Annotated in this window: 105 protein-coding genes, 1 other RNA gene, 3 pseudogenes and 1 other annotated feature (2 of these 110 only partly in view); of the genes and pseudogenes, 44 read left to right on the top strand and 65 right to left on the bottom strand. The window is 49.5% G+C overall.

The annotated features are described in order from the left end of the window. The 5 genes from M975_RS06085 to M975_RS06065 form a co-directional block, all read right to left on the bottom strand. Positions 1 to 316: the 5' portion of a type IV toxin-antitoxin system YeeU family antitoxin gene (locus M975_RS06085; RefSeq protein ID WP_064557960.1), read on the bottom strand. The gene continues 41 nt to the left of window position 1, outside the view; 316 of the gene's 357 nt are visible here — the first part of the coding sequence; it begins with the start codon at positions 314 to 316; its stop codon lies off the left edge, out of view. Between the two features lie 61 nt (positions 317 to 377). Beyond that, positions 378 to 809, bottom strand: a complete 432-nt coding sequence (locus tag M975_RS06080; protein ID WP_064557959.1) for a DUF2787 family protein — start codon at positions 807 to 809, stop codon at positions 378 to 380. Between the two features lie 90 nt (positions 810 to 899). Beyond that, positions 900 to 1388 carry a JAB domain-containing protein gene (locus M975_RS06075; RefSeq protein ID WP_064557958.1) on the bottom strand — a complete coding sequence of 163 codons (489 nt, stop codon included), beginning with the start codon at positions 1386 to 1388 and terminating at the stop codon, positions 900 to 902. A 22-nt stretch (positions 1389 to 1410) separates the two neighbouring features. Continuing rightward, positions 1411 to 1953, bottom strand: a complete 543-nt coding sequence (locus M975_RS06070) for a hypothetical protein (protein ID WP_064557957.1) — start codon at positions 1951 to 1953, stop codon at positions 1411 to 1413. A 176-nt stretch (positions 1954 to 2129) separates the two neighbouring features. Continuing rightward, a complete protein-coding gene (locus tag M975_RS06065) occupies positions 2130 to 2510 on the bottom strand; it encodes a hypothetical protein (RefSeq protein ID WP_064557956.1) in 381 nt (126 codons plus the stop codon). 122 nt (positions 2511 to 2632) lie between these two features. Between M975_RS06065 and M975_RS06060 the strand changes: the two genes are divergently transcribed. The 7 genes and pseudogenes from M975_RS06060 to M975_RS23315 form a co-directional block, all read left to right on the top strand. After that, the gene (locus M975_RS06060; protein WP_064557955.1) at positions 2633 to 2884 is read left to right on the top strand and encodes a helix-turn-helix domain-containing protein; all 252 of its coding nucleotides are present in this window, start codon (positions 2633 to 2635) and stop codon (positions 2882 to 2884) included. Positions 2885 to 2903: 19 nt separating this feature from the next. Continuing rightward, positions 2904 to 3422, top strand: coding sequence for a hypothetical protein (locus tag M975_RS06055; protein ID WP_064557954.1), 519 nt, complete (start codon positions 2904 to 2906; stop codon positions 3420 to 3422). An 11-nt stretch (positions 3423 to 3433) separates the two neighbouring features. Next, complete coding sequence (locus M975_RS06050) at positions 3434 to 3748, top strand: hypothetical protein (RefSeq protein ID WP_064557953.1); 315 nt, start codon at positions 3434 to 3436, stop codon at positions 3746 to 3748. A gap of 309 nt (positions 3749 to 4057) precedes the next feature. Continuing rightward, positions 4058 to 4279: pseudogene (locus M975_RS06045) on the top strand (DDE-type integrase/transposase/recombinase); the annotation flags it as partial. 480 nt (positions 4280 to 4759) lie between these two features. Next, entirely contained in the window at positions 4760 to 7501 is a 2742-nt protein-coding gene (locus tag M975_RS06040) for a hypothetical protein (RefSeq protein WP_064557952.1), read from the top strand. A gap of 18 nt (positions 7502 to 7519) precedes the next feature. After that, a complete protein-coding gene (locus M975_RS06035; protein ID WP_064557951.1) occupies positions 7520 to 9919 on the top strand; it encodes an amidohydrolase family protein in 2400 nt (799 codons plus the stop codon). Between the two features lie 248 nt (positions 9920 to 10167). After that, positions 10168 to 10395, top strand: a pseudogene (locus M975_RS23315) (phage polarity suppression protein); the annotation flags it as partial. A gap of 201 nt (positions 10396 to 10596) precedes the next feature. On the opposite strand, the gene M975_RS06030 reads toward M975_RS23315, so the two are convergent. From M975_RS06030 to M975_RS06000, 7 genes and pseudogenes are all read right to left on the bottom strand, one after another. Further along, on the bottom strand, positions 10597 to 12219 hold the full coding sequence (locus M975_RS06030; protein WP_064557950.1) for a UvrD-helicase domain-containing protein: 1623 nt from the start codon (positions 12217 to 12219) through the stop codon (positions 10597 to 10599). Then, entirely contained in the window at positions 12216 to 13919 is a 1704-nt protein-coding gene (locus M975_RS06025; protein ID WP_064557949.1) for an ATP-dependent nuclease, read from the bottom strand. The genes M975_RS06030 and M975_RS06025 overlap by 4 nt, the downstream gene beginning before the upstream one ends. After that, positions 13909 to 15090 (bottom strand): annotated as a pseudogene (locus tag M975_RS06020) (tyrosine-type recombinase/integrase). The gene M975_RS06025 and the pseudogene M975_RS06020 overlap by 11 nt, the downstream one beginning before the upstream one ends. Before the next feature lie 379 nt (positions 15091 to 15469). Beyond that, positions 15470 to 15754, bottom strand: coding sequence for a heavy-metal-associated domain-containing protein (locus M975_RS06015; RefSeq protein WP_064557948.1), 285 nt, complete (start codon positions 15752 to 15754; stop codon positions 15470 to 15472). After that, on the bottom strand, positions 15751 to 16113 hold the full coding sequence (locus tag M975_RS06010; protein ID WP_157093337.1) for a mercuric transporter MerT family protein: 363 nt from the start codon (positions 16111 to 16113) through the stop codon (positions 15751 to 15753). The genes M975_RS06015 and M975_RS06010 overlap by 4 nt, the downstream gene beginning before the upstream one ends. Then, complete coding sequence (locus M975_RS06005; RefSeq protein WP_064557947.1) at positions 16085 to 17230, bottom strand: transglutaminase-like domain-containing protein; 1146 nt, start codon at positions 17228 to 17230, stop codon at positions 16085 to 16087. Before M975_RS06005 ends, M975_RS06010 begins: the two co-directional genes overlap by 29 nt. Before the next feature lie 267 nt (positions 17231 to 17497). Then, on the bottom strand, positions 17498 to 18049 hold the full coding sequence (locus M975_RS06000) for a winged helix DNA-binding protein (RefSeq protein ID WP_064557946.1): 552 nt from the start codon (positions 18047 to 18049) through the stop codon (positions 17498 to 17500). A 269-nt stretch (positions 18050 to 18318) separates the two neighbouring features. Between M975_RS06000 and M975_RS05995 the strand changes: the two genes are divergently transcribed. The 3 genes from M975_RS05995 to M975_RS05985 are packed head-to-tail and all read left to right on the top strand — an operon-like array spanning position 18319 to position 21062. Next, complete coding sequence (locus M975_RS05995; RefSeq protein WP_064557945.1) at positions 18319 to 19047, top strand: DUF969 domain-containing protein; 729 nt, start codon at positions 18319 to 18321, stop codon at positions 19045 to 19047. Further along, entirely contained in the window at positions 19044 to 20030 is a 987-nt protein-coding gene (locus M975_RS05990; protein ID WP_064557944.1) for a DUF979 domain-containing protein, read from the top strand. Before M975_RS05995 ends, M975_RS05990 begins: the two co-directional genes overlap by 4 nt. A 36-nt stretch (positions 20031 to 20066) precedes the next feature. Continuing rightward, the gene (locus M975_RS05985; RefSeq protein ID WP_064557943.1) at positions 20067 to 21062 is read left to right on the top strand and encodes a DUF2891 domain-containing protein; all 996 of its coding nucleotides are present in this window, start codon (positions 20067 to 20069) and stop codon (positions 21060 to 21062) included. 35 nt (positions 21063 to 21097) lie between these two features. On the opposite strand, the gene M975_RS05980 is transcribed toward M975_RS05985, so the two are convergent. Both M975_RS05980 and M975_RS05975 read right to left on the bottom strand, forming a co-directional pair. Continuing rightward, positions 21098 to 22366 (bottom strand): MFS transporter, encoded by a 1269-nt coding sequence (locus M975_RS05980; protein WP_064557942.1) that lies wholly within the window; start codon positions 22364 to 22366, stop codon positions 21098 to 21100. A 55-nt stretch (positions 22367 to 22421) separates the two neighbouring features. Further along, complete coding sequence (locus M975_RS05975) at positions 22422 to 25529, bottom strand: beta-galactosidase (RefSeq protein ID WP_064557941.1); 3108 nt, start codon at positions 25527 to 25529, stop codon at positions 22422 to 22424. Between the two features lie 239 nt (positions 25530 to 25768). Here M975_RS05975 and M975_RS05970 point away from each other — a divergent pair, with 239 nt between their 5' ends. The 5 genes from M975_RS05970 to M975_RS05950 all read left to right on the top strand — a co-directional run bounded on the left by M975_RS05970 (position 25769) and on the right by M975_RS05950 (position 33752). Beyond that, a complete protein-coding gene (locus M975_RS05970) occupies positions 25769 to 26839 on the top strand; it encodes a LacI family DNA-binding transcriptional regulator (RefSeq protein WP_064557940.1) in 1071 nt (356 codons plus the stop codon). Between the two features lie 417 nt (positions 26840 to 27256). Beyond that, positions 27257 to 29326, top strand: a complete 2070-nt coding sequence (locus tag M975_RS05965; RefSeq protein WP_083967843.1) for an EAL domain-containing protein — start codon at positions 27257 to 27259, stop codon at positions 29324 to 29326. 363 nt (positions 29327 to 29689) lie between these two features. Beyond that, a complete protein-coding gene (locus M975_RS05960) occupies positions 29690 to 31909 on the top strand; it encodes an EAL domain-containing protein (RefSeq protein WP_083967842.1) in 2220 nt (739 codons plus the stop codon). Positions 31910 to 31941: 32 nt separating this feature from the next. After that, positions 31942 to 32817, top strand: a complete 876-nt coding sequence (locus tag M975_RS05955; protein WP_167350530.1) for an amino acid ABC transporter substrate-binding protein — start codon at positions 31942 to 31944, stop codon at positions 32815 to 32817. Between the two features lie 53 nt (positions 32818 to 32870). Further along, positions 32871 to 33752: a transporter substrate-binding domain-containing protein gene (locus M975_RS05950; RefSeq protein WP_167350529.1), complete on the top strand. Its 882-nt coding sequence runs from the start codon at positions 32871 to 32873 to the stop codon at positions 33750 to 33752. 86 nt (positions 33753 to 33838) lie between these two features. Here the strand turns inward: M975_RS05950 and M975_RS05945 are convergent, their stop codons facing one another. Continuing rightward, positions 33839 to 34153: a hypothetical protein gene (locus M975_RS05945; protein WP_064557936.1), complete on the bottom strand. Its 315-nt coding sequence runs from the start codon at positions 34151 to 34153 to the stop codon at positions 33839 to 33841. Between the two features lie 304 nt (positions 34154 to 34457). Then, positions 34458 to 34664 carry a hypothetical protein gene (locus tag M975_RS05940; RefSeq protein ID WP_064557935.1) on the bottom strand — a complete coding sequence of 69 codons (207 nt, stop codon included), beginning with the start codon at positions 34662 to 34664 and terminating at the stop codon, positions 34458 to 34460. 384 nt (positions 34665 to 35048) lie between these two features. Here M975_RS05940 and ynhH point away from each other — a divergent pair, with 384 nt between their 5' ends. From ynhH to M975_RS05930, 3 genes are all read left to right on the top strand, one after another. Further along, positions 35049 to 35273: a protein YnhH gene (gene ynhH / locus M975_RS23550; protein ID WP_425338994.1), complete on the top strand. Its 225-nt coding sequence runs from the start codon at positions 35049 to 35051 to the stop codon at positions 35271 to 35273. Then, positions 35270 to 36682 (top strand): pyruvate kinase PykF, encoded by a 1413-nt coding sequence (gene pykF, locus M975_RS05935; RefSeq protein ID WP_064518368.1) that lies wholly within the window; start codon positions 35270 to 35272, stop codon positions 36680 to 36682. The genes ynhH and pykF overlap by 4 nt, the downstream gene beginning before the upstream one ends. Positions 36683 to 36990: 308 nt before the next feature. Next, the gene (locus M975_RS05930; RefSeq protein WP_034455915.1) at positions 36991 to 37227 is read left to right on the top strand and encodes a major outer membrane lipoprotein; all 237 of its coding nucleotides are present in this window, start codon (positions 36991 to 36993) and stop codon (positions 37225 to 37227) included. 75 nt (positions 37228 to 37302) lie between these two features. On the opposite strand, the gene ldtE is transcribed toward M975_RS05930, so the two are convergent. From ldtE to sufA, 7 genes are all read right to left on the bottom strand, one after another. Then, positions 37303 to 38352 (bottom strand): L,D-transpeptidase LdtE, encoded by a 1050-nt coding sequence (gene ldtE, locus M975_RS05925; protein ID WP_064557934.1) that lies wholly within the window; start codon positions 38350 to 38352, stop codon positions 37303 to 37305. Between the two features lie 100 nt (positions 38353 to 38452). Next, complete coding sequence (sufE, locus tag M975_RS05920; protein ID WP_064557933.1) at positions 38453 to 38869, bottom strand: cysteine desulfuration protein SufE; 417 nt, start codon at positions 38867 to 38869, stop codon at positions 38453 to 38455. A 13-nt stretch (positions 38870 to 38882) separates the two neighbouring features. Continuing rightward, the gene (gene sufS / locus M975_RS05915) at positions 38883 to 40103 is read right to left on the bottom strand and encodes a cysteine desulfurase SufS (protein ID WP_064557932.1); all 1221 of its coding nucleotides are present in this window, start codon (positions 40101 to 40103) and stop codon (positions 38883 to 38885) included. After that, a complete protein-coding gene (gene sufD / locus M975_RS05910) occupies positions 40100 to 41380 on the bottom strand; it encodes a Fe-S cluster assembly protein SufD (protein ID WP_064557931.1) in 1281 nt (426 codons plus the stop codon). The genes sufS and sufD overlap by 4 nt, the downstream gene beginning before the upstream one ends. After that, complete coding sequence (gene sufC, locus M975_RS05905; RefSeq protein ID WP_064518357.1) at positions 41355 to 42101, bottom strand: Fe-S cluster assembly ATPase SufC; 747 nt, start codon at positions 42099 to 42101, stop codon at positions 41355 to 41357. The genes sufD and sufC overlap by 26 nt, the downstream gene beginning before the upstream one ends. A gap of 16 nt (positions 42102 to 42117) precedes the next feature. Beyond that, a complete protein-coding gene (sufB, locus tag M975_RS05900) occupies positions 42118 to 43602 on the bottom strand; it encodes a Fe-S cluster assembly protein SufB (protein WP_064518354.1) in 1485 nt (494 codons plus the stop codon). Between the two features lie 8 nt (positions 43603 to 43610). Next, entirely contained in the window at positions 43611 to 43979 is a 369-nt protein-coding gene (sufA, locus tag M975_RS05895; RefSeq protein ID WP_064557930.1) for a Fe-S cluster assembly scaffold SufA, read from the bottom strand. Positions 43980 to 44388: 409 nt separating this feature from the next. Between sufA and M975_RS05890 the strand changes: the two genes are divergently transcribed. Further along, on the top strand, positions 44389 to 44910 hold the full coding sequence (locus M975_RS05890) for a GNAT family N-acetyltransferase (RefSeq protein ID WP_064557929.1): 522 nt from the start codon (positions 44389 to 44391) through the stop codon (positions 44908 to 44910). 25 nt (positions 44911 to 44935) lie between these two features. Here the strand turns inward: M975_RS05890 and M975_RS23075 are convergent, their stop codons facing one another. The 8 genes from M975_RS23075 to ydiJ all read right to left on the bottom strand — a co-directional run bounded on the left by M975_RS23075 (position 44936) and on the right by ydiJ (position 52386). Continuing rightward, on the bottom strand, positions 44936 to 45097 hold the full coding sequence (locus M975_RS23075) for a hypothetical protein (protein WP_167350528.1): 162 nt from the start codon (positions 45095 to 45097) through the stop codon (positions 44936 to 44938). A 182-nt stretch (positions 45098 to 45279) separates the two neighbouring features. Next, positions 45280 to 45780, bottom strand: a complete 501-nt coding sequence (locus M975_RS05885; protein WP_064557928.1) for a GlcG/HbpS family heme-binding protein — start codon at positions 45778 to 45780, stop codon at positions 45280 to 45282. Positions 45781 to 45881: 101 nt separating this feature from the next. Then, positions 45882 to 46496: a response regulator transcription factor gene (locus M975_RS05880; RefSeq protein ID WP_064557927.1), complete on the bottom strand. Its 615-nt coding sequence runs from the start codon at positions 46494 to 46496 to the stop codon at positions 45882 to 45884. Continuing rightward, positions 46496 to 47809 (bottom strand): sensor histidine kinase, encoded by a 1314-nt coding sequence (locus M975_RS05875; protein ID WP_064557926.1) that lies wholly within the window; start codon positions 47807 to 47809, stop codon positions 46496 to 46498. The genes M975_RS05880 and M975_RS05875 overlap by 1 nt, the downstream gene beginning before the upstream one ends. A gap of 34 nt (positions 47810 to 47843) precedes the next feature. Beyond that, positions 47844 to 48269, bottom strand: coding sequence for a nucleoside triphosphatase NudI (gene nudI, locus M975_RS05870; RefSeq protein ID WP_064557925.1), 426 nt, complete (start codon positions 48267 to 48269; stop codon positions 47844 to 47846). Between the two features lie 186 nt (positions 48270 to 48455). Next, positions 48456 to 48740 (bottom strand): hypothetical protein, encoded by a 285-nt coding sequence (locus M975_RS05865; RefSeq protein WP_064557924.1) that lies wholly within the window; start codon positions 48738 to 48740, stop codon positions 48456 to 48458. Between the two features lie 182 nt (positions 48741 to 48922). Next, entirely contained in the window at positions 48923 to 49333 is a 411-nt protein-coding gene (gene menI, locus M975_RS05860; protein ID WP_064557923.1) for a 1,4-dihydroxy-2-naphthoyl-CoA hydrolase, read from the bottom strand. Then, positions 49330 to 52386 carry a D-2-hydroxyglutarate dehydrogenase YdiJ gene (gene ydiJ, locus M975_RS05855; protein ID WP_064557922.1) on the bottom strand — a complete coding sequence of 1019 codons (3057 nt, stop codon included), beginning with the start codon at positions 52384 to 52386 and terminating at the stop codon, positions 49330 to 49332. The genes menI and ydiJ overlap by 4 nt, the downstream gene beginning before the upstream one ends. 324 nt (positions 52387 to 52710) lie before the next feature. Between ydiJ and ydiK the strand changes: the two genes are divergently transcribed. Both ydiK and rprA read left to right on the top strand, forming a co-directional pair. Continuing rightward, complete coding sequence (gene ydiK / locus M975_RS05850; RefSeq protein WP_064557921.1) at positions 52711 to 53811, top strand: AI-2E family transporter YdiK; 1101 nt, start codon at positions 52711 to 52713, stop codon at positions 53809 to 53811. A gap of 204 nt (positions 53812 to 54015) precedes the next feature. Further along, positions 54016 to 54120: antisense sRNA RprA (gene rprA / locus M975_RS05845), an RNA gene on the top strand. Positions 54121 to 54321: 201 nt separating this feature from the next. Here the strand turns inward: rprA and M975_RS05840 are convergent. Further along, positions 54322 to 56724, bottom strand: coding sequence for a glycoside hydrolase family 3 N-terminal domain-containing protein (locus M975_RS05840; RefSeq protein WP_064557920.1), 2403 nt, complete (start codon positions 56722 to 56724; stop codon positions 54322 to 54324). Between the two features lie 322 nt (positions 56725 to 57046). On the opposite strand from M975_RS05840, the gene M975_RS05830 reads away from it, so the two are divergent. Beyond that, positions 57047 to 58444 (top strand): glycoside-pentoside-hexuronide (GPH):cation symporter, encoded by a 1398-nt coding sequence (locus M975_RS05830; protein ID WP_064557919.1) that lies wholly within the window; start codon positions 57047 to 57049, stop codon positions 58442 to 58444. 48 nt (positions 58445 to 58492) lie between these two features. On the opposite strand, the gene ppsA is transcribed toward M975_RS05830, so the two are convergent. Then, entirely contained in the window at positions 58493 to 60865 is a 2373-nt protein-coding gene (ppsA, locus tag M975_RS05825) for a phosphoenolpyruvate synthase (RefSeq protein WP_064557918.1), read from the bottom strand. Between the two features lie 386 nt (positions 60866 to 61251). Between ppsA and ppsR the strand changes: the two genes are divergently transcribed. From ppsR to M975_RS05785, 8 genes are all read left to right on the top strand, one after another. Next, a complete protein-coding gene (ppsR, locus tag M975_RS05820; protein WP_064557917.1) occupies positions 61252 to 62085 on the top strand; it encodes a posphoenolpyruvate synthetase regulatory kinase/phosphorylase PpsR in 834 nt (277 codons plus the stop codon). Between the two features lie 159 nt (positions 62086 to 62244). Then, the gene (gene aroH / locus M975_RS05815) at positions 62245 to 63291 is read left to right on the top strand and encodes a 3-deoxy-7-phosphoheptulonate synthase AroH (RefSeq protein WP_064557916.1); all 1047 of its coding nucleotides are present in this window, start codon (positions 62245 to 62247) and stop codon (positions 63289 to 63291) included. Between the two features lie 247 nt (positions 63292 to 63538). Next, entirely contained in the window at positions 63539 to 63703 is a 165-nt protein-coding gene (gene hemP / locus M975_RS05810) for a hemin uptake protein HemP (protein ID WP_034455958.1), read from the top strand. Between the two features lie 93 nt (positions 63704 to 63796). Continuing rightward, positions 63797 to 65773: a TonB-dependent hemoglobin/transferrin/lactoferrin family receptor gene (locus tag M975_RS05805; protein WP_064557915.1), complete on the top strand. Its 1977-nt coding sequence runs from the start codon at positions 63797 to 63799 to the stop codon at positions 65771 to 65773. 9 nt (positions 65774 to 65782) lie between these two features. Further along, positions 65783 to 66814, top strand: coding sequence for a hemin-degrading factor (locus tag M975_RS05800; protein ID WP_064557914.1), 1032 nt, complete (start codon positions 65783 to 65785; stop codon positions 66812 to 66814). After that, positions 66811 to 67626, top strand: coding sequence for a heme/hemin ABC transporter substrate-binding protein (locus M975_RS05795; protein WP_064557913.1), 816 nt, complete (start codon positions 66811 to 66813; stop codon positions 67624 to 67626). The genes M975_RS05800 and M975_RS05795 overlap by 4 nt, the downstream gene beginning before the upstream one ends. Positions 67627 to 67661: 35 nt before the next feature. Beyond that, positions 67662 to 68624: a FecCD family ABC transporter permease gene (locus M975_RS05790; RefSeq protein ID WP_064558269.1), complete on the top strand. Its 963-nt coding sequence runs from the start codon at positions 67662 to 67664 to the stop codon at positions 68622 to 68624. After that, a complete protein-coding gene (locus M975_RS05785; RefSeq protein ID WP_064557912.1) occupies positions 68617 to 69396 on the top strand; it encodes a heme ABC transporter ATP-binding protein in 780 nt (259 codons plus the stop codon). The genes M975_RS05790 and M975_RS05785 overlap by 8 nt, the downstream gene beginning before the upstream one ends. Before the next feature lie 13 nt (positions 69397 to 69409). Here M975_RS05785 and selO read toward each other — a convergent pair whose 3' ends face one another. The 17 genes from selO to M975_RS05705 form a co-directional block, all read right to left on the bottom strand. After that, positions 69410 to 70855 (bottom strand): protein adenylyltransferase SelO, encoded by a 1446-nt coding sequence (gene selO / locus M975_RS05780; protein WP_064557911.1) that lies wholly within the window; start codon positions 70853 to 70855, stop codon positions 69410 to 69412. A 69-nt stretch (positions 70856 to 70924) separates the two neighbouring features. Further along, complete coding sequence (locus M975_RS05775) at positions 70925 to 71650, bottom strand: EAL domain-containing protein (RefSeq protein ID WP_064557910.1); 726 nt, start codon at positions 71648 to 71650, stop codon at positions 70925 to 70927. 166 nt (positions 71651 to 71816) lie between these two features. Next, positions 71817 to 72791: a LacI family DNA-binding transcriptional regulator gene (locus M975_RS05770; protein WP_064557909.1), complete on the bottom strand. Its 975-nt coding sequence runs from the start codon at positions 72789 to 72791 to the stop codon at positions 71817 to 71819. 136 nt (positions 72792 to 72927) lie between these two features. Beyond that, positions 72928 to 73389, bottom strand: coding sequence for an NlpC/P60 family protein (locus M975_RS05765; RefSeq protein WP_064557908.1), 462 nt, complete (start codon positions 73387 to 73389; stop codon positions 72928 to 72930). Positions 73390 to 73468: 79 nt separating this feature from the next. After that, on the bottom strand, positions 73469 to 74218 hold the full coding sequence (btuD, locus tag M975_RS05760) for a vitamin B12 ABC transporter ATP-binding protein BtuD (protein WP_245164329.1): 750 nt from the start codon (positions 74216 to 74218) through the stop codon (positions 73469 to 73471). Next, entirely contained in the window at positions 74215 to 74766 is a 552-nt protein-coding gene (locus tag M975_RS05755) for a glutathione peroxidase (protein WP_064557906.1), read from the bottom strand. The genes btuD and M975_RS05755 overlap by 4 nt, the downstream gene beginning before the upstream one ends. A 26-nt stretch (positions 74767 to 74792) precedes the next feature. Beyond that, positions 74793 to 75773, bottom strand: a complete 981-nt coding sequence (gene btuC, locus M975_RS05750) for a vitamin B12 ABC transporter permease BtuC (protein ID WP_064557905.1) — start codon at positions 75771 to 75773, stop codon at positions 74793 to 74795. 118 nt (positions 75774 to 75891) lie between these two features. Beyond that, positions 75892 to 76191 (bottom strand): integration host factor subunit alpha, encoded by a 300-nt coding sequence (ihfA, locus tag M975_RS05745; protein ID WP_064557904.1) that lies wholly within the window; start codon positions 76189 to 76191, stop codon positions 75892 to 75894. A 4-nt stretch (positions 76192 to 76195) separates the two neighbouring features. Beyond that, positions 76196 to 78583, bottom strand: coding sequence for a phenylalanine--tRNA ligase subunit beta (gene pheT / locus M975_RS05740; protein ID WP_064557903.1), 2388 nt, complete (start codon positions 78581 to 78583; stop codon positions 76196 to 76198). 14 nt (positions 78584 to 78597) lie between these two features. Next, entirely contained in the window at positions 78598 to 79581 is a 984-nt protein-coding gene (gene pheS, locus M975_RS05735) for a phenylalanine--tRNA ligase subunit alpha (RefSeq protein ID WP_064557902.1), read from the bottom strand. A gap of 55 nt (positions 79582 to 79636) precedes the next feature. Beyond that, positions 79637 to 79760 (bottom strand) — a sequence feature (Phe leader region). Further along, a complete protein-coding gene (pheM, locus tag M975_RS23185) occupies positions 79711 to 79755 on the bottom strand; it encodes a pheST operon leader peptide PheM (protein ID WP_001386830.1) in 45 nt (14 codons plus the stop codon). It overlaps the preceding feature by 45 nt. Positions 79761 to 79877: 117 nt before the next feature. Further along, a complete protein-coding gene (gene rplT / locus M975_RS05730) occupies positions 79878 to 80234 on the bottom strand; it encodes a 50S ribosomal protein L20 (protein ID WP_000124850.1) in 357 nt (118 codons plus the stop codon). A gap of 46 nt (positions 80235 to 80280) precedes the next feature. Beyond that, complete coding sequence (rpmI, locus tag M975_RS05725; protein ID WP_005968897.1) at positions 80281 to 80478, bottom strand: 50S ribosomal protein L35; 198 nt, start codon at positions 80476 to 80478, stop codon at positions 80281 to 80283. 96 nt (positions 80479 to 80574) lie between these two features. Continuing rightward, a complete protein-coding gene (gene infC / locus M975_RS05720; RefSeq protein ID WP_074388328.1) occupies positions 80575 to 81117 on the bottom strand; it encodes a translation initiation factor IF-3 in 543 nt (180 codons plus the stop codon). Between the two features lie 4 nt (positions 81118 to 81121). Further along, positions 81122 to 83050 (bottom strand): threonine--tRNA ligase, encoded by a 1929-nt coding sequence (gene thrS, locus M975_RS05715; RefSeq protein WP_064557901.1) that lies wholly within the window; start codon positions 83048 to 83050, stop codon positions 81122 to 81124. Positions 83051 to 83521: 471 nt separating this feature from the next. Further along, positions 83522 to 83752 carry a YdgH/BhsA/McbA family protein gene (locus M975_RS05710; protein WP_064558266.1) on the bottom strand — a complete coding sequence of 77 codons (231 nt, stop codon included), beginning with the start codon at positions 83750 to 83752 and terminating at the stop codon, positions 83522 to 83524. A 267-nt stretch (positions 83753 to 84019) separates the two neighbouring features. Continuing rightward, a complete protein-coding gene (locus M975_RS05705) occupies positions 84020 to 84778 on the bottom strand; it encodes a DUF481 domain-containing protein (RefSeq protein WP_064557900.1) in 759 nt (252 codons plus the stop codon). A 289-nt stretch (positions 84779 to 85067) separates the two neighbouring features. On the opposite strand from M975_RS05705, the gene pfkB reads away from it, so the two are divergent. The 3 genes from pfkB to M975_RS05690 all read left to right on the top strand — a co-directional run bounded on the left by pfkB (position 85068) and on the right by M975_RS05690 (position 87375). After that, positions 85068 to 85997, top strand: coding sequence for a 6-phosphofructokinase II (pfkB, locus tag M975_RS05700; protein ID WP_064557899.1), 930 nt, complete (start codon positions 85068 to 85070; stop codon positions 85995 to 85997). 123 nt (positions 85998 to 86120) lie between these two features. Further along, the gene (gene ghoS, locus M975_RS05695; protein ID WP_064557898.1) at positions 86121 to 86411 is read left to right on the top strand and encodes a type V toxin-antitoxin system endoribonuclease antitoxin GhoS; all 291 of its coding nucleotides are present in this window, start codon (positions 86121 to 86123) and stop codon (positions 86409 to 86411) included. A gap of 103 nt (positions 86412 to 86514) precedes the next feature. Next, positions 86515 to 87375: a fructosamine kinase family protein gene (locus tag M975_RS05690; protein WP_064557897.1), complete on the top strand. Its 861-nt coding sequence runs from the start codon at positions 86515 to 86517 to the stop codon at positions 87373 to 87375. Between the two features lie 36 nt (positions 87376 to 87411). Here M975_RS05690 and M975_RS05685 read toward each other — a convergent pair whose 3' ends face one another. After that, positions 87412 to 87948 (bottom strand): YniB family protein, encoded by a 537-nt coding sequence (locus M975_RS05685; RefSeq protein ID WP_064557896.1) that lies wholly within the window; start codon positions 87946 to 87948, stop codon positions 87412 to 87414. A gap of 167 nt (positions 87949 to 88115) precedes the next feature. Here M975_RS05685 and hxpB point away from each other — a divergent pair, with 167 nt between their 5' ends. From hxpB to M975_RS05660, 5 genes are all read left to right on the top strand, one after another. Next, positions 88116 to 88784 (top strand): hexitol phosphatase HxpB, encoded by a 669-nt coding sequence (gene hxpB, locus M975_RS05680; RefSeq protein WP_064557895.1) that lies wholly within the window; start codon positions 88116 to 88118, stop codon positions 88782 to 88784. A gap of 156 nt (positions 88785 to 88940) precedes the next feature. Then, positions 88941 to 89702, top strand: coding sequence for a 2-dehydro-3-deoxy-D-gluconate 5-dehydrogenase KduD (kduD, locus tag M975_RS05675; protein WP_064557894.1), 762 nt, complete (start codon positions 88941 to 88943; stop codon positions 89700 to 89702). Between the two features lie 113 nt (positions 89703 to 89815). Then, positions 89816 to 90406: a metal-dependent hydrolase gene (locus M975_RS05670; protein WP_064557893.1), complete on the top strand. Its 591-nt coding sequence runs from the start codon at positions 89816 to 89818 to the stop codon at positions 90404 to 90406. Positions 90407 to 90544: 138 nt separating this feature from the next. Continuing rightward, positions 90545 to 91936 carry an L-cystine transporter gene (locus M975_RS05665; protein WP_064557892.1) on the top strand — a complete coding sequence of 464 codons (1392 nt, stop codon included), beginning with the start codon at positions 90545 to 90547 and terminating at the stop codon, positions 91934 to 91936. Between the two features lie 129 nt (positions 91937 to 92065). Further along, the gene (locus M975_RS05660) at positions 92066 to 92752 is read left to right on the top strand and encodes a tetratricopeptide repeat protein (RefSeq protein WP_064557891.1); all 687 of its coding nucleotides are present in this window, start codon (positions 92066 to 92068) and stop codon (positions 92750 to 92752) included. Positions 92753 to 92775: 23 nt separating this feature from the next. Here the strand turns inward: M975_RS05660 and cedA are convergent, their stop codons facing one another. Continuing rightward, the gene (cedA, locus tag M975_RS22225; protein WP_074388336.1) at positions 92776 to 93015 is read right to left on the bottom strand and encodes a cell division activator CedA; all 240 of its coding nucleotides are present in this window, start codon (positions 93013 to 93015) and stop codon (positions 92776 to 92778) included. Positions 93016 to 93162: 147 nt separating this feature from the next. Here cedA and katE point away from each other — a divergent pair, with 147 nt between their 5' ends. Next, a complete protein-coding gene (katE, locus tag M975_RS05655) occupies positions 93163 to 95424 on the top strand; it encodes a catalase HPII (protein ID WP_064557890.1) in 2262 nt (753 codons plus the stop codon). A gap of 73 nt (positions 95425 to 95497) precedes the next feature. On the opposite strand, the gene osmE is transcribed toward katE, so the two are convergent. Then, positions 95498 to 95836 (bottom strand): osmotically-inducible lipoprotein OsmE, encoded by a 339-nt coding sequence (gene osmE / locus M975_RS05650; RefSeq protein WP_064518222.1) that lies wholly within the window; start codon positions 95834 to 95836, stop codon positions 95498 to 95500. Positions 95837 to 96101: 265 nt separating this feature from the next. On the opposite strand from osmE, the gene nadE reads away from it, so the two are divergent. Then, positions 96102 to 96926 carry an ammonia-dependent NAD(+) synthetase gene (gene nadE, locus M975_RS05645; protein ID WP_064557889.1) on the top strand — a complete coding sequence of 275 codons (825 nt, stop codon included), beginning with the start codon at positions 96102 to 96104 and terminating at the stop codon, positions 96924 to 96926. Between the two features lie 87 nt (positions 96927 to 97013). Then, a complete protein-coding gene (gene yddG, locus M975_RS05640; protein ID WP_064557888.1) occupies positions 97014 to 97904 on the top strand; it encodes an aromatic amino acid DMT transporter YddG in 891 nt (296 codons plus the stop codon). Between the two features lie 43 nt (positions 97905 to 97947). On the opposite strand, the gene hutU is transcribed toward yddG, so the two are convergent. Both hutU and hutH read right to left on the bottom strand, forming a co-directional pair. Continuing rightward, the gene (hutU, locus tag M975_RS05635; protein ID WP_064557887.1) at positions 97948 to 99648 is read right to left on the bottom strand and encodes a urocanate hydratase; all 1701 of its coding nucleotides are present in this window, start codon (positions 99646 to 99648) and stop codon (positions 97948 to 97950) included. A 17-nt stretch (positions 99649 to 99665) separates the two neighbouring features. Continuing rightward, positions 99666 to 101225, bottom strand: a complete 1560-nt coding sequence (gene hutH, locus M975_RS05630; RefSeq protein ID WP_064557886.1) for a histidine ammonia-lyase — start codon at positions 101223 to 101225, stop codon at positions 99666 to 99668. Positions 101226 to 101376: 151 nt separating this feature from the next. On the opposite strand from hutH, the gene hutC reads away from it, so the two are divergent. Further along, on the top strand, positions 101377 to 102129 hold the full coding sequence (gene hutC / locus M975_RS05625; RefSeq protein WP_064557885.1) for a histidine utilization transcriptional repressor HutC: 753 nt from the start codon (positions 101377 to 101379) through the stop codon (positions 102127 to 102129). Positions 102130 to 102137: 8 nt separating this feature from the next. On the opposite strand, the gene ves is transcribed toward hutC, so the two are convergent. Continuing rightward, positions 102138 to 102683 carry an environmental stress-induced protein Ves gene (ves, locus tag M975_RS05620; RefSeq protein WP_064557884.1) on the bottom strand — a complete coding sequence of 182 codons (546 nt, stop codon included), beginning with the start codon at positions 102681 to 102683 and terminating at the stop codon, positions 102138 to 102140. Next, positions 102683 to 104047: a formimidoylglutamate deiminase gene (locus tag M975_RS05615; RefSeq protein ID WP_064557883.1), complete on the bottom strand. Its 1365-nt coding sequence runs from the start codon at positions 104045 to 104047 to the stop codon at positions 102683 to 102685. Before M975_RS05615 ends, ves begins: the two co-directional genes overlap by 1 nt. 216 nt (positions 104048 to 104263) lie before the next feature. On the opposite strand from M975_RS05615, the gene hutI reads away from it, so the two are divergent. Further along, positions 104264 to 105493 (top strand): imidazolonepropionase, encoded by a 1230-nt coding sequence (gene hutI, locus M975_RS05610; protein ID WP_064557882.1) that lies wholly within the window; start codon positions 104264 to 104266, stop codon positions 105491 to 105493. Further along, positions 105477 to 106274 (top strand): N-formylglutamate deformylase, encoded by a 798-nt coding sequence (hutG, locus tag M975_RS05605; RefSeq protein WP_064557881.1) that lies wholly within the window; start codon positions 105477 to 105479, stop codon positions 106272 to 106274. The genes hutI and hutG overlap by 17 nt, the downstream gene beginning before the upstream one ends. A gap of 165 nt (positions 106275 to 106439) precedes the next feature. On the opposite strand, the gene spy is transcribed toward hutG, so the two are convergent. From spy to M975_RS05565, 8 genes are all read right to left on the bottom strand, one after another. Next, a complete protein-coding gene (gene spy / locus M975_RS05600) occupies positions 106440 to 106919 on the bottom strand; it encodes an ATP-independent periplasmic protein-refolding chaperone Spy (protein ID WP_064557880.1) in 480 nt (159 codons plus the stop codon). A 358-nt stretch (positions 106920 to 107277) separates the two neighbouring features. Then, positions 107278 to 108243: a succinylglutamate desuccinylase gene (gene astE, locus M975_RS05595; RefSeq protein WP_064557879.1), complete on the bottom strand. Its 966-nt coding sequence runs from the start codon at positions 108241 to 108243 to the stop codon at positions 107278 to 107280. A 100-nt stretch (positions 108244 to 108343) separates the two neighbouring features. After that, positions 108344 to 109675, bottom strand: coding sequence for an N-succinylarginine dihydrolase (astB, locus tag M975_RS05590; RefSeq protein WP_064557878.1), 1332 nt, complete (start codon positions 109673 to 109675; stop codon positions 108344 to 108346). Positions 109676 to 109677: 2 nt separating this feature from the next. Further along, the gene (gene astD, locus M975_RS05585) at positions 109678 to 111150 is read right to left on the bottom strand and encodes a succinylglutamate-semialdehyde dehydrogenase (protein ID WP_064557877.1); all 1473 of its coding nucleotides are present in this window, start codon (positions 111148 to 111150) and stop codon (positions 109678 to 109680) included. After that, positions 111147 to 112181, bottom strand: coding sequence for an arginine N-succinyltransferase (gene astA / locus M975_RS05580; RefSeq protein WP_064557876.1), 1035 nt, complete (start codon positions 112179 to 112181; stop codon positions 111147 to 111149). Before astA ends, astD begins: the two co-directional genes overlap by 4 nt. Then, complete coding sequence (gene astC, locus M975_RS05575; protein ID WP_064557875.1) at positions 112178 to 113398, bottom strand: succinylornithine/acetylornithine transaminase; 1221 nt, start codon at positions 113396 to 113398, stop codon at positions 112178 to 112180. Before astC ends, astA begins: the two co-directional genes overlap by 4 nt. A 378-nt stretch (positions 113399 to 113776) precedes the next feature. Then, positions 113777 to 114454, bottom strand: coding sequence for a DUF2931 family protein (locus M975_RS05570; protein ID WP_064557874.1), 678 nt, complete (start codon positions 114452 to 114454; stop codon positions 113777 to 113779). After that, positions 114451 to 115343, bottom strand: partial view of a phospholipase effector Tle1 domain-containing protein gene (locus M975_RS05565; RefSeq protein WP_064557873.1) — the 3' end only. The gene runs 1033 nt beyond the window's last position; the window shows 893 of its 1926 coding nt (coding positions 1034–1926); its start codon lies beyond the right edge, outside the window; the stop codon is at positions 114451 to 114453. Before M975_RS05565 ends, M975_RS05570 begins: the two co-directional genes overlap by 4 nt.

Below are 115343 nucleotides of genomic sequence, written 5' to 3'. Positions count from 1 at the left end.
CGTAACCACAGGAGCCGAGCGTGTCAGCCTCGCAGGTCAGCCCTTTTGCCTGCAGCATCACGCCGCTCGCCCTGCGCGGATCCAACTCACCGGACAGCAGCATGCCCTCCATCTGCTTCAGTAGCAGCGGGAAGGCCTGGTCCAAATGCCGCGCATCCGCCTCGCTGAACGTAGAGGTGAACCCGGCCCGGTCGGCCAGAAAATGTAGGCGGCGCCCCTCCTGCACCAGACGCGCCCCGAAGCGCGGTTTCACGTTGAGCGGAAGTCCCCACTGTGGCGTGAGCGCAGGGTCAGTCAAATCAGTTGGATTCGTCATTCTGTGTATTCTCAAGTGATGCATTGCCGGTGCATCGCTACCGGCAGTGCATGGTGGTGATTCAGCTTTCCCACAGCACATGCGTGGTATAAACCCCGCAGGCGTGGTAGCTCAGGAAATTGCGCTCCCAGAGCTTATAGAGCTCCCGGGCATCCCTCTGGGACATGTCGCCTGTCCGGCAGTGCCAGACATAGCCCTGTGACCAGCTGATATCGATGATTTTCTCCAGCTCCGGGTACACAGTGCCGACATAGCCAAAGTCAGTGGCGTAGTCCAGGCACCATTCATCCTCCTGATGTACCAGCCGGATTTCGACCGGGTGATAACCGCCCCGCTCCACACTGTAGTCCGGGTCACGAAAGTTGAGTGTCACGGCGGGGATATGGCGTTTATGGGCGGGAATGTCACCCGCCTCCGTCATCAGCAGTTCGAACAGATGCAGACTGACAGGCAGCAAAAAACCTGCCGGTTGAATAACGGCATTGATGTTCATGAGCAAAACCTCATTGTTTACAGTTTGAAATTGATGAAGGGGTAAAGCGGATGTGTCTTAACGTGGATAATGTGTATTAAACCAGCTAACTCAGAGCAGTCCGTGCTCGGCAAAGGAATACACGCTGTCGCCACCTACGATCAGGTGGTCTGTAACGCGGATATCCAGCAGTGCCAGCGCGTCCGTAATTTTCTGTGTAATGAATTTATCAGCCTGGCTCGGCTCCGGCTCGCCACTGGGATGGTTGTGCACCAGTATCACTGCGGCTGCATTATGAATCAGCGCCAGACTGACGATTTCACGTGGGTAAACCATGGTCTGGCTTAGCGTCCCGGTGAACAGTGTCTGATAGCCAAGAATATGGTGTTGCTGCGAAAGCATTATCACACCAAAAGCTTCACGAGTTTCCAGCGCCAGCTTCATGACCAGCCACTGGCGAACATCTTCAGATGAAGTGATTTTACGGCGATTGCGAAACTGGCGGGACAGCAGCGTGTGGGCAAAGCGGATAATCTCTTCGCGGGTCACCGGCTCCTGGGTCTGGTAATGACCGCTACGGTCACAGGCAATAAACGTCATGGTGTACTCCTTACCTTGCAGGTCAGAATTCACGTTCAACAAAGTAGATGGCATCGGGCAACAGCGTGTGACGCTTAAGTTCCGGTTGTACTGAAAAAGCCTCTTTTCTCTGGCTGCGTATCCCCAGACTGTCAAACAGAAACAGCCGGGTCGCGTCGGTGCGAATCACCACTGACCAGTGCCAGGTGGTGCCCAGAATCACCACTCGCTGCGCATGATTCTCAGGTTCAGCCAGCCAGTCACTTATATGCTGGAAAATCTGTCGGGTACGTAGAGAGAGTGAACGAAACGGGGTATGAAAATGCAGGGGGTAATGCCGGGAGTAGTGACCTGTGAGAAGAATGCTGTTGATGAGATGGTCCAGCTGTTCTTCATCGAGGCCAAGGGTCAGAAGGTCAAATAAGTCCCATCGTCGCCGGTAGTTGTCGAGCAGACGGTACATCAGTTTTTCCCTCTGTACTCTGCCATCGTAGAGATAACTCATGGTGTTAATCAGGCTGTATATACCGCACAAATAGTCGTGCTGACCCTGGCGGGACGCCTGCACGTCTCGGGGAAGTTTCATTTTAACGTTCCGGGGATGAGTTGATGGCTGAAAGTCAGCCTGGATGATGGTGTGGTAGTGGCTGGCGCATGATGGTCACCACTGTATTAATTATAGCAAAATCAATGAGTTATTGCAAATAATTCTCATTCCCACCCATCAGGACTGAAAGAAGCCCAGCCATAGCAATTTGCCACTCAGTCGAGCTTTGACGCTGCTCCAAGGTCAGCCGCCACCTGCGCCAGCGCCAGTTGCAGGAGCTTTTCCCGCGAGGCCGGTTTCATGGTACGAAACAGTTGTATCCACAGATTGAGCTGCTCGTCTGTTGAGGAGCCAGCGGCATCCCTTTCACTTTGCAGTGACATCCCGGCTGCGCTGATATGGTACAGAAAGCCCTTCCCTCGCGTTCGTTTGCGACGAATTTCAGGGTGCAGTGCCGTCAGCTTTTCCAGTCGCAGACGCGCCCCTTTTGCTGTCCCCGGCATTCCTTCCATCCCCACAAAACCTTCTGCCGTCAGCCATTCACCGACATCAGAAAATTCATCACCGTCTGTTACCGTCACGTTCTCAGTACTCATAAAAATTTCACCTCTTATCAAAGCGTTAGTTAAATGAGTGCAAATAACCCACAAAAGGAACTTGATAACTTCCCTTTATTCGCTTTTAATGATTCAGGTACTTACAACCTGGAGTTAATACATTGAGTAACTCAACAGCTTCGCAAAAAAAGCGAACCAAGGGAAGTGTCGGAAACTGGCACCGGGCGGATATTGTGGCGGCCCTGCACAAACGGGGGCTCTCATTGTCTGCGCTTTCCCGCCAGCATGGGCTGGCTTCACGCACACTCAGCAATGCCTTTGAGCGTCACTACCCACGTGCAGAAAAGATTATTGCAGATGCGCTGGAAACCACACCAGAGTTCATCTGGCCCGATCGATACATCAGGAACTGATGAAAGGAGATAATACAAAATGAAGAAATCCGCAGTTGTTCTGCTGCTGGCCATTTCCGGATGCGCCAGTGCAAAAACATTACCGATGGAGACATTGCAGGTACTCTATGATGCCTACGCAAACCTGAATAGCTGCCATAAATTTGGCTACATTGGTGATGAGGTATTGAACAGCCTTGATAAGGTCATACAGGCAAACCGCTATCAGGATAATTTAGGGAACGTAACGGCTTTAACGCAGGATAACATCAACTATTACCACTCACTTCATGACCAGTTCATTCTGGACCAGCAATCAAAAAGCTATAGCATTAACCAGAGCGGGATACGGTTTCAGATAAAAACATTGTGCGACCAGCTCAATACCACGTTGGGTGATCGGTTAGGGGTTAAGGCCAAGATTATTTCCCCGGATAATTTGCCTGAAAGCGCAAAGCCTGTTTTTAGTAAAGAGAGTAATCACAACGCTCCGACAATCCCAGAGGACCGCCCCATGACATGGGAAAACAGTCCGGTGCAGGGTATTCAGGTACGCTGAGGGAAAATACAATGAATAAATGGATAATGACTGCATTGCTCACCATAACAGCCTCTGCTCATGCTATCGCTGCATATCCCAAAAGCCAGCCTGCACAGGCTGCTGAAATCATGGTCAGAACGTGTCAACAACAGCGGACTGGTATAGATAAGGACAAGGCAATCAGTAGAGTTTATGACGCAGTAATTGACTGGCCCATCGCCTCCACAACGGCAGTTGCAGCCGCAATAGACGAAGGATGGAATTTTGCTGTACAGAATCCAGGTGTTAAATGCGACAGGGTTTATCTCATGATGATTGACATGCTGGCAGGGAAAAAGAACTGAGCTGCCCACTTCACTTTAATCGGCAAAGCTAATCTGTATTAGTAGGAAGTATACCTCATGATGTGCCCGATCGCAGGGCACCATTACATCAGACCCATGGTTATAAGCGAGGAGTGAATGCGAACTCATCAGCCGCTTAAGTCAGGTCGATTCAAGACATCACCAACTCAGTGTTGTGTGAATCAACTGGGGCAGGTCAGTCTTCATCAGAAATCAAATTCAAAGCACGTAAGCGCATGATAATTGCTGCAACAGAAACACCATAATGCTGTTTGAGTAGCAACAAACTATCTAGCGTTACAGGCAACCTGGCGGGCAACAAAGCTGATGAAAGCACTCAATATTATCAGCTGTCAGCAACCTGGCCATCGTTATAAGAAGGCGTCTAAGGAACACATTGAGATCCCTAATTATCTGGATCGCCAGTTTGCTGTTACCGAGCCTAATCAGGCCTGGTGCGGTGATGTGACTTATATCTGGACGGGAAAACGCTGGGCTTATCTGGCTGTAGTACTCGATTTGTTTTCCCGTTAACACCCAATGAATCAGAGCGATTGTCCTGGAAAAACTCTAAAACTGCGGCCAGTTTTTGTTGACCACTTCACTGGGATGCCGCACCGCTTGCAGACATCATAGCGATTCACGCTTCGTCGTGTTTTCTCATTCTCTCTTTTGGGTATTCCTATGATACCATCATAAAAACAGTTAGTTATACAAGAAGTAAGCATTCTTTAGAATGCATTAAAGAGCCCTAAATAAGGTGCTTAATTGCCCCATTTAGGAATCTAATAAATTGTTATACGTAATTCCAGTGCGTGGTAATGCCAGCTCGATATAACGAACCATCAATCGCGAGGATGGATTGAATGAAGTGGTCAGTTTTACCTTCGCTCCATGACCCCGCGAGCTGACTTAGGGGGAGAATATTGAGAATTCAATGTAGTGGAAACTCAAGGCGCCAGTTCTGGTGTACAGACTGGCAAAAAACAAAATGACTGGATCAATACGGATATGACTGATAACACGCAGAAAAAAAACAACGAGACGAACGAAATCATCATCGACTTGTTCGCCCCCAATCTTCCGGGCAGCACCAAGGAAGGCGACTTAATCCAGAAAGCGTTGCGTGATCAGCTAGTTGAAAGCATTCGAAGCTCGATTACTCTCCCTAAATTCAACAATCCATCAGAGGTTGTCCGATTTATTGATGAATCAGGCCGTAATGTGTTCTTTGTGGATGGTACTCGCGGTGCAGGTAAAACCACCTTCATCAATAGTGTGGTCAAATCACTGAACAGTGACACAGGTGTTGCCAGCATCAGCATCAAGTGTCTGCCGACCATCGACCCTACCAAGCTGCCGCGTCATGAACCCATTCTGGTCACGGTGACCGCCCGTCTGAACAAAATGGTATCCGACGAGTTAAGAGGAGACTGGTCGTCGAATAACCATAAAAAAAGAAAGGAACAATGGCAGAGTCACCTTGAACAGCTCAAGCGCGGTCTGCATCTGCTGACTGACAAGGAATACAAGCCGGAATATTTCAGTGACGCTTTGAAGCTAGATGCCCAGCTTGATTACTCCATCGGTGGCCAGAATTTGTCGCAAATCTTTGATCAACTGGTTGAACTTGCGTGTGAAATTCTCGGCTGCAAGGCCATTTTGATCTCGTTTGATGATATCGATACGCAGTTTGATACGGGTTGGGATGTACTTGAATCTATTCGCAAATTCTTTAACAGCCAGAAATTGGTGGTGGTGGCGACTGGGGATTTGCGCCTTTATTCCCAGTTGATTCGCGGTAAGCAATACGAAAATTACAGCAAAACTTTGCTCGATCAAGAAAAAGAGAGCGCCCGCTTAGCCGAACGGGGCTATATGGTCGAACACCTTGAACAGCAATATTTGTTAAAACTGTTCCCGGTTCAGAAGCGTATGCAGTTGAAAACCATGCTGCAACTGGTGGGCGAGAAAGGGCGAGTTCAAACCTCTGAAAAAATTAGCGTTTTATACAGTAAAGGCACAGATGGCATAAAGGTCAATACAGTTAGGAGTGCTTTGGAGAATATTGTTTCGAATGGTTTGAACATACGGGTTGGCTCCGATCTTGATATGTATGTTGATGAGCTTTTGAAGCAGCCGGTTAGATTGTTAATGCAGGTAATGCAGGATTATTACTCCCGTTTGCAAGTATCTGGTATATCTGAAAGTGTGCTGCTGAGGGATTCGTTATATGGAGCAATGCTTAGCAGTATTTATAGGGTGGGCTTGAATTATGAGCAACATCGGATTGGTATGGATTCTTTATGCGATGATATATTTAGATATTCACGTCAGGATCAAGAGGTTAATACCGGATTTTATCTTCGACCTCAATCAAGTTCTGAAGCTCTTAGGAATTGCTCTGTTTATTTAGCCTCTCAAGTAAGTGCTTTGTGTGGTGGAGGTCTTTCACGAATACTTCAACTTATGCTGATTGGATGCGGCAGTGTCAGTCTCTTTGATCATGTGAAGAAGCGACTTGGAGGGGATGTAGAGAAAACTCGACCAAGTATAGATATAGAGTTCAAGTCATATATGTCAATTGGTCGTCGTGAAAGTGTTACCAATTGGGCGAATAGAAGTTGTGCCGTTATCTCTGATGATGGGTTGCCAACCCAGTCAGCAGGTGTATATCTTGGGATGATACAAGTAAATAAGAAAAATCGTGGTGAGAAAGGAGTGTACAAAGCATTAAATATAAATTCAGAAAGAGGATTGGCGAAGCTTGCTGTTGCAGCCTCTCTTAGCTCCTCATTGACGCCAGTCCCATCGGATTTTCTGTCTGTTTTCAACCTAATTGGCGCCATTGCTGATCTAGCGGATATTGATACGAAAAGCCTGGTGGAAGATGACGCTGTCTCAGAAATAAATATGGGCGAGCAGGTATTTAATAAGGCTTTACTGAAGGTCTTGGCGAAGCCCACTTGTGTTGCGCCTATATGGTCTAAACATATGGATAAAGGCACAGTCGAGGAGGTGGAAGATCAGGACGTTGTTGGTGAACAGGAAATTAGTGAAGCAATGACGGCGCTTCTTGTTTGGAATCGCCTTGTTCTTCAAGAGTCATCAAGAATAAGACCTTCCTCTATATTAATAGGTAAGATATGGACCCGGTTGTTTTTTAATTTGTCCTCTATATCTGAAAAGCATAAAGCGTTGCTTGGTGGTGATGAAGATGCGCACCAAGGAAAATATGCAAAATATACCAATGCTGCAAAAATTATGCGATTTAATGTATTGGCGTTCCTTCATGCGGTACTGGTTGAAGAAGATGCTTATCATCGGATTGACGAGAACTCATTGTCTAGTATTTCTATTAAGTTTAAGCAAAATCCTGTTACATCTGTTGGTCAATTTGTCGCCAAGCTGGATTCAATAGGGAATTTGGACGGGTTGATAAAAACTCATCCGATTTTTTCTCTCATTGTAAAGTGCCCGTTAATACATCCGTTTCTTTTTCCTGTTGGTGGGATTAATTCGGCCGATACGCAGCTCCTCCAGCAAGAAAAATCCCTTCTTGATTGTTTGGATACGATTATTGGCGGAGAATTCCGTCTGAATGTGGATTTCGATAATTTGGGAAAAAATGATTCCTCATTTTCAGGTCTGGGAATTAGGAACTTGAATGTCACCAGTATTGCTGCTGCGCCATATGAATCAAAATCGGCAAAGAAAGATAAAACATATTCGTCAGATGATGGTCAAGATTAATCTGCTTAAGGATCGGATATGGAACGCTTTCTTCTTAACTCAACAGTATTGTTGGACCGGCTGAGTAACGTATCGTTGGATGAGGTATTACTTGATGACAGGGTGGAGTCATCCGTGTTCCTTGCACAATACGAACAAACGCGTAGTTTGCCTGATCATGTAGCCAAATCGGCATGGTCATCCCTGGAACAGCAACTCAAACAGCGAAATATGAAACTTGGTCCGGTAGCTGCCTTACGCCTGATCGCTGAAAAATTTGTTAAAAACGAGAAAGATGGCCCCAGAACCGATCTTGCTTTGTTCTCGGAATGGCAAACTCTGATGAGCCGTGTGTCGTGCCTGCCGGTTATGGCGTGTCATCAGGTCATTAATCCTGGGCCTGCCAATCAGGAATATCGTTTTCACTGGCCTTTGTATCCTTATCACCCGACGGTTGAGGACTACATTACCCGTGAACGCCTGCACGAAACTCACCAGCATCTGAATGGCAGTACCAGTGCGGAAGAGTGTTGGCTGGATGCACTCAGTCACCCAGAAGTGACCGTCAGAGATTTCGAGAAGGGATGGGTCTCGCAAGAGATGAAACAACTCTGTGGCCAGATTGATTCCTCACTGACGCCCAAAACCTTCAAGGCTCGTTTGCAAGTTGCCAACAATATTCGCGAAATCCTTTGTCGAGTAGCTCAGGGCGTGGAGTTGCCAGAGTGGATGGCGTCATTGCAGCACCCGCAGCAGTTGGCGGACAGCACAATTCTGCATCAGGGCAAGGAGTATGGGCTTGCGACGGTTTGGCCAACGGACCACAAATATAGTCAGGAGTCTGAATTTTGCTGGCTAACCGGGGTATTGGAAAAATGGCGGTATGGTGCGCCCGAAGGATTGGAACGACTGCTTTGGATTTACTTGCTGATTCAGAACCAGTATTTGACGCTGCTGGTTCAGCGAGACGATTTTTTCGGTTTTGATCAGTTCCAGAAATACACCATGACGGAGCTGAGAGAAGAAACCGAGAAATCTTATTTGTCTCGTTTCAAACATGCACATGGCGCCGGTGTGTATTCTCAGGTGCGTTATCTGGAAGGACGTTTTGCTCCGAAGAGCGACCCCAGCAAAATGCAAAAACTTCTCTTCAGCGTTTTGCGTGGGTACTGGGAATACCTCAAATGTCATATGACCATGGACTGGGAGCATTCCCAGCCACTGAGTATTACTCAGGTGCTCGATAATCTTGAGCAGGTTAAGCTTGGCAGTATATGTGCCGAGCTGGCGCTGGTGCCGCACTTTATCAAGAAAAAGCCCAAAAAGGATGAAGTCTATCCCTACGCGTTGCTGTTCAAGGATTTGAAGAATCAGGCAGCTATTCTGATGGACATCCTGAATCATGAACCACGCTTGACACGCTGGATTAGAGGAGTGGATGCCGCAGCTAATGAGATGCACGCGCCGCCGGAGTTGTTTGGCCCTTTGTTCCGAGTGCTAGCCAAATCAGGTATTGCTCATTTTACCTATCATGTTGGCGAGGACTTTCCGCATCTGATCAGTGGTATTCGATCAATTGATGATGCCTTGAGGTTTTTGCCGTTGCGGAATGGCGACCGTCTTGGTCACTGCACGGCGATTGGCATCACACCTGGCATCTGGAAACGCTCTTTGCCATTGTCTTTGTCCATGACCAAAGAAACGCGATTGCTCGATTTGGTGTTTATCTGGCGGGAACTTCGAAGTCATCCGGAACTGCTGCGTTACGCCAGTGATGCAGCGATTGAAGCAGTTCATTTGGCCCATGAGGTATTTTCGCTGGAAGAAGAAATCTCGATTACCACCCTTGATCAGGTGTTTGAGTTGCGGGGTGTGTTGGCCGAATCGGAAGGCCTACTGGATGAACTCGGTGGGCCATTAAAACCCAAATCCCTCTGGTTGGAAGAGTACGAGCGCGCTAGAGAGTTGGCTAAAAAAGTGGGCATGAAAAGACCTCTGAAGTTGTATGAGCAATGGCTTACATCTGATAACGTGCGAAAACAGCGTGCAGAATACGTTGAAGTTGCCCTGGAATATTTGCCGGATGAGGCGTTAGTTTCATTGCAACAGGCTGCGATGGCAAAAATGGCAGACCGAAACGTTGCGATTGAGTGCCCTCCGACCAGCAATACCCGTATCAGTCAGTATCGAGATGTCAACGAGCATCACATCTTTCGCTGGATGGGCTTACCAAGTGAGGCTATTGAAGGTGATATCCCTATGTCCATTTGTCTGGGATCTGACGATCCGGGGATCTTCGCAGCAGATTTGAAATCCGAGTTCTATCATCTGTTCGCGGTGTTAACCCGAAAGTTCGGTTTGTCGCCAGCAGAGGCTTTGAGAAAGGTTGCGGAGGTGAACGAGAATGGGCGGGTTTATCGCTTTCACGATGTCAGGTAACGCTCATACATCGAGGGTTCGATGACAATGCAATGCTAATCCTTACAATCAATAACTGAAAGGGTAATCTCCCCACATCTACCATTTGAAGGCACGAGGCATGTTGCGTAGAGGCAACCCATCTGAAGCCCAATGAGACACGGGCAGAGGGAGAAACAGCGTTCACACCTTAACCTGCAAGAGCTGACTGAAAGTGAAGCAATATTTCGCGAAGTTATTTAGTTTAGTGATGAAAAGAACGGGTCAGGGAGCGGGCGCTCGACCTTGCGGCCGCCAGCATCCGAGAGGCGCTTTCGGTGCATCTGACGACACTGCCCAGCATCAGTTACGCAGAAGACGACCGGGATATTCTAACCGCCATCGGATTCCGGCCGGACAGAGCCTCCCGGACGGACAGCAAGTCAAAATATTCACCCGAACAGTGCCAGATTTTCCTGCGAAAACAGGCGCAGCAGACACTCAAAAAATCCGCTTAAAAATCCCCAAAAAAACCTGCTATTTCGCAAAAAAAGACCAAGCACGCCTGGCTGCATGGTTTTGCATGCAAAATCTTGAAATTTTCGCGCCCTGCCGTGCCAGCCTTGGCGCGGCCTCAGCCAGTTTATGCACCTGCATTAAAACCCACTCCAAAAGCGGGCAGGCGTGGCGGGGAGAGCATTGCGCGCTGAGATGTATAATTAAATATTTCTGTATAGCCCTTCAACACCTCTTAACGATAAGAATTGAGAAGGCTTCGCACGTTTTAATTCATGCTGATAATTTAAACGTTCTGTAGAGTTGATTAGCGCCACAGCTTTTTTTGCCCTAGTAACCCCAACATAATGCAGATTAAGACATTGTTCATAGTTTGAAAAAACCAAATCAAAACTTCCCTCGATAAACTCTCGACGCGGAAGTATCCAATCATAAAGGTCTAAATGAAAAACAAAGTCGAATTCCAGCCCTTTAGATTTATGAAGAGTCATAAGTTGCAATTCATCATCACCAACTGGCAAGTAATTATTCAGCATCATTTTATTTTGCAATACAGCGTTGACAGCATCGATGTGCTGAGCCGAAAAATCTTTATTAATTAATAAATTTACAGCCTGACGTAATGCTGGGATAAAATTTGAATCGTCGGCTTTTCTAACATATTTAATGACATTCCGCATTTCTCTCAATGCATTTCGTTCAACCACTTTGATACTTAAACCATCAATAATCTCCTGAGCTGTAACAAGAACATTAAACCGATAACTCAACAACTCCTTTATTAGGAGAGACACGTCCCCTCCAAGTTTAGACAGATCGTCATCAATATATGCTCTCAATTTTGTTCGAACGAGGCCAGACATCAATAAAACAGAGCTATTTGTTGCCGCAAGTATTGCAATTTCTCTTTCTTTAGAAATCCCAAACGTTTGTTTGACATTGTTGATATTATCGTCAATCCATTTAGCTACTTCTTGCTGGGAACCATTAATTGTTGTTCTGTATACCTGAGTATCATCGGTAACTAATAACTCACAGTTTTCACTCAGCATTCTTGAAGCATAGTTTACTATCGAAGAATGAGATCTATGATTGATCGTTATTTCAAATGGTTTAAATCCACTATCATCGTCTAATAATGACATTAAATATTTAGAACTTTTTCCTGCGTATAAGAATATTGATTGGTCAATGTCACCCACAGCAACAGTTTTTACTCCAAATCCAAATAACTTCAAAAATATAAGGTGTTGAATAAATCCAGCATCCTGATATTCATCTATATACATCGAGTTATATTTCTTACTAATATACCTACGACAAGCCAAAGACTTACACAATATAAAATATGCAAGCAATGGAATAAATTCCAAAACTAAAAAACCTTTAGCATATAGATTCTTGATTTCTTTAAAATCAAATACATCGATGTTTTCACAAACATATTCAGCATTAAAAAAAACAGAAAGACTATCTTTGACAACAGAATCTAAATCATTAAATCTCACTACTTGTAAATTATTTACACCTCCCCACAGGTGATTAAGAAACTGATAGATTATCTCAGTTAAATAAAATTTATCAATCGTTCCAAAAAAACTTGATTTTGAATCTGGCAATGCTTTTAAACATCTCCTTTTAAGTTCATCACTAGCTTTGTTAGTGTATGAAATGGCAATAACACCCTGAAATTCCTTACAACTAGCCAAATCGAGAACGATCTTCTCTACTATTACAGCTGTTTTACCACTACCAGGACACGCTGTTAGCACCATACTGGATGGATAATCTATAGCTAGTCTTTGCTCATGGGTAAACTCAATCATTTCATCTCCTCCGTAGCTAGCATTACAGCAGTCAAGAGAGGTGCAATTAATTCACCTGTAGAGATGGTTTTTAGCGTATGGGAATACTCTTTCAAGAAATCTTGCATACGGGTTGCTTTCTTTCCCCTTAAATATTCAGCAGCCTTTTCTTCGTCATCTACACCCACATATTCCTTTAGCTGTTCGCTTAGTTCAATGCTAATATCACCTTCCAAATCATTAACTGAAACAAAAACATTATTTTGCTTTAATACGTTCTTATAATTAAAATACTTTTTAACTCTTTGCTCTTGTGAAATTTCCATCAATTCGTTTTCGAGTGAATTCATCCCGCAAAGAACTAACGCTCTGTTAAGTCCCGAGTATTGCCACTCATTTTTTCTAGGCACTTTTGATGAATCATTATCTGTTCGAGCAACCCATTTTATCTCGAATGCATCAAGTATTTTTCTGTAAACTTCAAATTGAACACCGTCAACTGATAATATACTTATATTAAAGAAATCCAGATCGATTTTGCATTCTTTAGCAAGAGCCTGATAAAAGAGCATCTCTGAAGGACCTTCAACTAAAAAAACAACATTAGCGAAAAACGCCTCAGCTGGCAGTATACTTATTCTATATCCCATCCCCTGCCAAGCTTCACTGATGCAATTAGAACACCCCTCGCTTGCTGCGTAAGACTCTCCTTCAGAAGAGCATATTTTTATTATCGAATCTGGAGAGTAGTTTACAGCAATCTGCGGAGAATGTGTTGTAACAAGAGATTGTCCTGGTAACTTATTAATCAAATACTCAGATAATTTTCTTTGTTGATGTGGATAGAGATGTGATTCCGGTTCTTCAACACAATATATTACCACTTCATTTTCAATATCATGCTCGCGTACACTCTTAGCCTTCCATAAGGCAAGTAAAATTTGGTTATTGAATCCATCACCACCAAGCATTACCTTTTTGCCATTTGTGTTTGAACTTAACTCTAACTTTTCAATAAACTGGTCAACCCCGATTGCACCTGAATCCAGCATTACAGAAATTTTCTCATTATTATATGATAATTTTTTTAACTCATCGTTTAATTCTTTGGTCGCACTCGAAACATAACTAATTTCTTTTACTTTATCGTTAACACTATTCAGTAAGTCGCTTAATGAACTTAAAGTATCTTCATCCTTTTTAACTTGTTCATCATTTCTCATTTCCTGTGCAAGCCGAAGTAAATGTTTTTTCTCTGTAGATATATATTTAGCAAGGTCTCTTTGGGAGTTTACATAACGTAGATTTAAATACTTAAGATAAAACCTACTACTAATCTCAACCATGTCAAACTGGGTGTGACCTATAAACAACTTATAATCTAATGAAGTTCTTTGCGCTTTATATTTAATGAATGTTTGTGAATCTCCACTTACATACCCTGCTAACTTAGAAAGAACAGCATCCTCTTTTATCTCACGAAAATTGATTATTATCTCTAGGGAATCACATTGATTCCCTTTTTCATCAATATGAAAATCGCTGTTTTTAGGTTCTATATCCAAATCAGAAAAACTTTTATCTAACAGGATGCGCAATGAATACAAGAGGTTAGTTTTGCCAACATCATTGCTTCCAATTATTAATGTTGAATGATTTAATTTTATAAAACTATCGGAGTAGTTCCTAAAACCTTTCAAATAAACATTGTCAATATACATTTCTGTGCTCCGTCAAGAAAGAAGAATACCACTGAAGCATATCTCTTCGTTTTTCTAAAAATTGCGCATGGTTATAAGTTCCGCGGATATTATTTTTATCTACATGGGCTAATTGCATCTCTATCCAGGATGAGTCAAACCCTTGCTCATGCAACAGTGTAGACATCATATGTCTAAATCCGTGGCCGGTAAGTTTTCCACCGTAACCAATTCTTTTGATAACCTGATTTATACTTGCTTCACTCATAGGTTTGTGCGGATCGTTCCATCCCGGAAAAACATAACGATAGTTCCCTGTCATTATCTTGAGTTCATTGAGTAAATCTAACGCTTGAGTCGATAGTGGCACAAGGTGCGCCCTACGCATTTTCATCCTTTCAGCGGGAATTTCCCAAATAGCGTTATCCAGATCAAATTCTTGCCATAATGCCGCACGTAATTCGATGGTTCTCACGCCCGTAATCATCAGTAATTTCGTGGTTATCTGGACAAGATGACTCCAGGTATAACCCTCTAAGGCACGCAGAAATTCGGGTATCTCATCAGCTTTTAGGAACGGGAAATGATTTGATTGGTGAACCTCGAGGGCACTGGAGAGATCAGCCGCAGGATTGTACTCCGCTCTACCCGTTGCAATTGCATAGCGAAACACTTCGGAGCATCGCTGCCGAACTTTGCGCATTTTTTCTAATGCACCGCGCTTTTCGATTTTACGCAGTACATTAAGCAGTTCTAGCGGTTTAATTTCGGCTATTGGTCTCGTTCCCACGTAAGGAAAAATATCGTTCTGAAACGCTTCCATGATGTCTGAAGCATATCCTACCGACCATTTGGTGGACTTCATCTGATGCCACTCTCTGGCAATCTTTTCGAAAGCGTTCTCTGACTCATTTTATAATGCGAGCTTTTGCTCTTTTCGAACCTCACTAGGGTTCTTTCCTTCTGCGACCAATTTTCGGGCATCGTCACGACGGGAACGAGCATCTGCAACTGTGATCGTCGGATACACCCCCAGCGAGATCATTTTTGGTTTACCGGCAAAACGATAACGGAACCGCCAGCTCTTACTTCCATTAGGTTCTATAAGCAATGACAGCCCTTGCCCATCTCCAAGTGTATAGGCTTTAGCTTCAGGCTTAGCGCGGCGAATCTGCATATCGTTTAAAGGCATGTGTATAGGAATCCGAGACCGAACAGGAACATATACACAACCCTATACACATTTCGTATCGGATTCTACTGGATGGTTATGGACAGTGATGGACTAAAAAGCAGGAAAATTCTTTATAAATCAGAGTGTTTATGGACAAATACGGACGTTTGGGGAAGTTGAGATGGTGCGATAATAGGAGTCGAAACTACGACCTCCGTATTACGAATGCGAGCTAACGCCAAAATGAGTACAACTGTGAGTATATATAAAAATAAAAATTTAATTAAATAAAAAAATCAATAACATGAAATTCAAATCACGGTTCAACGTCTAACCTTCCTCTACGAAGTAAAAAGCCACGCAAATGCGTGGCTTTTTTGTTTTTCCGCGTTGGAAGTTACGGCTTTTCAATCACGTCATGAATCTGGCCGGTAAATCCGGTTTTTGCTATCGCTGCCAGTAACTGCTGATTATCAAAATTATCCGGGACGACCACTTGCGCCTGGTGCGTTTTTAACGACGCTTTCGCTTTGATAACACCCTCTGTACTGCGCAAAGCCTGGTTTATCGAGATAACACACAGCGGGCAGTTCATCTGGCTGATATCAATGGTGACCATTTTGTTGGCAGCCCAACTCAGAGGGGCAAAAAAAAGCAGCCCGAGGCAAACAAACTTCTTCATTCAAGTGTTTCCCAAATCCAGGGTAAAACATAGGGGTACGTGGTCAGAAACAGCACCAATGGCACTGATAACCAATACATCAAGACCAGCACCCGGCGGCTGACAACACTGGTGCATACGGGTTTTGGCGACAAATATAACCGCCAGAAGCCGCGAACCATCAGCCCCAGAGAGACAATCACCATCGGAATTTGCAGCCAGGGCAGCGTTGGAATGCCCGTTAGCCCGGCAGCTGAAATACCAAAAACCAGATATAACAGTGGCCCAATACAGCACAGTGTTGAGGCACCTGCGGCGACAAGAGCCGCCAGCAGTGTCACCAGGCTGCCCTTAATGCTGTTCGGTGCTGACGTATTCATAACTGAATGCTGCCGGATCGTAGAAGTTTAACGGGTCACCATCGACCTCGGCGTACGGATAGCCCAGGTTATTGACATCACCTTGTTCCGCCGCCGGGTAGAGCGCGAAGTCACGGGCATGGTTAAAGCCCACCCAGTTCATTTCCCAGTTACCAAAGAGATAATCGTTAACCGCGCTAACCGCCGGGTCACCGTTCTCTTTCTTTTCAGTCAGACGCATTTTGGTGACATCTGCCGGGTCAGCAGGTACCCAGCCAAAGCCTGCCAGCCAGAACATTGCCCTGCAATGTTGGCCACCGTTAACTTTAGCAATCCCCTGCTCATCAGCACTGCCGAAGGCTTTATGCGAATACTGCGCAAGCTTGCTGCTGGCACCAAGGCGAATGCCAAACATTTCACGCGCAGGAATGCCCACCGCGCGGCACAGCGCAACAAAGACAGAATTAATGTCGGTGCATTTACCGCCCAGCTTGCCGGCTTTGAGTATTTCACCCACATCGCCAATGCCACAGCCAATGACAGCATCATCACGGTGCATATGCGTGCTGACCCAATCATGAATCAAGCGCGCCTGTTTGAGCGGTGCTTTTTCAGCGGCAATGATTTTCAGCGCGGTTTCTTTGACGATGCCGTCGACAGGAATATGCGGCGTTGCCAGCAGGAAAGGTTTGATCTCATTCGGGATGACAGCGTCGTGCTCAGGTAGCATCCAGTCCGCAAGTTTGTTGTCTTTGCGCACTTCCCAGTCGCGGGTTTCAATCGTCATCTCAACCTGAATTTCCAGCTTGCCCGTAGAGTCAGGCCAGCTCACAAAAAGCATTCTTGCGCCGTAAGCATTATTCGCGTTGAGTGTGGCTTGCTGGTAATTGCCGGTAAAGGAAAGGTCGAGCAAAGTCTGAAAGCTGGTATCTTCTGGTACCGGTATCCACAGATTAACTTTGCCTTTAGAACCTTCTGGTGCCTTCAGATTATAGGTTTGTGTCAGCACAAAGCGGCGGGAAGAATCAGAAATACTGATGGCTGGGTTATCAACATTCTGTGTTTTCGAAAATGCCGGGCGAACCAGGCCAATTGTTGACAGTGCCGCAACACTTTTCAGAAAATTTCGCCTTTCCATTAAAATAAACCTTCAGTCGCCAGAAAAAGCTGGTGCTTAACCCCGCACCTGCGGAGGTCGGCAGCTATTATGCATCAAATAAACTCAACATTAATAAACTGGATCAAAAGGCTTACGATTTCAGCTGTTTTTTGTACGTTCCCCCACTTCATTTTTAGATTGATGAAAAGGGGGAAGTTAATGAAATGAGAGATTAACAAACAAATAACCAAACTTATAACAAGGTTAATATCAGCAGTTATTACCGGCCTGTGTCATAAGAATTAGTTATAGTGAAGCGGCGGTACGCGCTGCATTATCGTACAGCGCCGATATGGCACGTAATAACTGTGCGTTTTCACCAATTGATTTAGCCGAAATCCCTGTTTCATTCTGTAGCGCAATTAGGCAGGTTTCACGAACTTCACGATATTTATCACACAACTTCTGTCCTTGTTCAGTTGTGGAAAAGTAAAGTTCTTTGCCCTGCTTTTCACTCGAAACGTAGCCTGCTTTAACCAGTTTTTTTAACGCGTACGCGACGATATGCGTATCTTCCACATTCAAAACAAAGCAGATATCAGCAAGTTTTTTCTGGCGATTGCGATGGTTGATATGGTGCAGCAATGACACATCAAGCGGCCCCATATCCGGTTCGCCTGCGGCTGTCATGCAGCGCACCATCCATTTATTGAAAGCATTGCTGGTCATGATTAACGCATATTCAAGCTCAGATAACTCAGCACATCGCTCAGAAACCAAATGGTGAGAAGAGACAATGGGATCTTTTATGCTTTTGTTATTGACTGCTGAATCGACTCTTTTTTTCTCTGCTGCCATTGTCGGCTCCTTAATGTGATGTCAATAAACCATAATTGAAAACCGATAAATCACAAATAAATTAGTGATAATTTATTTCCATTTTGTCATCGTTTTGCTATATGTCTTTATCGGCTGCATCGCGAAAGCGAACTGTTCGTCGATGTGATTTAAATCTCTAATGCTAAGCAAGTTCATTAACGAGAATATCCATCCTTAAGAAAATTAAGGAAAAAGAAGATATTTCGTGATTCTAAAAAAACACAACTCACGTACACAGGGTAAAAATAATGGATAGCTCCACCCTTTTACCACTCATCGGGATACCCGTTGTTGTTATTGGTTTTGCATTGCGATTCAATCCACTGATTGTTGTCGTTATTGCAGGATTAACAACTGGACTATCGGTAGGAATGGATTTCGGTATGCTACTGGAAACCTTCGGAGAGAAATTTTTTAATAGCCGTTCTCTCGCCACCTTTATTCTGATCTTACCCGTAATAGGCCTGCTGGAATATTACGGTTTGAAAGAACGCGCTCAGGCATGGATTGCCAAAATAGCCAGTGCCACATCCGCACGTATATTGATGATTTATTTCATTGGTCGTGAGGGCACCGCCGCACTTGGGCTGATGTCGCTTGGCGGGCATGCGCAAACCGTACGCCCGCTGTTAGCCCCAATGGCCGAAGGTGCCGCGTTAAATAAATACGGTGAACTCCCCCAGCATATTCGCGATAAAATCAAAGCCCATGCAGCTGCCTGTGACAATATCGCGGTCTTCTTTGGCGAGGATATTTTTATCGCCTTCGGCGCGGTTCTGCTTATTGATGCCTTCCTGAAAGAGAACGGCATTACCACTATCGAGCCACTGCATATCGGCCTGTGGGCCATTCCCACCGCACTGACCGCACTGGCTATCCATATGTTCCGCCTGACACGGCTTGATGCCAGCATCCATCGCGATGTTATGGCCTGGCGTGCTCAACAGAAACCTGAGATGCACGAGGTGACCAAATGAGCACTTTGCTGACGATCAACCGCGTTTACTACCTGATTGGCATTATCGTCATGATTCTGGTTGTGATGACGTTGCGCGACAGAGGTAACCCAAAACGTTTTACCACGGCACTGTTCTGGTTCTTATTTGGCGCGATATTCCTGTTTGGCGACCTGATGGTTGACACACTGGGTAAATCGCTGGCCTACCGGATAATTGGCGCAAGCGTCATTGCCATTGCCCTGCTGGCAGGCTGCGGGTTGGTCGGCAAAGGCCGCTACCCAATGTCTACCGACGCACAACGTGAAGCCTCTGCTTCCAGCATCAAGAACTGGTTGTTCTTACCGGCGTTACTTATCCCGGTCATCACCGTGTTATGCACGCTGTTCATGAAAAATGTTTCGATTGGCGGCGTCTATTTGCTTGACCAAAAGCAGCTCACGTTGGCATCACTTTGTGTGGCGAGTGTTGCGGCGATACTGGCCGGATGGTGGCTAACCAAAGGTTCACCATTGCAGGCGTTTGGGCAATCACGCCGTATCGTTGACACTGTTGGCTGGGCGATTATTTTACCGCAAATGCTGGCTATGCTCGGCGGGGTATTTATCGTCGCCAATACCGGCGAGTCGGTTCGTAAAGTGGTCGAGCTGTTTGTGAACCCAGAAAACCGCTTCACGCTGGTGCTTATTTACTGCATAGGAATGGCGTTATTCACCATGATAATGGGCAATGCTTTTGCCGCATTCCCGGTGTTAACCGCAGGGATTGCCATGCCGTTTCTCATTACGCACCACCATGCCGATCCCGCGCCATTGCTGGCGATTGGTATGTACGCCGGTTATTGCGGGACGTTAATGACACCGATGGCCGCTAACTTCAACATTGTTCCGGCAGCTTTGCTTGAGCTGAAAGATAAGTATCAAGTCATCAAGATTCAGATCCCGACCGCGCTGGCATTGCTGCTGGCAAACGTGTTCCTGATGTACTTTCTCTCATTCCGCTAAGGCGCTGAATAACGATTCGAATCGAAAGGAGTTTTTATGCCGCTGAGCCCACTTCAGGCTGAAGCTTTTGCCAATATGCCACTGACTTTTTTGCGCCAGGAATACCCTAATCACATCATGCATTTGCTCAATGATGATGCTGATGTGCTGCCACCGCGCGAGTTACACCCGATTTTTTATGGCTGCTTTGACTGGCACTCTGCGGTGCACGGCTACTGGTTATTGTTACGTTGCCTGCGCCGCTACCCGGAACTTCCGTCACGTGACGCTATCATCGACCTGTTTGATGAGCACTTTAGCGAAGCAAATGTGGCCCGCGAACTGGCCTATTTTAATGCACCGTTCCGTGCCTCCTTTGAGCGCCCTTACGGTTATGGCTGGCTGCTGGCGCTGGCACAAGAATTAGCGGAATCAACGCTTCCGCAGGCGAAACGCTGGTCAGCCCTGCTTGAACCACTGACTCAGGATATTCGCACCCGGCTGATAGGTTATCTGGAAAAGCTAACCTATCCGATACGTGTTGGCACGCATTACAACACCGCATTCGCTCTGGCTTTAGGGTTAGATTACGCCAGATCATGTGGCGATGAAGTACTGGAAGCCGCCATTATTGATGGTGCTAATCGTTTCTATCTACAGGATGTAGATTATCCGGCTCATTATGAACCGGGTGGCGACGAATACGTTTCTGGCGCGTTGTGCGAAGCGTTGTTAATGAGCCAGGTGAGTGGTGATTTCCCGGCCTGGTTTGACCGTTATCTGCCCCGCCTGGCGAGCATTGATGCCCTGATGCAACCCGCTACAGTGAGCGACCGCACCGACCCTAAAATCGCCCATCTTGACGGCCTGAATTTGAGCCGCACGTGGTGCTTTAAGCGTATTGCAGCGGCATTACCGGCTGAGCACCCGGTGCAGCAGCCTTTGCATCAAGCAATAGCCCGCCATCTGGACGCCAGTATTGAACATGTCGTTGGCAGCCATTATAGCGGCGGGCACTGGTTAGCAAGTTTTGCCATGCTAGCTCTGGAATAACACGCTTCACAACATTTCACGCCATGTGCGGCCTGTCAGGCCGCCTTGCTCGCCTCTGCCGCAAGAAACGTGTTACGCGGCGAATGGCTCAAGGTAAAGAACGAAATAACCGTAAAACTTGCTGTTATCAGCCCCAACACCAGATACGCATGGCTAAAGCCTACCGTGTCATACATCGAGCCTGCCCAGGTTGAAAGCACAACACCGGAAAGCTGTTTCGATAAGTTAAAGCCGATTAAAAACAGTGTGGCTGACAAACGCGGGTCAAATACAGATGAGATATATTTGAAGGTGCCGACCAGTAAGAACGGCAGTTCAAACATATGAAGCATCTTGAGAATGATCACTTCGGTGCCGGTGGTGGCAAATGATGAACCGGTGATCCTGGCCGACATAATCACCCCTGCCACCAGCAAAGCATTTTTAGCGCCAATGCGGTTAATAATGAATGGAGCAAAGAACATAATCGTGGCGTTCAGTAACTCGCCACCGGTTGTGACATAGCCAAATATCTCGGTTCCCTTCTGCGGCGAGGAGAAAAAGCCTTTAAAGAAGTTAGCGAATTGCTGGTCGAACACATCGTAAATACTGGCAACGCCAATCACATACAGCAGAAAGGCCCAGAAGCGTGGCATCTTCAATAATTCCACGACCAGATGCAGCGAAAACTCCTGTTTCTTGCTCTCGGCGGTGTTCACGGGTGCAGCTTCTGTTTTTGGGTCTGGCCGTGATAACAGCAACAGCACAGCCAATACCAGCGCGAAACCGGAGGCAATCCAGAACGTAATATTAGGGTTGATGCTAAATAAAATCCCCGTCAGCGACGCACAAATTGCCCAGCCCACACAGCCTGAAACACGTACCTGACCATATTCAAAACGGTTATGACGGCTGACACGCTCAATGTAGGCTTCTACCGCACCTGAACCGCCCGAGAAAACACAGCCAAGGTAGATACCGCCCGCCATCGCGCCCAGGTAAATGTTGTATTGCAACAGCGGCGATAAAACATAAATAAAGAAAGGCGCAAACAGCACCAGCAAGACGACAATGCACCACAGTAAATGCTTACGTAACCCCAGCTTGTCGGAAATCAGGCCAAAGGCAACCTGGAATATAATCGCGAAAAGAGAGATCGATGAAAACACCAGTCCCGTTTCTGTTTTGGTTAAATGGTTTACATCAGCCAGCCATACCGGGAAAAAGGGAAAGTAGGCCGACATAATGAAATAATAGAAAAAGAAGAACAGCATAAAATAGATGAAGTTATGTTGTTCACGTGTGCTGAGCGCGGATAATTTCATAGGGTATTTCCGATATTATTATTTATGGAAATGGAGGGGTGCCCCCCTCCGGCGATCAGTTAAGGCTTAGCGTCAGTTGGTAGTGCCATGTTGTATCGAGTAATAACCATTGCTTCAGTACACTTGGCGTCCAGGAATCATCCCCACCTACCCCCATGTGCTGAGCATCAAGCGCAATCCACACACCTTCTTCAGGCACCATTTTATGCCAGTGTGAAGTCGCCATTAATTGCTCAATGCTCCACGGCTGAACCGAGAAGTGGAAAAGGCCACGCACTTTCCAGATTCCCCAATCCAGCGCTTTGGTTTCGCAGCGCAGGCCATTCTCCGTCGGGAAAATGTAGGGCGTTGTCATGTCATTCACCGGTAATTTCCAGCGGGAATAACACGCACTGCTGCGACGATCCGGGTAGTTTTCATGTGGACCAAGACCCAACCAGCTCACGTCATCATTTTGCGCTTTCACCTGGAACGCCAGCCCAATACGTGGCAACGGCGGCAGAGTTTCTGCCCGCTCCCCGTCGACAGTGAGGTGCAGATTTCCGTGCCCGTCAAAACGCATCTGCCAGCGGCTGACGATCGCAACCCCCTGGTGATTGTGGTAGCGCCATTCACTGGTTATGACAATGTCGTTGCCAAAATGCGTTGCTTCACAGCGAACACACTCCGCTTCCTGCTGGTAAAGCCCGGCACTTTTCCAGCGTTCCACCCAGGCATTGGGGTCGATGCGCGTCACTTCGCTGACTCCGATATCGTTATCAACAGGGGCACGCACGAAGTTGTCACGCAGCGGCTGCATGAGTTGCGCCTCGCCATTCTTCAACCACTGGCAAAGTAACCCGCTGGTGCGGTCAATTTCCCATTGCTGACCGGCAGCCTGCACGCTAAAGCCAGTTGCAGTTGTGATGAGCTCGGGTGCAGCAACGGCGGCAGGTTGTGGTGCGATAACCAGCGCAGTCGCCAGCGGGAATTGTTGCCAGGCAACCCGATGCCCGGCCAAAGACCACGGAGTCGCTTGTGGCTGAACCACTTCAAGAGTTAGCCAGACATCACGGGCACCATCAGGCAGAACCAGGTTTTCGCTGAGGGTCAGCTCAACATTTTCACCCGGTTTAATGAGCAAGGTTTCACCCCCTGCCAGCACAGCAGTGCCTGCCGCCTCGATGCGCCAGTTCAGCGTTTCGTTATCGCTGTGGCGGAACAAATACTCGCTGTTAATGCGCACTCTTAATGGTTGCTGGCCCAACAATTCAAACTGGAAAAATTGCTGTGCATGCTTTGCTTCAGTCAAAGATGGATGCGGTGTGCGGTCAGGGAAAACCAGTCCGTTCATACAGAACTGGCGATCGTTGGGTTTATCGCCAAAATCACCGCCGTAAGCCCAACCCTCGCTCCCGTCGTCGAATGTTTTAGTGATAGCCTGATCCGCCCAGTCCCAAATGAAGCCACCTTGCAGACGAGGGTATTCCCGGAAAGCCTGCCAGTAATCAGCAAAGTTGCCGAGACTGTTGCCCATGGCATGTGCGTATTCGCAAAGGATCAGAGGGCGCTGTTCGCCGGGCAGGCTTATCCACTTTTTGATCGCCCATTTAGGGACAGCCGGGATAATCAGGTCAGTCTCAACCCGTGAATACATTGGGCAGATGATGTCGGTAGCAGGCGTATCACCGCCTCCACCTTCGTACTGCACCGGGCGCGACGGGTCACTTTTTTTCAACCAGTGATAGAGCGCATCATGGTTTGCGCCATACCCTGATTCATTACCCAAAGACCAGATAATAATGCAGGGATGGTTGCGATTAGTTTGCACCATGCGCGTCACGCGGGCGCTGTAAGCTGGCAGCCAGCTTGCGTCATCAGACAGGCGACTCATCGGCACCATGCCATGCGTTTCAATATTGGCTTCGTCAACCACGTACAGGCCGAAACGGTTACACAGCTGATACCAGAGCGGTGTATTCGGGTAGTGAGAGCAACGCACCGCATTGAAGTTATTTTGCTTCATTAGCAAAATATCCTGCACCATGTCTGCTTCAGTCACGACCTGGCCGTGAAGATGGTGGTGTTCATGGCGGTTAACGCCACGAATTAAGAGCGGTTTTCCATTGACCTGCAACAATCCATTTTTAATTTCGACACAACGAAAACCTACATCACAGGCTTCGGCCTGAATCAGATTACCGTCCTGCCACAGCGCCACCACGGCACGATAACAGTCTGGCGTTTCAGCACTCCACAATAGTGGGCGCTCAACGGGTAAAGTCAGATATGCCCGTTCAGCGTAATTCCCCCGGTCATCAATCATCGGGGAGCCTGGGGGAACACGCAGTCCGGCGACTCGTTCATTGCCCTGCCAGAGAGTCACTTCAATCTCCAGACCCGCTAAACGCTCAGCCGGAGCCGAAACGCTAACCTGAACATTAAGCTGCGCATCGCGATACAGTGCATCCAGAACCGGCGTTACCTGCATATCAGTCAGGTGGATTTCAGGCAGACGTAGCAAAGATACCGAACGGAATATTCCACTCATGCGCCACATATCTTGATCTTCAAGCCAGGTACCAGCACTCCAGCGCATCACCATAACGCACAGGCGGTTTTCGCCCACGTGTAAGAATGGCGTCAGGTCGAACTCTGCGGGCAAACGGCTATCGACTGAGTAACCGACCCAGTGGCCGTTACACCACAAATGAAAAGCGGAATTCACACCGTCAAAAATGATGCGTGTTAACCCGTTATCCAGCCATTCCGGCGCGATGTCGATGCAGCGGGAATAGCAGCCGGTAGCATTATCTTCGGGCACCAGGGGCGGCAATGTTTCAATGGGATAGCGTACGTTGGTGTAAATCGGTGCGTCGTCCCCCGTCATCTGCCAGTTAGACGGCACAACCACCGAACGCGCATCCTGCAAATCTTGTTGTAGCCACGCAGCGTCAACCGCTTGCGGGCAAGAACGCCAACTGAACTGCCAGTCACCGTCGAGGGAGCGGCAATTTGCAGATGCCTGCGCGTCACGTGCTCCGCTTAATTCCTGCCAACTTCTGAACGATGGATGCGCCGGTAGTCGGTTGATGTGGGTGACCGCGTGCTGTTGCCAGTCACGGCGATTGAGAATTTCCTGAAACTCTGCACAAGGGCCTGAAGCGCCTGAGTATTGCGTCATGCTAGTCCACCTATATTTGTCGAAATGTAATACGCTATACAATGCGTCAAATTTAGGCAGACAAACGCTATTACTGGCAAATACAGGATTTATCAATTTAATGAATGATCACGAAAGCGGTCGATAAATCATCATTTTTGTCGTTATCATGACAAAAAATGTTAGCGCTATACATTTCACAAATTACGCTCTTGACCGCCCATGTTTAGCCCCGCATCATGCAGCAAAAAGGGGAAAAGATGACTAACCGACAGGCAACCTTGAATGATGTCGCGCGTGAAGCAGGCGTTTCGCAGCAAACCGTTTCACGCGTGCTGAACAACCCGGCCCAGGTCTCTGCGCGAACTCGTGAAAAAGTGCTGCACGCGATGAGCGTGTTGCACTACGTGCCCAACCGATCGGCGCAATTGCTTGCCGGGAAAACCATGCCTGCGCTGGGACTTATCACGTCGTCGCTGACGTATCATGCTCCTTCGCAAATTGCTGCGGCCATAAAAAGTCATGCAGAAGAGCAGCAGTTACAGGTTTCGGTTGCGATGCCAAAAGGTGCCGAATACGAAGCGTTGCAATCGGTGCTTAATGAGTTTCGGGCACAGAATATTCGAGGTGTTATCGCAAACCTGCCACTTGAGAGCAGCCTTGCTGAACGGTTGAGCAGGGAGAATGACGATCTGGCCTGTCTATTTTTGGATGTTCCCCCGGAAACAGACGTTTCTTGTGTGCGGTTCGATCACCAGGAAGGTTCTGGTGCCTGCGTGAAGCACTTGTGGGAACTGGGGCACCGGCAATTTGGGTTGCTGGCAGGCCCTGCACAATCCATTTCCGCACGGCTGCGCCTTGGTTGTTGGCGCGAGTCCTTACACCGGTTTGGCGTAACGAATGCGATTACCGCATGGGGCGACTGGAGCGCCAGCAGCGGTTGGGCAAAAACCTTTGAGCTGATTCATGCCAATCCACGCATCAGTGCCATTATTGTGGCAAACGACCAGATGGCGTTAGGTGTGCTCAGTGCGCTCGCACAACTCAAGCGTACGGGCGCTCATTCGGTGTCCGTAACGGGTTATGACGATACCGCCGACAGTCTGTTTTTCCAGCCTGCATTAACCACCGTCGCGCAGGATTTCAACTTATTAGGCCAGCGTGCGGTCGAAATAGTGACATCGCTAATGGCTCAATCACCCCCACCCCGCAAAGTATTGACGTTACTTCCCACCCGACTCGTGGTGCGTGAGTCCACATATCCCTATCCCGCGCAACAAACAACAGCAGACATTATTGAAGAACTGAAAACTTTGATAAATAAGCTTTAATTGCCAGAACTGCTTGCGTTTAGCGCTGTTAACAGGCAACGAAATACAGACGTGCAGTAAAAAACAAACGGTGCATTACAGGTTGATAACAAGGGTTAGCTGGTGAGATTATGGTCTTAAATAATAATACAACGAACGAATACAGGAGCAATCAGAATAAAACCTGAGCAGCAGAAGAAAATAATGCGTAATTTTGGACACCAGGCAAATTCATATTTATGGAAACGAAGTATTTAAATCACACAAGATAATTACGCTTGAGGCAATTATGTAAATAGCATATTTGTGTAATGTTAGATTTTCATCAGCTTGAAAATTACCAATAATAAAATTCAATATCACCTGATTAGTTATGATGCTATAGTAGCGTTTGCTCTTGTAACAACAATAACAATTCAACCCATAATTAAGCAACGAATGAATTACAACACTCCGATAAGAAATGTAAACAGTATCCTTTACCAATTAAAGTTGAAATTCATTAACAACCGTATTTCTCAGGCGGTGCTTAGTAGCACTATGGCAATAGTGCCATTTTCCGTACTGCGCGGTTTGATTGTTGTTGCCAGTACATTATGTCTGAATTTTCACTGGCAAAAAGCGTCATTATGGCTAGGAAACCTACAGCAGACGATGCTGGTTTTCTTACCTGTGTTGCTAAATATTGTTTTCTCATTGCAATGGGCCGTAAGATACCGCCTTTCTATTATGCTCAGCATATCATTCAGCCTAACGGTGTTGCTTGGTATCACAGGGCTTGAGCACAATCATGATGCTAATTTTCTTATTGGTGTGAGCCTGCCAGTGGCTTTGCTATCGGCTATTTTCACCAATCTTATTCTAGAAAAAAACATTAAGCTCTTTCGAACCAATAAAATAAAATTCAACCTACCCTCAATAAAAACCTTACTGGTATTTTTTAGCAAGATCCTGTCTTTAATACTGATTGGGCACGTTATACTGCATGCCAGTAGCTGGATTACCAGCGATATAGCCAAAGCCATCTATCCCGATAATTTTATTCATGGTTTGCTCTATGAACTCCTACGGGAAGGCACATGGTTTTTTGGTATCCATGGTATTTATATTTTCCAGGATACCGGCCTGAAACTCATGAATGAAACGATGGCCAACATAGACGCCTGGAAGGCGGGCCGTGAATCGTTAAATATTATCAGCGTTCCCTTTTATGATACATGGTGTGCTTCTGGCGGCTGCGGCGGAACGTTAAGCCTGTTGATTTGTTTGTTAATAAGTCGAAACCCGTCTAACCGCCACTTAATCGGTGTTTCTCTGCCTTTGGCCATCTTTAACATCAATGAACCGCTGATCTTTGGCGTACCGGTGGTGTTGAACCCGGTGATGTTCATTCCCTTTTTGATGACCCCCGCGATGGATTACATCATCGCCTATTATGCAACCCTGTGGCATATCGTGCCACCTATGCAACAGATGGTAGGCTGGGCGACGCCTACCCTAATTAATGCCTGGATCGGTACAAATGGTTCGATAAATGCCATTCTCTTTCAGGTGTTTTTAATCGGCATGGGCATAGTCATTTACTGGCCTTTCCTGCGCTATATGGAAAAGCGCGACTATAAAGAAATCAACCTGCCTTGCGGGGATACTCGCTTTGTGCCCTTAAAAGAAAACCAGTTCCAGTTATCCATTCCTGGACACCGCGAAGTAGAATCACCTCATCATTATCTTTCTGAGGTAAATGAATATATTGATGCCAGGCGCAAAATCAATGAACTGCAAAATAGTGGTAACTTTGTCCTCTGGTTTCAACCTCAGATAACGCTTGATGAGCGTAAAATTGTGGCCATGGAAGTGTTACTTCGCCATCAAACTGATGACGGAAAAATCACCCCACCCTATTTTTTAAAATATTACGAACGACTTGGCATGATGCCTGAAGTCGATTTTTGGGTACTGGAAACGGCGATTCAAACTATTCATCATGAGCTGTCTCGTTTCCCAGGCATGATACTTTCGGTAAATATTTCACCACAAACATTACTCGACCCTAATTTCCTGAGTCTGGTAAGCAAACTAATGCGCCAGCCGTTACCGTCAGGCTGGAAATTAGAAATGGAAATTACCGAATCGCAGAAAGTCACACAGCCCGAACAGGTGATAGAAGTTCTCGCCATACTGCGCCAGTTTGGGATTAAAATTGCGCTTGATGATTTTGGCTCGGGTTACTCAACGCTTTCGTACCTGACACAATATGAACTCGATAAAATTAAACTGGACCGCACGCTGGTGCTTGGCTTAGCGCGTGAAGGTGGTGAAGCATTTCTCCATCATGTCGTACAACTTTGCAAAACCTCAGGTTGCCAGGTTTTGATTGAAGGCGTAGAAACGGAAGAGGAACACCAAATAGTTCAGAGTTGCGGTATTCACCTGGCACAAGGTTTTTTGTTCCATCGCCCGCAACCGATTAACAAATTGCATGAACTTTTAGAAGCAAAAATGTATTAACAGCAAATGCGAATAATGGATATTTTCATTTATAGAGTTATCTATTTTTGATTAGCTATTTTGTTAACCGTAAAATCAAAAAACACGTGAAGAATCATGAATATGTTAATATCTATCGTTGACGCAATAATTAGCCAACTCTATAATCCAGACATTAAAATGAAAGCACTTTCTGGTGCTCAAACAAGTTATGCTATAAACATAAAAACCAGCATGCAATTACACTTTTATAACATCTGCCATACAACAAGTTAATACACCGACATATAAGCCATAGCATAAATACAGTATGAGCAATGGGTTATATAATAATGAATCCCCATAAGCCTTCATTAATCACATAAAAAAGAGTACGAATAGAAAATGGTTGATAAAGAGCTCATGCACCGTGACGTTGTACCGCTCAATGAAGCGGATACCCCTTCACGTGACAGATATCACTGGTACCATTCAATTACCGGGAAAGTGGCTATCTACCTGATGCTGGGGATTTTAATTGCCTATGGTGTGGGTTCAGGTGCAGGCGTTTTTGAAGTTAACCGTATTTCTCATGAACAGTGGTTTAAACAAGCCGCGACCAATTCTCAAATTACCAGTTACGTCATTCGCAATATTTACACCTCGGTGACCGTTAAATCTAATCACGAAGGGCAAGTTATTTCTATTGAGTCCGAGCTGCCGTTAGGTGATGACGAAACCGTGATCCAGACAGGTTTTAACCCATCCGATATGCTCACGCTGGTATCCACACAAACTCATAATCCAGCCTGGCTGTTGTTATATGACACAAAACAAGGCTTTACCGATACTGAAAATGGGCAAAAAATTACCATCGTTGACGACAGCCCAAATGCTTTGGCATTAGAAGAATATTATCGTGGCTTTGCCACTATCGGCGGCAAAGAGTATTTCGTCGGCTCGATTCCTATCGTTAACTTGTCAGGCAAACTGATCGGCGCGGTTGTCAGTAGCATCGGTGAACGCGACGCGCTGTCTGCCACCCATAATCAGTTGTTAAAAAATACACTGATGATGCTGATTTTGATTCTTGGCATTACCGTCGTAGTCGTTAACTGGCTGGTTCGTAACCTCTTCCGCCCGGTTCCACGGCTTATCCAGGCAGTGACTCTGATAGCCGATGAAAAAACCGACCATGTCACCCCATTCCAGAATCAAGATGATGAAATAGGTGAACTGGCGAAAGCGATTGAAAAGCTGCGCGTGGCAATGGTGGATCGCGGGTATCTGCAACGCATGCAAGAGATGGCGCAAAAAATGGAGTATATGGCGCACCATGACTCACTGACACGGCTTCCCAATAGGGTTGCCTACAGAAACTCCATCGACGACCGGTTGATTAAACTCAGAACTGAAGGTTGTATCTTCAACCTGTTACTGATCGACCTGGATAATTTTAAACCCGTTAATGATACCTATGGCCATGTCGTTGGCGATGAGTTGCTGGTTGAGTCTGCCGCCCGCCTGTCTGCCCTTCTGCATGAAGGAGATATCGCTATTCGCCTTGGCGGTGACGAATTTGCCATTCTTCAGCATGTTCACCAGGATTCCATTTCTGAGGCAGAAGCGCTGGCACAGAACGTATTACAGGCACTTCATCACCCCTTCGCCTGTAGCGGGCATATTTTTTCTATTAGTTGCAGCATCGGTATTTCTTGTGCACCACGCCATGGTAATACCCGTGAAGATTTATTTGCTCACGCTGACCTTGCGCTCTACACCTCGAAAAGTTTCGGGCGTAATTGTTTCCATTTCTATTCCCATGGCATGACGATGAACCCGTCGAATAACCTGCAATTTAGCCAGGAAATAGAGAACGGCATCAGAAACAATGAGTTCTTCCTGCATTACCAAAAAATTGTCCGCATCGGAAATGGCAGCACTGAAGGTTATGAAGCACTCGTGCGCTGGCAACATCCAATGCGTGGCCAACTGCAGCCCCACCATTTTATCTCTGTATCTGAAGATATTGGGCTTATCGCGAAATTAGGTGAATGGCTGATACGCAGCGCCTGCATGGACGCCGCCCACTGGCCGCTGAACAAAACGGTATGGGTAAACGTCTCCCCGCATCAACTGCGTAGCCCAGGAATATTGGATACCATTCGTAGCGCATTACAAGACAGTGGCCTTGAGGCTTCAAGGCTTGAAATTGAAATAACCGGTTCTGAACAACTCGACCGCGAAGACACGCTCCCCATTCTCAATGCTATTCAGGCGCTAGGGGTTGGGCTTGTTCTGGATGAGTTTGGCACCGGTTTTGCCACGCTCGACTACCTGATCATTTTCCCGTTCACGCACATTAAAATTGCGCGTTCTTTGATTGATGTGCTCGATAAGTGCGAAGACAGTCAGGTGTTAGTTGGCATGTTGGTTCGATACGCGCTACAACGCGGATTGAAGGTTACCGCTGAAGGTGTTGAAACCGCGCAACAGTATGAGTTTTTAGCCTCTCTTGGGCATGGGGAAGTGACGGTGCAAGGCTATTATTTTGGTCGTGCCATCGAAAATAGCAGTGTAACGATGGAGTTAGAGCAGGAAAAAATGGAAGTCACATGCGATTAATAAACACATATTGCTACCCACCGCTGTTTTCAATGGTTGCCGTGTTTTTGGTGGCGTTCAGCCTGCTTGCCCCCACCACCAGCAGAGCCGACGATCTTTTATCAAGCATTGTACAAACAAAGACCATTACTCTGAGCTACCAGAAGGATGTGTTCCCTTTTTCGTATTTTGAAGATAACAAACCGCAAGGTTACTCCATTGATATATGCCATCGGCTGGTTGATTTGCTCAAACAGGAGCTTCACCTCTCGACGCTGAAAATCAAATGGGTTCCTGTCACCACCGCCACTCAATTTTTAACCATTAAAAATAAATCCATCGGGATGGGGTGCATCCCAACCATCGGTACGGTTGAACGGCAAAAAATAGTGACTTTTTCTGAGCCCTACTTCTTCTCGGATACTCGCTTTGTCTCGCGAAAAGAAGATGATATCTCGGATATTAATCAGCTAAATGGGCACACCGTGATGGTGAAAAGTGGGACTGTGTTTGTCAAACATATCCAGCAAGCGAATATTCAGCATCAGCTTTCCCTTAACATTGACCTCGGCACGGACAACATGACGGCTTTCTCAGAGCTCGAAAGCGGTAAATTACCGGCCATCGTCTCAAGCGATGTGCTAATACTTGCGCAGATGGCGCTGTCAGGGCACCCGCAAGCATTCAGCATGTCGGATGATGCCCTTAGCCCGCGCCTGCCGATTGCCATCCCCATGCAGAAAGGTAATCCGGAGTTTACCGAGTTGGTTAACCACTCATTAAAACAATTGATGCAAAGCAAAGAATTCTCAGCTCTTTATAGCAAATGGTTTTTGCAGCCGATAATGCCCGAGGGTATTACGCTTAATTTGCCATTATCGCCAGAATTACAGCAGTCTATCGCGTCGGCAAAACATTATTCTTACTAAAAATTTTCCGCTGTTCCTACACCTCTATGATAACGGTCAACCTTAAAAAATTGATGAAAAAGAAATATATGCTTAATTACCTCCTGAGTTTGCTGCTAGTTTGTTACGCAAGTCTGGTACAGGCTGAAACGAACATGCCCACACTGGAGAGAATATCCCAAAATAAAATCATTAATATTGGCTATCGCGATGCCGCACCCTACTCTTATAAAACCAGCGACGGACATGTGGTGGGTTATGTTATTGAACTGTGCAAAGATGTCACAAAGGCATTGAAAAAAAACCTGCACATTAACGATCTGGTTGTTAATTACATTCCTGTTCCGATAACCATGCGCACCACGATGCTCAACCATAACATTATTGATATGGACTGCTCGGTGAATACCGATACGGCGAAACGCGAAAGTGTGGTTCTTTTTTCCCGCCATTACCTTTCTGTTTACACTCGCTTCGGTACAAGATCAGGCAATACTATTTATTCCATCGCTGATTTAACTGGTAAAACCACCAGCGTGACAAAAGGGACTTCGGATTTAATTGAGATTAATATCCTTAACCGTGAACAGCAGCTCAATCTTTTGCTTCTTTCATTGCCTACAATGAATGAATCATTTGAAGCCATGAGTACTCATAAAAGTTTTGCGACAGCCATAAATGAAGTCTCACTCAAGCAACTCATTGAAAGTAGTGAAGACCCTAAAGCATATCAGATGTCTGAACTGACATTGGGAAAACCGCTAGATCTCGGCATCATGCTACGTCATGACGACATAGCATTTAAGAAAATCGTTGATGAAGCGCTTTCCGCTCGATTTAAACGTGATGATTTCAGAGAGTTTTATGAGCAATGGTTTAATAGCAAGTTACCAGGCAAAAACATTAACCTTCATATGCCACTAACACCTGAGTTGTATCGGTATCTGATAAAATAACAGCCGTGTTTATATGATGGAATTGCCGTACTGAAGATATAAAAAAGGGAGAAAGATAACTTTCTCCCATAATGCACAAACTCTAATTACATCAATTGCAAAACCATGCAGACAGACATTCCGCATAATACACCGTATAGCAGGTTATTCTGCGCTGTTTTACGTACGCGTTTTTGTGAGTGGATGGTGACATCTTCCAGTCTTTTACGTACATTGCGAGAAGCCTGAACATGGTGTGATATTACATCTTTTGAACAGTGCCGGAACCTTGCGATATCATCCCGAATAAACTCATCAACTACGCCTTTATTGGCTTTGAGTTCGCGGACAATTCCTTCAAGCATTTTTTCCATGCCTTTTACCCGCAGGACAACATCTTCTTCCATTTCCAGTGACAGCATAATCCAAATCCATGATTAATAATAACACTCGGGGGTAATTCATTTACCGCCCATCCCTTTCAGAGTAATAATGTCGTTAAGAAACGACCTAATCAAGATAATAAACATTAATAAAACTTAAGTTGAAAATAATTCAGGTGAATTGATGCAATAGTGTTCATCCGTAAAAAATGAATAACCACACTATTGATTTGTTATCGAGTAAAAACTTTAGGCAATAAAGGAATGAATGGAGAAAGACGACACACCTGCATCCCTGCAGCGTGGACTGTAGCAACGACCTGCAACATAACCAGGCAATAGCTTACTTCTGTGGGGTTATGCGGTTTGCCAGTATAGAAAGGTTGCTATCCGGGAATGGGCTTTCCATAGCAAAGTCCCATTCATGTGCCGCACACACGCCTTCTTTCTCACCAAGGTTTTCACATTCAGCAATCCGCTTCGCCGGAGCATTCGCACAAGCCGCTAAGAAAGCCACCACAATGAAACCAGGAATTACTAACTTAATCATTCAAACACTCTTCACTAAAATAAAACCATCAAACAGGTGTGGTTATCCAACTCACCCTGAACAAAAATCGTGCGCCATGCAAACCCACAGGCATAACACATGCCGTTCCCAGTACTCGCGAAAGGCAAAGTCAGTATATTCTGCAAATAAATTTTAATAAATCATTTAAATTTGAAGCACTGATTAGAAAGCGTGATGTGTTTTTGTTTCGTTGCCCAAAGATTCCTGTTAATCTGCCCTATCTGTTTTTTCTTTCACTCATCCCATTAATAGTTCTTTAACGCATTGATAACACTTCGCTGTATTTATGCGCATTCCGATTTTGAAACGGCGTTTTTAATTCCTTTCCCGACAAGTTGTCTCTATAATAGGTGAGGTCTTGACTTGAATGGTTTCAGCGCATTGAACTGTCCTAATAAACTAGAAAGCAATCAATATCCCCGGCAGGCTGAACCGCAAGCACACTTTCCTCTGCACGCTTTATTTCTGTCACCTATCCTTACCGGGTGGCACATGAACAATACCAGCTTTAGTTTGCGCTCCGGCGCCCGTATCGACCGGAACCGAATTTTCACATTCCTTCTCAACTTACAGATAAGACTGTCATGAAAAAGACTAAAATTGTTTGCACCATCGGTCCAAAAACCGAATCCGAAGAAATGCTGAGCAAAATGCTTGATGCCGGCATGAACGTAATGCGTCTGAACTTCTCCCACGGTGACTACGAAGAACACGGTCAGCGTATCAAGAACCTGCGCAACGTGATGGAAAAGTCTGGTAAGAAAGCAGCTATCCTGCTGGACACCAAAGGCCCTGAAATCCGTACGATCAAACTGGAAGGCGGCAACGACGTTTCCCTGAAAGCGGGCCAGACCTTTACTTTCACCACTGACAAAACTGTTGTGGGTAACAGCGATATCGTTGCTGTCACTTACGAAGGTTTCACCAGCGACCTGAGCGTGGGTAACACCGTACTGGTAGACGATGGTCTGATCGGTATGGAAGTGACTGCAATCGAAGGCAAAAACGTTGTTTGTAAAGTGCTGAACAACGGTGACCTGGGCGAAAACAAAGGCGTTAACCTGCCAGGTGTTTCCATCGCGCTGCCAGCTCTGGCTGAAAAAGACAAGCAAGACCTGGTCTTCGGTTGCGAGCAAGGCGTTGACTTCGTTGCTGCGTCCTTTATCCGTAAACGTTCTGACGTCGTTGAAATCCGTGAGCACTTAAAAGCTCATGGCGGCGAAAACATCCAGATCATCTCCAAAATCGAAAACCAGGAAGGCCTGAACAACTTCGACGAAATCCTCGAAGCTTCTGACGGCATCATGGTTGCTCGTGGTGACCTGGGCGTTGAAATCCCGGTTGAAGAAGTTATCTTCGCGCAGAAGATGATGATCGAGAAATGTGTTCGTGCACGTAAAGTTGTTATCACCGCAACTCAGATGCTCGACTCCATGATCAAAAACCCGCGCCCTACCCGTGCAGAAGCTGGTGACGTTGCTAACGCCATCATCGACGGCACCGACGCAGTGATGCTGTCTGGTGAGTCTGCTAAAGGTAAATACCCACTGGAAGCTGTGACCATCATGGCAACCATCTGTGAGCGTACTGACCGCGTGATGACCAGCCGTCTGGATAACAATCAGGACAGCCGTAAACTGCGTATCACCGAAGCAGTTTGCCGTGGTGCAGTAGAAACTGCAGAAAAACTGGACGCGCCGGTTGTTGTTGTTGCAACGCAAGGCGGTAAATCTGCTAAAGCTGTGCGCAAATACTTCCCTAACGCAACCATCCTTGCGCTGACCACCAACGAAGTGACTGCTCGCCAGTTAGTTCTGAGCAAAGGTGTCATTCCACAGCTGGTTAAAGAAATCGCATCTACTGATGATTTCTACCGTCTGGGTAAAGAAGTTGCACTGGAAAGCGGTCTGGCTCGCAAAGGCGACATCGTAGTCATGGTTTCTGGTGCTCTGGTACCAAGCGGCACAACCAATACTGCATCTGTTCACGTCCTGTAAATTTCCTGTGAACGAATATTTTGCTTAAAAAGCGCCCTCGGGCGCTTTTTTTATTCTGTTTAGTAGCCACTCTGAGTTAAAAAGCAAATCGGCCTGCTCTATTTAAGTCGCAATTTAGTAAGATGAATCCGATTAAAATCCTCTGTTTTTTCTCTTTTTTTTTTAATTTTGACCCCGGTTCGGTGTTTCTTTGAGCGAACGATCAAATTTAAGTGCATTCCCATCAAAAATTTATTCTCAAGATAAAAAACTTTGTGTAATACTTGTAACGCTACATGGAGATTAACTCAATCTAGAGGGTATTAATAATGAATCGTACTAAACTGGTACTGGGCGCGGTAATCCTGGCTTCTACTATGCTGGCAGGTTGTTCTTCTAACGCTAAAATTGATCAACTGTCTTCTGACGTTCAGACTCTGAACGCTAAAGTTGATCAGCTGAGCAACGACGTGAACGCAATGCGTTCTGACGTTCAAGCTGCTAAAGACGACGCAGCACGCGCTAACCAGCGTCTGGACAACCAAGCTCACTCTTACCGTAAGTAAGAGTACTTGTATTAAAATGGCGCACATTGTGCGCCATTTTTTTTGCCTGAAATCTCTGAACCACGCCAAACCCGCTTAATTCATCACCACGCTGTTTTGCCCGCTAACTGCGCTCACACTACTACGTTCTACCGGCGCACTGCCTGTCGTCGTCCTGACGCTCTGTATTGGCGTGATATTCACCGGTTGTGACGGCACACCCTGCGGCGCGTTCACTAGCACCGGATAACCCGACCTTCTCGAGATAGCACTATCGACCTGCGCTTTGTCACTCATTGGGCTGTCGATAAACGACCCAAACGAAGCTGAAATCGCAATCGGGACTGTTTGTGGGTTTTCCCAATCGTTGCGCGATAGCGGCTGATGCACTTCCACATAGCGCCTGCCATCAGGCTCAGTGCTGAATTTCACCGGTTCGTTGATAATTTGCACTCTCGTGCCCCAGGCGACCTGGCTGAATAACGCTTTAATATCTGGCGCTCGCATACGCATACAACCCGAACTCACCCGCAAACCGATGCTATTACGCGCATTAGTGCCATGAATCAGGTATTCACCACCGCCCTGCTCAAGACGTAAAGCATAGCGACCCAGCGGGTTATTTGGCCCCGCAGGCACGACAGCAGGCAGCGTAATACCCTGCGCTGCGGAACGCGCACGAATATTGGCGGTTGGCGTCCAGGTTGGATTCGGGATTTTCTGGCTGATGCGTGTCACCATCACAGGCGTTTCGCGCCCAAGCTGGCCAATTCCCAGCGGGTAGACTTCAACACGATTCTGCCCAGGCGGGTAATAATACAGCCGCAGCTCGGCAAGATTGATAACAATCCCCTCTCGCGGCGTATCCGGCAGGATCATTTGCGACGGAATCGTTATCTCACTGCCCGCTTTTGGCAGGAAGGGATCGACAGTATTGTTTGCCTCAAGCAGTAATAACACGCCGGTATTATATTTCGCGGCAACCGCTTCAAGGTTTTTACCATCATCAGGCACGATATAAGTTTGGTTTTCGCCAATTATCCGGCTACCCGGCGGCGGGAGTAAATAATCGACAGCCCACGCCGACTGGCTTGCCGCCAGGGCGCTAATCAAAAGTAATGTTATTTGAGAGAACGCGCGTTTCATACTGAATTCCTGTATTCACCGGCTGAATGCCGGAATGCTGAAAGCCATGCGAGGTAATAGAATTACCTCGCGTTAACAGGATGAAAGCTGTTCTTTGAGTTTAGCTAAGATTGGCGGATTTGGTGCGAATAGCACGGATCATTGCTTCAAGCCCTTGAGAACGAGACGGTGTAAGATGTTGAGCCAGTTCAAGTTTCTCGAACCACGGGCGAACATCAAACGCGACAATATCCTGCGAAGTCATCTGTTGGTAGAGAATAAACACGATAGCAATCAGGCCTTTGACGATAGCAGCGTCGCTGTCACCCTCAAGGGTAATCACGCCATCAGGTTGCTGGTGCATCACAATCCACACCTGGCTCTGGCAGCCCTGAATGATATTTTCTGGCTTGTGATCAGCTTGCGCTAATTCAGGCAGGCGCGCGCCCAGCTCAATAATATAGAGATATTTCTCTTCCCAGTTGCTACAGCGGCTGAAGTTTTTCAGCAATTTATCTTTATCTGGCAACGTAGCCATGGCTTTCTCCCTGTTAGCCCAGAAGGCGATGAATGCGCTGTAAACCTGCCACCAGGCGGTCGACTTCTTCTTCGGTGTTGTACATAGCAAATGAAGCGCGGCACATTGCCGGAACATTATAAAATGCCATCAGCGGCATCGCGCAATGGTGGCCGGTGCGCACCGCAATACCGTAGTTATCAAGGAAGCTGCCCACGTCATAAGCGTGATGCTTACCAAGATTAAAGGCGATAACCCCAAGACGATGTTCAGGGCCGTAGAGGGTCAAATCAGGAACCGCCTTTAACGCCTGCTGCGCGTAACGCATGAGGGAGTGCTCATACTCACTGACCTCGGCAAGATTCAGGCTCTCCACGTAGCGTAGAGCCGCTCCCAGCCCGATAATCCCGGCAGTATTAGGTGTGCCCGCCTCGAAACGCCACGGCGCTGCGGCATACGTGGTGCCTTCTGTCAGACTGACACTTGCGATCATCGACCCGCCCCCTTCCCACGGTGGCATGTTTTGCAGGATCTCCTCGCGCGCATACAGCACGCCAATCCCGGTCGGCCCATAAATTTTGTGGCCGGAGAAAAGATAGAAATCGCAATCCATCGCCTGCACGTCAATGGCGTGGTGCATAATCGCCTGCGCGCCATCCACCAGCACTTTCACGCCTGCCTGATGCGCGGTGGCAATCATTTCACGTACCGGGTTTTCTGTGCCGAGCACATTAGAAACCTGGGTAATTGCTAACAGTTTTGTGCGCTCATCAATCAACGTCGGGAACACATCAAGCTGCAAAGTGCCGTCTTGATTGAGCGGAATAACGCGCAGCGTAGCGCCCGTCTGCTCGCAGAGCATTTGCCATGGCACGATATTGGCGTGGTGCTCCATCGCGGAAATAATGATGTTATCCCCGGACTTGATATTGGCGCGCCCCCAGCTATTAGCAACCAGATTAATCCCTTCGGTTGTCCCGCGAACAAAGACAATTTCTTCCGGAGTTCGTGCATTAATAAAGCCCGCAACCTGATTACGCACGTTCTCCATCAACTGGGTGGCTTCTGCACTCAGCGTGTGGATACCGCGATGCACCGCCGCATAACCATGGCTGTAAAAATCCAGTTCGGCATTAATCACCGCCTGTGGTTTTTGCGCACTGGCAGCGCTGTCTAAATAGACCAGCGGCTGCCCATTCACTTCCCGGCTCAGAATCGGGAAATCAGCACGCACCCGTTCTATGGAAAAACTCATGCAACGCCTCCTGCAAAGCGCTGGCCGATACGCGCCAGCACCTGCTGTTTTAATGCCCCGTCACTGATACTTTCCGTAAGCTGCGCAGCAAAGGCAAAAATAATCATCTGAAGTGCGGCTTGTTCTTTGATCCCGCGTGAGCGCAGATAGAACATCTGTTCGTCGTCAATACGGCCAATCGTGGCACCGTGGCTGCATTTCACATCATCGGCGTAGATTTCCAGTTGCGGCTTAGTGTCCACTTCCGCAAGACGCCCGAGCAACAGGTTATTGTTGGTCATCTGCCCGTCGGTTTTAATCGCGTGCTGCGCCACTTTGATCATGCCGTTAAATACCGCACGACCTTTGTCACGCACGATAGTTTTATGTAACTGGCGGCTATTACAGTAGCCCTTGTTATGTTCAAGCCAGGTACGGGTGTCGCACACTTCGTTGTTGATTGGCAACGCCAGGCTGTTCATATGCAGTTGCGTGTTCTCGCCGTTTAATTGCGCACTGGTGTTGTGGCGTAATACCGCAGCCCCCAGCAAGAAGCTGTTGCTTTCAACTGTCGCATCCTGACCAACGATTAAATCATTATGGGCAAAGTGATAGCTTTGAGCGTTTTCAAAAGCCATTTTGTCGTGATGCAACTGGCTGTTTGCGCCAACTTCAGCTGTAAAACGCGCCCCGGTAAAATGGGCGTGCTCATCAAGGCTGACGTAATGCTCAATCACCGTTGCCTTAGCACCTTCGCCAAGCGACAAGTGGTGGCGATAATGCGCGGTATTCATCTCGCCCAGCTCACTGCCCCGGCTAATGTGCATCAGCAACAGTGGTTTCGCCGGGCTGTGATTACGCGCCACGCGCATGTGGGTCACCGTTTCAGCCAGACTTTCAGTCAGATGCAAAAACACTTCGCCCTGCACTGCCGCCGGTAGCGAGTCGCGCGCTTCGTCAACCGTCACCTCAAAACCACTGTGGGTTAAATCGTCACTCAATTGTGCACTGAAGCGCCCGTCGACAAACACCAGCCGCCACGCATCCACTGACAACGCCAGCGCATCGCGTTGAGTCTCAGTTAATGCCTCAGGTGCAGGCAAGACAAACTGGTTATTGAGCAGCCCTTCAAGCGGGGTGTATTTCCAGTTCTCGTGTTTACGAGTCGGCAGACCCAGGCGCAGCATTTGCTGCATATGTTCCTGAGCTTCTTTGCTGCGTTTGTCGCCCTGCGTTTCAAACAGGTGGTGCCACTGTTGCAGGGCGTTGCCGTTACTGCTGTTCGGTAAGCCAGCCATAACCCTGCTCCTCCAGTTGTTTCACCAGACTGAAATCACCCGATTTCACAATTTTCCCCTGATACAACACATGAACAAAATCAGGTTTGATGTAGTCAAGAATGCGCTGGTAGTGTGTGACGATAATGAACGAACGGTTGCCATCACGCAGGGAATTAACCCCTTCCGCCACGATTTTTAAGGCATCGATGTCTAGTCCAGAATCGGTCTCGTCAAGAATGCAAAGTTCAGGTTCAAGAACCGCCATCTGCAAAATGTCGTTGCGTTTTTTCTCACCACCGGAGAAACCCACATTCACCGAACGAGTCAGCAAATCTTCTGGCATCTTCAGCAATTTGATTTTCTCTTCCATCAAATCCTGAAAATCAAAACGGTCGAGTTCTTCGAGACCGCGATATTCGCGCACCGCATTGAGCGCGGTTTGCAGGAAGAACTGGTTGCTAACGCCGGGAATTTCCACCGGGTACTGAAACGCCATAAAGATGCCTTCGCCCGCGCGATCTTCGGGTGATAACTCCAGCAGGTCTTTGCCTTTAAAATGGACCTCGCCCCCGGTGACTTCATAGTCATCACGCCCGGCAAGCGTTGCGGAAAGCGTACTTTTCCCTGAGCCATTCGGCCCCATAATGGCGTGCACTTCGCCGGGTTTCACTTCAAGGCTCAAACCGCGCAGGATCTCTTTGTCCTCAACGCTTACCTGTAAATCTTTAATGCTCAGCATAATTTTCCCTTAATCCTTAACCGACGCTATGTTCCAGACTGATCGCTAATAATTTTTGTGCTTCCACCGCGAATTCGAGCGGCAATTCTGAGAACACGTCTTTACAGAACCCGTTGACGATCATTGAAATCGCATCGTCCTGGGCTATCCCACGTTGCAGGCAATAGAACAGCTGGTCTTCACCAATGCGCGATGTCGTTGCTTCGTGCTCAAGCTGGGCGGTGTTGTTGCGGCATTCCACATACGGGAAGGTATGCGCGCCACTGTCCGGGCCGATAAGCATTGAGTCGCACTGTGTGAAGTTACGGGCATTAGTCGCCGTTGGCATGATTTTCACCAGGCCGCGATAGCTGTTCTGGCTGTGCCCGGCGGAGATCCCTTTCGAAATAATGGTCGAGCGGGTGTTTTTACCAATATGAATCATCTTGGTGCCGGTATCGGCCTGCTGATTCCCTGCCGTCAGCGCCACCGAGAAGAACTCACCAATCGAGTTATCGCCGCGCAGAATCACACTTGGGTATTTCCAGGTGATCGCCGAGCCGGTTTCAGACTGCGTCCAGGACATTTTGCTGTTAGCCCCTTCGCACAAGGCGCGTTTGGTCACGAAGTTCAGAATGCCGCCAGTGTTGCCGTCACCCGGGAACCAGTTTTGCACCGTGGAATATTTCACTTCGGCATCTTTATGGATGATGACTTCCACCACTGCGGCGTGCAGCTGGTAGCTATCGCGCACCGGTGCCGAGCACCCTTCGATATAGCTGACGTAACTGCCTTCGTCGGCCACTAAAATGGTGCGTTCGAACTGGCCTGTTTTCTCAGCGTTGATGCGGAAATAGGTCGACAGTTCCATCGGGCAACGCACACCTTTCGGAACATAAATAAACGTCCCGTCGGATGCCACTGCGGCGTTGAGGGCCGCAAAAAAGTTATCGTTACTCGGCACGACGGTGCCAAGATATTTCTGCACCAGCTCCGGGAATTCATGAATGGCCTCGCCAAAAGAGCAGAAAATAATGCCCTGTTCAGAGAGTTTTTCACGGTACGTGGTCGCCACAGAAACGGAGTCAAAAATCGCATCCATGGCGATATTCGAGCCTTCGCGCACCGGAACACCGAGCTGTTTAAATGCCTCTTCCACTTCACCGGTCAGATAAGCATTGCTACCAGGCTTCTGGACTGCGCCGGGTTGTGATTCACAGTTATCATCGCAACTGCCGCACGACGGCGCCGAGTAGTAGCTGTAATCCTGATAGTTCAGCTTATCGTAATGGGCCTTCAACCAGTGTGGCTCTTCCATCTCAACCCAGGCGCGATAGGCACTCAGACGAAACTCAAGCATCCACTCAGGCTCATTACGCCGCGCAGAGATTGCCCGCACCACATCCTCATTGATGCCGTGAGCCATTTCGTCGGTTTTCAACTGGGTGAAAAAGCCTTCTTTATAAGAGTGGCCACCCGCCCAGGTTTGCACTTCTTCAGACGTTTCAGTGTTACGTGACATAATCCCGCCTACACCCCAAAGCTTTCACCACAGCCGCATTCGTGCTGTGCTTTCGGGTTGTTGAATTTGAATATTTCGTTTAATCCTTCGCGCACATAATCGACTTCCGTTCCGTCGATGAACGGCATCGCTGAAAGTGGCACCCACAGCTTTGCACCGTCCGTTTCAAATAGGAGGTCGTCAGGTTTAGGCTCTTTGACGGTATCCAGCACATAGCCGAAACCCGCACACCCTGTCTGTTTAATGCCCAAACGCACACCGAGGAAATCCGGCTGCTGGCTGGCCAGTTTGCGAATATGAGCCACAGCATCAGGGGTTAACGTCAGTCCCTTCCAGGCAAACTCACTGGGATCGAAGCTACCGGTTTGCATATCCATAGTTCACCTCTTTATGTTTTGCTGCCCAAAGGCCAATACCCTATGTTAATGATAACTATTATCAATACAACATCCTGGTAACAAGGGTATTCACGAAATGCTGAATTTTTAGGCGCATTAACTAAGGATAGACCCTACTGAAACTCTTGCAGGTGGTGAAAAGAGCTATTTAAGCCACTGAAACTAAGAGGATTAAGCTGAGATAAGAAAGTTTAGGCGATAGAAAGTAAAAGATGTATAGAGAATACCGATTTATGCAATTGGTACTGTAAAAATCCTGAAAACAACGATTTAGAGGCACATCAACAGGTTAACCATTTGTGGTTTAGGGTGGATGCTCGTCAAGGCCAGGAATGTTCTATTGTTTTGGATAAAGTTATAATCGGTAAAACACCCCAAAGATAAAATGATGATAACCATTGAAACCGAAAGACTCATTTTGCGCCCGCAGACCATCACGGATTTTGATGTGTGGTACCCGATGTATGCTGATCCTCAAATTTTCCATGTAACAAATTCGCCAGGATTTACCCCAGAAGAAGGATGGAATCGTATTCTGAGAAATATCGGGCATTGGTCCACTTTTGGATTCGGTATATTTTCCATCTTCCAAAAAACTGACGGTATTTTTTTAGGCGAAACGGGGTTGGCTAATTTCCATCGTGGTATTGATGCGGGCTTTGATAACTGCGCAGAGGCTTCATGGGTGATTTCACGCGCGGCCCAGAGCCGGGGGATTGCAAAGGAAGCTGCTGAGGCCGCACACCAGTGGTATGTTGATTCGTTTGCTCCATCCAGAACAGTGTGTCTCATTGTGAAGCACCACCCGGCCTCAATTCATGTTGCTGAATATCTGGGTTACCGGATTTATGATGAGTACTTATATAAAGGCGCGGAGTGCTTCAAACTCGAATGTTTATGGGAAAAGTAACTCGCTATTGCAGTTTGCTTAAATCTTAATAGCCTGCTGCTTTGTTAGCCGCTTTTATGCGCTTATTTCTTGCGTCTTTTTCGTTTTGATCAGTCGCCTGCATAATTCCACCCGCAGCGTCTATCCAATCACTCGCAGTGCAACCGGATAATGTCAGACTCAACATCAGCGCGAACATATACTTCATTTCAACTCCCTTATTTCCCATATACGGGCAAAAAAACGTCCGTGTAATACGCAAAGCGTATGACGCTAAAGACATTATTTTGACAAAAAATTTGAACATGGGCAAAGGGGAATATACTGCACAACTGTTTTACCCGCAGCGTTGCAGGTTGAAATGCGCCTGCAACGCCGTGAAGACGCTCATCAGGAAGCGTTGAGTGCGGCCTTATTTGCCTCAAGAGCATCAACTGCGCATTGCTGATCCAAATGGCCGCCTGGTGCACCACCAATACCGATGGCTCCGATAGTTTGGTTATCGACCTTCACCGGTACGCCACCGCCCAATAATAAGAAACCAGGTATATCACGCATATTCTGTGCACCCGCGTTATCCTGAGCACTCTTCATCACGTCGCCAGTCGTATTTTTGGTGGTCAGCGCGGTATACGCTTTCATGCGGCTGGCTTCAACGGTATGCGGGCCTGCGTTATCCATACGTTTAACGATTTTCACCACACCGGCACGGTCAACAACGGTTACCGCGACATTGTAATTTTTGGCGCTACAGACCTGAATGGCGCTCTGCGCGAGCTTATCCGCAAACTCGAGGGAGAGATTTTTTTCGGTCAGAACATTGCTGGCAAATGCAGGCATTGCCGCGGCAGTGCTGAACAGAGCAGCCGCCAACAGGATGGATTTTTTCATGGTTTCTTCCCTCAACTCGGTATGATTAATTTACAGGAGTTAAGGTAACCAACCGCGTGATGCGAAACCATTCGGGCGAATACCTGGTAAACCAGGTAATTTTACGTAGTGCTCTTCAACCCACCGTAGATTTTAATCAGTTTTGCCAGCGAGTTAATTTCCAGACGCGCAAACAAGCTCGCGCGATGGGCTTCCACGGTGCGTGGCGATAGGTCTAAAAAACGAGCCATCTCTTTATTTGATTTGCCCTGCATGATTAGCGCCATCACTTCTTGCTCACGGGCAGAAAGTGTCGCCAGTTTCGCCTGCAAATCGGCCTGATTGTCACGCTGCTGCTGGCTCAGTTTTTGCTGCTCGAGGGCGGCACTCACCGTTTCAATCAGCAAATCCGCATCAATGGGTTTAGTCAGAAATTCAAACGCCCCATTTTTAAATGCCCGACGGCAAAGATCGATGCTGCCATGGCCCGTCATCATAATGACCGGCATCGTGCTGCCCATTTGTTCCCAGCTCTCAAGTAGGGTAATCCCGGACTTTCCAGGCATGCGAATATCCAACAGCAAACAGCCGTTGAGAACGCTGAGATCAGGCTGAGAGGCCTGAAAACTCTGCACGCTCTCATAGGACTGGGTTTCCCACCCCATCGTCTCGAGAAGTGCGGTTAACGAAAAGCGTATCGCTTCGTCGTCATCTATAAGATAGATACGTTGTGCCATCACGCCTCCTGTTGCGCGAGCGGAAAAGTCAGTGTGAAGCAGGCGCCGCCGTGGGGAATATTTTCAGCCACTATGCTGCCGTTCAGACGCTGAACCAGCGTTTCGGTTAATGCCATACCCAACCCAAGCCCATCTTTTCGGGTCGTAAAGAATGGCATAAACACTTGCTCCAGAGCCTGATCCGTAAGCCCTGGTCCACCATCTTTCACCGTCAAAATAATGCTGGTCGCAGTTTGGCTGGCATGAACGCAAACCCAGCCTTTTTCCGTTTGCTGCTGTGCCTGAATCGCGTTATTGAGCAGGTTATGGAGAATTTGCTCAATGCCTAATGGTGACGCCATCAGCGCTGGTAAAGATTCAGGGATCTGGTTAATCACATTGATTTTACCCCGCTCAATCTCGTTGCCGAGTAACATCACCACCCTTTCCCAGACCTGGCGCAAATTGACCGGCTGCAACGCTTGTTCATCACTGTGCAGCTTTTCCCGAAATGCTAACAACAGTGCGCTAATGCGCTTAGTTTGTATGACCGAGGCATCCAAAAGTAGCAGGGCTTTATCTGTCTGCTGCTGTTTTATCAAACGCTGTGCGGTTTGCGAATAACTCAGAATAGCCGTCAGTGGTTGATTCAGTTCATGCACCATACCCGCCGCGATTTCGCCCATTGCATTGAGCCGCGCGAGCTCTGAAAAATGAGCGCGTAAGTCGGCAATATTGCGCTGGTGCCTGGTCACCTGATATTGATTATAAAAGTAGATGGCAACCGCCCAGAAAACACCCAGCAGGATGATTAAAAACCAGGGCAACATCCGCCAGTCAGGGTTATTTGTCACCGCCAGATTTAACGGCTGTGTCGGGCTGGCAATGCTTTTCTCCCAACGCCACCCGTCTTTATCCCCACCTTCCCCCTGAGTCAGAAGCGGCGTGCCCTGCCAGCTCAAACTGAAATGACGAAATTTCTGCGTGCGCACGAAATCAGCCAGCAGAGTTGGCAAATCAATCAGCAAAGATCCCTGCGGCGAGTTTATCCAGTAAGTCCCTGCACGTGCCGGGTTGATATCCGGGCGAGGAGGATAGTGAGGACTGGTTTGCCAGCGCAGAATATAGGGGAACTTTTGCTGCACAACTTTCGGGTCGCTGCTGTTCGAAAGCAGCGCGAGAATCACATCGTTTTGTGAAAGCTTAACGGTGATATCGCGATAGAGAATCCGAAACTCCGCGCTTTGTTCTTCATACTGCTGATGCAGCGCATAGACAACCACGCCGCCGCCAGACAGCGCGGTGAGAATCAGCCAGATGAGCGCTTTGAGCATCGCGTTCCTTAATGTGGAAAGGGTTGATCGGGAATCAAATCCAGCCTTTCTTACTGAATGTCACTTTCGTCGCTTCGTTTAAATCGTAGTTGTTCAGCTCAGAATGTTTAACCCAGGCAATATCCTGAAACTCTTCATTAAAAGTCACCTGCCGGTTGGCGCTGACACAGTCAAACATCAGGTAAATCATATAGATTTCTTCTTTCGCCCCGTCTGCATAGGTTTTCACCCGCACATCGTCGGCAAAGGTCCAGGGTTTAACGCTGGTTATCTGTAGCTCAGTGCCCAACTCTTCAGCAATTTCGCGCAGCAAGGCTTCTTCCATTTGTTCACCCGGCTCCATTCCACCGCCGGATAACGCCCATTGCCCCGGAAACACACCGCGATCGTCTGCCATCTTGCACAACAGAACTTCACCATTATTTTCAATAATCGGGCAAACGATAACTCTCTGACGCATACGACCTCCTGATGTTTTTAGTTTTTCTGACGTTAGCAGAAATGCGCTCGTGAGTCTCACCGGGAATAATGGCTATGGCGATGATAATTAGATATTTGCGAGGAGAACGGTAAGTAGGATTTATCGAAATGATCAGAAATTTTGGCATTCTAAGCAGGCGTCAGAATGCCCAATTTAATTATTACGCTAGTTATTTTTAATTACGTCGACAGTATTAGAGACATTATGACCCACGCTTTGAACGTTCGATTTTGTCTGCTTCACATCAGAAACACCGTTTTTCACCGCATCGGGTGTCTGGTCTTTTACGGTTTCTTTGGCATCACAACGCCCGCCTACGCCAACAGTCGCTTTCATCGCGGTGCTTTTAGCCGCTTTAGATACGGTGCAGTCAGGGTTAATTACACCTGCATGGGCAATCTGACTGCCCGCAATGAAAAGTGTTGCCAGTAATAAGGTACGGTGACGCATAAGGAATTCCTTCATAGTGATTTTGGTCGAATAATACTCAGCGAGTATTCCATAATTGCGGTGGAGGAATTGTTTATTTATGTAGGGGAATATTACTTCTGAAACATTATTACCACAAAATAACCACGGGAGTGACATTTGCCGAGCGGATTGATATCAACTTCACCGCCCGGCAATACTATCTAAATCACCGCCGTCGTCAGCCTTGAGGTGCAGCAAAGCCGCCCTTGTTCATCGCTGATTTCAATTTGCCAGACCTGGTGCCTGCGCCCAACATGCACGGCGGTGCACACACCGCGCACAATGCCTTCACGTGCGGAGCGCAGATGGTTGGCGTTAACTTCAAGCCCGACAATTTTCTGCTCACCGTCGGTGCACAGATACCCGGCCACGGAACCGAGCGTTTCAGCTAATACCACCGACGCGCCGCCGTGCAGCAGGCCAAACGGCTGACGGGTGCGGTTATCAACCGGCATGGTAGCTTCCAGCTCGTTTTCTGTAATGCGGGTAAAGACGATTCCCACATGCTCAACCATATTGTCAGCGCCCATTTTATTGAGCGCGTCCAGATTCACTTCACGTCGCCAGATCATCCCAGAATCTCCAGTAGTGCCTGTAGCGGATGGCGAACACCGTTGCCTTCCACTCGTTTCACCTGGCTACGACAAGAATAGCCGGTTGCCAGGCAGCGTTGACGCGGCAGGCGCTGCATCGCCTGGTGCCACGACAGCTCGTAAATCCCCAGTGAGTTCGCATGATTTTTAACTTCATGCCCGTAGGTTCCCGCCATGCCGCAGCAACCGACGCTGACGTTTTCAAGCTTCGCACCTAAGCGGGCAAAAATCTCCGCCCACTGGTTTGGCGCAGTGGGTAGCGCGGTGACTTCCGTACAGTGGCCAAATAAATACCAGGATTCACCGCCCACAGTGGCAATTTCGCGGCTGGCAAGCACAGCGGGTAGCCATTCATGAACCAGTTGCACATGGAAATCCCCGCGTTCTTCGCCGAGCGTTTGTTTGTATTCGTCACGATAGCAAAGCACCAACGCCGGGTCGACACCGACCATCGGCATACCTAACTGCGCAATCCGGTTGAGAAATTCTGACGTTCTACGCGCGGTGCGAGCAAACTTTTGCAAGAAGCCTTTGATGTGCTGCGCTTTGCCATTTGGTGAGAACGGCAGCACAACCGGGGCGTATCCCAGCTTCGTGACCAGCCGTACAAAATCCGCCACCACTTGCGCATCGTAGTAACTGGTGAACGGATCTTGCACCACCAGCACCGTTTTGGCGCGTTGCTCGGCGCTATAACTTTCCAGTTGCTCAAGCGTGGTGTTTGCAGAAGCATGCCCGACCAGTTGCTGTTGTAGCGTTGGCGTGGAGAGCATCGGTAAATCAATCATACCAATGTGCTTCGCCGACAGATTACGCATCCACGGCTGGCTCATAAAGAAGTTAAAGGTTTTTGGCGCACGCGCCATTAACGGTGCATAACTTTCAACGGTTGCCACCAGATGGTCGCGCACTGGGCGCAAATAGCGGGTGTGATAAAGCTGTAAGAAACGCGAGCGGAATTCCGGCACGTCAATTTTGATAGGGCACTGTGTGGAACACGCTTTACACGCCAGGCAGCCGGACATCGCCTCTTTCACTTCGTGAGAGAAATCGTATTCACCTTTGCGTGCATGCCAGGAGTTGCGTGTGCGTTCGATGAGCGTGCGCAAACTGGCACGTTTTTCCGGCATTTGTTTTTCCAGCGCATCGGGGTCAACACCCCGGTCCGCCAGTAAACGCAGCCATTCACGCGTTAACGTCGCCCGCCCTTTTGGTGAGTGAATACGGTTGCTGGTGATTTTCATCGACGGGCACATCGGGCTTTTTACATCGAAGTTAAAGCACAAACCGTTGCCGTTACACTCCATCGCACCACGCCAGGAAGTGCGCACCGCAATCGGGATTTGCCTGTCGAAAGTGCCGCGTTTTACCGCATCGACCTGCATCATTGGGTCATCCACACCTAGCGGAGGGCAGATTTTCCCTGGGTTCAGGCGATTGTTCGGGTCGAATACCGCTTTAATACGGCGCAATTCTTCATACAACGTTTCGCCAAAGAACGCCGGGCTGTATTCGGCGCGGAAGCCCTTGCCGTGCTCGCCCCACAGCAAACCACCGTATTTCGCGGTAAGTGCGACCACATCATCAGAAATGCGCTTCATCAGCACTTCCTGATGCGGGTCAGTCATATCCAGCGCCGGGCGCACGTGTAAAACACCGGCATCAACGTGGCCAAACATGCCGTAGCTCAGGTTGTGGCTATCGAGCAAGGCGCGAAATTCAGTGATGTAATCAGCTAAATGATGCGGTGGCACGCAGGTATCTTCGGCAAAAGGAATCGGCTTCGCCTGGCCTTTTGCATTACCCAACAGGCCGACGGCTTTTTTGCGCATATTATAGATGCGCTCAATGCCTGCCAGTTCGGTACAAACCTGCCAGCCGATAACGCCGCCTTCACCCTGTGAAATCAGCGAGTCGAGGCGTTCGCACAATGAAGTAACCTGCCCTTCGATTAACGCGTGATCGTCACCTGCAAATTCAACGATGTTCAGGCCAAGCATCTCTTTACCTGGCACATCGGTGATCAATTCATTGACTGAATGCCAGACGATATCTTCACGCGCCAGGTTGAGGACTTTTGAATCGACAGTTTCGACGGAAAGCGCCCGCGCTTCGACCATAAATGGCGCGTTACGCAGCGCAGAGTCGAATGAATCATATTTAATGTTCACCAGGCGGCGCACTTTCGGCAGACGCGTGATGTCCAATTTCGCCTCAGTCACAAACGCAAGCGTGCCTTCTGAGCCACAAAGAATACGCGTGAGGTCGAATTGCGAAAGGTCGTCATTAAACACATGGCGCAGATCGTAGCCGGTCAGGAAGCGGTTTAATTTGGGGAATTTGTCGATGATGAGCTGGCGCTGTTCGCGGCAACGCTCAAGCACGGTACGATAAATCCTGCCCGTCGGGCTGTCGTCGCGCCCCATCTCTTCGGCAAGCATTGTCGCCATCGGGTGCGTGTCGAGAATATCGCCGCCGAGTAACACCGCGCGCACACCCATCACGTGATCCGAGGTTTTACCGTAAACCAGCGAGCCCTGCCCGGAGGCATCGGTGTTGATCATCCCGCCAAGCGTGGCGCGGTTACTGGTTGAAAGCTCTGGTGCGAAGAAATAGCCGTACGGTTTGAGATATTGGTTGAGTTGGTCTTTTATCACTCCAGCTTCGACCCGCACCCACCCTTGCTCAGGGTTGATTTCAATGATGCGGTTCATATAGCGCGACATGTCGACGACGATGCCTTTGTTGAGCGACTGACCATTAGTGCCAGTGCCGCCACCGCGCGGAGTAAAGACTAATGACTGAAAGCGTTCCTCAGAAGCTAGTCGGGCAAGCAACGCCACATCTGCCGTGGAACGTGGGAATAACACCGCATCAGGTAACAGCTGGTAAATGCTGTTATCGGTGGCCATCGTAAGACGGTCAGCGTAGCTGGTGGCGGTATCGCCGGTAAAACCTTGTTGCTCCAGTGCCTGCAAAAAATTGAGCACCAATTGAACGAGTCCTGGTGCCTGAGATATTTGTGGGATCATTAGTGGGTCGACCCTGCTCGAAGTTGTAAGTTATCGTTTGCATTTAATAATTCTAATACCCTCAATAATTCGAGTTGCGGGCAGGCGACAAGGCCGTAACTCCCCAGGAGCATAGATTGCTATATGGCTGGGGCGCACGGGTGCAGTCAACACACCTGCGGCTCGAAGTAAGACGGGTATTCGTTTTTAACACATTTTTTTCAGACATGCCCCCCTGTTTTGTTTCTGTTAAAAATTGAGGAAATACATCATCATTATGTCATCCGCTTCGCGGCTTTAACGCAGGCACTTTGCCGGTTATTCGTTATTAAGGTGATTTTATCTATGGTCAAAGCCAGTCAGCCAAAGGATCTGCTACAGGTTCTTCTGTCGGTGTTATTTATCTCGGTGATGATTATCGCCTGTTTGTGGATTGTACGCCCTTTCGTATTAGGCTTCGCGTGGGCAGGTACTATCGTGATCGCAACATGGCCACTGATGCTGAAAATCCAGCGTTTATTGTGGGGAAAGCGCTCACTTGCCGTGCTGGTCATGACGCTCTTATTGTTAATGCTGTTTGTTATTCCCGTCGCGCTGCTCGTTAACAGCCTGGTCGATAACAGCGGCCCGGTGATTGACTGGGCGACAAAAGGCAATATGGAGTTACCGAAATTTGAGTGGCTTCATGCCATTCCTCTGATTGGTGACAATCTTTACGCTGGCTGGAATACGCTGGTTGAAAGCGGTGGCAGCGCGATTATGGCGAAAGTTCGCCCTTATATCGGCACCACAACGACCTGGTTCCTCGGCCAGGCCATCCATGTGGGCAGTTTCCTGATGCATTGCGGCCTGATGCTGCTGTTCAGCGTGCTGCTTTATGCAAAAGGTGAAACGCTGGGTAATGGTATTCGCCATTTTGCATTCCGCCTGGCGGGTAAACGTGGTGATGCTGCAGTGTTGCTGGCAGGCCAGGCAATTCGTGCCGTGGCGCTTGGCGTGGTTGTTACAGCACTGGTGCAGTCGGTGCTGGGTGGCGTGGGGCTTGCCATTGCAGGCATTCCCAATGCGACTTTGTTAACCGTCGTTATGCTGATGTGCTGCCTGGTGCAAATTGGCCCGTTAGTGGTGCTGGTGCCGTCTATTGCCTGGCTGTACTGGACCGGTGATACCACATGGGGCACGGTGTTGCTGGTGTGGAGTTGTGTGGTGGGCACGATGGATAACTTTATCCGTCCGGTGCTGATTCGTATGGGCGCTGATTTGCCGATGATCCTTATTCTCTCCGGCGTTATCGGTGGTTTGATTGCCTTCGGCATGATTGGGCTGTTTATCGGGCCGGTGCTGCTGGCGGTATCGTATCGTCTCATTTCTGTGTGGATGCACGAAGCACCGCAACCGCAGGATGATCCCAATGAAGTTGTGGAGATTCTTGAAGAACACGAATAACCCAACCTGCTCGTCAATTACCCCCATTTAATGGGGGTAATCTTCTGCAATGATTAACAGCTCTTAACATTCCAGCATTTTTCAACCTCTAAATAACTCTTTGATTCCAGAACTCGCAGTAATGTGACCTCAACCGTTTACTTTCCATTAACTATTGAGACGAATCCGAGTGACGCTCCAGGGTGAGATGCCTACTATTACTTCACGGCTATGAATCAACACATTGATTTATAAGCATGGAAATCCCCTGAGTGAAACAACGAATTGCTGTGTGTAGTCTTTGCCCATCTTAGATGGGCTTTTTTTTGCGTGCCGTTTTGCCCGTCATACTTCGCGCTACAGCGGCGTTGGCTACACTCGCTCACCCCAGTCACTTACTAAAGTAAGCTCCTGGGGATGACCTCCCTTGCCGCGTTACTCGGCGAAGCCTCGCCCCGTGGGGGCCAGCGCAAGCGCTGTTCAAAAGGCTGAAGCCTTTTGTGCTGTAGCACGAATTATTTAGGACATGCATTATTTAGGGCATGCATTAATTTCGGGATAACTTAAAACCTCGCAACGACTCACCATCCGCCACTTGCCGTTAATAACCCGCGTATCGCCGGTCACTCGCACAACGCCCGTGCTTCTGATATCGCCACTTGATGCGCCAACGCGGATTTCAAACTCGCCTGGTTCGACAACACGCTCACCATTGCGGCGGGTGAAATTCAGCATATCCGTAGGAATGGTAAACGTGAGTCGTGCGCTGCTACCGGGTTCAAGATGCACGCGCTGGAACGCTTTGAGTTCCTGAACAGGGCGCACCATTGACGCCACTTTGTCATGAACATACAGCTGGACTACTTCGCTGCCTGCTACCGTTCCGCTGTTGCTGACGGTAATACTCGCGCTCACCACACCGTTCTCATTGGGAATCTCATTGCTGGCAATTTGCAGCGCCCCATAACTGAATTCAGCCCATGTTTTACCAAAGCCGAACGGGTATCGCGCGCCAAAGTGGAAGGCAAATGGCGTACCACCACTCTTAAGCTTATGGTTGTAGTAATACGGCATTGCCCCGGCGCTTTTAGGAATGGACACCACCAGGCGGCCGCCTGGTTCAGCACGCCCGGTAATAATATCGGCAATTGCATGGCCGCCCTCTTGCCCAGGAGCCCAGGCCATCAATAGCGCGGCAACGTTATCTTCCTGGCCGCCTAAGTTGTACGGACGCCCTCCGGTCATCACCACGATCACCGGTTTGCCGGTAGCAACCAATGCATCGAGTAGTTGTTGCTGCACGCCCGGTAGTTCAAGGCTGTCAGTATCCGAACCTTCGCCGACTGTTCCGCTCTGGAATAAGCCGGATAAATCCCCCACGCACAGCACCACAACATCGCATTGTTCAGCAGTTTTCACGGCGTCCGGAATCAGCGAGGTATCGTGTGAAACCGGAGAGGCTTGCATCGGTTTTCCACCGCTGTCACCGGGGAAAACTGGCGCGCCAGCCATGCGTTTTTCGATGATGTGGCAGCCTTTGGCATAACGTACGTTATCGCGGCCAAGTTGCTGTTGAAGGGCGTCTAACAGCGTGGTCACTTGCGATGTTTGTTCAAGCATATCGCTGATAATCAGATGCACCGGGAAGCTATAGCCGCTCAGCAGCGCGAGCGGGTCGTCAGCTGTCGGGCCAATCACCGCCACGCGCGGGTGCCCTTTCAACGGTAATATGCCGTCGTTTTCAAGCATCGTGATTGAACGTGTCGCCACGTCACGCGCAATCTGTACGGTAGATTCACTTTGCAGGACGACACTGTTTTCATCGCGGTAAGGGTGTTCAAATAAGCCCAGCCGGAACTTCTCTTTTAATACACGAGCCACAATCTCATCGATTTTTTGCATCGTGATGAGGCCGCGTTCTACCGCCTCCGACAGATGGCGCGCGCAATCATCTTTTGGTAATTCCACATCCAGACCGGCATTAAACGCCAGCGCCGCAGATTCCGCCGCATCGTGTGAAATACCATGGTGTTGATGCAACAGACTCACACCGCCGTAATCCGCCACAATCAGGCCATCAAAGCCCCACTGCTCGCGCAAAATTGTGGTCATCAAGAATTTGTCAGAATGCCCTGGCTGGTTATCAATATCGTGATAAGCCGGCATGACCGAACCGGCATTTGCGAGCTTCACCGCCATTTCAAACGGCAGCAGGAAGGTATCATTTAACTCGCAAAAACCCAGGTGAACCGGGGCGTGATTACGCGCACCTTCGCTAAATGAGTGACCAACATAATGTTTGAGCGTGGCGAGCACAGAGCGTTTTTCACCCTGCAAACCTTTGACGTAATGTGTCGCCATTATGCCCACAAGCCACGGGTCTTCACCGAATGTCTCTTCCGTGCGCCCCCAACGTACATCGCGCGAAACATCCAGCACAGGAGCCAACCCCTGATGGCAACCAGTTGAACGCGCTTCTTCGCCAATCGCGGCAGCGGCGCGCTCAATCAGATCCAAATCCCAGGTCGAGCCATAGTTAAGTGATGACGGAAATAAGGTGGCATCTTTGCACAACAGGCCCACCAGACACTCCTCATGAAACAGCGCCGGAATGCCCAGCCGCGTTTCTTCGACCAGCGTTTTCTGTAAGCGGTTAGCGGCTCGCACGCCCTCTTTAGCATCGACAATATGGGTTCCCAGTGGCCGGGTAATTTGCCCCACACCCAGTTTGAGCCGTTCGGCAAGTGCAGATTGTTCTGTCACCCCTGAAAATTCATCGCTTAAATCTGTGCGCTCCCGGTGGTTGCCATCGCTCGATAAAATCAGCCAGTACGCATGCATTTGGGCAAATTTTTCTTCCGGCGTCATGCGTGATAGCAGGTCAGCGACACGTTCATCTACCGGGCGGCGAGCATCCTGATAAATTGCAGGCATAATATTCCCCTTTCGAGTTCAGCCATCCGCGAGACTGTTCGCGGAGATGATTTTTAATCATCAATATGGGTGATGAGTGCGGGTGCAAACAATTGCCAGAATAACCTGCAAGATTACGTTTTTTGGTTTTAAGTGATAAATGTGATGGGTTTCAAAAATATCCATGAAATAAAATCCATTCACGACAAGGAGAATCAAATAAGAGATAACTCCGTCACAGTTGGTAAGAAACATAAAACACAAATAAAAAATTACAATACTCATCTTAACTTTCACCACATATAACTAAGGGCATATTCCGGCTCTTAATAAAGGTGAATGTATGTCGGTGTTAACTGAAAAAATTACCATCAAAGAAAAACTGGGTTTTGGGCTGGGCGATGCGGCAAGTCACATTGTCTTTGACTCTTCCGTTGCTATCCTCGCTTATTTCTATACCAATATTTATGGTTTACCCCCTGCGGTCATGGGGACTCTGTTTTTACTCGTCAGGGTACTGGATGCGATTACCGACCCTATTATGGGCGCGATTGCCGACCAGACAAAAAGCCGCTGGGGGCGCTTCCGCCCATGGTTATTGATTATCTGTATCCCGTTTGCAGTCAGCTGCGTGCTGGTTTATTCAACGCCTGATTTTGAGCAAACCGGCAAAATTGTCTACGCCGTATTTGCATATATATTCATGACGCTAATGTACACCGCGATCAATATCCCTTATTGCTCATTAGGTGCCGCGATCACCTCTGATCCTCAGGAAAACCTTTCTCTGCAATCATGGCGTTTTGCCATTGCGCCAATCGGCGGTGCGATGGGTACGGCGCTGATTCTGCCACTGGCTGATTTCATCTCTCCAACTGATAGAGCTGCGGGTATGCAGTGGGCGATGGGTATCTTCGGTGTGATCGGCTGCATCATGTTCCTGGTCTGTTTTTTCACTACTCGCGAACGCATTACGCCAGTGAAAGAAGAAAACCTGAATATTATGCGCGACGTAAAAGTTTTATTAAAAAACGATCAGTGGCGTATTTTGTCTGTTTATAACCTTGCGATGTTGTGCGGTGTTGTCGTTCGTGGGAGTTTACTGGTCTATTTCGTACAATATATCCTTAATCAGGGCAGTGGCATTATTTCGATGTTTATGCTTGCCACGACCATCGCCGCCGTATTTGGCAGTTTATTTGCAAAGCATCTCGGTAGCTGGATGTGTAAAATTCGCGCCTCCATTTGGGTGAACGTGTTAAGCGCATTAATAGGTTTATTGTTCCTTGTACTGCCGACAAACTACTGGATGCCCGCATTCATCGTGCATATTGCCCTTAATATATTGCAGGGTATAAATGCCCCTCTGCAATGGTCAATGATTACCGATGCTAATAACTACGGTGAATGGAAAACTCAGCGCCGCATTACCGGAATGAACGTCGCGGCGAATATATTCATTATTAAATTAGGTGTGGCGATTGGTGGTGCGTTAACCGGATGGGGTCTGGCCTGGTTTGGTTATCAGGCAGGTGTAGAGCAGCAATCAGCTGAAGCCGTACGTGGTGTATTGATTCTGTTTACCGTGCTACCGGCAATTTTCTACATCATTACGGCTATTTCGATCCACTATTACAAACTTACCGAAGAGAGAATGAACAGTATTGTAGGTGATTTGCGAATGGGTAAATTCCAGAGCGAAAGCAAAGTTACCGGAGTCATGACACCGAAAGCATTATGATAAAAAAGGCTCCTCAGCAATGAGGAGCCTTACTATGATGAATATTAATTATTTTTGAGATTCTGCCAGACTTAACCAGGTTTGCACCACGGTATCCGGGTTCAGGGAAAGACTATCGATCCCCTCTTCCATCAACCAGGCAGCAAAATCTTCATGGTCAGATGGACCTTGCCCGCAAATACCCACGTATTTACCCTGCTTCTTGGCTGCTTTAATCGCCATCGACAACAGTGCTTTCACCGCGTCGTTGCGCTCATCAAACAGTTCAGAAACTACGCCAGAGTCGCGGTCCAGCCCCAGCGCAAGCTGAGTCATGTCGTTTGAGCCAATGGAGAAACCATCAAAATATTGCAGGAACTCATCTGCCAGCAAGGCGTTAGAGGGGATCTCACACATCATGATAATTTTCAGCCCGTTCTCACCGCGTTTCAAACCCTGGCGTTCCAGTTCCTCAACCACCGCTTTGGCCTGCGCCACAGTTCGCACAAACGGCACCATTACTTCGACGTTAGTCAGGCCCATGTCGTTACGCACCCGTTTCATTGCAGCACATTCCAGCGCGAAACAGTCGCGGAAGCTGTCAGCCACGTAACGGCCTGCGCCACGGAAACCAAGCATCGGGTTTTCTTCATGCGGCTCGTAACGCTCGCCGCCCACCAGGTTGGCGTATTCGTTAGATTTAAAATCAGAAAGACGCACGATAACGCGCTTCGGCCAGAATGCCGCGCCGAGTGTCGCAATCCCTTCCGTCAGGCGACCGACGTAAAACTCAACCGGATCGTCATAGCCTTTCATCATTTCACGGATTTCGTTTTGCAGCGCAGGCTCTTGCTGGTCAAATTCCAGCAGCGCACGCGGATGCACGCCAATCATGCGGTTGATGATAAATTCCAGACGCGCCAGTCCCACACCTTCATTTGGCAGGCAGGCAAAATCAAATGCGCGATCCGGGTTACCGACGTTCATCATGATTTTCAGCGGCAAATCCGGCATGGTATCGACGGTGGAACTTTTGATGCTGAAATCCAGCAGTTCCTCGTAAACATAACCGGTATCCCCTTCGGCGCAGGAAACCGTCACATTCTGATCTTCGCTCAGGCGTTCTGTCGCGTCACCGCAACCCACTACCGCTGGAATACCCAATTCACGGGCGATAATCGCCGCGTGACAGGTGCGCCCACCACGGTTGGTGACAATCGCCGCCGCCTTTTTCATGATCGGTTCCCAGTCCGGGTCGGTCATGTCGGTGACTAAAACATCACCCGGCTGAATGCGGTTCATCTCGCTGATGTCATGAATGACTTTGACCGGACCGGCACCGATGCGATGGCCGATAGCACGTCCTTCAGCAATGATTTTGCCTTGAGAATGCAGCTGATAACGCTCCATCACCTGGCCCTGAGAACGCACGGTTTCCGGGCGAGCCTGAACAATAAACAGCTTGCCAGTGTGCCCGTCTTTTGCCCATTCGATATCCATCGGGCGGCCATAGTGTTTCTCAATTTGCACCGCCTGCTTCGCCAGTTCCTGCACCTCTTCAGGCGTGATAGAGAACTGGTCACGGTCGGCTTGCGGCACATCTTCGATACGCACTTGCTTGCCATGCTCCTGGCTTGGGGCATAAACCATGCGGATTTTTTTCGAGCCCATATTGCGGCGCACAATCGACGGTTTGCCGGCAGCAAGCGTAGGCTTATGAACGTAGAACTCGTCCGGGTTAACAGCACCCTGCACCACCATTTCACCCAGGCCATAAGCGGAGGTGATAAACACCACCTGATCGAAACCGGATTCAGTGTCGATGGAGAACAGCACACCGGATGATGCGAGGTCTGAACGCACCATGCGCTGCACGCCAGCCGAGAGCGCAACGCCACGGTGGTCGTAACCCTGGTGAACGCGATACGAAATGGCGCGGTCGTTAAACAGGGAAGCAAAGACGTGTTTCACGGCAACCAGCACCGCGTCATAACCTTGTACGTTGAGGAAAGTTTCTTGTTGTCCGGCAAACGACGCATCGGGCATATCTTCGGCGGTTGCAGAAGAACGCACGGCAAAAGAGGCATCTGCATCGTCTGAAGAAAGCTGTTCGTAGGCATCATGAATGGCTTTTTCAAACTCAGGCTGGAATGGCGTATCAATTATCCACTGGCGGATTTGGGCACCGGCTTTGGCAAGCTCAGTCACATCATCAATATCCGTTTTATCCAGCAATTCATAGATACGCTGGTTCACGCCACTTTGGTCAAGAAACAAGTTAAATGCTTCGGCCGTGGTGGCAAAACCATTCGGCACGGAAACACCCATACCGGAAAGGTTAGTAATCATTTCACCCAGAGAGGCATTTTTGCCCCCGACCCTGTCTACATCATTCATGCCGAGTTGGTTGTACCAAAGCACCAGCGGTGACGAGTTGGACATCGAAACAATCCTTTTGTGAAGATGAGCGGTTCAAGAAATTTCAGAATGTATATACCCACACAATTTGAGTTGTAGCCGACACTGCTACGCTCAAAGAATGACGGTTATATTTAGATTGGCATAATTAACCGCATGAATGAAACAGGTGAATCGTTCAAGCAAAATAAAAATTTGAAATTTTCAGATATATTTACATTTTGCGTAACTTGTTGATTCTTAATTTACTCCCTATATAAATAAGGGTTTAAGAGAATCAGAAAAGTGAACTGTGCATTTCATTTAAAATAAAAACCACGTTTCATTTTCAAAAAGAGAATGAGATTGATCCGGTATCATAATTTTTAATTTATCATTCAGAAAAAGCAGTCATTAACAGGATTGAAAAAATGGATAACGCCGCAGACAGACAAGTTTTTTATATCTCCGATGGCACCGCCATTACCGCAGAAGTTCTTGGTCATGCCGTGATGTCACAGTTTCCGGTGGCGATAAACAGCATTACGCTACCGTTTGTTGAAAACGAAAGTCGCGCTAATGCAGTGAAAGAGCAAATCAATGCGATTTACCAGCAGTCTGGCGTACGCCCGCTGGTCTTCTATTCCATCGTTTTACCGGTCATTCGCGACATTATTTTGCAAAGTGAAGGTTTTTGTCAGGATATTGTGCAGGCGCTGGTTGCCCCTTTGCAGCAAGAATTAAAACTTGAACCCACGCCGATTGCTCACCGAACTCACGGTCTTAATCCCGGGAATTTAATCAAATATGATGCGCGTATCGCCGCCATTGATTACACGCTCGCGCATGATGACGGCATTTCAATGCGCAACCTCGATCAGGCACAGGTGATTTTACTCGGTGTTTCACGCTGCGGAAAAACCCCCACCAGCTTGTACCTCGCCATGCAGTTTGGTATTCGCGCCGCAAACTACCCGTTTATTGCCGACGATATGGATAACATTCAGCTGCCAGCGGTACTTAAGCCTTTGCAACATAAGCTCTTTGGTTTGACGATCAACCCGGAGCGCCTTGCGGCAATCCGTGAAGAACGCCGGGAAAACAGCCGTTATGCCTCGATGCGCCAGTGCCGTCTGGAAGTGGCGGAAGTCGAAGCACTGTTTCGCAAGAACCAGATTCGCTACCTGAACAGCACTAATTATTCGGTTGAGGAAATGGCGACCAAGATTCTGGACATCATGGGACTGAATCGTCGCATGTACTAACAAACTAGTTCACAAGTTCAATTTTGTATGTCAGGCTGTACGCAATCTGGTGGTAACGATTCAGTTTTACGGTTGAATTCAACATAGATTGGTTTATCGTGACAGCCATCACTTCCCGGTACTCCTGCCGAGCTGAAGACAAAATTTTTGAGACACCCAATGAATAAAACAGATGAATTGCGCACCGCGCGCATCGATAGTCTGGTCACACCTGCGGAGCTGGCACAGCGTCTGGCTGTCTCCCAGGAAGTTGCGCAAAACGTAACTGCCTCACGCCGTCGTATCGAAAAAATCCTTAATGGTGAAGATAATCGCCTGCTGGTGATTGTTGGTCCTTGCTCCATTCATGATCTGGATGCAGCAATGGATTACGCCAGACGCTTGCAAACTGCGCGTGAAAAGCATCAGGATCGCCTTGAAATCGTGATGCGTACCTATTTCGAAAAGCCGCGCACCGTGGTGGGCTGGAAGGGGCTGATTTCCGATCCAGATTTAAACGGCAGCTACCGCGTCAACCACGGCATCGAGCAGGCACGCCGCCTGTTGTTGCAGGTCAATGAACTGGGTGTTCCGACCGCAACAGAATTCCTCGATATGGTGATCGGCCAGTATATTGCCGATTTGATTAGCTGGGGCGCCATTGGCGCACGCACTACCGAAAGCCAGATCCACCGTGAGATGGCATCTGCCCTTTCGTGTCCGGTCGGTTTCAAAAATGGCACCGATGGAAACACGCGTATTGCGGTAGACGCGATTCGTGCCGCACGTGCCAGCCATATGTTCCTTTCGCCGGATAAAAACGGCCAGATGACCATTTATCAGACCAGTGGTAACCCGTACGGCCATATTATTATGCGCGGCGGCAAGCAGCCAAACTACCACGCAGCCGACATCGCCACAGCGTGTGACAGCCTGCATGAGTTTGATTTGCCGGAACAACTGGTGATCGATTTCAGCCACGGCAACTGCCAGAAACAGCATCGCCGCCAGCTCGAAGTTTGCGAGGATGTGTGTAACCAGATTCGTAATGGTTCACGGGCAATTGCGGGTGTGATGGCTGAGAGTTTCATTCGTGAAGGCACGCAGAAAATCGTTGCCGGGCAGCCACTGGTGTACGGCCAGTCGATTACCGACCCTTGCCTGAACTGGGAAGACACTGAAACGCTGCTCGATATGCTGGCAGACGCAACGGATAGCCGCTTCTGATATTTTGAGTCCCCTCTCCTGAGGGAGAGGGCCAGGGTGAGGGCATCCGATACCTGAACATTTTCTCTGACCTAAAGTCTGGGCCCCCTCATCCCGACCTTCTCCCCCAGGAGAAGGCGAAAACCGATCCTTCCCCAAAATTGATCCATTCACAAATTTCTTACAAATAACACTTGATGATGAAACACAGTTTATTGATAATGATTATCATTGTTACATTGATTGTCATTTGTACACAGAGTGAAATATGGATAAAGCATTCACCCCTACGAATCCGCAATCTGCGGCTGGCCCTCGTCAGATAGACAGTAAGCTTTTGCTCGGCCCTGACGGGCGCGTGGTTATTGTCCACGAAGGCCAGCAGTATCAGTTACGACAAACTCAGGCCGGGAAGTTAATCCTGACCAAGTAAACAAAAAATAGCCTTACTACAACGCAAGCCACCCAGGTTTTTCTTAATTCCCAGGCAGCCAGCGCTTTTAAATTTTCTCATGGAGATTTGCGCATGCCTGCTTTACACACAGTCGGATTCCGTCTGTCATTACTGACTGTTGCGGTTTTTTCTGCTCTGCCCGCTTTCGCGAAAGACGATCAAATGACCGTGGTGGCTACCGGTAACCAACGCAGCACATTTGAAGCGCCAATGATGGTTACCGTCATTGATGCCAATACCCCAGAAAGCCAGACCTCATCTTCTGCCGCCGATATGCTGCGCCGGGTGCCCGGGATAACCATTTCCGGCACCGGCCGCACTAATGGTCAGGACGTTAGCATGCGTGGTTACGATCGCCGTGGCGTGTTGATGCTGGTCGATGGCGTCCGTCAGGGAACCGATACCGGGCACCTTAACAGCACCTTCCTCGACCCGGCTTTAATCAAACGTATCGAAGTGGTTCGCGGCCCGGCAGCCCTGCTTTACGGCAGCGGCGCACTGGGTGGCGTGATCTCTTACGAAACCGCCGATGCCAGCGATTTGCTGTATGAAGGGCAAAACTCAGGCTACCGCGTGTTTGGCACTGGTGCGACGGGCGATCACAGTGTCGGCATGGGTGCCAGCGCTTTTGGCCGCACCGATAATCTTGATGGTTTAGTGTCGTGGTCAAGCCGTGACCGGGGTGATATCCGCCAGAGTGACGGTGAAACCGCACCAAACGACGAAAGCATCAGTAACTTTCTGACCAAAGGCACCTGGTATATCGACCCGGCCCAGTCTCTTGCGGGTTCTCTGCGCTACTACAATAACGCCGCCCAGGAGCCGAAAAACCCACAGACCAGCAAAGCGGACTCAAGCAACTCAATGGTGGATCGCTCCACTATTCAGCGTGATGCGCAGGTTAAATATCATATCGGGCCAGACCAAAGCGACTGGTTGAATGCTGACGCCACCGCATACTGGTCTGAAGCGCGTATCAACGCCCAGGGGCAAACTGACGGGGCTGAATTCCGCAAGCAGACCACCACTGGCGGGAAAGTTGAAAACCGCAGCCGCGCCTTTACCGACAGTTTCGCCGCCCACCTGCTGACTTACGGCGGCGAATATTATCGCCAGGATCAGAAACCAGGCGGCAACACGACGGGCTTCCCGCAAGCCAATATCGATTTCGGTTCAGGCTGGTTGCAGGATGAAATTACGCTGCGTGACCTACCCGTTTCTATTCTCGCCGGCACACGCTATGACAATTATAGCGGCAGCAGCGACGGCTATGACGATGTGAACGCCGATAAATGGTCATCTCGTGGCGCACTGTCCATAACGCCAACCGACTGGCTGATGCTGTTTGGTTCTTATGCTCAGGCATTCCGCGCCCCGACCATGGGCGAAATGTACAACGATGCGAAACACTTCTCTATCGGTACGCGTTACACCAACTATTGGGTTCCAAACCCGAATCTGCGCCCGGAAACCAACGAAACGCTGGAAGGCGGTTTTGGCCTGCGCTTCGACGATTTGATGCTGGCGGACGATGGCCTCGAATTTAAAGCCAGCTACTTCGACACTAAAGCAAAAGACTACATTTCTACTACCGTCGATTTCGCCAAAGCGACCACCATGTCCTATAACGTCCCTGATGCCAAAATCTGGGGTTGGGATATGACGGCGAAGTACACCAGCGCGTGGTTCAGCCTTGATCTGGCTTATAACCGCACCCGTGGTAAAGACACCGGCACCGGCGACTGGATTTCAAGCCTGAACCCGGACACTGTCACCAGCATCCTCGATGTTCCGGTGGCGCAAAGCGGCTTTTCCGTGGGTTGGGTGGGTACATTTGCAGAACGTTCAACGCACATCAGCAGCAGCTACAGCGCTCAGGCAGGTTACGGCGTGAACGATTTCTATGTCAGCTATACAGGCCAGCAGCAGTTGCGCGGGCTTACTACTTCCCTGGTACTGGGTAATGCCTTTGATAAGGAATACTGGTCACCGCAGGGGCTCCCTCAAGATGGCCGTAACGGCAAAATCTTTGTTAGCTATCAATGGTAAGGAAACGATATGACTCAGCGTTATGAAAACTGGTTGCAGCTCAAACAACAGCACCCTAAAAAATATGCTCGCGACATCGCAAAACTGATGAGTATCAGCGAAGCCGAACTGACTCATGCCCGCGTTGGGCATGACGCCTGGCGCTTAAAGGGTGAAGTTCGTGACATTCTTGCAAGCCTTGAAAGCGTGGGCGAAATTAAGTCCATCTGCCGTAACGAGTATGCGGTGCACGAGCAAGTCGGGCGTTTTGAGAACCAACAACTTCAAGGCCATGCCGGGCTGGTGCTTAACCCGCGTGCGCTGGATTTGCGTCTGTTCCTCAATCAATGGGCTTTCGCTTTCCATATTCGTGAGGAAACTGCTCGCGGCGAGCGCCAGAGCATTCAGTTTTTTGACCATCAGGGCGATGCGCTGTTGAAAGTGTACACCACCGACAACACTGATTTCGCCGCCTGGGGCGATATGCTGGCGAAGTTTATCTATGCCGATAACCCGGAGCTTGAACTGAAAGCTGCTGAAGAAACCGTGATGACGCCTGCGGCCGATGGGAGCCTGGTTGAAGCCGAATGGCGCAGCCTGCGTGACGTGCATCAGTTCTTTAGTCTGCTCAAACGCCACCAGTTGACTCGCCAGCAAGCGTTCCGTCTGGTAGCTGAAGACCTGGCGTGCCAGGTTGATAACAGCGCACTGGCGCAACTGCTGGCTCAGGCGAAACAAGATCAAAATGAAATTATGATCTTCGTCGGCAACCAGGGCTCGGTGCAGATTTTCACCGGGAAAGTTGAAAAAGTTGTGCCAATGGACAACTGGATCAACATCTTCAACCCGCAATTCACCCTGCATTTGCTGGGCGACACCATTGCTGAAAGCTGGGTAACGCGTAAACCAAGCGGCGATGGTTTCGTGACTAGCCTGGAACTGTTTGCGGCTGACGGCACCCAGATTGCGCAGCTTTACGGCCAGCGCACCGAAGGCGAGCCCGAGCAGCAACAGTGGCGTTCACAGCTGGAGGCATTGGTAAGCAAAGGGCTGGCCGCATGAAACGCTGGTTAATTGCCCTGCTTGCAATGCCAGTGATTGCGAGCGCCAGTGAACGAGTGGTGGCAATTGGCGGCGACGTAACGGAAATTGCCTACGCATTAGGTTCGGGCGACCAACTGGTCGCCCGTGACAGCACCAGCCTGCATCCGGAGGAAGCAATAAAACTTCCTGATGTCGGTTACATGCGCCAGCTTAATGCCGAAGGGATTCTGGCTATGCGCCCGACGCTGGTACTCGCGAGCGCTCAGGCGAAGCCATCTCTTGCACTGGAGCAGGTTGCCAGCAGCCACGTTAAAGTCGTGACAATTCCCGCCACAAATTCGCTCGATGGCATTGATGACAAAATTGACGCTGTTGCACAGGCGATGGGGAAAACGACACAGGGCGAGGCTTTGCGCAAGCTTGTGCATGACAAACTGGCGTCGATTCCAACCAAACCTCTGCCGGTGAAAGTCCTGTTTATCATGAGTCATGGTGGCATGACCGCGATGGCGGCCGGGCAGGAAACGGCGGCAGATGCCGCCATTCACGCCGCAGGTTTGCAAAATGCCATGCAGGGTTTCAAGCGTTATCAGCCAATGTCGCAAGAGGGTGTGATTGCCAGCCAGCCGGCATTGGTGCTGATCACCGCCGATGGCGTGAAAACGCTGGGCGGTGAAGATAACGTCTGGAAACTGCCAGGGCTTGCTCAGACTCCCGCAGGGAAAAATCGACAGCTGTTAGTCGTGGACGATATGGCGCTGCTTGGTTTCGGCCTGCAAACCCCGGATGCCATCCTTGCGTTACGACATAAAGCGGAGCAATTGCCTTGATACGCCGTCCCCTGCCCCAACGCGCGCTGTTCGCCATGATTCTGGCGTTACTGGCGCTGTCTTTGGTGGCTGCCAATTTAGGCGCTATGCGCCTTTCTATCGCCGTGTTGTGGCAGGCCCAGGATGAAGCGTTGCGCCATATCTGGCTCAACATTCGTCTGCCGCGTGTGCTGCTGGCGACGCTAGTTGGCGGCGCACTGGCGCTTTCAGGCTGTGTGATGCAGGGGCTGTTTCGCAACCCGCTTGCTGACCCGGGTTTGCTCGGGATCAGCAGCGGTGCGGCACTGGCCGTCGGGTTTTCCGTGGTGCTTCCGTTAGCACTACCCGCCGTGTTGGCATTGTATGTGCCGATGCTGGCGGCGTTTTTTGGCAGTCTCGCCGTGACGCTGGTGATCTTCTTTTTGAGCCGCCAGGGTAACAATAGTTTGTCGCGCTTGTTGCTGGTCGGGATTGCCATCAATGCACTTTGCGGCGCGGCAGTTGGCGTGTTGTCGTGGATCAGTAACGATGCGCAGTTGCGCCAGTTGTCGCTTTGGGGCATGGGTAGCCTTGGGCAGGCGCAGTGGTCAACGTTACTCGCCACCGCCTCGTTTATCCTCCCGGCCTCGGTAACCATCGCCTTTTTATCTAAACGGCTAAATCTGTTGCAGCTTGGCGACGAAGAAGCGCATTACCTGGGCGTGGATGTCAAAAAAACGCAGCGCCAGTTGCTGATTTTGAGTGCACTGCTGGTTGCGGCAGCCGTGGCCGTGAGCGGCGTAATTGGCTTTGTCGGTCTGGTGATTCCGCACCTGGTGAGGATGTGGCTAGGTGCCGACCATCGCTGGCTGGTACCGGGTTCGATACTGGCGGGCGCAATGTTATTGCTGGTTGCCGATACGCTGGCCCGTACGCTGGTTGCGCCTGCGGAAATGCCCGTTGGCCTGCTGACGAGTCTGCTGGGTGGTCCGTGGTTTTTAGCACTGATATTCCGCCAAAAGAGAGAAACTGATGGCTGATTTACTGCAGGCGAAAAACGTTACGTTTCGCCCAGGCGAGCGAAAATTACTCGATGACATTAATCTGACGCTGGCTGCCGGTGAAGTCGTGGCACTAATCGGCCCTAACGGTGCCGGAAAATCTACGCTGCTGAGGGTACTGACTGGTTTCCAGCCACCAGACGGTGGCGAAATTACCCTTGCTGGACGCCCGCTCACTTCATGGTCTGGAGATGCTCTGTCGCGTAAACGTGCGGTCATGCGCCAGCGCAGCGGTATGGCGTTCAGTTGGGCTGTTGAAGATGTGATTGCCATGGGGCGTGCACCCTGGCCGGAAAAAGAGACAAAGTCCGTGGTTCAGGAAGTGATGGCGTTGACGGGTTGCGATACGCTTGCCGGGCGCGATTTCTGCCAGCTTTCTGGCGGTGAACAACAGCGCGTGCAACTGGCTCGCGCACTGGCGCAACTATGGCTGGATGGGCAACCCCACGGCTGGCTGTTTTTAGATGAACCGACCTCGGCATTGGATCTGTATCATCAGCAACATATTCTGCGTTTGCTGCGCCGTTTATCACTGATGGGGACGTTATCAGTTTGCGTAGTGCTGCATGATTTGAACCTGGCGGCACTGTGGGCCGACAGGATTGTGTTATTGCATGAAGGAAAGCTGGTCGCAAAGGGTACGCCGCAACAGGTGCTGGACGAGTCCACGCTACAGCGCTGGTATCAGGCAGATTTACGGGTGTTCAATCATCCTGAACACCCGGTGCCTCAGGTTTGGTTACAGCAGTGATACCGGCCGTTTTTTAGCTCGAACAACTCACTTCTAACCGTTTGCCCCAGTCCGGCGGGCGTTGGGTTAAATCATCCGAATGTTCCGCAAAGGGCTGGCGCAGCGCTTCATGTAGCTCTGCCAGCACACTCACATCGCCTTTATCGGCAGCATCGATTGCCCGTTGTGCCAGCCAGTTACGCAGCACGATTGACGGATTGGCGGCTTTCATCGCCTGCTGGCGCTGTTCATCGCTGATTTGCTCTGCTTGCAGGCGGGTACGATAACGGGTGAACCAGCTGTCAAAACGGGCGCGGTCGATAAACTCATCACGCAGCGGCGAACTGGCTGAGTTTTGCTCGGTCAGGCTGAGCATTCTGAAGGTACGCGTGTAATCACTCCCCTCTTTTGCCATCAAACCAAACAGTTCGGTAAGAATTTCGTTATCTGCTGTTTGCTCGGTGAGCAGCCCCAGTTTTCCACGCATCAATTCACCAAACGCTTTCATCAATGCGAACTGATAGTGTTCGAGCAATTCGTTCAGCCATTCAACGGAAATAAACGGCGACAAGGTTTGGGCCAGGCGTTGCAGGTTCCACAACCCGACCGCAGGCTGGTTATCAAATGCGTAGCGCCCCTGATGGTCGGAATGGTTGCAGATGAAATCGGGCTGGTAGTCGTCGAGGAAACCATACGGACCGTAGTCCATGGTCAGCCCCAGAATGGACATATTGTCGGTATTCATCACGCCATGGGCGAAGCCGACAGTTTGCCAGTGGGCGATCATTTTTGCGGTGCGCTCGACAACATCGCGGAACCAAAGCTGATATTTATCGGCTTCATCGACCAAATGTGGCCAGTGGTGCGCAATCACGTAATCCGCCAGTTGCTGCACTTTTTGCGGTTCACGACGGTAGTAGAAATGCTCGAAATGGCCAAAACGGGCATGGCTTTGCGCCACGCGTATCAGCATAGCGCCTTGCTCAGTGGTTTCGCGGCGTACCGGCGTGTCGCTGGTCACAATGCTCAGCGCACGCGTGGTGGGAATACCCAAACCATGCATGGCTTCGCTGGCGAGAAACTCGCGCACGGTTGAACGCAGCACGGCGCGACCATCGCCCATGCGGGAATACGGCGTCAGACCTGCCCCTTTCAGGTGCCAGTCGAATTTACGCCCGTCCGACAGCTGCTGTTCGCCGAGCAAAATCCCCCGCCCATCACCCAACTGACCGGCCCAGACACCGAACTGGTGCCCGCTATAAACCTGCGCCAAAGGTTGCATACCCGTAAGCGGCGTTTCACCGCTCCAGATGCCGGCGTGAGGATCGTCAAACAGTGAAGCATCAAGCTCCAACTCTTCGGCCAGCGGACGATTGTAATAAAACAGCCGGGCATTATGCAGCGGCGTGGGATTAAGAGCGGTATAAAAGCCGGGCAACTCATCGTGCCAGCTATTGTTAAAAACAGGTTTATTGGTCATAGACCCTCCTGCCGATAGTGTAGTGCTTGTGTGAAGATTTAAACACGGCACGTTGGCAGGGGTATTAACTCAATTCAGGGCGTTGAAGGATAACCAGTCTGGTAACACCTGAGGTGCAATACCCGGCCAGAAACTCCCCTGCATGGCACAGGTGGCTAGCGGCAATACTTTCTGGCGGGCGCTTTCATCATCAATACCGCAGATAACCATCGTCTGGCAAAATGGTGAAAGTTGCGCAAGCATCGCTAACATAAAGGGCTCGAACGAACGTTGTTTAATTTGTTTTTGAATAAATGACTTGTCCAAAAATACACGTTTAAATAAGCCATCAAAAATCGGTTTGGTGGTCGAAATTCCCGCGCCAAAATTCGCCAGCGCTAATGGATAATGCTTACCCATTGTGACTAAACGGACATTTTCACTCCCACGGTTTAAGTCCGGGAAGTTCTCATTGATTGAGAATTCAATGAACGGAAGATGCGCCAGGCGTGAATTTAGCTCGGCGTTGCTCAGAATAGCATCGACAATCGCTACATTTATATTTACCCAGACAACCGTCTTCTGAGCCATAAAGAACTCTTGATAGTTTTCGAGTAATTCTATTTTCTCTTTGAATAATATTAATTGCTGCTCATCAGTAATAACCGGTGCAACTATTTCTGTAGGAATACGAACTGGCGCATCGATCCCAACAAAATTAACTATTAATTCAACACCTAAAAGCTCACCACCCGGTAAGTAAACAGGATTAAAAGAAAAATCTGAACGATATTGTGCATCAAATACAAGAATCATGTTGCCAGCCGTGTTTCATAATAGGTGGATGGCATCGTGATACGATGAGCATCCAGCGTTAACTGGATTGATTTTACGAGAAATAAACGCAATTTCATCCCTGAGAGTGTAATCAGAATCTCTTTAATATATTGATATTATCCTGGTTATCTCCATATCGCCAGTTTTAGCGAATATGACGAACAGAATCACGGTAGATTATCTGGGGAGAAAAAGATTCATTCTCACAATCATTATCCAATAATTTTCGTATCGCGAAACGGGCCATTTCACTTATCGGAAAATGAACACTGGTAATAGCCGGACGAACAAATGCGGCGCGTTCTCCGCTGTCGTAGCAAATAAGTGAGATATCCTGGGGAATGCGCAGACCTCGTTCAGTGATGGCCAGCATCGCGCCAATGGCCAGTTCTTCGTTACAGCAATAAATCGCTGTTGGCCGCGCCGTTTCAAGCAGTTGAGATGCCAACTCATATCCTGTGGGCATATCGTATTCACCGCCTGTTACCGCAACAGGTTCGAGCTTTGCCTGCGCCATCGCGTCGATAAACCCCTGTCTGCGCAATAGGCTTGAGCTGCGCCCGCTCGGCCCATACAAACAGGCAATTGCTGTATGGCCCGCATCAATAAATACTTGTGTAGCAAGTGCGCTCGCTGCACGGTGATCAAACACCACACAGCGTTGTTCAAGACCCGGAACATTTCTGTCCAATACAATGAATTTGCGATCTTGCCCGGCGAGTTGTTGAAGGGTTTCATCGCTAATGGCACGAACATGTAATATCAGGCCGTCACAGCGCAAATTAAACAGGCGCTGGATAGCACTAAGCTCTTTCTCTGCCGTATCACGCCCTTGCGTCACCAGTAACTGCTTTCCCTGCTGCTCGGTTTCACTTTGTACGGTGTCCATCAGCGCACCGAAGAAACCGCCCCGGTACGAAGTTGTCACCAACCCGAGCGTGTTGCTTTGACTTGATGCCAGAGCGCGTGCCGCCGGATTAGGCGTATAACCTAATTCAGCAATCGCAGCCTCAACGTTAATACGTGTCTGCACTTTAACTTTGCTATCGCCATTCACCACGCGTGACACAGTCGCCCGGGACACACCAGCACTGGCGGCAACATCTTCCAGAGTAACCATGAACTGTCCTTTCGAGGGCGTAAATGCTCCCGGATATTAACTGATATTATAGAATGCGCCGGGTTTAAGCGTGGAATTGCTGAAGGGAGTCACGTTTAGGGCCATCAACTGGCCCTAAAACAAGAGCGCTTTTGAACTAGATACGACGAGCCTGCCAGAATTTTTTACTCCAGTAGACATTATCGAGCGACGAACGCATCACTCCCCGGCTGGTCGAGGCATGAATGAACTGGTTATCCGTGTCGTAAATCCCCACGTGTAAACCACTTTGACCAGAGCCAGTTTTAAAGAAGACCAGATCGCCCGGAAGCAAATCGTCTTTATCAATTTCGGTGCCGATTTTCGCCTGCTGTTTCGTTTCACGCGGCAATTGCAGCTCGAACCTGTCTCGGAAAGTGATGGAGACAAAACCTGAGCAATCAACACCACGACGGCTCATTCCACCATAGCGATAAGGTGTGCCGTGCCAGCCATTGAGCTGGTCATTGAGTTTCGCAATCACCGTTATCGAGTCTGAAAGTCGGGAATTTGGCGGGGGAGCATGATGACTACACCCTGCGAGTACCAGACATGCCACTAAAATAATCCATACACGCATTTTCAGGCTTATCCTCACCCGTTAAATTTTCCAGTAATTTAGCGCTTACCTATGATTTGGTGCAAGTTTTTAGCACCATCTAAAGGGGGGCTATTAGCATACTGTGCCCTTCTATCTGCAATCGGCGGAAGTGCATGTTATAAGCTGTCGCTAAATGTTGCGGGGACAGCACTTCATCCCGACTTCCTTGTGCAATCATTTTACCTGCGCGCAATAACCAGACGGTATGTGCATGTCGCAAACTGTGGTTCAAATCATGACTACTCATCACCACGGCGATGCCCGCTTCACACAATGCCATCAAAATTCTGTCTAACGCAGTTTGCTGGGCAACATCCAGACTGTTCATTGGCTCATCCAGCAGGAGCAGGCGTCCGTTTGGGTTAATCTCAGGATGAATTTGCAATACCACAGCCGCGAGTCTGACGCGCTGCCATTCACCGCCCGAAAGCTGGTTAACACTGCGCGTGAGTTTATCCGTCAGGCCCAGATCTTCGGCAAGTTTAAGCACCACAGAATCTGTCGGGCTGATTTGTTGATGCAGCTGCAGGTAGTGCCAGACGGGCATGGAAAATGGCGGCATCTGCTGCTGAGAAAGATAAGCACGATGGTGAGCCAGCTTCGTTGGCTGCCAGTCGCGAAGATCACTCCCGGCAAACGTGATTTGGCCCGCCCCGGAACTCAGCCCCGCAGCCCTGGTTAACAATGTGCTTTTCCCGGCACCGTTTGGCCCAACCAAATGAACCAGTTCACCCGCAGAAACCATGGCGGAAATCGGCCCTAGCCGTTCCGCCACCGCAACATCGCTCAGTTGCAACAACGACATTATCTCGCCAGCGCCGACATAATGGCGTTAACAATGGTTGCGTCGTCCGGTTTCATATCCGGTGAAAAACGCCCAATCACCTGGCCATCACGGCCAATCAGGAATTTTTCGAAGTTCCACAGAATATCGCCAGGATGGGCAGGTGCGCGGCCTTTGCTGCTCATACGTTCCAGGAATTCACTGCCTTCAGGTGCAACGGCGTGCGGTGCGGCATCAACCAGTTTCTGGTACAGCGGATGACGGTTTTCACCGTTCACTTCCAGCTTGCTGAACATCGGGAAGGTGACGCCGTAAGTGGTGCTGCAAAACGTTTTGATCTCTTCCTCGCTACCCGGCTCCTGGCCGAGGAACTGGTTGCAAGGGAAGCCCAGCACGGAGAAGCCGTCGTGTTCGAGTTCTTTCTGCAGGTTTTCCAGTTGTTCGTATTGCACCGTCAGCCCGCACTTGGAGGCCACGTTTACGATCAACAGAACTTTACCTTTCCAGTTTTCGAGCGTTGTTGCTTCACCATCAATGGTGGTCACTTCAGTGTTGAGAATGTCTTGCATCATTTACCCCTGGATTGAACAACGTTTGATTATTTACTGGCCTTTAATAATAGCCAGATAAATACGGGTGCGCCTAGCGTTGCCGTTACGACGCCTATCGGTAATTCTGCGGAAGCCAGCGCAAGTCGAGCAATGATGTCAGCGCCGAGCAGTACAGTGGCCCCGGCGAGCCCGCTTGCGGGAAGTAAAATTCGGTGATCGGTTAAACCTTTCAGGCGCAGCATGTGTGGAATAACGAGGCCGATAAAACCAATTGCCCCTGCGAGCGCGACACTTACCCCTACCAACCACCCTGTCGCCATCACCAGGATATTACGCCACAGCCAGACAGGCAAACCTAACTGGCGTGCCGACATCTCCCCCAGCGCCATTAGATTCAACGGGGCATAGTTGCGACACAGCCACAACATTACCGGCAGCAACGTAATCATCAACCACCACTGGCGCCAGTCCACGCCGCCAAAACCGCCCATCATCCAGTACATTAGCTGGCGCAAATCGAGGCTGCTGCTGAAATAGATAGCCCAGGTCATCAGCGCGCTACAAATAATGCCCAGCGCGACACCTGCAAGTAACAGGCGACTGTTAGAAAGGTGGCGGCGTGAAAAACGCAATAAGATAAACGTGATAACCAACGCACCGGCAATCGCGCAGATACCCAAGACCCAATCCGGCAGCATGCCCTGCCCGAGCAGCACTGCAGCCACCAGCGCCACACCCGCGCCATTAGAGACGCCAAGCAAGCCAGGTTCGGCCAGTGGGTTTTCAAAAAGCGCCTGCATAATGGTACCGGAAATTGCCAGTGCTGCACCCACCAGCAGAACGGCTAGTGTGCGTGGCATTCGAATCTGCCAGATAAACAGCTGCGCATCCTCACGCATCCAGTGCTGTGGGGCGAACCACTGGTCACCCGCACTTAAACTCAGCACTACCATCACCAGCATGATGGCGAACAGTGCAAACAGCCAGCGGCGTTCCAGGCGATGCTGCCGCGCAACAAAATTGTGCATCTGGTTGATGAGATCCAATTATTAACAATTCATAAATTTGATTTTACGGGGGATTTTCCGTACAGGACAAGAAGAAAAGAAAAAGGCCGCTGTATGCGGCCTTTTTGGTTAATTCAGGTTACTCGTCTTTCGGCGACGCGTTTTCAACCCTACTCTTCAACTTCTGACCAGGTCGGAAGGTCACTACACGGCGTGCCGTGATAGGAATATCTTCACCAGTCTTCGGGTTACGCCCGGGACGTTGGTTTTTATCGCGTAAGTCAAAATTACCAAAGCCTGATAGTTTAACCTGCTCACCGTTTTCCAAAGCGCGACGGATCTCTTCGAAAAACAGTTCTACCAACTCTTTAGAATCACGTTTGCTAAGCCCTAGCTTATCAAACAGATATTCTGACATTTCAGCTTTTGTAAGCGCCATACGTTCAATCCCTCAATGATGCCTGGAATCGCTCTTTTAATGCCTCTACACATCTTGCAACGGTAGCGGCCATCTCCTCTTCTTCGAGTGTACGGCCCGTATCCTGCAGGATAAGGCTTATGGCAAGGCTCTTATAACCTTCGGCTACACCTTTACCACGGTACACATCAAATAAGTTTACGCCAACTACCTGATTTGCGCCAACTTTCTTACACTCGGCCAAAATATCTGCTGCGGGAACGTTTTCAGCGACCACAACAGCAATGTCACGGCGGTTAGCCGGGAAACGCGAAATCTCTTTAGACTCAGGCACAGCGCGGTCTGCGAGCTTGTTCCACAGCACTTCGAACACCAGCGTACGGCCATTCAGAGAAAGCTTACGCTCGAGCTCCGGATGCACAACACCAATGAAACCAACGTATTCCCCACCTAAATAAATGGCAGCACTTTGGCCTGGATGCAAAGCTGGGTTGCTTGCAGCTTTAAATTCGATGTCTGAAAGTTTGCCAGTCAGATCCAGAACCGCTTCCAGATCGCCCTTCAAATCATAGAAGTCGACGGTATTACGCGCCAGATCCCAGTGCTCTTCGTAACGGTTGCCACAAATCGCGCCAGCCAGCATAACATCCTGACGAATACCCAGGTCTGCCTGCGTATCAGGAACAAAGCGTAAGCCTGATTCAAAGATGCGCACACGCGCCTGCTGGCGGTTTTGGTTATACACCACCGTATTGAGCAGGCCGGTCAGCAGAGACAAGCGCATCGCTGACATTTCACTGGAAATTGGGCTTGGCAGAATCAGGTTTTCTTCGCCAGGGTGCAGCAGTTGTTGAACTTTAGGGTCAACAAAGCTGTAGGTGATCACTTCCTGGTAACCTTTATCAACCAGCATGGTTTTCACACGCTTAAGCGAAAGGTCTGCTTCACGGTGAGTTCCCATGATAAGACCCGCTTGTACCGGCTCATTAGGGATGCTGTTGTAACCATAAACGCGCGCCACTTCTTCAACCAGATCTTCTTCAATCTGCATATCAAAGCGCCAGCTTGGAGCGATTGCCGTCCACTGGTTATCGCCTTCAGTCACTTCACAACCCAGACGACGCAGAATGTCACTAACTTGCGCATCTTCAATGTGATGGCCAATCAGACGATCAAGTTTGCTACGGCGCAGAGTAATTGTGGCAGCTTTTGGCAGATGTGCCTCACTGGTGACATCGATAACCGGACCAGCTTCACCACCGCACAGTTCGATCAGCAAGTGAGTCGCACGTTCCATTGCTTTGTACTGCAACGCGGGATCAACACCACGCTCATAACGATGAGAAGCATCGGTATGCAAACCATGGCGACGCGCGCGGCCAGTGATAGACAGCGGGCTGAAGAATGCACATTCAAGCAGCACGTTCTGGGTTTCATCATTCACACCAGAATGTTCGCCACCAAAGATGCCGCCCATTGCCAGCGCTTTGTTGTGATCAGCAATAACCAGCGTATCGGCATTCAGCTTCGCTTCGTTGCCGTCAAGCAGCGTCAGTGTTTCGCCCTCTTCTGCCATACGCACAACGATGCCGCCTTCAATGCGATCTTTATCGAACGCATGCATCGGTTGGCCAAGTTCCAGCAGCACGTAGTTAGTTACATCAACCACTGCATCAATGGAACGAATACCGCAACGACGCAGTTTTTCTTTCATCCACAATGGTGTTGGTGCTTTGACATTAATACCTTTGACTACTCGACCCAGGTAGCGCGGGCACGCTTCTGGCGCATCCACACGAATGGGCAGCGTGTCGCTAATAGTTGCAGCAACCGCAACCATTTCTGGCACGTTCAATGGCAGTTGGTTCACAACTGCAACATCACGAGCAACACCGATGATACCGAGGCAATCGGCACGGTTTGGCGTTACGCTGATTTCGATAGTGTTGTCATCAAGCTTCAGGAATTCGCGGATGTCTGTGCCAATCGGCGCATCCAGCGGCAACTCAATAATACCGTTGTGGTCATCGGAAATACCCAGCTCAGAGAATGAGCAAAGCATACCTTCTGATGGCTCGCCACGCAGTTTAGCCGCTTTAATTTTGAAATCGCCTGGCAGCACAGCACCGACAGTTGCCACGGCAACTTTCAGGCCCTGACGGCAATTTGGTGCGCCACAAACGATGTCTAACAGGCGTTCGCCACCGACATTCACTTTTGTTACACGCAGTTTGTCAGCGTTTGGATGTTGGCCGCACTCAACCACTTCACCCACAACCACGCCATTGAACGCGCCCGCAACGGCATCAACACCATCAACTTCAAGACCAGCCATAGTAATTTGACCGGAAAGCTCTTCACTACTGTTGGCTGGGTTTACCCATTCGCGTAACCAGAGTTCACTGAATTTCATTGGATATCCCGCCCTTATTTAAACTGTTTGAGGAAACGTAAATCATTTTCGAAGAATGCGCGCAAATCGGTTACGCCGTAGCGCAGCATGGTTAAACGTTCCATGCCCATACCGAAAGCAAAGCCTGAATAAACTTCTGGGTCGATACCAACGTTACGCAGAACGTTCGGATGCACCATGCCACAGCCTAATACTTCCAGCCATTTACCATTTTTACCCATTACATCAACTTCTGCGGATGGTTCGGTGAACGGGAAGTAGGACGGGCGGAAACGAATCTGCAAATCAGCTTCGAAGAAGTTGTTCAGGAAATCGTGAATCGTGCCTTTCAGGTTGGCGAAGTTGATGTTGGTATCAACAATCAAACCTTCCATCTGATGGAACATTGGCGTGTGAGTCTGATCGTAGTCGTTACGATAAACGCGGCCCGGCGCGATAATACGAATCGGCGGCTGCTTGTCTTTCATCGTACGAATCTGAACGCCAGAAGTCTGTGTACGCAGTAAACGAGTGGCATCGAACCAGAATGTATCGTGGTCAGCACGGGCCGGATGGTGGCCTGGAATGTTCAGCGCATCGAAGTTGTGGTAGTCATCTTCAATTTCCGGGCCAGTTGCTACGGTGAAGCCCAGTTCACCAAAGAAGCTTTCAATACGGTCAATGGTGCGCGTAACCGGGTGCAAACCACCGTTCTCAACACGACGGCCAGGCAGTGAAATATCAATGGTTTCTTCTGCCAGACGAGCATTCAGAGCAGCACTTTCCAGGTCGTTCTTACGAGCGTTCAGCGCTTCCTGTACTTTCTCTTTAGCTTCGTTGATTACCGCACCAGCCGCTGGGCGCTCTTCAGGTGGCAGTTCACGCAGGGTGGTCATCTGAAGGGTCAGATGCCCTTTTTTCCCTAAGTATTCGACGCGTACGTTGTCTAACGCGGCAACATCCTGGGCCTCGTTTATGGCGGCCGTTGCGTTGGCAACCAGCTCTGCGAGATGTGGCATGGTATTCCTCTTGTGCCGGCACAATTGCCGGGGTAGTTGATCCGTATACAGAAGCAAAAAAAAAGCCTCCATAGTGGAGGCTTTCGGCGCTATTTTTCGTTTCTTTTCTTACGCGCAAAGCCCCCGAATTCAGGTGCTAAAGTAAAAAAAGAAACGGAAAATAGCAGCATTCATGCTTGCAGTTACCTTATTTGTCAATTTTAAACCTTGCCTGCTGGCGGGTTTGGTTAAAAGAGTCAAAAGATTGATTATGTTAGAAATTAAAAGAGGGAGACAAGCTCCCTCTAATAACTGGCTTACGCCAGAGCTGCTTTCGCTTTTTCAACTAGTGCAGTAAATGCCACTTTGTCGAATACCGCGATGTCAGCCAGGATCTTACGGTCGATTTCAACAGAAGCTTTTTTCAAGCCATTGATGAATTTGCTGTAAGAGATCCCGTTCTGACGAGCTGCAGCGTTGATACGTGCAATCCACAGCTGACGGAATTGACGTTTACGTTGACGACGGTCACGGTAAGCGTATTGGCCAGCTTTGATAACAGCCTGGAAAGCAACGCGGTAAACGCGTGAACGCGCACCGTAGTAGCCTTTGGCTTGTTTAAGGATTTTTTTGTGACGAGCACGTGCGATAACACCACGTTTTACGCGAGCCATATTAGCTCTCCTGTTCTATATTCTGAATTAATTAAAAAAGTTCTACTTATGCGTACGGCAGGCAAGCGATAACCAGGCCCAGATCCCCTTTGGAGACCATACCTTTCGGACGCAGGTGACGTTTACGCTTAGTAGACTTTTTAGTCAGAATATGACGCAGGTTAGCGTGCTTACGCTTAAAACCACCACCGGCGGTCTTTTTGAAGCGCTTAGCGGCGCCGCGTACAGTTTTAATCTTTGGCATTTAATAACTTTCCACTTCGCATTGTTAATAAAACGAATCAGAAGGCGAACAAATCACACGAGGCCGAAGCCTCGCGGGAACTGTTACTTGATGGCCTTACTGTTTCTTCTTCGGAGCGAGCACCATGATCATCTGGCGGCCTTCGATCTTCGATGGGAAGGATTCGACGACTGCCAATTCACTCAGATCGTCACGGACGCGGTTAAGCACTTCCATACCAATCTGTTGGTGAGCCATTTCACGACCGCGGAAACGCAGTGTGATTTTAGCTTTATCACCCTCTTCCAGAAAGCGAACCAGGCTGCGGAGTTTTACCTGATAGTCGCCATCATCGGTACCAGGTCGGAATTTGATTTCCTTGACCTGAATAACTTTTTGCTTCTTCTTCTGTTCCTTAGAAGATTTGCTTTTTTCGTAGAGGAATTTGCCGTAATCCATAATGCGACAAACAGGCGGTTCAGCATTAGGACTGATTTCAACTAAATCAACCCCAGCCTCCTCGGCTTTTTCTAAAGCTTCATTCAGACTGACAATACCTAGCTGCTCGCCTTCAATACCTGTCAGACGAACCTCAGTGGCACGAATTTCTCTGTTTATGCGATTAGGACGCGCCGGTTGAACTCTTTTTCCGCCTTTAATAACTCTATTCCTCTAGTTGATTAAGATTGCGACTGCGAATTTCATTCTGCAGCTTTTCAATCAATTCGTTTACGTCCATGCTCCCTAAATCTTTGCCACGACGGGTACGAACGGCAACTTTGCCTGCTTCGACCTCTTTATCGCCACAAACTAACATGTAAGGGACACGACGCAACGTGTGTTCACGGATTTTAAAGCCAATCTTCTCATTTCTCAAGTCTGCTTTTACACGAATGCCTGCATTTTGTAGTTTACGGGTCAATTCGTTAACGTAATCAGCCTGTCCATCAGTGATATTCATGACCACTGCTTGTACTGGCGCAAGCCAGGTTGGGAAGAAACCCGCAAATTCTTCGGTCAGGATACCAATGAAACGTTCCATTGACCCGAGAATTGCACGGTGAATCATTACCGGAACCAGGCGTTCATTACTTTCGCCGATATAAGACGCGTTCAAGCGTGATGGCAAAGAGAAGTCCAGCTGTACTGTACCGCACTGCCATGCACGATCAAGGCAGTCATACAGAGTAAATTCAATTTTAGGGCCATAGAATGCACCCTCACCCGGTTGATAATCAAACGGTATATTATTTTCTTGCAGCGCTACGGCTAAATCCGCCTCTGCACGGTCCCACATTTCGTCGGTACCGATGCGTTTTTCAGGGCGTGTAGACAGCTTCACAACGATTTTTTCAAAACCGAAGGTGCTGTACATATCATACACCATGCGGATACAGCTGTTTACTTCATCACGGACCTGCTCTTCAGTACAGAAGACGTGAGCATCATCCTGAGTAAAACCACGTACGCGCATCAAGCCATGTAAGGCGCCTGATGGTTCATTACGGTGACAGCTACCAAACTCAGCCATACGCAATGGCAGGTCGCGGTAAGACTTCAGACCCTGATTAAAGATCTGCACGTGACCAGGGCAGTTCATTGGTTTGATGCAGTATTCACGGTTCTCAGAAGAGGTAGTGAACATGGCCTCTTTATAGTTTTCCCAGTGGCCGGTTTTTTCCCACAGCACACGGTCCATCATAAACGGGCCTTTCACTTCCTGATACTGGTACTCTTTGAGTTTGGAGCGTACAAACACTTCCAACTCACGGAAGATAGTCCAGCCGTCGTTATGCCAGAACACCATACCTGGTGCTTCTTCCTGCATATGATACAGGTCGAGTTGCTTACCAATTTTACGGTGATCGCGCTTAGACGCTTCTTCCAGGCGCTGCAAATAGGCATTTAGTTGCTTTTTATCAGCCCATGCGGTGCCATAAATACGTTGCAGCATTTTGTTGCTGCTGTCGCCACGCCAGTAAGCACCGGAAGTTTTCTGCAGTTTGAAATGATGGCAGAAACGCATATTCGGTACGTGCGGACCACGGCACATATCAACGTATTCTTCATGATGATACAGACCAGGCTTATCATCATGACTGATGTTTTCATCAAGAATCGCAACTTTGTAGCTTTCGCCACGGTTTACGAAAGTTTCGCGGGCTTCGTGCCAGCTGACTTTCTTCTTGATGACATCGTAATCTTTCTCAGCCAGCTCATGCATACGCTTTTCGAGCAGCTCAAGATCTTCCTGCGTTAGCGTGTGGTCAATGTCAACGTCGTAGTAAAAACCGTTATCAATAACCGGGCCAATCGCCATTTTAGTGTGCGGCCACAGTTGTTTGATGGCATGACCCAACAAGTGGGCGCATGAGTGGCGGAGAATCTCCAGGCCAGCTTCATCTTTAACGGTGATAATCGCGAGTTTAGCATCGTGCTCAATAACATCAGATGCATCAACCAGTTCGCCATCAACACGGCCAGCGATACACGCTTTTGCAAGGCCAGGACCGATATCCAGGGCTACATCCAGCGGGCTAACAGCGTGGTCGTAATGGCGTTGGCTGCCATCAGGAAGAGTAATAACAGGCATTATAAGTCCTTATTCGCAGTGGTGACCCACACGTAAGATCACATGCAACGTTTATTTTGCTTTAGTTTCAATCGTTTGTGTCGCCATCTCGCCTACAAGTGCAAGGCCGGGTTCACAATTTATGCGTGAAGGTATAATCACAGCTTCACGACGGTTCGGAATAGTATCACTTTAAGGAGGGGATGTCGCGCTTTGCTACCGCTGAGTGTGATCATGTAATATTGATAACTATATGTTTTATCTTTGTTTAAACAACACCATCCCCTCGACTGCATTAATTCATCGAAAATAACGAGTTATCAATTAATAAGTTTCGCTAACGTTTGATGGTGAGAGATAACCATAATTATTATTACTCTACAGACATAAAAAAACCGGGCATCATGCTCGGTTTTTTTATTTCATGTTGCTAATGAAATTGAGCGATCAATTATCACACAAGCACAAAAGATGATTAAAAAGCATTAATAATTAAGACCAGTCACCTGCAACCAGAGTATGGACATTAAATGCATCATCCATTGATTGCCCGGTTGATAGTGCGCCTGGTTGAATGTTAGAGCCCGCTTCGATGTCAGAAGCATGCCAGACAGCAGAAGGTGCGGTTTGTGTGGTCGTGCTGGTTACAGGTTGTGCTGCAAATGCACCAAATGAAAGCACGGAAAGTGCAACAGCTACAGCGGTATATTTAATATTTTTCATATTCATTTTTCTCTTATTTAGTGGGCCAGCAAGTTATTAGCTTGCTACAAAACAAGAGTAGATCCAGATCACACTTCTGACAAGCCCATTTATTTATCAAATCGTGTCAAATATACAGAAGATATGACGAAGCGGCAGATTGTGGAGAGATTATGAAGAAATTACGATGATATTAATTTTATTTAAAATAAAACTCCGGACCAAAATAATAATAGCACGCATAGATAAAATAAAACAATAAAGCCGGGTGTTACCCGGCTTTGCCAATTACATCTTATAACCAAGCGTAACTGCGGTACGTCTGTCCGTGTGCTCAGGTGCTGAGTCTGGCGGATTTGAGTTCCAGGTGACGTTGTAGCCAACTCGCAAACCAAAGTGCTCGTTGATTGCAACTTCAAGAGCCGTTTCAGAGTTGACCGTCGTATCTTCACTACCCAGCACAGAAACACCCTGGATAAATTTGGCGTTGTCCGTCAACTGCCAGTTATAGATACCTGATGCGTAACCTAATGCCTGAGTCTTATGCCCGCCATCGGTGTACTCGTCATAACGCACGCCTGGACCGAATTCCACACGCAAACTGTGTACCGGGCCACTCAGGAACTGACGACCATAACCAGCGGTCAAGACATCCCTTGAATGGTAGCCGTTGTAACGGTCTGTTAACCAACTTGCCTGACCAAACAAGTAATCACTGTCAGTCATGTTGTAACGGCTACGACCACCAGCGGAATAAGTCTCAGAAGAGCGCTCATCGTTAGAGGAGGTATTATTCGCGTTACCCCACAGAGACCATGCGGTAGAGGCGTTGTACCAGGTCATGTTGGTGTTTGCGGTCAAAGAAGAGCTGGTGGTGTTACCCGATTGCGCAAGATAGCCCGCATCCAGATTGCCTTCGAACGGTTTCTTGGCGGTCGATGGGTCATCCATGACAGTGAAAACCGAATTATCTGCAACTGCAAAGTGACTCAATAGCGCACTTCCGGTCAGCAAAATTGCAGCCGGTACTGTCTTAACAAAATTCATTTAATCGTCCGTACAACATAAAAAGAAACCATCAAGGTTCCGGAATCTCTTCTGTGGATCAAATATTTATGAGCCAAGAAAGGTTACAAATTATAAAAAAGCCCGAATAACATAGCAATGAATTCTTCTTTCATTTTTTGAATAAGAGAGCTCTTAAAACATCTTTATTTTCATAAACATAGAGTGTAGTGTCTTTTTACAATTCATTTGATAAATCATGGTCTTAATTGACATTTTCCTGTCTGAAAGAGTGCTACGCTTTACCCCAATGCTAAATTAAGGAGGATACATGACCCGCATTTATACACTGACTCTTGCCCCTTCACTCGATAGCGCAACGCTCACCCCACAAATTTATCCCGAAGGGAAGCTGCGCTGCAGCGCTCCTGTTTTTGAACCCGGAGGCGGCGGCATAAACGTTGCGCGGGCAATTTCGCATCTCGGTGGCCAGGCAACCGCCATTTTCCCGGCAGGTGGGGCCACAGGGGAACATCTTTGCGCCCTACTCCTGGAGGAACATGTTGCAATTCAAACTATTGAGGCACACGACTGGACGCGGCAAAACTTGCACGTTCATGCAGAGTCGACGGGTGAGCAGTTTCGTTTTGTGATGCCGGGTGCGGCACTCACCGATGATGAGTTCCGCCAACTCGAAGAACAAGTGTTGTCTATTGAACCCGGTGCTATCCTGGTTATCAGCGGTAGCCTTCCACCAGGCATTGAAGTCTCTAAGCTCTGTTCATTAGTCAAATCCGCGCAAAAGTCGGGGATTCGATGCATCGTTGACAGTTCTGGTGACGCACTTAAAGCCACGCTTGAAATCGGCAACATTGAGTTGGTTAAGCCCAACCAAAAAGAGCTCAGCGCATTAGTCAATCGTGACCTCACGCAACCCGACGATGTACGTAAAGCAGCACAAATGATTGTTGAGAGCGGCAAAGCTAAACGCGTCGTGGTTTCACTTGGCCCGCAGGGTGCGCTGGGCGTTGATGCTACAGGTTACGTGCAGGTAGTGCCACCACCGGTTAAGAGCCAAAGCACTGTCGGTGCCGGCGACAGCATGGTTGGTGCGATGACGCTGAAACTTGCGGAAAATGCTTCTTTATTAGATATGGTCCGTTTTGGTGTTGCCGCCGGGAGTGCTGCAACACTGAACCATGGAACTCGTTTGTGTTCGCTGGAAAATACGCAAAAAATCTACGACTACCTACGTAACTAACTGCGCGACAAATGTACGCAGTTAGCCCGGTCCCCTGACGAAGCGCTGTGTCGCTTCGTCAAAAGTCGCCATTTCTCGCAGAAGGACTATGCTAAAACCTTCGGGATAACAATGAGGTGAACCATGAGTAGCGGAGACATCGTGCGCTATGTTGTCACATTTAAGTTCCAGGAAAACAGTCTCACGGATCTTAACGAATTGAATAACCACCTGACACGCGGTGGTTTTTTGCTCACTCTATCAGATGACGAAGGGAAAATTCACGAGTTGGGTATCAATACATTTGGGTTAATAAGCACCTTAAGCCAGACAGAAGTTGAAGAGTTATCCCGTGGCCTTGGCAAGCTGGCGATAGGTGTTGAACCCGAGGTCTCCGTCACAACATGGGAAAACTGGCTGCAAGAGAGTAAATAGCTTTGTTTCAAAAATCATGACCGGGGATGTGCGTTAGTTCGAAGTTTGACCCGGTTAACAGCGATAAGCTAATGATCTACCAGAAAACCTGGGGAGAAGCATCATGTGGCAAGCCATAAGTCGTCTGTTAAGTGAACAACTCGGCACAGCAGAAATTGAACATCGCACGGAATTACCCGGTGGAGAAATTCACGCAGCCTGGCGAATTCACTATGCCGGTCATGAGATTTTTGTCAAAAGCGACGCTCGGGAAATGCTACCCATTTTCACGGCGGAAGCCGATCAGCTCGAGCTACTTTCACGCAGCAATACCGTGCGAGTGCCTAAGGTCTGGGCAGTGGGCGCTGATCGGGATTACAGCTTCCTGTTGCTCGAATATATGCCATCAAAACCACTCGATGCGCATAATGCCTTTTTGCTTGGGCAACAGCTGGCGCGCCTGCATCAATGGAGTGAGCAGCCGCAATTTGGGCTCGATTTTGATAATGATCTTTCCACCACTCCACAACCCAACGCCTGGCAACGGCGCTGGTCAACGTTCTTTGCAGAGCAGCGCATCGGCTGGCAGTTAGAGCTTGCGGCGGAAAAAGGGATTCATTTTGGCGATATCGATCTTATCGTGGAATTTGTCCATCAGGCGCTAGCTTCTCACCAACCGCAGCCATCTCTGTTGCATGGCGATTTGTGGTCAGGAAATTGCGCACTGGGGCCAGACGGGCCCTTTATTTACGATCCTGCTTGTTACTGGGGCGACAGAGAATGTGATTTGGCGATGCTACCACTGCACCCGGATCAACCTCCGCAAATCTACGACGGTTACCAGTCGGTTTCCCCTCTTCCCGTCGATTTCCTTGCACGACAGCCCATTTACCAACTCTACACCCTAATGAATCGTGCGATTCTTTTCGGGGGTCAGCACCTCGCGCTGGCACAAAAAGCGCTCGATCGAGTCCTTGCTGCGTAAAGAGATCGCCACTCCTGAATCAGGAGTGGCTTTTTTCTAAATGAAACCCAGCAAAGAGAAGAAGAAATAACCGATAACAATAATGATGATAGGCAATACATAAAGCGGGAATATTTGCAGGAATATCGTGTGGCGAGGCACCACGATTTTTGCATCAATCTGCTCTTTCGTTAAACCCTCTGGTCCTTTTGCCTGCTCAAGAATCAGCTGATCTTGCACCCCTTCACGCAGAAACTTCGCCTGGCGGCTCATACGCGCCCCGGATGCCTGTAAAGCCAGTCCAACAAATATCAACGCGTAAATGACCCAAAACAGCACATTGGCCTGCTGATGGAAGTCGGGTTGCGGCGAGTTGTACCAGAAGAAATTTAAAAATGGCGTATTAAAACGCATCATCTCAATCATCACATGTGCAAAATCCAGCATCACAGCATCAATGCCCGCCTGTTTTTCGCTGTGTTCATACATAAATTTCAAAATCGAAATCAGTGTTGAAATCACCGCTGGAATAAAAATTACCCAGCCAGCCACACGTTTGAGTACGGCAATGCGTCCAGCTTGTTGATACGTCATTCGTTCCCCTTGTTTAAGACGCAACTTATTCGCACAAAGTTTACCTCGTCTAATGTGATTTCGCCTGAGCTTTAAAGGCGATTTGTCATAAAGCAGTGGCATCATCGATTAATACCCGCTATTGATATGAGATCTTATCTGCAATGCGCACTGACAGGAGTCGATAAATGGCTGTGACTCGCCAAATTTTAGCTGCAATTTTTGATATGGACGGTTTGTTGATTGATTCTGAACCGTTATGGGACCAGGCCGAGCTTGATGTATTGGCAAGCATTGGTGTCGACATCTCCCGCCGTTCTGAACTCCCGGACACGCTGGGTCTGCGTATCGACCTGGTGGTTGAACTCTGGTTCGCCAAACAACCGTGGAACGGCCCATCACGCGAAGAAGTGACCAACCGCATCATTACTCGCGCCATTTCATTAGTAGAAGAAACACGGCCTATTCTGCCTGGCGTGCGTGAAGCAGTGGCATTGTGTAAAGCGCAAGGGCTGAAAGTGGGTCTGGCTTCCGCATCCCCTTTACACATGCTTGAGCGAGTGCTGGAAATGTTCGACCTGCGTTCGCAGTTCGATGCCATTGCTTCTGCTGAGCATCTGCCTTACAGCAAGCCCCATCCGCAGGTTTACCTGGACGCAGCGGCTAAACTTGGCGTCGATCCGTTGAGCTGTGTGACGCTGGAAGATTCCGTCAATGGCATGATTGCGACCAAAGCTGCGCGTATGCGTTCAATCGTGGTTCCAGCCGAAGAAAATCGTGATGATGTGCGCTGGTGCCTTGCAAATGTCAAACTCGCGTCGCTGGTTGAATTACGTGCCGAACACCTGATTGGCTAATCTTTTTAAGGTGCGGGACTCCCCCGCATCTTTCTCAAAATCATACCTCCGTCAAAATTATTGAAACACCATTTCATATTAATTTGAATTTCCCCCATCTCGTATCTATTCTTAATTTACACGCGCATATGCGCTTTTCCGGATACCGGGGTAACTATGATTCTCGATGCTTTTAATCTGCTGGGCAAAGTCGCTATCGTCACAGGCTGTGATACTGGACTGGGTCAGGGAATGGCTATCGGCCTTGCCGAGGCTGGTTGTGACATCGTTAGTGTGAACCGTAAAATTCCACACGAAACCGCGCAAAAAATAGAAGCGCTGGGGCGACGTTTTCTCGCAATTCAGGCTGATTTAAGCCAGCACGACGTTATCCCTGGTATCATTGAGCAAGCCGTGGCGGGAATGGGGAAGATAGACATTCTGGTGAATAATGCGGGCACCATTCGCCGTGAAGATGCGCTGGAATTTAGCGAGAAAAACTGGGATGACGTGATGAACCTGAACATTAAGTCAGTGTTCTTTCTCTCGCAGGCGGTGGCAAAACAGTTCATTACACAAGGCCACGGCGGCAAAATTATTAACATAGCCTCCATGCTCTCTTTCCAGGGCGGTATCCGCGTTCCCTCTTACACCGCATCGAAAAGTGCGGTGCTTGGCGTCACACGACTTCTGGCAAACGAATGGGCGCAGCACAATATTAATGTGAACGCCATTGCGCCGGGATACATGGCAACCAACAACACACAACAACTGCGCGATGATGAAGCACGTAGCCAGGAAATTCTCGATCGCATCCCGGCAGGCCGTTGGGGACTCCCCTCCGATCTGCAAGGCCCGATTGTTTTTCTCGCCTCTTCCGCATCCGATTATGTCAACGGATACACGGTTGCCGTTGATGGAGGATGGCTAGCCCGCTAAACACGCGCCGCCGGGGCAACCGGCGGTAGCAAAATGTTACGCCGTCACCTCTTCCGTCTACTGTATAAAATCCCTATACTGTATGAATCGACAGTTTTCATCCAGGTAGTATCATGACGGCGGAAGGCCACCTTCTTTTTTCCATTGCCTGCGCAGTATTCGCTAAAAACGCCGAACTCACGCCTGTGCTTGCTCAAGGAGACTGGTGGCATATTGTGCCCTCAGCCATCCTTACCTGTTTGCTGCCTGATATTGACCATCCGAAGTCATTTCTTGGCCAGCGCTTACCCTGGGTTTCAAAACCCATCGCCCGCGCCTGCGGCCATCGCGGGTTTACACACAGTTTGTTTGCGGTATTCGCAAGCCTTGCGCTGTTCTACCTCAAAGTCCCTGAAACCTGGGTGATTCCCGCCGATGCCCTGCAAAGTATGGTGCTGGGCTATTTAAGCCATATTCTCGCCGATATGCTGACGCCTGCCGGTGTGCCGCTACTTTGGCCATGCCGCTGGCGCTTTCGTTTCCCGATAATCAGGCCGCAAAAAGGCAACCAGCTTGAGCGTGCTTTATGCATGGCGCTATTTGGGTTAGCAGTATGGATGCCTCAGGGTTTGCCCGACAACAGTGCAGTGCGTTGGTCATCGCAGGTGATAATTTCAATGCAAATGACCTTCAACAGCCTTTTAAATAAACACCTGGAACAGTAATTAGGCGAAATAGTTCAAAAAGTAATAATCAATTCTTTTTGAATATAAGACTAACTCCCGGCTTCTGGTACGATCTAAAAATAAACTGAGGTGGCTTCAGACCACCCAATCAAAATGACGAAACTCAGGAGATACGGGATGAATTTTCCACTTATAGCGAACGTTATTGTGTTCGTTATTCTACTGCTTTTGCTGGCGCAAACTCGCCACAAACAGTGGAGCCTCGCGAAGAAAGTACTGCTTGGTCTGGTTATTGGCGTGGTCTTTGGCCTGGCGCTGCACACTATTTATGGCGAAGACAGTCCGGTACTAAAACAATCTATCCAATGGTTTAACATCGTTGGTAACGGTTATGTTCAACTGCTGCAAATGATCGTTATGCCGCTGGTGTTCGCCTCTATTCTGAGTGCCGTTGCTCGTCTGCATAATGCGTCCTCACTGGGTAAAATCAGCTTCCTGACCATCGGAACCTTGCTGTTTACCACCCTGATTTCTGCGCTGGTCGGCGTGCTGGTCACCAACCTGTTTGGTTTGACGGCTGAAGGCCTGGTTCAGGGGACCGCGGAAACCGCCCGTCTAAGCGCTATTGAAACCACTTATGTGGGCAAAGTAGCAGACCTGAACGTGCCACAATTGATTCTGTCATTTGTACCGAAAAACCCGTTTGCTGACCTGACCGGGGCGAATCCGACCTCTATCATCAGCGTCGTGATTTTCGCCGCTTTCCTGGGTGTCGCCGCACTGAAATTACTCAAAGACGACGCGCCTAAAGGTGAACGTGTTCTGGTGGCTATCGACACGCTGCAAAGCTGGGTAATGAAGTTGGTGCGTCTGGTCATGCAACTGACGCCATACGGCGTACTCGCGCTGATGACCAAAGTCGTTGCCGGTTCAAACCTGCAGGACATCATCAAGCTCGGCAGCTTCGTGGTTGCCTCTTACCTGGGTCTGGCAATTATCTTCGGCGTGCACGCAGTATTGCTCGCAGTTAATGGCGTGAGCCCACTGAAATACTTCCGTAAAGTCTGGCCGGTGCTGACATTTGCCTTCACCAGCCGTTCCAGTGCAGCCAGTATTCCATTGAACGTGGAAGCGCAAACTCGCCGCCTGGGTGTGCCTGAGTCCATCGCAAGCTTTGCCGCTTCCTTTGGTGCAACAATTGGCCAGAACGGTTGTGCGGGTCTGTATCCTGCAATGCTGGCGGTCATGGTGGCACCAACCGTTGGGATTAACCCGCTGGACCCGGTCTGGATTGCAACGCTTGTCGGTATCGTCACTGTGAGTTCTGCAGGTGTTGCTGGTGTTGGTGGCGGTGCAACGTTTGCGGCACTGATTGTTCTGCCAGCAATGGGCTTGCCGGTTACACTGGTTGCGCTGCTGATTTCTGTTGAGCCGCTTATCGATATGGGTCGCACCGCGCTGAACGTTAGCGGTTCCATGACGGCTGGTACTATCACCAGCCAGTTGATGAAGCAAACCGATAAAGACATCCTCGATAGCGACGAAGAAGCAGAATTGGCGCATCGCTAACCGGTAGCAAAACCACCGTAGAATCTGCGACAATAAAACGGCTCCAGTAACAGGGAGCCGTTTTTTATTGATAATTTAGAGCCCCCGCATAGGGAGCCGATAATCTTGCCTTCTACGGACGCTTTCCCAATGAAACAACTTTCGTTCTTATTCTTCATGTTCTCCGCCACAGCATGGGCAGAAACGCCTGATAATCCTTACCTGCAACAAGCGCAGGCAGGCGATAGCCGCGCTCAGTTTTACCTCGCCGATACGCTATTTAGCGCAGGCGAATATCAACAAGCAGAATCCTGGGCTGTGAAATCAGCGGCGCAAGGGGATCCCGATGCCCCTGCTCTGCTTGCCCAATTGAAAATCCGGGAGCCTTCCGCTGCGGACTACCCGCAAGCGAAGTCGTTAGCCGAACAGGCGGTCGAACGAGGCAGTAAATCAGGTCAGGTGATTCTGGCGCGCATTCTTGTCAACACTCAGGCAGGGAATCCCGATTACCCAAAAGCCATGAAGCTGCTGGAGAGCGCCTCACAAGATTTAGAAAGTGACTCCGCGGTCGATGCCCAAATGTTTATTGGCATGCTCTACGCCAACGGCGTGGGAATGGCTCAGGACGATGAAAAAGCGACGTTCTGGTTTAAGCGCAGTTCAGCGCTTTCCCGCACCGGATATGCCGAATACTGGGCTGGCACGCTGTTTTTAAACGGCGAAAAAGGCTTTATAGCCGTTAATAAGCAAAAGGCATTGCACTGGTTGAATGTGAGTTGCACGGAAGGTTTTGATACTGGCTGTGAAGTGTTTGAGCAGATCAGTAACGGCGGGTAAAACCGCCGTTACACGTTAATTTCTCAGAAAATTTCATTTTCATTTCTGACCTGCGTCGCCCAGCGTTGTGCCGACTCCGGCACCGTAAAGGGCGGCGACTGGCGGAACGCATTCCCTACCAGCACAAAAGCCACGTAGCGATTACGTAACAGCCATACATCCTTAAACCCATCTAATCGCGAAGCATGAGAGGGTGGCGCGGGTTCAACACGCGGTCGATACGTAAGAACAGGACGAGTACTTGGTTGGCGCAAAGGTTTCATAGGCAATGGAATCAAAACTAAATTGATGAACAACTTCGCTATGATAGCGGAGAACACCCCTCTTAGTCTCGCGTTGAGATGACCTTGTCCTATAGTTAAAGCTGTTTTGCCTCCAAAGAACATCTTTAACTAAAGGAGAAATATTTAATGCCTACCGATAAAAAACATCCTTTAACTCACCGGGCACCAATTCATAACGCTGATGAATCGAAGCCAGGCATGGATTCGCTGGCCCCTGAGGACGGATCGCACCGCCCTACAACTGAACCCAGCCCTCCGGGTGCACAACCCACTGCCGCCGGGAGTTTTAAAAGCCCGGATACCGCCAACGAAAAATTAAAATCGCTCGATGTGCATCGCAAAAATGGCGAAAACTTCCCGCTGACCACCAACCAGGGCGTGCGCATTGCCGATGACCAAAACTCACTGCGCGCCGGTACGCGTGGGCCTACGCTTCTGGAAGATTTCATCCTGCGAGAAAAAATTACCCATTTTGACCATGAGCGTATCCCCGAGCGCATCGTTCATGCCCGAGGTTCGGCGGCACATGGTTATTTCCAGTCTTACAAAAATATGGCGGAAGTCACTAAGGCAGATTTTCTTTCTGACCCTGACAAAATCACCCCGGTCTTTGTGCGCTTTTCTACCGTTCAGGGTGGCGCAGGTTCAGCCGACACCGTGCGTGATATCCGTGGCTTTGCCACCAAGTTCTACACCGAGGAAGGCATTTTCGATTTAGTCGGTAACAACACCCCGGTGTTTTTCATTCAGGATGCGCATAAATTCCCGGACTTCGTGCATGCGGTAAAACCTGAGCCACACTGGGCTATCCCGCAAGGTGGCAGCGCGCACGACACCTTCTGGGATTATGTCTCCCTGCAACCTGAAACGCTGCACAACGTCATGTGGGCGATGTCTGACCGTGGTCTGCCACGCAGTTATCGCACAATGGAAGGTTTTGGTATCCACACCTTCCGCATGATCAACGCCGAAGGGAAAGCCACCTTCGTGCGCTTCCACTGGAAACCGACCGCAGGTAAAGCCTCTTTGCTTTGGGATGAGTCACAAAAACTGACGGGCCGTGACCCCGACTTCCATCGCCGCGACCTGTGGGAAGCGATTGAAGCGGGTGATTTCCCGGAATATGAACTGGGCCTGCAATTAATCCCGGAAGAAGACGAATTTAAGTATGATTTCGACCTGCTCGACCCCACCAAACTGATCCCCGAAGAGCTGGTGCCGGTTCATCTGGTGGGCAAAATGATACTGAACCGCAACCCGGATAACTTCTTTGCCGAAAACGAACAAGTGGCATTCCATCCGGGTCATATCGTTCCTGGGTTAGATTTTAGTAACGACCCGCTGTTGCAAGGGCGTTTGTTCTCCTACACCGATACACAAATCAGCCGCCTCGGCGGGCCGAACTTCCATGAAATCCCGATAAATCGCCCGGTCTGCCCGTATCACAATTTCCAGCGTGACGGCATGCACCGCATGGATATCGACAGCAACCCTGCCAACTATGAGCCGAACTCCATCAACGACAACTGGCCGCGCGAAACGCCTCCGGGGCCAAAACGCGGCGGTTTCGAAAGTTATCACGCGCGAGTTGAAGGCCATATCATTCGCGAGCGCAGCCCGTCGTTTGGCGAATACTACTCCCAGCCGCGGCTATTCTGGCAAAGCCAGACCCCCATTGAGCAGCAGCACATCATCAGCGCGTTTAGTTTCGAATTGTCGAAAGTTGCCCGGCCGTACATTCGTGAAAGAGTGCTGGATCATCTGACGCACATTGATATTTCCCTCGCCCACCCGGTTGCAGAAAACCTGGGGATCGAGCTTTCCGATGAGCAAATGCACGTTGCGCCGCCAAAAGATGTCAATGGCCTGAAGAAAGATCCAAGTCTTAGCTTGTATGCCGTGCCAAGCGGTTCGGTGAAAGGCCGGGTGGTGGCTATTTTGCTTAATGAAAAAACCAATGCGGCGGATGTGCTGTTGATAATGCAAGCGCTGAAAGCTGAAGGTGTGCACAGTAAACTGCTCTTTTCCCGAATGGGTGAGGTTACCGCTGACGACGGTTCACTGCTCCCGGTAGGTGCTACCTTTACCGGTTCGCCATCGGTCACTGTGGATGCGGTGATTGTTCCCGGCGGCGATCTCACTTCAATTCTGAACAATGGTGATGCGGCTTATTATTTACTGGAGGCTTATAAACACTTGAAAGTCATTGGGCTTGCCGGTGATGCCCGCCAGTTTAAAAAGCGGCTGGGAATCGATAACAATCAGGGCGAGGAAGGTGTTGTAGAAGGTGACACTGTCACCACTTCGTTTACCGATGATTTCCTGAAACTACTCGCCGCGCACCGCGTCTGGTCGCGCAGCAATAAAATCGGCCATATCCCCGCTTAAGTCACAAAAAAGCCGTCACATCAGTGACGGCTTTCTGTTGAAACTCATCCGCAACGCGAAAAATGTCGGGGAATTATTTCTTAACTTGTGGATCGGTATCGTACTCAGCACAAGTCTGATAACCCGAATTCATGACATGCCCGGTTTCATCAAGTGCGACGAAATAAGTTTCGGTTTTGCCATCACGCTGGCCAAGAATGTACGTCTGGCAAGTACCACGTGCGTGAATCATCGTCACTTCTGATGAAGGTTTACCTGCTACCTGTTGCACTTGCTCACGGCTCATGCCTTTCTTCACATCTTTAACCACTGGCGTTGCAACCTGATCTTTAGTGCGATCATAGGCTGTACAACCAGCAAGCATAGTCATAACCGCTGCTGCACTTAAAATTCCTGCAAAAGTCTTGTTCATATTTTATCCTCGTTTTTCAGGGTATTGCTCATGCGTGTTAGATAAGCCTGGAATATAAAAGCGTATTTTTCAACTAAGCGGACCAAATGAACAAATTTTAGGATTATTAGACAAAACACAAGGTTAACTCCAGATCGCTCTAAATCGCGCCAAATGACTCCACAGTGATCGTATGAGTCTTGTCGTTTTACCCACAAACGGGTAGTTTTAACAAAAATAGCTTTTGCTGCCTGCGCGTGCAGGTACACCGTAACCGGAGGGTTAAATGGCTCTGCAACAAGAGATTATCCAGGCATTAGGGGTTAAACCACAAATCGACCCGCAACACGAAATTCGTCTTAGCGTTGATTTTCTGAAGTCATACCTGACCACCTACCCGTTTCTTAAATCCCTGGTGTTGGGGATAAGCGGCGGCCAGGACTCAACCCTGACGGGCAAACTCTGCCAACTGGCCATCAGCGAATTGCGTAAAGAAACCGGTGACGACAGCTATCAGTTTATCGCCGTGCGTTTACCCTTTGGCGTGCAGGCCGATGAACAAGATTGCCAGGATGCTATCGCCTTTATCCGACCAGACCGTGTGTTAACCGTAAACATTAAAGGTGCGGTGCTGGCGAGTGAAGAAGCGCTGCGCGAAGCCGGTATTGAACTGAGCGATTTTATTCGCGGCAACGAAAAAGCACGCGAGCGTATGAAAGCTCAGTACAGCATTGCCGGAATGACCAAAGGCGTAGTGGTTGGGACTGACCATGGCGCAGAAGCAGTAACTGGTTTCTTCACCAAATACGGCGACGGCGGCACTGATATCAACCCAATCTTCCGCCTGAACAAACGCCAGGGCAAAGCACTGTTAAAAACTCTCGGCTGCCCAGAGCATTTATACAATAAAGCGCCAACCGCCGATCTCGAAGATGATCGCCCTTCTCTGCCAGATGAAGTGGCACTCGGCGTGACTTACGAGCAAATTGACGACTACCTGGAAGGCAAAAAGCTTGATGAAGCCACCAGCAAAATCATCGAAGGCTGGTATTTGAAAACTGAGCACAAACGTCGCCCACCGATCACTGTGTTTGATGATTTCTGGAAATAGTTATTTCTGATAACACCGTCGGATGTCGCTACATTTTTGTAGGTCGGATTAGCGCAGCGACATCCGACAATATTTATCTGGAAACTCATGGACAGCTCTGCAAAACGCGCCACGGCCTTTGGCCTGCTGGCGATCCTCCTCTGGAGCACCTCGGTTGGTTTACTGCGCAGTATCAGCGAACACTTTGGCCCCGTGAGTGGCGCCGCACTGATTTATACCGTCAGCGCAGTTTGCCTGTGCCTGGTGCGCGGCTTACCGAAAGTTCGTGAAATCCCGTCTCGCTATTTGTGGATAGGCGGCACGTTATTCGTCACTTATGAAATCAGCCTCGCACTGGCCATTGGGCTGGCACACAGCCGTAGCCAGTCGCTGGAACTGGGGATGATTAACTATTTGTGGCCGAGTCTGACCATCTTGCTGGCGCTGTTTATCAACCAGCAACGCAGCAATTTATGGCTCTGGCCGGGGCTTGCGCTGTCACTTGCTGGCATCGTTCAGGTGATGAAAGGTGATGGCGACTGGTCGCCGCTTCAGATGTGGCACAACATTCTCGATAACCCGCTGGCATATGGACTGGCTTTTGCCGCCGCGTTAATTTGGGCGCTGTACTGCAACGTGACACGCCGCTGGAGTCACGGGAAAAATGGTGTCTCGCTGTTTTTTTGCGCCACCGCCATCGTGTTGTGGGTGAAGTTCGTTTTCGTTAGCGAAGCGCCGATTCACTTTACGCTACCTTCGACACTGCAACTTCTATTTATGGGTGTTTCAACGGCAGTGGCCTACTCGGCCTGGAATCACGGCATTCAGCGCGGGAACATGACGTTGCTGGCGACAGCCTCGTATTTTACGCCAGTGTTATCGGCGTTAATGGCGAGTTTGTGGTTGGGTTTGCATCCGGGTTGGGCGTTCTGGCAGGGTGTGATTATGGTAGTCGGCGGGTCATTGTTATGTTGGCTCGCAACCCGCCGCTATAGCTAACGCTTCATACTTCGAGCCGCAGCGGTGTTGGCTGCAACTCGAATTATTTTGCGTTATGAGTTTTAGTCATCGGAAGTTTTAAATCATGGCGATGCGCGCATTCAATCGCACTCTCATAGCCCGCATCGGCGTGGCGCATCACGCCGGTTGCCGGGTCATTCCACAACACGCGGCCTAAGCGCACGGCAGCTTCTGGCGTACCATCGGCCACAATCACCACACCAGCATGTTGCGAGAAGCCCATGCCTACCCCCCCACCATGGTGCAAACTCACCCAGGTCGCCCCGCCTGCGGTATTTAGCAGCGCGTTGAGCAATGGCCAGTCGGAAACCGCATCAGAGCCATCTTTCATGGATTCCGTTTCACGGTTTGGCGAAGCCACAGAACCACAGTCCAGATGGTCGCGCCCGATAACCACTGGCGCTTTCAGCTCGCCATTTCGCACCATTTCGTTGAACGCCAGCCCAGCAAGGTGGCGCTCGCCCAGTCCCAGCCAGCAAATACGCGCCGGTAAGCCCTGGAAAGCAATACGCTCCTGCGCCATATCCAGCCAGCGGTGCAGGTTCTGGTTATCCGGGAACAGCTCTTTGAGCTTCGCGTCGGTTTTAGCAATATCTTCCGGGTCACCCGAAAGCGCGACCCAACGGAACGGCCCTTTGCCTTCGCAGAACAGCGGGCGAATATAGGCCGGAACAAACCCCGGGAAATCAAAGGCATTTTCCACGCCTTCATCTAACGCCACCTGGCGGATGTTATTACCGTAATCCACCGTCGGCACACCCATTTCCCAGAAATCTAGCATCGCCTGAACGTGCACCGCCATAGAGGCTCGTGCGGCTTTTTCCACGGCTTTCGGTTGTGAGGCACGCTCACTGTGCCAGCGTTCCAGCGTCCAGCCCAACGGCAAATAACCGTTTATCGGATCATGGGCCGAAGTCTGGTCGGTCACGATATCAGGCTTAATACCGCCCGCTTTGGCACGTTTTACCAGCTCCGGAAGCAATTCAGCAGCGTTACCCAGCAGCCCAACAGAGATCGCTTTTTTCTGCGCATTGGCCTGTTCGATCATCGCCAGCGCTTCATCAAGACTTGTCGCTTTATAGTCGAGATAACGGGTACGCAGGCGGAAATCGATGCGTGACTCCTGGCACTCAATGGCTAACACCGATGCGCCTGCCAGAACGCCTGCCAGTGGCTGTGCGCCACCCATTCCACCAAGACCTGCGGTAAGTATCCATTTTCCGCGTAAATCACCACCGTAGTGCTGACGCCCGGCTTCGGCGAAGGTTTCAAACGTACCCTGCACAATGCCCTGCGCACCGATGTAAATCCATGAGCCCGCGGTCATCTGGCCATACATCATCAGCCCGGCTTTATCGAGCTCATGGAAATGATCCCAGGTCGCCCAGTGTGGCACGAGGTTGGAGTTAGCTATCAAAACGCGCGGTGCGTCAGCGTGGGTGCGGAAAATACCGACCGGCTTACCGGATTGCACCAGCAGCGTTTCATCGGCTTTGAGCGTACGCAGCGAGGCCAGGATCTGCTCGAAGCATTCCCAGTTACGCGCCGCTTTCCCGATCCCGCCGTACACCACCAGATCTTCCGGACGCTCGGCGACATCCGGATCGAGGTTGTTTTGGATCATGCGATAAGCCGCTTCGATCAACCAGTTTTCGCAGTGCAATGTGCTGCCATGCGGAGCGCGTACCGTGCGGGCTACCGCCTGTTTTACAGATTCAGTCATTGTGGTGGCTCCCGGCATCAGGCCGACGTAGAAGGAAAGAGTTGAGTAATCACCGCAGGTAATTCACCGCTGGCTCCCCACTGGCACATGCTTTCGATATCAGGTGCCAGCAGGCGATCTTTATCGAGGAACGCCACACGTTCACGCACGCCGCTAAAAACCTGCTCCATGATTGGCGAGCTACGCAACGGGCGTGAAAACTCGATCCCCTGGGCGGCGGCCATCGCTTCAATTCCCACCACTGCGGCGGTGTTAAAGCACATGTCTCCCAGGCGGCGAGCGGCGTAAGTCGCCATGGAAACGTGATCTTCCTGGTTTGCCGACGTTGGCAGGCTGTCAACACTCCCCGGATGCGCCAGCGATTTGTTTTCCGATGCAAGGGCTGCGGCTGTCACCTGGGCAATCATAAAGCCGGAGTTAATTCCGCCCTCTTTCACCAGGAATGGCGGCAGGCCAGAAAGCCCGGTATCAAGTAACAATGCGAGGCGGCGTTCAGAGATTGCGCCAATTTCAGCCACGGCCAGCGCGATAATATCGGCGGCAAAGGCCACGGGTTCGGCGTGGAAGTTACCGCCAGAAATCACTTCACCAGTGTCGCTAAACACCAGCGGGTTATCCGACGCAGCGTTGGCTTCGATTTGCAGCACACGCGCCGCATGGCGTAGGTTATCAAGGCATGCGCCCATCACTTGCGGCACACAGCGAATGGAATACGGGTCCTGCACGCGCCCGCAATGCTGATGGGAATCGACAATTTGGCTGTCAGCCAATAATGCTCTTACCGCAGCCGCAACGTCGATTTGCCCGGTCTGCCCACGTGCTTCATGAATACGCGCATCAAAGGGTTTCACCGAGCCTTTAATCGCTTCGAGCGATAAAGCACCCGCAACCAGGCCGGCACCAAAGACTTTTTCGCCTTCAAACAGCCCACGCAGCGCCAGTGCAGTCGAAACCTGGGTGCCGTTTAACAGCGCCAGCCCTTCTTTTGGCCCAAGCACTAACGGCTCGACGCCGGCAATTTTTAGCCCGGCAACCGCTGGAATTTCTTCGCCATTGATACGCACATTTCCCTCGCCCAATAACATCAGCGAAAGATGCGCTAATGGCGCGAGGTCGCCGGATGCGCCGACCGAGCCTTTTTCTGGGATCACTGGCATGACACCTGCGTTAAACAGCTGCAATAAACTCTCAATCACCGCCATGCGCACACCGGAATGACCACGTGCCAGGCTGATAATTTTGCTCGCCATCACCAGGCGCACCACGTCGTCAGGCAACGGTTTCCCCAGCCCTACGCTGTGCGAAAGTACCAGGTTGCGTTGCAATTCGGCCAGGTGGTCTTTTGCAATGGTGGTTTGCGCCAGTTTGCCAAAACCCGTATTAATGCCGTAAACCACATCACCGTGGTTGACGATAGCCTCAACGGTTTGTTGCGCTTTAACAACGGCTTCAATGGCCTGAGAATCCAGGCTCAGAGTGACCGTTCCGTGGTAGATTTCACGCAGTGTGGCGAGCGTTACGCGCCCCGGTGTAAGACAGCACAGCTTTTTTTGCAGCGACACTTTTTGCATCGACATAATGACATCCTGATGGCATCAATTCATGTGAACGTATAGAGTTGTATATACAACCTAACTAATAAACCCAAATGTCCGCCAGCAGGTCATAGGAAATTTTTATTGAACAGTGAGCGGGATCGCGCTTCTACCTCAAAATAAGGGACAACAGATGTCTGAGACACAACCTCTGGCCCAACTGCGCGCCGCCATCAGTGATTTACCCGCGCCGATTTATTTGCGGGTCAAACAAGGAATCATCAGCCAGATACGCAGTGGAAAATGGCTGGCCCACCAACGGGTGCCGTCGGAAACCGAACTGGTGAATGCGCTGAATGTCAGCCGAATGACGATTAACCGCGCGCTTCGTGAATTGACCGGCGAAGGTTGGCTGGTGCGGATGCAGGGTGTCGGCACCTTTGTTGCAGAACAAAAAGGCCATACCGCAATGCTGGAGGTCGGCAGTATTGCCGAAGAGATTACCGCTCGCGGCCACCATTATCGCAATCAGGTGGTGGCGCTTGAGCAGGTTAAAGCGGACGAAAAACTCGCCCACGCATTTTCAGTCAACGTCGGCGAAGCGCTGTTTTACTCGCAACTGGTTCATTACGACAATGATATGGCGGTGCAACTGGAAACCCGTTATGTGAACCCGGCGCTTGCCGCAGACTACCTGCAACAAGATTTCCGCCTGATAACCCCGCACCATTATTTGAGCAAGGTTGCGCCGCTGACATCGGGTGAACATATCGTGGAAGCAGTATTGGCGGATGAAACGCAGCAGGGTTTGCTTGAGGTCACAGCCAGCCAGCCGTGTCTGTTGATTCAGCGCCGCACCTGGCATCACTCGCAGGTAGTGACGGTAGCCCGGCTGTTGTATCCGGGCTCACGGTATCAGTTGGTGGGGAGTTTTTCAGGGACTTAATCGGATACTTAGAGGTAAGTGATTTCGCTAAACAACAGTTTTCCTTCCGACTTCAACAGGCGCAAAGTGTGGCGGCCATCTTGCCACCATGCGCCCTGCTCCGGCGTCAGCAGTTTATCGCCAAGTTGCCACTCACCGCTGAGCACATAAACAATGCCGCCACGCGGCGCAAACGTGGTAAATGTGCGGTCAGCCACCCGCACTTTGGCGCGGCAACGGTCACGGCGCGTCATGATATTAAAATCCATCGACATACCCTGTTTCAGCTCGGCTTTTACCGTGTAATCCCCGGCAAAAGCAAAAGGCTGAAAGTGCTTTAGGGTATGACGAAACGCCTTTCCGGCATCCAGAACCACCTCCCCCCCTTCAAGCAAGGTGATGACACGGTCTACCTGCGGGAAAGCCGAAAACTCGCCGCTACTGGCGATGGAAGCGATACTGGCACGCCAGTTAAAATCACGCGTTGCAGGCGGAAAGCAGCAAATTTCTCGGGTTTCTCCGGCCCCGTTACGCCACAAGCTGACGGGTACTTTCCGTATATCAAAGAATTCCATCACCACTCCTGAAGGGTGCGCATCACCTGCGCAAACTGTGTGTTGCTATGTTCATCGAGCGGGTGCTGCCCGTCAGATATCACCTGCTTTCCTGCCACCCACACGTCTCTAATTTGTCCGCTTCTGCCACCAAACAACCAGCGGTTGAGCAGCGCATAATCTTCAATATGTGCCAACCATGAATCACGTTCTAATACCAGCCAGTCGGCGCGCTGACCTGGGGCAATCATCCCCATTGTCACGCCACAGGCTTGTGCACCACCCACTGCGGCCTGGCGCCATAACACTTCGCCAACCTGCGGCAGTTCCGGCAGCACGATACGGTTGCGGCGTTTGTCGCGCAGGCGTTGCGCGTACTCAAGCCAGCGTAATTCTTCCAGCGCACTGACCGAAACATGGCTGTCAGAACCGATGCCCCAGTGTCCACCCTGGGCGATAAAGTTCGTCGCCGGGAAAATACCGTCACCGAGGTTCGCTTCCGTCGTTGGGCAAAGCCCTGCCACTGAGCGGCTTTCAACAATTTGGGTCAACTCTTCAGCCGACAAATGCGTGGCGTGAACCAGGCACCAGCGCTCGTCTACTGCAAAGCGGTTATAGAGCCATTCCACCGGGCGTTCACCGCTCCAGGCGACACAGTCGTTGACCTCTTTTTCCTGCTCCGCAATATGAATGTGTACCGGCAGGCGGTAATCGCTCGCTTCCAGCACATCTTCCATTTGCTCCTGCGTCACGGCTCTTAAAGAGTGGAAGCACAGGCCGTGATTAATGCGCGGATAGCGACGTAATGCATTGCCCAACGCCTGCTGTTGGCGCAAATAACGATCGACATCCTGGATAAATCTTTTCTGCCCGGGTTGCGGCGGTTGCGCACCAAAACCCGAATGGCTGTACAGCACCGGCAATAGCGTTTGCCCTATCCCGCAGTTATCGGCAGCAATCAACAATTGCTGTAGCATCAAATCACCAGATGCATACGGTTTCCCGTTAACGTCATGATGTAAATAATGAAATTCTGCGACCTGCGTGTAACCACCCTTGAGCATATCAATATATAAATGGGTGGCAATGGCACCCACTTGCTCAGGCGACAATTTCTGTACCATGCGGTACATCACATCACGCCACGTCCAGAAACTGTCTTGCGGGTCACCTGCCACTTCGGTCAGCCCCGCCATCACCCGCTGAAACGCATGAGAGTGCAGGTTCGAGACAGAAGGAATCACGATGCCCGGAAGCAATGTGGCCCCCTCCCCGGAAGCGCCAGCATCAACATGAGTGATATTCCCTTGTTCATTGACGGTGATGCGCACGTTGTGCCCCCAACCCTGTGGGAGCATCACAACTGGAGCAAAAAATGCTGGCATATATTGGATTCCTTCTTTTGCGATGCCAATGATTTAGCGATTAATTCACATTAACGCAAACCAAATTTTCAACCTGTTCTACGTTTGCCAAAAAATTGTGCCGCAGGCGACAAAATGATGTTTTGTGTGAAGCATTGGCTATGGTGGAGTTGCTCAACAAACAATGCTGCGCTAGCTTGTAGATGATTGTCTATACAACCTGATATGGAGAATATCATGACTTACCCGCGCAGCATTGACAGCCTGTGGAGCGGTGCCACGCTTGTCACGATGAAAGACGGGCAGTACCACGCAATTGAAGACGGCGTCATCGCGGTGCATCAAGGGAAAATAGTCTGGCTGGGTGCGCGTTGCGAACTCCCCGATATCACCGCCCAAGCCCATCATCATTTTAACGGCGGTATCATCACGCCCGGTTTTATCGACTGCCATACCCATCTGGTATTTGGTGGCGACCGCAGTGCAGAATTTGAAATGCGCCTGAATGGCATGAGTTACGCAGAAATTGCCGCGCGTGGCGGTGGCATTATTTCCACCGTTCGCAGTACGCGCAATGCGCATGAAGATGAGTTATTGAACAGCGCGCGCCAACGTCTGCAACACTTGCTGCAAGAAGGCGTTACGACGGTTGAGATTAAGTCAGGCTACGGGCTGGATATCGACAACGAAATTAAAATGCTGCGCGTTATCCGCAAACTTGGGGAAACGCTGCCCGTCGAAGTTTATGCCACCTGCCTTGCGGCGCACGCGGTGCCACCTGAATTTAGCGGTGATGGCGATAAATGGGTCGAAGTGGTGTGCGAACAATTATTGCCCCGCGTGGCACAAGAAAAACTGGCCGATGCCGTCGATGCATTTTGTGAACACCTGGCTTTCACCCCGGCGCAAACCGAAAAAGTATTTGCTGCCGCTCGCGAACTGGGCTTACCGGTAAAACTTCACGCTGAACAACTTTCTGCGCTGGCGGGAAGCAGCCTGGCCGCACGTTATCAGGCGCTATCAGCCGACCATCTAGAATATGCAACAGAGGCCGACGCACAGGCGATGGCGGCTGAAAACACTGTGGCCGTTCTATTGCCGGGCGCGTTTTATCTGTTACGTGAAAAGCAGCATCCCCCGGTGGCGGCATTTCGCAAACATGGCGTACCCATGGCCGTCGCCAGCGATGCAAACCCGGGAACATCACCTGCGTTATCGCTACGGTTAATGCTCAATATGGCATGTACGCTGTTTGGCCTGACGCCTGAAGAAGCGCTGGCAGGCGTCACGCTTCATGCCGCGCAGGCTCTGGGTATCCGTGCAAGTCATGGCAGTCTTGAGTGCGGAAAAGTTGCCAACTTTGTGCACTGGTCTGTGGCACGCCCGGCAGAACTGGTCTATTGGTTAGGAGGGCAATTGCCCTGCACCGTTATTTATCAGGGAGAGAAACGTGACAGCACCCTTTAATTTCAGCCGTGGGAAACTTCCGCTCCTTATCAGTATTCCCCACGCAGGCACCGCGTTAACACCAGAAGTTGAAGTAGCCCTCAGCGATGCGGCAAAGCCATTGCCCGATACTGACTGGCATATTCCAGAGCTTTATGAATTTGCACGCGCACTTGGGGCGAGTGTGATTGTCGGCAATTATTCGCGCATGGTGATTGATTTAAACCGCCCGGCCGATGACAAACCGCTCTACACCACGGCGACTACTGGCTTGTACCCCGAAACGTTGTTTGATGGAACGCCTGTGTTTATCCCGGGTAAAGAGCCCCGGCCGGAGCAGCGCAAAGCAGCGCTTGATACAATCTGGCAGCCTTACCACCAGCAATTACAAAGTGAGCTGGAAAGAATGAAAGCGGAACATGGCTACGCGCTGTTGTTCGACGCCCATTCTATCGCCAGCCATATTCCACGTTTGTTCGAGGGGAAATTGCCTGACCTAAATTTCGGCACAAACAGTGGCAAGAGTTGTGATGAGCTTATCGAAGAGCATCTTGTGGCGTGTGCGGCATCGCAAAAACAATTTAGCTGGGTGGCGAACGGTCGTTTCAAAGGTGGGTATATCACCCGTGCTTACGGGCAACCCTCGCAGGGCGTTCATGCGGTGCAGTTGGAGCTTGCGCAGTGTAATTATATGGATGAGCAGCCGCCATTCGCGTGGAATGGATCTCGTGCAGAGCAGTTGCAACCTTTGCTTGAGCAGCTTATTCGCTCGATGTTGAGTAGCGCGCAGCATATTGCCTGATATTCAAAATGGTGGATGTCGCCTGCGGCTAATCCCCCCTACAAACCATTTTTCGTAGGTCGGATTAGCGCAGCGACATCCGACAAAAAGAAGAAAACCGCCGGTCCTGTCCACTGCGATATCGCTATTGTGGACAAGACCGGCGGTCTTAAGTCAGTTGATCGGTTATTCCTGATCAGCAGGCATTTTACCTTCATGCTGAGGGCGTTCTGTCAGACGCTTCTCAAAATTGGCATTAAATTGTTTTTTCTGTTCCGGCGTCAGAATGTTGTAGATCTTATTCTGAGTTTCCATGTGCGCCATCATGCGAGCTTTGTTCTGCTCGGCCATTTTATCAACCTGAGCCTGCGCTTTAGCCTTATCGAAGCTATCGCTGGCAATAATGCTGTGTGCCGCACGGCGTTCTTCTACTGAAGGGCGGTCCATTTTGCCGCGCTGCTCTTTCATAATATCGCGCACTTGCTGTTTCTGTGCGTCAGTCAGGTTTAAATCCTTAAACATCATATCGTGGTGACCGCCGCGCATACCTTTATGCATCATTGGTGCATCGGTTTTTGCCGCAGTAGTGGTGTCGGCAGCATGAGCCAGATTCGCCGCGCCCAGAGCCAGAGTTGAAGCAACAAACAGAGCTGTTAATTTACGCATAATATTATCCTTCATCATAATTTGGATTTTTCTGCGACGAGTATGCCGCGTTGACGAAATTAAGTTTACGGCGTTGTGCGTCAAGTAATAGTACGCATCGGTAAAGCATTGAAAGGGTAAATAACAAAAATGCAGCAATTATGAAGAGAATAAGGATAAAACAGGAAAAAATTGAAACAAAATATAACAACACACTGATTTAAAAGGAATTATGAAGAGAGTGTATAGTAATTAGAATGTCGAAGAAAGCATCGATTAAGAATTATCTGGATATTATTATTTTGCCTACTAATATCTCGTCTGAATAGTTCAAGTTGCAGGCGCATTCAACGCACCTGCCGCTTAAAGTATGATGGGGTTAAATCTCGCGCAACATCAAACCTGCCCGCAGGCCAGTGGCAACATTCGGGTTCGGGAATAAAACAAACTCGATATCCTCCTTCACCACATAACGCGTATCGCCATCTTCTGCCAGCAACGTCCCTTTGGGGAACGCGGTGAAGTTTTGTGTTTGAGCTGACATGTGCAGCACAAAAGCGTCGCTGTGGCGGGTAATCTGCTGCGCCACTTTATAGCGCAGCGGAGCACTTTCAGCACAAGGTGACGTTTCGCCACTCAGGAGCGCCTGCAATGCCTGCTTAGTCACGTCGAACTGGCTGAGATCGTTTTCGCCAAAGGGTTGTGCTTTGCCCAACTCAAGTGTGCAACTCAGCGCATTGAAATGTTCGCTGCTGAAATGGGTAAAAGTGCCGCCCGGCGACTGATGGAACACCAGAGCCTGTAAACCCGCACAACCCAGCCAGGAAAGGAATGCTTCATCGTAAGGTGTGGTGCGTGCCGGTAATACGCCAAAACGCGGGTGATACGAGCTGCGAATCGCGGTGTGCATATCAAGGTGCCAGCAGATTGTCTCTTCGCTTTCAGCAAGAAAGAGATCTACAGCATGTTCAAGGCGACAGGCGCGCTGAGTTTCAATACTTTCCGGGAACTGCTGCCAGCGTCCGCCAAACATGCGGTTCATATCGCTGTGTTGAAAACGCTGATTACTGCGCAGTGCTGCCGGGTTACCCAAAATCACCAGCAAACGCCACTGTAATTCAAGCTCTCCGGCAAGCAGGCTATCCACCACCTGTGCGAGTATTTCGACCGGTGCGGTTTCATTACCGTGAACACCCGCCGACAGCACCAGTGTTTTTTCAACGGACTGGTGCGGAGTCAGTGCCAGAATCCCCTCGTCCCACCATTGCCAACGAAGATGGCTATTTTTTCCTGCAGTTTGGGTTGGCACTTTACCCGCCAGGGTTTGCGCCAAAAAATCCAACATTGAGCCTCCAGTATTAAACTAACCAGTAGACGTTATCGATGCCGTCACTTTGGTCACGGACAGCAGCACTGCCCGAGGCCAAAATGGCAAATAAGATAGTCTACTCATGCTGAAACGGATAAACAGAACCTAAGTCTAGTATATGCGTCAGCTCATCGAGTGCTTCACGCCCTTCTCGCAATAATTGTGGGTCGGCTAAATCGGCCTGCGTCAGTTGGTCGCGATACCAGCGGTCGACCCAATTATTGAGTGTGACAAACAACGTTTCGTTCATCATCACTGCTGGGTTTAACGCTTTTTGTTCCGCTTCGTTCAGTACAACTCGCAGGCGTAAACATGCCGGGCCACCGCCATTTGCCATGCTTTCGCGCAGGTCAAACACTTTGAGTTCGCTGATTGGGTTATCGGCTGCCAGCACTTCGTTGAGATAATGCCAGACCCCTGCATGCTGGCGGGACTCTTCTGGCAAAATCAGCGTCATGCTGCCATCGTCACGGCTTAATAACTGGCTGTTAAACAGATAAGTTGCGACCGCATCGGCCACTGAAACTTTATTTGCGGGAACTTCAATAGGCGTGAATCCGGGCACTTTAACACGCAACTGCTCGTATAACGCATGTTGATGAAGAAATGCCTGCTCATGGCAGAAAAATACCTGGCGGTTCGACACCGCAATCACGTCGTTGTGGAACACGCCCTGGTCGATAACCATCGGGTTTTGTTGTGCGTAAACCACTAAGTCTGGGTTCACCTGGTTAAGCCTGACGACAGCCTGGCTTGCCTCCAGCGTCTGGCGCGCCGGGTAGCGAGCAGGCACCAGCCCAGCTTGTGCCTCTTCACGCCCATAAACAAACAACTGTGTTGATGGCTCACCATAAGCTCCACCGAGGCGGTTATGGTTCGCCGCCCCTTCGTCGCCAAACATCGCCACCTGCGGCAATGCGCCATGAACAGAAAAATACTGTTCGTTGCGGAAGATAGCCCGCAATACGTTTTCCGTGGTCGGTGCTTCGCTTGCACGGTGGAACTTGTTATTCAGGTTCGCCACGGTGAAATGGACTTTGCCATCGAGACTGTCCGCAGACGGGCTGACCGTCGCGGCGTTTGCCACCCACATTGAGGAAGCCGAGCTTACCGCTGACAGCAGCTGTGGTGCCTGTTTTGCGACACGCTCAATAATCTGTTCATCGCTGCCGCTAAAACCCAGCTGGCGCAGCAGCGGAATATTCGGCCGCTCTTGCGGTGGAATGACACCTTGCGCAAAACCCGCATCCGCCAGCGCTTTCATCTTCAGCAAACCTTGCTTCGCGGCAAGCTTTGGGTTGGAAACGCGGAACTGGTGTCGGGTTGATGCTTCATTACCGAAAGAAAGCCCGGCGTAATGGTGGGTCAAACCCACCAGGCCATCGAAATTAACTTCACGCGCTTTCATGATTATTCCTCACAGCTAAAATCAAGCCCTGGACTCAGGGTAGCGGGGAGTGGGAATGAAGGACTTTCCAGTGTCGCCATCGGCCATGCGCAGTAATCAGCCGCGTACCAGGCGCTGGCGCGGTGGTTACCAGATGCGCCCACGCCACCAAATGGTGCCGCACTTGACGCACCGGTTAACGGTTTATTCCAGTTAACAATCCCGGCGCGAGCTTCCAGTAACAGTTGATCAAACTGTTCGCGATGCGGAGAAATCAGGCCGCTTGCCAGCCCATACCGTGTGTCATTCGCCATCGCGATAGCATCATCAAAATCGGCATAACGATAGACGGTCAGTAACGGCCCAAACACTTCTTCGTCTGGCACATTGGCCACGCAGGTTAATTCAACAATTCCAGGGGTGAGCAGCGATGTGCCTGGTTTCATTAGTTTTGGCTCAAGCAGAGCTTTGCCGCCACGCGCGATATGTTCCTGCCAGCCAGTCAGCACGCGCTCTGCCGCCTGAACGGAGATAAGCCCGCCGATAAACGGCTGCGGCTTAGCATCCCAGGCATCCGGGCGAATACGTGCTGCCACTTCTACCAGACGTTTTAAGAACGCATCCCCCTGCGCACCTTGTTTCACCAGCAAGCGACGCGCGCAAGTGCAACGTTGCCCGGCGGTAACAAATGCCGACTGAATCACCAGATGTACGGCACCGTCGATATCTTGTGGATCTTCAACGATCAGCGGGTTGTTGCCACCCATCTCAAGCGCGAGAATTTTTTCCGGCTGCCCGGCAAACTGGCGATGAAGCTGGTACCCGGTATTGGCACTGCCGGTGAACAACAGGCCATCCAGCGTCGATTGCAGCGCCAGAGCCTGGCCGGTTTCGCGTCCACCCTGCACCAGGTTCAACACGCCATCCGGCACGCCCGCCTGCTGCCACAGTTTCATCACTTGCTCGCCAATCAGCGGCGTCAGTTCACTCGGTTTGAATACGATGGTATTGCCAGCCAGCAAGCCCGGCACAATGTGTCCGTTCGGCAAGTGCCCCGGGAAGTTGTATGGGCCGAAGACCGCCAGAACACCGTGCGGGCGGTGGCGTAACGTTGCCGCACCATCAGGCATTGCGGTGTGCGTTTCACCGGTACGGGTGTGGTACGCCTTAACCGAGATGGCGATTTTGTTCACCATCGCGGTAATTTCAGTCGCCGCTTCCCAGCGCGGCTTGCCGGTTTCCTGGGAAATAGTCACGGTCAGGGCTTCTTTATTCGCTTCAAGCAGCGCCGCGAATTTTTCGACGATAGCCTGGCGCTCAGCAAACGGGCGTTTCGCCCATGCCGGGAATGCGCTACGCGCAGCACTGCACGCCTGTTCTACCTGCGATGCATTGGCCGCAACACCTTCCCACAACAAATCACCGTTTACCGGGTTATGTTTTTGTAATGATTCGCCCTGCCCGGAAAGCCATTGTCCATTAATCCACTGAGTCATACCTTTTTCTCCTCGGGGCACAAACGTACCAGACGTATTTTATCGCCAGCGTTGCATTTCAGGGCATCAGCGGTTTTGGCATCCATAACCAGCCGATCGCCTTTTGGATTTGCCTTAATAAGCATGGCGCGGAAATCATTATATTTTTCATTGGCTACCAGGCACATTGGCAGCTCTTCGGTCGCCGGTTGTCCGATGGCGACTTCAACCAGGCGGCTTTTACGAATCGCCCGAACCCGGTCGATATCGCATTCAAGCGTTGGCCCGCCGTCAAAAATATCCACGTAATTGCGATAACGGAAACCTTCAGCTTCCAGAACGGCACGCGCAGGGGCCGTTTGCGGATGCACTTTGCCAATGACCGCCTGCGCTTCTGGCGAGAGGAAATCGGTGTAAATCGGGTGCTTAGGCATTAATTCCGCGATAAACGCTTTCTGCCCGGTGCCACACAGATAATCGGCGCGGCTAAATTCCATAGAGAAGAAACGGTTACCGAGGCTTTCCCAAAACGGTGAATGACCATGCTCGTCAATCACACCGCGCATCTCGGCGACCACTTTTTCGTTAAAACGGTCACGGAAGGCTGCCATAAACAGAAAACGGGATTTCGATAGCAGATAGCCGTTGCCCTCTTTGCGCCAGTCAGCGTCGAGGAACAGCGTGCAAAGCTCGCTGCTGCCCGTGTGATCGTGGCTGAGGAACAGCGTCGGCAACGCGTTGTAAATATTCAGTTCTTTAGAGGCGTGAACATGGGTGCCCACGTGGTAGTTGTACCAGGGATCGTTTAGCCCAACCGCCACTTCAATGGCACAAATGCCCACCACGCGTTCGGTTGTTGAGTCTTCCAGCACAAAAACATAACCCTGGTCGCCTTCTGGCAGGTCGCCCTGCCAGGTTTGAATAGAGCGTTCGATACGTGCCGACAGCGTTTTTTCATCCGCAGGCAGCGAGGTCAACCCGCCGCCTGTTTTACCCGCCAACGCCAGCAGCCCGGATAAATCCCCGCGCTCAACCGGACGGATAATCATCATGATTGCTCTCCCGCTAAAAAGCGTTCACAGGCGCGCTCAAAACGATCCAGCCCTTTTTGCACTTCGGCTTCACTGACAATTAATGCCGGCGCGAAACGGACCACATTTGCCCCGGCGATGAGCATCATCAAGCCTTCCTGAGCCGCGGCCTGTAAGATAAGTTTAGCTTTTCCGCTGTATTCCGGTTGCAGAACGCAGCCAATTAACAGCCCTAATCCGCGCACTTCGCTAAACAGTTGGTGTTTCTGGTTAATCTTGTTTAAACGCTCAACAAACCAGGCGTGGCGCTGTTTAACACCGTTAAGCACTTCCGGCGTGTTGATGATTTCCATCACCCGTCCTGCCACCGCACCCGCCAGCGGGTTGCCGCCGTAAGTGGTGCCGTGAGTGCCCACCACCATGACTTTAGAGAATTTATCGGTGGTCAGCATCGCGCCAATCGGGAAACCGCCGCCCAACGCTTTAGCCGTAGAAAGCACATCCGGCGTGATGCCGTAATGCATATAGGCATACAGCTCACCAGTGCGGCCAACGCCGGTTTGCACTTCATCAAAAATCAGTACCGCATTATGGCGGTCACACAGTTCGCGCAGCCCCTGCAGGAAAGTGGGGTCCGCAGGTACGACACCGCCCTCGCCTTGCATTGGCTCTACAATCACCGCACAGGTATTTTCGTTAATCAGTTCGCTGGCAGATTGCAGGTCGTTATAAATGGCGTGACTGATTTGCGGAGGCAGAGGTGCAAAATCTTGTGAATAGGCTGGCTGTCCGCCCGCAGAAACGGTAAACAGCGTGCGGCCGTGGAAGGCATTTTTGAAGGCAACGATGCCACTTTTCTGCGGGCCAAAGTTATCGTGCGCGTATTTACGTGCCAGTTTTAATGCCGCTTCGTTGGCTTCAGCCCCTGAGTTGCAGAAGAAAACTTTATCGGCAAACGTGGCATCAATCAGCTGTTTTGCGAGGCGTAAAATCGGCTCGTTGGTGTAGCCATTGCCGGTATGCCAGAATTTTGCCGCTTGTTCTTCGAGAGCTTTACGCAAATCTGGGTTGGCGTGCCCTAGGGCGTTAACCGCAATCCCACCCGCAAAGTCGATATAATCTTTGCCTTGCTGATCCCACAACGTCGACCCTTCACCGCGTACCGGAATAAAAGAAGCGGGAGCATAAACGGGCATCATCCATTCGTCGAAATTCTGGCGGGTAATTGACTGCGACATAGCGACCTCTTCCGGTAAATAAAAAGTTATTTAGATGTTAAATAATTGAGTGTTTGCGCTGTAAATGTAGATTGCACGCTTCGTGCCAGCCAGCGATATAAATGAATAGCAGAGAGGTGATTTCGTGAAATCAATAGGTTACGCACCACAATCATTCACATAAAGTGAATAAATAGTGCATAGTTTTACGGTGCCGCTTGGATCGCCGGATAAAAACAAGAAAGATTATGCAATGGTAAAATTTAATACTGGATTTGTGATCGATGATGGGGTTTGCACGGCTATTACGCCCCAAAACGGGGCGGAGTGACTGACCTTGGTGCAGATTTTGTTGGGGTTTGGGGATGTTGCAAACTCTTCTACTGGATGAGTACAGAATCACCAGTTGCCGTAGGGGTAGGTTTTTCCTTTGATAAAATCTTTAATATCCTGATCGTATCCATACGAGAAATCGCTCTGGGTTATTCCTTTGCAGATATCTAACTTATCGCCAGAGACTGTTTTCAGTTTTTCTACCGGCAACGGATAATTCACCCCTCCTGCACTGTTTTGCAGCCAGACCCGTACCTTTCCTTCCGGTGCCAGGCCAAACAGCATCGTGTCATACCAGGCTGTGTTACCAAACATATCTTTGCCGGTAGATGCGCGCATTTTATCCCAGACTGCCCTAGGAAAATACAGACTCGTTTCATAGGTCTTTTTATCAATGATGGAATCCCAGCAGAACACCATATATTGCGGGGGCTGTTTGGCCTGGTCGAAATGAATGGAGCTTCTGCTGACTTTCACACTCCAGGTTTCGACGCTATAGGGATTACCCTGCGTACTGTCCAGCGTATTAAAGGTATAAAGATAGCCTGCGGTGTCTATAATTCGCGCATGGGTGGCTAACGCAGGTAATCCTTCCGGAGTGAAAAATGCAAATTTCCATTTCCCGTAAGGAAGCGGCCCCTCTCCGGGTATCGCCAGGGGTGAATGTTCCTGCAGTTGTTCACCCGAATGGCACCCACCGAGTGCGGCCAGTAATAATAACCAAGCTATCTTGTTAGCTTTCATATTTGCTTACCATCCATGTTATATTCAGTACGTATCCAGTTTTCATCAGGCCGGTTGGTAAAAATAACATTCGCGACTGCAGCGCCACCTTTAATATTACCGTTACCATCCGTCTCGACCGCATCCCAATTAGCAGAACAATGTATATAATCCTTGGCAATCAATTCTATTTCACCAGCAGTAAATGCCGCCATTGTTTTCCCATTGCGGGTCAGTCTTCCTAAAGTTATCGCTTTATCACAATATGTAAGTAGTTCAAATGGCAATCGTATATTTTCATTAGTTTCGCGAATAGGATCAAAAAGAACTCCAGCATCCTGCGCTGCATCCAGCATCACTCTCAGCACCACCTTTGACCAGTCGTTTTTCACTAACCTTTTGTTTAATAGCAGCGCTGCAAAGCTACGTTTCTGAAAATTACCGTAGCGATCTTGTGGCATTTTGTCATCAAACCAGGTTTTGTTGATAATTTCTGAATTACGCACAATGTAATCAATCCCTGGTGTAACAGCTAATAATTCCCTATTTTTAATCGTCTGCTGGTAAACCTGTGTTTCGTAGTCAGGTTTTTCAAGTAAAACGGTTTCGCCCAAAGGTCGCGTCAAAAAGAGATTTTCCACCTCGACCGGTAGATAACCGCCGCCAATATCTGAATGGCAGCCGGGCAAAGCGAGTTCGGGCCAGGCTGGCTTCACGCTATTAAGTGCAAAATTATAGCGAAATTCATTTTGCGCGGTGATTTGGAAAACTTTTTCTGCGACTCCTGGGTGCAGCACGATATTAACATCGCCCGTATCAGCGCTATGTGGGTTTAAACCATTGGCGGGCGTACCAATGGCAGCAACGGTATCAAAAATACCAATAAACCGAGTTTTACCCGCAGGTGCAC

The sequence above is a fragment of the Buttiauxella brennerae ATCC 51605 genome, assembly GCF_001654925.1.
Lineage (GTDB): Bacteria > Pseudomonadota > Gammaproteobacteria > Enterobacterales > Enterobacteriaceae > Buttiauxella > Buttiauxella brennerae.
Note: the sequence above shows the minus strand (reverse complement) of the source record. Positions and strands in the feature narration are given on the sequence as shown.

Excerpts from the sequence above, each read along its gene's own strand:
- M975_RS06080 (WP_064557959.1), bottom strand. The coding sequence starts at position 809 with ATGAACATCAATGCCGTTATTCAACCGGCAGGTTTTTTGCTGCCTGTC.
- M975_RS06075 (WP_064557958.1), bottom strand. The coding sequence starts at position 1,388 with ATGACGTTTATTGCCTGTGACCGTAGCGGTCATTACCAGACCCAGGAG.
- M975_RS06070 (WP_064557957.1), bottom strand. The coding sequence starts at position 1,953 with ATGAAACTTCCCCGAGACGTGCAGGCGTCCCGCCAGGGTCAGCACGAC.
- M975_RS06065 (WP_064557956.1), bottom strand. The coding sequence starts at position 2,510 with ATGAGTACTGAGAACGTGACGGTAACAGACGGTGATGAATTTTCTGAT.
- M975_RS06055 (WP_064557954.1), top strand. The coding sequence starts at position 2,904 with ATGAAGAAATCCGCAGTTGTTCTGCTGCTGGCCATTTCCGGATGCGCC.
- M975_RS06050 (WP_064557953.1), top strand. The coding sequence starts at position 3,434 with ATGAATAAATGGATAATGACTGCATTGCTCACCATAACAGCCTCTGCT.
- M975_RS06040 (WP_064557952.1), top strand. The coding sequence starts at position 4,760 with ATGACTGATAACACGCAGAAAAAAAACAACGAGACGAACGAAATCATC.
- M975_RS06035 (WP_064557951.1), top strand. The coding sequence starts at position 7,520 with ATGGAACGCTTTCTTCTTAACTCAACAGTATTGTTGGACCGGCTGAGT.
- M975_RS06030 (WP_064557950.1), bottom strand. The coding sequence starts at position 12,219 with ATGATTGAGTTTACCCATGAGCAAAGACTAGCTATAGATTATCCATCC.
- M975_RS06025 (WP_064557949.1), bottom strand. The coding sequence starts at position 13,919 with ATGTATATTGACAATGTTTATTTGAAAGGTTTTAGGAACTACTCCGAT.
- M975_RS06015 (WP_064557948.1), bottom strand. The coding sequence starts at position 15,754 with ATGAAGAAGTTTGTTTGCCTCGGGCTGCTTTTTTTTGCCCCTCTGAGT.
- M975_RS06010 (WP_157093337.1), bottom strand. The coding sequence starts at position 16,113 with ATGAATACGTCAGCACCGAACAGCATTAAGGGCAGCCTGGTGACACTG.
- M975_RS06005 (WP_064557947.1), bottom strand. The coding sequence starts at position 17,230 with ATGGAAAGGCGAAATTTTCTGAAAAGTGTTGCGGCACTGTCAACAATT.
- M975_RS06000 (WP_064557946.1), bottom strand. The coding sequence starts at position 18,049 with ATGGCAGCAGAGAAAAAAAGAGTCGATTCAGCAGTCAATAACAAAAGC.
- M975_RS05995 (WP_064557945.1), top strand. The coding sequence starts at position 18,319 with ATGGATAGCTCCACCCTTTTACCACTCATCGGGATACCCGTTGTTGTT.
- M975_RS05990 (WP_064557944.1), top strand. The coding sequence starts at position 19,044 with ATGAGCACTTTGCTGACGATCAACCGCGTTTACTACCTGATTGGCATT.
- M975_RS05985 (WP_064557943.1), top strand. The coding sequence starts at position 20,067 with ATGCCGCTGAGCCCACTTCAGGCTGAAGCTTTTGCCAATATGCCACTG.
- M975_RS05980 (WP_064557942.1), bottom strand. The coding sequence starts at position 22,366 with ATGAAATTATCCGCGCTCAGCACACGTGAACAACATAACTTCATCTAT.
- M975_RS05975 (WP_064557941.1), bottom strand. The coding sequence starts at position 25,529 with ATGACGCAATACTCAGGCGCTTCAGGCCCTTGTGCAGAGTTTCAGGAA.
- M975_RS05970 (WP_064557940.1), top strand. The coding sequence starts at position 25,769 with ATGACTAACCGACAGGCAACCTTGAATGATGTCGCGCGTGAAGCAGGC.
- M975_RS05965 (WP_083967843.1), top strand. The coding sequence starts at position 27,257 with ATGAATTACAACACTCCGATAAGAAATGTAAACAGTATCCTTTACCAA.
- M975_RS05960 (WP_083967842.1), top strand. The coding sequence starts at position 29,690 with ATGGTTGATAAAGAGCTCATGCACCGTGACGTTGTACCGCTCAATGAA.
- M975_RS05955 (WP_167350530.1), top strand. The coding sequence starts at position 31,942 with ATGGTTGCCGTGTTTTTGGTGGCGTTCAGCCTGCTTGCCCCCACCACC.
- M975_RS05950 (WP_167350529.1), top strand. The coding sequence starts at position 32,871 with ATGAAAAAGAAATATATGCTTAATTACCTCCTGAGTTTGCTGCTAGTT.
- M975_RS05945 (WP_064557936.1), bottom strand. The coding sequence starts at position 34,153 with ATGCTGTCACTGGAAATGGAAGAAGATGTTGTCCTGCGGGTAAAAGGC.
- M975_RS05940 (WP_064557935.1), bottom strand. The coding sequence starts at position 34,664 with ATGATTAAGTTAGTAATTCCTGGTTTCATTGTGGTGGCTTTCTTAGCG.
- pykF (WP_064518368.1), top strand. The coding sequence starts at position 35,270 with ATGAAAAAGACTAAAATTGTTTGCACCATCGGTCCAAAAACCGAATCC.
- M975_RS05930 (WP_034455915.1), top strand. The coding sequence starts at position 36,991 with ATGAATCGTACTAAACTGGTACTGGGCGCGGTAATCCTGGCTTCTACT.
- ldtE (WP_064557934.1), bottom strand. The coding sequence starts at position 38,352 with ATGAAACGCGCGTTCTCTCAAATAACATTACTTTTGATTAGCGCCCTG.
- sufE (WP_064557933.1), bottom strand. The coding sequence starts at position 38,869 with ATGGCTACGTTGCCAGATAAAGATAAATTGCTGAAAAACTTCAGCCGC.
- sufS (WP_064557932.1), bottom strand. The coding sequence starts at position 40,103 with ATGAGTTTTTCCATAGAACGGGTGCGTGCTGATTTCCCGATTCTGAGC.
- sufD (WP_064557931.1), bottom strand. The coding sequence starts at position 41,380 with ATGGCTGGCTTACCGAACAGCAGTAACGGCAACGCCCTGCAACAGTGG.
- sufC (WP_064518357.1), bottom strand. The coding sequence starts at position 42,101 with ATGCTGAGCATTAAAGATTTACAGGTAAGCGTTGAGGACAAAGAGATC.
- sufB (WP_064518354.1), bottom strand. The coding sequence starts at position 43,602 with ATGTCACGTAACACTGAAACGTCTGAAGAAGTGCAAACCTGGGCGGGT.
- sufA (WP_064557930.1), bottom strand. The coding sequence starts at position 43,979 with ATGGATATGCAAACCGGTAGCTTCGATCCCAGTGAGTTTGCCTGGAAG.
- M975_RS05890 (WP_064557929.1), top strand. The coding sequence starts at position 44,389 with ATGATAACCATTGAAACCGAAAGACTCATTTTGCGCCCGCAGACCATC.
- M975_RS23075 (WP_167350528.1), bottom strand. The coding sequence starts at position 45,097 with ATGAAGTATATGTTCGCGCTGATGTTGAGTCTGACATTATCCGGTTGC.
- M975_RS05885 (WP_064557928.1), bottom strand. The coding sequence starts at position 45,780 with ATGAAAAAATCCATCCTGTTGGCGGCTGCTCTGTTCAGCACTGCCGCG.
- M975_RS05880 (WP_064557927.1), bottom strand. The coding sequence starts at position 46,496 with ATGGCACAACGTATCTATCTTATAGATGACGACGAAGCGATACGCTTT.
- M975_RS05875 (WP_064557926.1), bottom strand. The coding sequence starts at position 47,809 with ATGCTCAAAGCGCTCATCTGGCTGATTCTCACCGCGCTGTCTGGCGGC.
- nudI (WP_064557925.1), bottom strand. The coding sequence starts at position 48,269 with ATGCGTCAGAGAGTTATCGTTTGCCCGATTATTGAAAATAATGGTGAA.
- M975_RS05865 (WP_064557924.1), bottom strand. The coding sequence starts at position 48,740 with ATGCGTCACCGTACCTTATTACTGGCAACACTTTTCATTGCGGGCAGT.
- menI (WP_064557923.1), bottom strand. The coding sequence starts at position 49,333 with ATGATCTGGCGACGTGAAGTGAATCTGGACGCGCTCAATAAAATGGGC.
- ydiJ (WP_064557922.1), bottom strand. The coding sequence starts at position 52,386 with ATGATCCCACAAATATCTCAGGCACCAGGACTCGTTCAATTGGTGCTC.
- ydiK (WP_064557921.1), top strand. The coding sequence starts at position 52,711 with ATGGTCAAAGCCAGTCAGCCAAAGGATCTGCTACAGGTTCTTCTGTCG.
- M975_RS05840 (WP_064557920.1), bottom strand. The coding sequence starts at position 56,724 with ATGCCTGCAATTTATCAGGATGCTCGCCGCCCGGTAGATGAACGTGTC.
- M975_RS05830 (WP_064557919.1), top strand. The coding sequence starts at position 57,047 with ATGTCGGTGTTAACTGAAAAAATTACCATCAAAGAAAAACTGGGTTTT.
- ppsA (WP_064557918.1), bottom strand. The coding sequence starts at position 60,865 with ATGTCCAACTCGTCACCGCTGGTGCTTTGGTACAACCAACTCGGCATG.
- ppsR (WP_064557917.1), top strand. The coding sequence starts at position 61,252 with ATGGATAACGCCGCAGACAGACAAGTTTTTTATATCTCCGATGGCACC.
- aroH (WP_064557916.1), top strand. The coding sequence starts at position 62,245 with ATGAATAAAACAGATGAATTGCGCACCGCGCGCATCGATAGTCTGGTC.
- hemP (WP_034455958.1), top strand. The coding sequence starts at position 63,539 with ATGGATAAAGCATTCACCCCTACGAATCCGCAATCTGCGGCTGGCCCT.
- M975_RS05805 (WP_064557915.1), top strand. The coding sequence starts at position 63,797 with ATGCCTGCTTTACACACAGTCGGATTCCGTCTGTCATTACTGACTGTT.
- M975_RS05800 (WP_064557914.1), top strand. The coding sequence starts at position 65,783 with ATGACTCAGCGTTATGAAAACTGGTTGCAGCTCAAACAACAGCACCCT.
- M975_RS05795 (WP_064557913.1), top strand. The coding sequence starts at position 66,811 with ATGAAACGCTGGTTAATTGCCCTGCTTGCAATGCCAGTGATTGCGAGC.
- M975_RS05790 (WP_064558269.1), top strand. The coding sequence starts at position 67,662 with ATGATTCTGGCGTTACTGGCGCTGTCTTTGGTGGCTGCCAATTTAGGC.
- M975_RS05785 (WP_064557912.1), top strand. The coding sequence starts at position 68,617 with ATGGCTGATTTACTGCAGGCGAAAAACGTTACGTTTCGCCCAGGCGAG.
- selO (WP_064557911.1), bottom strand. The coding sequence starts at position 70,855 with ATGACCAATAAACCTGTTTTTAACAATAGCTGGCACGATGAGTTGCCC.
- M975_RS05775 (WP_064557910.1), bottom strand. The coding sequence starts at position 71,650 with ATGATTCTTGTATTTGATGCACAATATCGTTCAGATTTTTCTTTTAAT.
- M975_RS05770 (WP_064557909.1), bottom strand. The coding sequence starts at position 72,791 with ATGGTTACTCTGGAAGATGTTGCCGCCAGTGCTGGTGTGTCCCGGGCG.
- M975_RS05765 (WP_064557908.1), bottom strand. The coding sequence starts at position 73,389 with ATGCGTGTATGGATTATTTTAGTGGCATGTCTGGTACTCGCAGGGTGT.
- M975_RS05755 (WP_064557906.1), bottom strand. The coding sequence starts at position 74,766 with ATGATGCAAGACATTCTCAACACTGAAGTGACCACCATTGATGGTGAA.
- btuC (WP_064557905.1), bottom strand. The coding sequence starts at position 75,773 with ATGCACAATTTTGTTGCGCGGCAGCATCGCCTGGAACGCCGCTGGCTG.
- ihfA (WP_064557904.1), bottom strand. The coding sequence starts at position 76,191 with ATGGCGCTTACAAAAGCTGAAATGTCAGAATATCTGTTTGATAAGCTA.
- pheT (WP_064557903.1), bottom strand. The coding sequence starts at position 78,583 with ATGAAATTCAGTGAACTCTGGTTACGCGAATGGGTAAACCCAGCCAAC.
- pheS (WP_064557902.1), bottom strand. The coding sequence starts at position 79,581 with ATGCCACATCTCGCAGAGCTGGTTGCCAACGCAACGGCCGCCATAAAC.
- rplT (WP_000124850.1), bottom strand. The coding sequence starts at position 80,234 with ATGGCTCGCGTAAAACGTGGTGTTATCGCACGTGCTCGTCACAAAAAA.
- rpmI (WP_005968897.1), bottom strand. The coding sequence starts at position 80,478 with ATGCCAAAGATTAAAACTGTACGCGGCGCCGCTAAGCGCTTCAAAAAG.
- thrS (WP_064557901.1), bottom strand. The coding sequence starts at position 83,050 with ATGCCTGTTATTACTCTTCCTGATGGCAGCCAACGCCATTACGACCAC.
- M975_RS05710 (WP_064558266.1), bottom strand. The coding sequence starts at position 83,752 with ATGAAAAATATTAAATATACCGCTGTAGCTGTTGCACTTTCCGTGCTT.
- M975_RS05705 (WP_064557900.1), bottom strand. The coding sequence starts at position 84,778 with ATGAATTTTGTTAAGACAGTACCGGCTGCAATTTTGCTGACCGGAAGT.
- pfkB (WP_064557899.1), top strand. The coding sequence starts at position 85,068 with ATGACCCGCATTTATACACTGACTCTTGCCCCTTCACTCGATAGCGCA.
- ghoS (WP_064557898.1), top strand. The coding sequence starts at position 86,121 with ATGAGTAGCGGAGACATCGTGCGCTATGTTGTCACATTTAAGTTCCAG.
- M975_RS05690 (WP_064557897.1), top strand. The coding sequence starts at position 86,515 with ATGTGGCAAGCCATAAGTCGTCTGTTAAGTGAACAACTCGGCACAGCA.
- M975_RS05685 (WP_064557896.1), bottom strand. The coding sequence starts at position 87,948 with ATGACGTATCAACAAGCTGGACGCATTGCCGTACTCAAACGTGTGGCT.
- hxpB (WP_064557895.1), top strand. The coding sequence starts at position 88,116 with ATGGCTGTGACTCGCCAAATTTTAGCTGCAATTTTTGATATGGACGGT.
- kduD (WP_064557894.1), top strand. The coding sequence starts at position 88,941 with ATGATTCTCGATGCTTTTAATCTGCTGGGCAAAGTCGCTATCGTCACA.
- M975_RS05670 (WP_064557893.1), top strand. The coding sequence starts at position 89,816 with ATGACGGCGGAAGGCCACCTTCTTTTTTCCATTGCCTGCGCAGTATTC.
- M975_RS05665 (WP_064557892.1), top strand. The coding sequence starts at position 90,545 with ATGAATTTTCCACTTATAGCGAACGTTATTGTGTTCGTTATTCTACTG.
- M975_RS05660 (WP_064557891.1), top strand. The coding sequence starts at position 92,066 with ATGAAACAACTTTCGTTCTTATTCTTCATGTTCTCCGCCACAGCATGG.
- cedA (WP_074388336.1), bottom strand. The coding sequence starts at position 93,015 with ATGAAACCTTTGCGCCAACCAAGTACTCGTCCTGTTCTTACGTATCGA.
- katE (WP_064557890.1), top strand. The coding sequence starts at position 93,163 with ATGCCTACCGATAAAAAACATCCTTTAACTCACCGGGCACCAATTCAT.
- osmE (WP_064518222.1), bottom strand. The coding sequence starts at position 95,836 with ATGAACAAGACTTTTGCAGGAATTTTAAGTGCAGCAGCGGTTATGACT.
- nadE (WP_064557889.1), top strand. The coding sequence starts at position 96,102 with ATGGCTCTGCAACAAGAGATTATCCAGGCATTAGGGGTTAAACCACAA.
- yddG (WP_064557888.1), top strand. The coding sequence starts at position 97,014 with ATGGACAGCTCTGCAAAACGCGCCACGGCCTTTGGCCTGCTGGCGATC.
- hutU (WP_064557887.1), bottom strand. The coding sequence starts at position 99,648 with ATGACTGAATCTGTAAAACAGGCGGTAGCCCGCACGGTACGCGCTCCG.
- hutH (WP_064557886.1), bottom strand. The coding sequence starts at position 101,225 with ATGTCGATGCAAAAAGTGTCGCTGCAAAAAAAGCTGTGCTGTCTTACA.
- hutC (WP_064557885.1), top strand. The coding sequence starts at position 101,377 with ATGTCTGAGACACAACCTCTGGCCCAACTGCGCGCCGCCATCAGTGAT.
- ves (WP_064557884.1), bottom strand. The coding sequence starts at position 102,683 with ATGGAATTCTTTGATATACGGAAAGTACCCGTCAGCTTGTGGCGTAAC.
- M975_RS05615 (WP_064557883.1), bottom strand. The coding sequence starts at position 104,047 with ATGCCAGCATTTTTTGCTCCAGTTGTGATGCTCCCACAGGGTTGGGGG.
- hutI (WP_064557882.1), top strand. The coding sequence starts at position 104,264 with ATGACTTACCCGCGCAGCATTGACAGCCTGTGGAGCGGTGCCACGCTT.
- spy (WP_064557880.1), bottom strand. The coding sequence starts at position 106,919 with ATGCGTAAATTAACAGCTCTGTTTGTTGCTTCAACTCTGGCTCTGGGC.
- astE (WP_064557879.1), bottom strand. The coding sequence starts at position 108,243 with ATGTTGGATTTTTTGGCGCAAACCCTGGCGGGTAAAGTGCCAACCCAA.
- astB (WP_064557878.1), bottom strand. The coding sequence starts at position 109,675 with ATGAAAGCGCGTGAAGTTAATTTCGATGGCCTGGTGGGTTTGACCCAC.
- astD (WP_064557877.1), bottom strand. The coding sequence starts at position 111,150 with ATGACTCAGTGGATTAATGGACAATGGCTTTCCGGGCAGGGCGAATCA.
- astA (WP_064557876.1), bottom strand. The coding sequence starts at position 112,181 with ATGATGATTATCCGTCCGGTTGAGCGCGGGGATTTATCCGGGCTGCTG.
- astC (WP_064557875.1), bottom strand. The coding sequence starts at position 113,398 with ATGTCGCAGTCAATTACCCGCCAGAATTTCGACGAATGGATGATGCCC.
- M975_RS05570 (WP_064557874.1), bottom strand. The coding sequence starts at position 114,454 with ATGAAAGCTAACAAGATAGCTTGGTTATTATTACTGGCCGCACTCGGT.